Origin of the sequence: Streptomyces sp. NBC_00663 (assembly GCF_036226885.1) — a bacterium.
Classification (GTDB): Bacteria; Actinomycetota; Actinomycetes; order Streptomycetales; family Streptomycetaceae; genus Streptomyces.
In genome coordinates, this window is record NZ_CP109027.1 from 3,198,111 (window position 1) to 3,311,133 (window position 113,023).

108 protein-coding genes, 2 tRNA genes, 1 pseudogene and 1 riboswitch (2 of these 112 only partly in view) are annotated in these 113,023 nt (G+C 70.5%); of the genes and pseudogenes, 49 read left to right on the forward strand and 62 right to left on the reverse strand.

The features are described from left to right. A protein-coding gene (locus OG866_RS14330; protein ID WP_329334799.1) for a toll/interleukin-1 receptor domain-containing protein crosses the window boundary here: on the forward strand, positions 1-839 show its 3' portion. 496 nt of this gene lie to the left of the window's left edge; 839 of the gene's 1,335 nt are visible here — the last part of the coding sequence; its start codon lies off the left edge, out of view; its stop codon occupies positions 837-839. Here the strand turns inward: OG866_RS14330 and OG866_RS14335 are convergent. Next, positions 802-1,560: a rhomboid-like protein gene (locus OG866_RS14335; protein WP_329334800.1), complete on the reverse strand. Its 759-nt coding sequence runs from the start codon at positions 1,558-1,560 to the stop codon at positions 802-804. The genes OG866_RS14330 and OG866_RS14335 overlap by 38 nt on opposite strands. A gap of 166 nt (positions 1,561-1,726) precedes the next feature. On the opposite strand from OG866_RS14335, the gene OG866_RS14340 reads away from it, so the two are divergent. From OG866_RS14340 to OG866_RS14355, 4 genes are all read left to right on the forward strand, one after another. Then, positions 1,727-2,404, forward strand: coding sequence for a spermidine synthase (locus OG866_RS14340; RefSeq protein WP_329334802.1), 678 nt, complete (start codon positions 1,727-1,729; stop codon positions 2,402-2,404). 132 nt (positions 2,405-2,536) lie between these two features. Beyond that, positions 2,537-3,277 carry a response regulator transcription factor gene (locus OG866_RS14345; protein WP_046261291.1) on the forward strand — a complete coding sequence of 247 codons (741 nt, stop codon included), beginning with the start codon at positions 2,537-2,539 and terminating at the stop codon, positions 3,275-3,277. Then, a complete protein-coding gene (locus tag OG866_RS14350; protein ID WP_329334806.1) occupies positions 3,274-4,401 on the forward strand; it encodes a HAMP domain-containing sensor histidine kinase in 1,128 nt (375 codons plus the stop codon). The genes OG866_RS14345 and OG866_RS14350 overlap by 4 nt, the downstream gene beginning before the upstream one ends. 291 nt (positions 4,402-4,692) lie before the next feature. Next, positions 4,693-8,493: a multifunctional oxoglutarate decarboxylase/oxoglutarate dehydrogenase thiamine pyrophosphate-binding subunit/dihydrolipoyllysine-residue succinyltransferase subunit gene (locus tag OG866_RS14355; RefSeq protein ID WP_329334808.1), complete on the forward strand. Its 3,801-nt coding sequence runs from the start codon at positions 4,693-4,695 to the stop codon at positions 8,491-8,493. Positions 8,494-8,563: 70 nt separating this feature from the next. Here OG866_RS14355 and fxsT (OG866_RS14360) read toward each other — a convergent pair whose 3' ends face one another. From fxsT (OG866_RS14360) to OG866_RS14400, 9 genes are all read right to left on the reverse strand, one after another. Next, positions 8,564-11,566 (reverse strand): FxSxx-COOH system tetratricopeptide repeat protein, encoded by a 3,003-nt coding sequence (fxsT, locus tag OG866_RS14360; RefSeq protein WP_329334809.1) that lies wholly within the window; start codon positions 11,564-11,566, stop codon positions 8,564-8,566. A 77-nt stretch (positions 11,567-11,643) separates the two neighbouring features. Then, positions 11,644-12,936, reverse strand: coding sequence for an aKG-HExxH-type peptide beta-hydroxylase (locus OG866_RS14365; RefSeq protein WP_329334811.1), 1,293 nt, complete (start codon positions 12,934-12,936; stop codon positions 11,644-11,646). After that, positions 12,933-13,208, reverse strand: coding sequence for a hypothetical protein (locus OG866_RS14370; RefSeq protein WP_329334813.1), 276 nt, complete (start codon positions 13,206-13,208; stop codon positions 12,933-12,935). Before OG866_RS14370 ends, OG866_RS14365 begins: the two co-directional genes overlap by 4 nt. A 91-nt stretch (positions 13,209-13,299) precedes the next feature. After that, positions 13,300-16,464, reverse strand: a complete 3,165-nt coding sequence (locus OG866_RS14375) for an SAV_2336 N-terminal domain-related protein (RefSeq protein WP_329334815.1) — start codon at positions 16,462-16,464, stop codon at positions 13,300-13,302. A gap of 7 nt (positions 16,465-16,471) precedes the next feature. Beyond that, a complete protein-coding gene (locus OG866_RS14380; RefSeq protein WP_329344095.1) occupies positions 16,472-17,488 on the reverse strand; it encodes an AAA family ATPase in 1,017 nt (338 codons plus the stop codon). A 176-nt stretch (positions 17,489-17,664) separates the two neighbouring features. Continuing rightward, entirely contained in the window at positions 17,665-19,776 is a 2,112-nt protein-coding gene (locus tag OG866_RS14385; protein ID WP_329334816.1) for a VMAP-C domain-containing protein, read from the reverse strand. Between the two features lie 17 nt (positions 19,777-19,793). Next, positions 19,794-20,198, reverse strand: a complete 405-nt coding sequence (locus tag OG866_RS14390; protein WP_329334818.1) for a CU044_2847 family protein — start codon at positions 20,196-20,198, stop codon at positions 19,794-19,796. A gap of 140 nt (positions 20,199-20,338) precedes the next feature. Further along, complete coding sequence (locus OG866_RS14395) at positions 20,339-20,518, reverse strand: DUF6104 family protein (protein WP_329334820.1); 180 nt, start codon at positions 20,516-20,518, stop codon at positions 20,339-20,341. Positions 20,519-20,683: 165 nt separating this feature from the next. Next, entirely contained in the window at positions 20,684-21,517 is an 834-nt protein-coding gene (locus tag OG866_RS14400) for a hypothetical protein (protein ID WP_329334822.1), read from the reverse strand. Between the two features lie 170 nt (positions 21,518-21,687). Between OG866_RS14400 and OG866_RS14405 the strand changes: the two genes are divergently transcribed. Both OG866_RS14405 and OG866_RS14410 read left to right on the forward strand, forming a co-directional pair. Beyond that, positions 21,688-22,872, forward strand: coding sequence for a DUF4097 family beta strand repeat-containing protein (locus OG866_RS14405; protein ID WP_329334823.1), 1,185 nt, complete (start codon positions 21,688-21,690; stop codon positions 22,870-22,872). A gap of 1 nt (position 22,873) precedes the next feature. After that, complete coding sequence (locus OG866_RS14410) at positions 22,874-23,950, forward strand: PadR family transcriptional regulator (protein WP_329334824.1); 1,077 nt, start codon at positions 22,874-22,876, stop codon at positions 23,948-23,950. A gap of 197 nt (positions 23,951-24,147) precedes the next feature. Here the strand turns inward: OG866_RS14410 and OG866_RS14415 are convergent, their stop codons facing one another. The 4 genes from OG866_RS14415 to OG866_RS14430 all read right to left on the reverse strand — a co-directional run bounded on the left by OG866_RS14415 (position 24,148) and on the right by OG866_RS14430 (position 27,445). After that, positions 24,148-24,726, reverse strand: coding sequence for a Clp protease N-terminal domain-containing protein (locus tag OG866_RS14415; RefSeq protein WP_329334825.1), 579 nt, complete (start codon positions 24,724-24,726; stop codon positions 24,148-24,150). After that, complete coding sequence (locus OG866_RS14420; protein ID WP_059192380.1) at positions 24,726-24,935, reverse strand: HTH domain-containing protein; 210 nt, start codon at positions 24,933-24,935, stop codon at positions 24,726-24,728. The genes OG866_RS14415 and OG866_RS14420 overlap by 1 nt, the downstream gene beginning before the upstream one ends. A 108-nt stretch (positions 24,936-25,043) precedes the next feature. Next, a complete protein-coding gene (locus OG866_RS14425; RefSeq protein ID WP_329334828.1) occupies positions 25,044-26,009 on the reverse strand; it encodes a zinc-binding dehydrogenase in 966 nt (321 codons plus the stop codon). 212 nt (positions 26,010-26,221) lie between these two features. After that, positions 26,222-27,445, reverse strand: a complete 1,224-nt coding sequence (locus OG866_RS14430; RefSeq protein WP_329334830.1) for an NAD(P)-dependent malic enzyme — start codon at positions 27,443-27,445, stop codon at positions 26,222-26,224. A gap of 617 nt (positions 27,446-28,062) precedes the next feature. Here OG866_RS14430 and OG866_RS14435 point away from each other — a divergent pair. From OG866_RS14435 to OG866_RS14445, 3 genes are read left to right on the forward strand one after another with little or no spacing between them, the layout of a single operon-like run. After that, a complete protein-coding gene (locus OG866_RS14435) occupies positions 28,063-29,028 on the forward strand; it encodes an ABC transporter substrate-binding protein (protein ID WP_329334832.1) in 966 nt (321 codons plus the stop codon). A 28-nt stretch (positions 29,029-29,056) separates the two neighbouring features. Continuing rightward, positions 29,057-30,025: an amino acid ABC transporter permease gene (locus OG866_RS14440; RefSeq protein ID WP_329334833.1), complete on the forward strand. Its 969-nt coding sequence runs from the start codon at positions 29,057-29,059 to the stop codon at positions 30,023-30,025. A gap of 2 nt (positions 30,026-30,027) precedes the next feature. Beyond that, entirely contained in the window at positions 30,028-30,789 is a 762-nt protein-coding gene (locus OG866_RS14445; protein WP_329344097.1) for an amino acid ABC transporter ATP-binding protein, read from the forward strand. A 59-nt stretch (positions 30,790-30,848) separates the two neighbouring features. Here OG866_RS14445 and OG866_RS14450 read toward each other — a convergent pair whose 3' ends face one another. Continuing rightward, positions 30,849-31,613, reverse strand: a complete 765-nt coding sequence (locus OG866_RS14450; RefSeq protein ID WP_329334835.1) for a class I SAM-dependent methyltransferase — start codon at positions 31,611-31,613, stop codon at positions 30,849-30,851. 87 nt (positions 31,614-31,700) lie between these two features. On the opposite strand from OG866_RS14450, the gene OG866_RS14455 reads away from it, so the two are divergent. After that, a complete protein-coding gene (locus OG866_RS14455) occupies positions 31,701-32,351 on the forward strand; it encodes a CGNR zinc finger domain-containing protein (protein WP_329334837.1) in 651 nt (216 codons plus the stop codon). On the opposite strand, the gene sodX is transcribed toward OG866_RS14455, so the two are convergent. Further along, positions 32,234-32,671, reverse strand: coding sequence for a nickel-type superoxide dismutase maturation protease (gene sodX / locus OG866_RS14460; protein WP_329344098.1), 438 nt, complete (start codon positions 32,669-32,671; stop codon positions 32,234-32,236). The genes OG866_RS14455 and sodX overlap by 118 nt on opposite strands. 145 nt (positions 32,672-32,816) lie before the next feature. On the opposite strand from sodX, the gene sodN reads away from it, so the two are divergent. The 5 genes from sodN (at position 32,817) to OG866_RS14485 (ending at position 37,235) form a co-directional block, all read left to right on the forward strand. Beyond that, a complete protein-coding gene (sodN, locus tag OG866_RS14465; RefSeq protein ID WP_329334839.1) occupies positions 32,817-33,212 on the forward strand; it encodes a superoxide dismutase, Ni in 396 nt (131 codons plus the stop codon). A 182-nt stretch (positions 33,213-33,394) separates the two neighbouring features. Then, positions 33,395-35,620, forward strand: coding sequence for a peptidoglycan recognition protein family protein (locus tag OG866_RS14470; RefSeq protein ID WP_329334840.1), 2,226 nt, complete (start codon positions 33,395-33,397; stop codon positions 35,618-35,620). A gap of 37 nt (positions 35,621-35,657) precedes the next feature. Next, complete coding sequence (locus OG866_RS14475) at positions 35,658-36,050, forward strand: helix-turn-helix transcriptional regulator (RefSeq protein ID WP_329334842.1); 393 nt, start codon at positions 35,658-35,660, stop codon at positions 36,048-36,050. A gap of 27 nt (positions 36,051-36,077) precedes the next feature. Then, on the forward strand, positions 36,078-36,488 hold the full coding sequence (locus OG866_RS14480; protein WP_329334843.1) for a VOC family protein: 411 nt from the start codon (positions 36,078-36,080) through the stop codon (positions 36,486-36,488). 15 nt (positions 36,489-36,503) lie between these two features. Further along, positions 36,504-37,235, forward strand: a complete 732-nt coding sequence (locus OG866_RS14485) for a VOC family protein (protein ID WP_329334845.1) — start codon at positions 36,504-36,506, stop codon at positions 37,233-37,235. Here the strand turns inward: OG866_RS14485 and OG866_RS14490 are convergent. The 5 genes from OG866_RS14490 to OG866_RS14510 form a co-directional block, all read right to left on the reverse strand. Next, positions 37,222-37,560 (reverse strand): DUF952 domain-containing protein, encoded by a 339-nt coding sequence (locus OG866_RS14490; protein ID WP_329334847.1) that lies wholly within the window; start codon positions 37,558-37,560, stop codon positions 37,222-37,224. The two genes, OG866_RS14485 and OG866_RS14490, sit on opposite strands and share 14 nt — an antisense overlap. Positions 37,561-37,569: 9 nt before the next feature. Beyond that, positions 37,570-38,775 carry an RNA polymerase sigma factor gene (locus tag OG866_RS14495; protein WP_329334850.1) on the reverse strand — a complete coding sequence of 402 codons (1,206 nt, stop codon included), beginning with the start codon at positions 38,773-38,775 and terminating at the stop codon, positions 37,570-37,572. A gap of 5 nt (positions 38,776-38,780) precedes the next feature. Continuing rightward, positions 38,781-39,194: a YciI family protein gene (locus OG866_RS14500; protein ID WP_329334851.1), complete on the reverse strand. Its 414-nt coding sequence runs from the start codon at positions 39,192-39,194 to the stop codon at positions 38,781-38,783. 99 nt (positions 39,195-39,293) lie between these two features. Then, positions 39,294-39,503: a hypothetical protein gene (locus OG866_RS14505; protein ID WP_329334853.1), complete on the reverse strand. Its 210-nt coding sequence runs from the start codon at positions 39,501-39,503 to the stop codon at positions 39,294-39,296. 26 nt (positions 39,504-39,529) lie between these two features. Further along, a complete protein-coding gene (locus OG866_RS14510) occupies positions 39,530-40,114 on the reverse strand; it encodes a dihydrofolate reductase family protein (RefSeq protein WP_329334854.1) in 585 nt (194 codons plus the stop codon). Between the two features lie 133 nt (positions 40,115-40,247). On the opposite strand from OG866_RS14510, the gene OG866_RS14515 reads away from it, so the two are divergent. Beyond that, on the forward strand, positions 40,248-40,838 hold the full coding sequence (locus tag OG866_RS14515) for a TetR/AcrR family transcriptional regulator (protein ID WP_329334856.1): 591 nt from the start codon (positions 40,248-40,250) through the stop codon (positions 40,836-40,838). A gap of 45 nt (positions 40,839-40,883) precedes the next feature. On the opposite strand, the gene OG866_RS14520 is transcribed toward OG866_RS14515, so the two are convergent. After that, positions 40,884-41,489 (reverse strand): GNAT family N-acetyltransferase, encoded by a 606-nt coding sequence (locus tag OG866_RS14520; protein ID WP_329334858.1) that lies wholly within the window; start codon positions 41,487-41,489, stop codon positions 40,884-40,886. Between the two features lie 387 nt (positions 41,490-41,876). Continuing rightward, a complete protein-coding gene (locus OG866_RS14525) occupies positions 41,877-43,283 on the reverse strand; it encodes a family 2B encapsulin nanocompartment shell protein (RefSeq protein WP_329334860.1) in 1,407 nt (468 codons plus the stop codon). A gap of 301 nt (positions 43,284-43,584) precedes the next feature. Here OG866_RS14525 and OG866_RS14530 point away from each other — a divergent pair, with 301 nt between their 5' ends. Next, the gene (locus tag OG866_RS14530; RefSeq protein WP_329334861.1) at positions 43,585-44,175 is read left to right on the forward strand and encodes an N-acetylmuramoyl-L-alanine amidase; all 591 of its coding nucleotides are present in this window, start codon (positions 43,585-43,587) and stop codon (positions 44,173-44,175) included. A gap of 36 nt (positions 44,176-44,211) precedes the next feature. Continuing rightward, positions 44,212-45,114 carry a 1-aminocyclopropane-1-carboxylate deaminase/D-cysteine desulfhydrase gene (locus OG866_RS14535; protein ID WP_329334863.1) on the forward strand — a complete coding sequence of 301 codons (903 nt, stop codon included), beginning with the start codon at positions 44,212-44,214 and terminating at the stop codon, positions 45,112-45,114. On the opposite strand, the gene fxsT (OG866_RS14540) is transcribed toward OG866_RS14535, so the two are convergent. Further along, on the reverse strand, positions 45,115-48,006 hold the full coding sequence (fxsT, locus tag OG866_RS14540; protein ID WP_329334865.1) for an FxSxx-COOH system tetratricopeptide repeat protein: 2,892 nt from the start codon (positions 48,004-48,006) through the stop codon (positions 45,115-45,117). 95 nt (positions 48,007-48,101) lie between these two features. Continuing rightward, positions 48,102-49,697: a Na+/H+ antiporter gene (locus tag OG866_RS14545; RefSeq protein WP_329334867.1), complete on the reverse strand. Its 1,596-nt coding sequence runs from the start codon at positions 49,695-49,697 to the stop codon at positions 48,102-48,104. An 87-nt stretch (positions 49,698-49,784) separates the two neighbouring features. On the opposite strand from OG866_RS14545, the gene OG866_RS14550 reads away from it, so the two are divergent. From OG866_RS14550 to OG866_RS14560, 3 genes are all read left to right on the forward strand, one after another. Beyond that, positions 49,785-50,045 carry a UBP-type zinc finger domain-containing protein gene (locus tag OG866_RS14550; RefSeq protein WP_194079752.1) on the forward strand — a complete coding sequence of 87 codons (261 nt, stop codon included), beginning with the start codon at positions 49,785-49,787 and terminating at the stop codon, positions 50,043-50,045. 281 nt (positions 50,046-50,326) lie between these two features. Continuing rightward, complete coding sequence (locus tag OG866_RS14555) at positions 50,327-50,740, forward strand: anti-sigma regulatory factor (protein WP_004925829.1); 414 nt, start codon at positions 50,327-50,329, stop codon at positions 50,738-50,740. After that, on the forward strand, positions 50,737-51,861 hold the full coding sequence (locus OG866_RS14560) for an RNA polymerase sigma factor SigF (protein ID WP_329334870.1): 1,125 nt from the start codon (positions 50,737-50,739) through the stop codon (positions 51,859-51,861). The genes OG866_RS14555 and OG866_RS14560 overlap by 4 nt, the downstream gene beginning before the upstream one ends. A gap of 45 nt (positions 51,862-51,906) precedes the next feature. On the opposite strand, the gene OG866_RS14565 is transcribed toward OG866_RS14560, so the two are convergent. Continuing rightward, complete coding sequence (locus OG866_RS14565; RefSeq protein ID WP_329334871.1) at positions 51,907-52,356, reverse strand: hypothetical protein; 450 nt, start codon at positions 52,354-52,356, stop codon at positions 51,907-51,909. Positions 52,357-52,525: 169 nt separating this feature from the next. Here OG866_RS14565 and OG866_RS14570 point away from each other — a divergent pair, with 169 nt between their 5' ends. Beyond that, on the forward strand, positions 52,526-53,494 hold the full coding sequence (locus OG866_RS14570) for a diacylglycerol/lipid kinase family protein (protein ID WP_329334873.1): 969 nt from the start codon (positions 52,526-52,528) through the stop codon (positions 53,492-53,494). Positions 53,495-53,813: 319 nt separating this feature from the next. Then, positions 53,814-54,071, forward strand: a complete 258-nt coding sequence (locus OG866_RS14575) for a WhiB family transcriptional regulator (protein ID WP_006142322.1) — start codon at positions 53,814-53,816, stop codon at positions 54,069-54,071. A gap of 219 nt (positions 54,072-54,290) precedes the next feature. On the opposite strand, the gene OG866_RS14580 is transcribed toward OG866_RS14575, so the two are convergent. Both OG866_RS14580 and OG866_RS14585 read right to left on the reverse strand, forming a co-directional pair. After that, positions 54,291-55,757: a sensor histidine kinase gene (locus OG866_RS14580; RefSeq protein WP_329344099.1), complete on the reverse strand. Its 1,467-nt coding sequence runs from the start codon at positions 55,755-55,757 to the stop codon at positions 54,291-54,293. Between the two features lie 421 nt (positions 55,758-56,178). Next, entirely contained in the window at positions 56,179-56,808 is a 630-nt protein-coding gene (locus tag OG866_RS14585) for a TetR/AcrR family transcriptional regulator (RefSeq protein WP_329334876.1), read from the reverse strand. A gap of 96 nt (positions 56,809-56,904) precedes the next feature. Here OG866_RS14585 and OG866_RS14590 point away from each other — a divergent pair, with 96 nt between their 5' ends. Both OG866_RS14590 and nagB read left to right on the forward strand, forming a co-directional pair. Then, positions 56,905-57,657: an SDR family oxidoreductase gene (locus OG866_RS14590; protein ID WP_329334878.1), complete on the forward strand. Its 753-nt coding sequence runs from the start codon at positions 56,905-56,907 to the stop codon at positions 57,655-57,657. A gap of 181 nt (positions 57,658-57,838) precedes the next feature. Next, a complete protein-coding gene (gene nagB / locus OG866_RS14595; RefSeq protein WP_329334879.1) occupies positions 57,839-58,624 on the forward strand; it encodes a glucosamine-6-phosphate deaminase in 786 nt (261 codons plus the stop codon). Between the two features lie 75 nt (positions 58,625-58,699). Here nagB and OG866_RS14600 read toward each other — a convergent pair whose 3' ends face one another. The 4 genes from OG866_RS14600 to OG866_RS14615 all read right to left on the reverse strand — a co-directional run bounded on the left by OG866_RS14600 (position 58,700) and on the right by OG866_RS14615 (position 63,354). After that, positions 58,700-60,187, reverse strand: a complete 1,488-nt coding sequence (locus OG866_RS14600) for a glycoside hydrolase family 3 protein (RefSeq protein ID WP_329334881.1) — start codon at positions 60,185-60,187, stop codon at positions 58,700-58,702. 9 nt (positions 60,188-60,196) lie between these two features. Beyond that, a complete protein-coding gene (locus OG866_RS14605) occupies positions 60,197-61,027 on the reverse strand; it encodes a carbohydrate ABC transporter permease (protein WP_329334883.1) in 831 nt (276 codons plus the stop codon). Next, positions 61,024-62,004, reverse strand: coding sequence for a carbohydrate ABC transporter permease (locus tag OG866_RS14610; protein WP_329334885.1), 981 nt, complete (start codon positions 62,002-62,004; stop codon positions 61,024-61,026). Before OG866_RS14610 ends, OG866_RS14605 begins: the two co-directional genes overlap by 4 nt. Positions 62,005-62,076: 72 nt before the next feature. Next, complete coding sequence (locus tag OG866_RS14615) at positions 62,077-63,354, reverse strand: extracellular solute-binding protein (protein WP_329334887.1); 1,278 nt, start codon at positions 63,352-63,354, stop codon at positions 62,077-62,079. Between the two features lie 308 nt (positions 63,355-63,662). Here OG866_RS14615 and OG866_RS14620 point away from each other — a divergent pair, with 308 nt between their 5' ends. The 7 genes from OG866_RS14620 to OG866_RS14650 all read left to right on the forward strand — a co-directional run bounded on the left by OG866_RS14620 (position 63,663) and on the right by OG866_RS14650 (position 71,207). Beyond that, entirely contained in the window at positions 63,663-64,427 is a 765-nt protein-coding gene (locus OG866_RS14620) for a GntR family transcriptional regulator (RefSeq protein ID WP_329334889.1), read from the forward strand. A gap of 166 nt (positions 64,428-64,593) precedes the next feature. Beyond that, positions 64,594-64,848, forward strand: a complete 255-nt coding sequence (locus OG866_RS14625; protein ID WP_329334890.1) for a DUF3311 domain-containing protein — start codon at positions 64,594-64,596, stop codon at positions 64,846-64,848. Further along, positions 64,845-66,473, forward strand: coding sequence for a monocarboxylate uptake permease MctP (gene mctP / locus OG866_RS14630; RefSeq protein WP_329334892.1), 1,629 nt, complete (start codon positions 64,845-64,847; stop codon positions 66,471-66,473). The genes OG866_RS14625 and mctP overlap by 4 nt, the downstream gene beginning before the upstream one ends. Before the next feature lie 73 nt (positions 66,474-66,546). Next, entirely contained in the window at positions 66,547-67,050 is a 504-nt protein-coding gene (locus OG866_RS14635) for a GNAT family N-acetyltransferase (protein WP_329334894.1), read from the forward strand. Positions 67,051-67,102: 52 nt separating this feature from the next. Then, a riboswitch (cobalamin riboswitch) is annotated at positions 67,103-67,232 on the forward strand. A gap of 124 nt (positions 67,233-67,356) precedes the next feature. Next, on the forward strand, positions 67,357-69,723 hold the full coding sequence (locus tag OG866_RS14640; RefSeq protein ID WP_329334895.1) for a ribonucleoside-diphosphate reductase subunit alpha: 2,367 nt from the start codon (positions 67,357-67,359) through the stop codon (positions 69,721-69,723). After that, positions 69,723-70,736 carry a ribonucleotide-diphosphate reductase subunit beta gene (locus OG866_RS14645; protein ID WP_329334896.1) on the forward strand — a complete coding sequence of 338 codons (1,014 nt, stop codon included), beginning with the start codon at positions 69,723-69,725 and terminating at the stop codon, positions 70,734-70,736. The genes OG866_RS14640 and OG866_RS14645 overlap by 1 nt, the downstream gene beginning before the upstream one ends. A gap of 60 nt (positions 70,737-70,796) precedes the next feature. Further along, positions 70,797-71,207 carry a hypothetical protein gene (locus OG866_RS14650; RefSeq protein ID WP_329334898.1) on the forward strand — a complete coding sequence of 137 codons (411 nt, stop codon included), beginning with the start codon at positions 70,797-70,799 and terminating at the stop codon, positions 71,205-71,207. On the opposite strand, the gene OG866_RS14655 is transcribed toward OG866_RS14650, so the two are convergent. Further along, the gene (locus OG866_RS14655) at positions 71,174-71,386 is read right to left on the reverse strand and encodes a hypothetical protein (protein ID WP_329334900.1); all 213 of its coding nucleotides are present in this window, start codon (positions 71,384-71,386) and stop codon (positions 71,174-71,176) included. The genes OG866_RS14650 and OG866_RS14655 overlap by 34 nt on opposite strands. Before the next feature lie 92 nt (positions 71,387-71,478). Here OG866_RS14655 and OG866_RS14660 point away from each other — a divergent pair, with 92 nt between their 5' ends. Continuing rightward, positions 71,479-72,444, forward strand: coding sequence for a helix-turn-helix domain-containing protein (locus tag OG866_RS14660; protein ID WP_329334902.1), 966 nt, complete (start codon positions 71,479-71,481; stop codon positions 72,442-72,444). Here the strand turns inward: OG866_RS14660 and OG866_RS14665 are convergent, their stop codons facing one another. From OG866_RS14665 to OG866_RS14710, 10 genes are all read right to left on the reverse strand, one after another. Continuing rightward, positions 72,445-73,821, reverse strand: coding sequence for a bifunctional albaflavenone monooxygenase/terpene synthase (locus OG866_RS14665; RefSeq protein WP_329334904.1), 1,377 nt, complete (start codon positions 73,819-73,821; stop codon positions 72,445-72,447). Continuing rightward, entirely contained in the window at positions 73,818-74,903 is a 1,086-nt protein-coding gene (gene cyc1, locus OG866_RS14670; protein ID WP_329334906.1) for an epi-isozizaene synthase, read from the reverse strand. The genes OG866_RS14665 and cyc1 overlap by 4 nt, the downstream gene beginning before the upstream one ends. A gap of 290 nt (positions 74,904-75,193) precedes the next feature. After that, positions 75,194-75,844 carry a peptide deformylase gene (gene def / locus OG866_RS14675; protein ID WP_329334908.1) on the reverse strand — a complete coding sequence of 217 codons (651 nt, stop codon included), beginning with the start codon at positions 75,842-75,844 and terminating at the stop codon, positions 75,194-75,196. Positions 75,845-75,909: 65 nt separating this feature from the next. Further along, on the reverse strand, positions 75,910-76,890 hold the full coding sequence (locus OG866_RS14680; RefSeq protein WP_329334910.1) for a tetratricopeptide repeat protein: 981 nt from the start codon (positions 76,888-76,890) through the stop codon (positions 75,910-75,912). Positions 76,891-76,995: 105 nt separating this feature from the next. After that, positions 76,996-78,222: an HD-GYP domain-containing protein gene (locus OG866_RS14685; protein ID WP_329344100.1), complete on the reverse strand. Its 1,227-nt coding sequence runs from the start codon at positions 78,220-78,222 to the stop codon at positions 76,996-76,998. Positions 78,223-78,356: 134 nt separating this feature from the next. Further along, complete coding sequence (locus OG866_RS14690; protein ID WP_329334912.1) at positions 78,357-79,649, reverse strand: HD-GYP domain-containing protein; 1,293 nt, start codon at positions 79,647-79,649, stop codon at positions 78,357-78,359. 108 nt (positions 79,650-79,757) lie between these two features. Beyond that, complete coding sequence (gene rsrA / locus OG866_RS14695) at positions 79,758-80,069, reverse strand: mycothiol system anti-sigma-R factor (RefSeq protein WP_329334913.1); 312 nt, start codon at positions 80,067-80,069, stop codon at positions 79,758-79,760. Next, a complete protein-coding gene (gene sigR, locus OG866_RS14700) occupies positions 80,066-80,749 on the reverse strand; it encodes an RNA polymerase sigma factor SigR (RefSeq protein WP_329344102.1) in 684 nt (227 codons plus the stop codon). The genes rsrA and sigR overlap by 4 nt, the downstream gene beginning before the upstream one ends. A gap of 245 nt (positions 80,750-80,994) precedes the next feature. Beyond that, positions 80,995-81,627 carry an alpha/beta hydrolase family protein gene (locus tag OG866_RS14705; protein ID WP_329334915.1) on the reverse strand — a complete coding sequence of 211 codons (633 nt, stop codon included), beginning with the start codon at positions 81,625-81,627 and terminating at the stop codon, positions 80,995-80,997. 1 nt (position 81,628) lies between these two features. Next, positions 81,629-82,444, reverse strand: a complete 816-nt coding sequence (locus tag OG866_RS14710; protein ID WP_329334916.1) for an SOS response-associated peptidase — start codon at positions 82,442-82,444, stop codon at positions 81,629-81,631. Positions 82,445-82,494: 50 nt separating this feature from the next. Here OG866_RS14710 and OG866_RS14715 point away from each other — a divergent pair, with 50 nt between their 5' ends. The 4 genes from OG866_RS14715 (at position 82,495) to OG866_RS14730 (ending at position 86,055) form a co-directional block, all read left to right on the forward strand. After that, on the forward strand, positions 82,495-83,208 hold the full coding sequence (locus OG866_RS14715; RefSeq protein ID WP_329334918.1) for a M50 family metallopeptidase: 714 nt from the start codon (positions 82,495-82,497) through the stop codon (positions 83,206-83,208). A 98-nt stretch (positions 83,209-83,306) separates the two neighbouring features. Next, positions 83,307-84,623 (forward strand): 3-phosphoshikimate 1-carboxyvinyltransferase, encoded by a 1,317-nt coding sequence (gene aroA, locus OG866_RS14720; protein WP_329334919.1) that lies wholly within the window; start codon positions 83,307-83,309, stop codon positions 84,621-84,623. 11 nt (positions 84,624-84,634) lie between these two features. Next, a complete protein-coding gene (gene rsgA / locus OG866_RS14725; RefSeq protein WP_329334921.1) occupies positions 84,635-85,645 on the forward strand; it encodes a ribosome small subunit-dependent GTPase A in 1,011 nt (336 codons plus the stop codon). Positions 85,646-85,731: 86 nt separating this feature from the next. Beyond that, complete coding sequence (locus tag OG866_RS14730) at positions 85,732-86,055, forward strand: DMT family transporter (RefSeq protein WP_059192440.1); 324 nt, start codon at positions 85,732-85,734, stop codon at positions 86,053-86,055. 9 nt (positions 86,056-86,064) lie between these two features. Here OG866_RS14730 and OG866_RS14735 read toward each other — a convergent pair whose 3' ends face one another. Next, positions 86,065-86,676: a TetR/AcrR family transcriptional regulator gene (locus OG866_RS14735; RefSeq protein WP_329334924.1), complete on the reverse strand. Its 612-nt coding sequence runs from the start codon at positions 86,674-86,676 to the stop codon at positions 86,065-86,067. Between the two features lie 242 nt (positions 86,677-86,918). Between OG866_RS14735 and hisN the strand changes: the two genes are divergently transcribed. The 6 genes from hisN (at position 86,919) to OG866_RS14765 (ending at position 91,706) form a co-directional block, all read left to right on the forward strand. Then, a complete protein-coding gene (hisN, locus tag OG866_RS14740) occupies positions 86,919-87,719 on the forward strand; it encodes a histidinol-phosphatase (RefSeq protein WP_329334926.1) in 801 nt (266 codons plus the stop codon). A 172-nt stretch (positions 87,720-87,891) separates the two neighbouring features. Next, complete coding sequence (locus OG866_RS14745) at positions 87,892-88,290, forward strand: CBS domain-containing protein (protein ID WP_329334928.1); 399 nt, start codon at positions 87,892-87,894, stop codon at positions 88,288-88,290. Positions 88,291-88,360: 70 nt separating this feature from the next. After that, a complete protein-coding gene (locus OG866_RS14750; protein WP_329334930.1) occupies positions 88,361-88,777 on the forward strand; it encodes a Fur family transcriptional regulator in 417 nt (138 codons plus the stop codon). Between the two features lie 138 nt (positions 88,778-88,915). Further along, a complete protein-coding gene (locus tag OG866_RS14755) occupies positions 88,916-89,710 on the forward strand; it encodes an ABC transporter ATP-binding protein (protein WP_329334932.1) in 795 nt (264 codons plus the stop codon). Continuing rightward, positions 89,707-90,567 (forward strand): ABC transporter permease, encoded by an 861-nt coding sequence (locus OG866_RS14760; protein ID WP_329334934.1) that lies wholly within the window; start codon positions 89,707-89,709, stop codon positions 90,565-90,567. Before OG866_RS14755 ends, OG866_RS14760 begins: the two co-directional genes overlap by 4 nt. After that, positions 90,564-91,706: an ABC transporter substrate-binding protein gene (locus tag OG866_RS14765; protein ID WP_329334936.1), complete on the forward strand. Its 1,143-nt coding sequence runs from the start codon at positions 90,564-90,566 to the stop codon at positions 91,704-91,706. Before OG866_RS14760 ends, OG866_RS14765 begins: the two co-directional genes overlap by 4 nt. 68 nt (positions 91,707-91,774) lie before the next feature. On the opposite strand, the gene OG866_RS14770 is transcribed toward OG866_RS14765, so the two are convergent. The 4 genes from OG866_RS14770 to OG866_RS14785 all read right to left on the reverse strand — a co-directional run bounded on the left by OG866_RS14770 (position 91,775) and on the right by OG866_RS14785 (position 97,162). Continuing rightward, positions 91,775-91,848: transfer RNA gene (locus OG866_RS14770), tRNA-Met, on the reverse strand. A 179-nt stretch (positions 91,849-92,027) separates the two neighbouring features. Beyond that, the gene (locus OG866_RS14775) at positions 92,028-93,851 is read right to left on the reverse strand and encodes a tetratricopeptide repeat protein (protein WP_329334938.1); all 1,824 of its coding nucleotides are present in this window, start codon (positions 93,849-93,851) and stop codon (positions 92,028-92,030) included. Between the two features lie 218 nt (positions 93,852-94,069). Beyond that, positions 94,070-94,143: transfer RNA gene (locus tag OG866_RS14780), tRNA-Met, on the reverse strand. 55 nt (positions 94,144-94,198) lie between these two features. After that, positions 94,199-97,162, reverse strand: a complete 2,964-nt coding sequence (locus OG866_RS14785; protein WP_329344104.1) for a UPF0182 family membrane protein — start codon at positions 97,160-97,162, stop codon at positions 94,199-94,201. A 163-nt stretch (positions 97,163-97,325) separates the two neighbouring features. Here OG866_RS14785 and OG866_RS14790 point away from each other — a divergent pair, with 163 nt between their 5' ends. Further along, positions 97,326-97,868, forward strand: a complete 543-nt coding sequence (locus OG866_RS14790) for a PPA1309 family protein (RefSeq protein ID WP_329334940.1) — start codon at positions 97,326-97,328, stop codon at positions 97,866-97,868. 75 nt (positions 97,869-97,943) lie between these two features. On the opposite strand, the gene OG866_RS14795 is transcribed toward OG866_RS14790, so the two are convergent. The 4 genes from OG866_RS14795 to OG866_RS14810 all read right to left on the reverse strand — a co-directional run bounded on the left by OG866_RS14795 (position 97,944) and on the right by OG866_RS14810 (position 101,082). After that, positions 97,944-99,041, reverse strand: a complete 1,098-nt coding sequence (locus OG866_RS14795) for a YlbL family protein (RefSeq protein ID WP_329334942.1) — start codon at positions 99,039-99,041, stop codon at positions 97,944-97,946. Positions 99,042-99,077: 36 nt separating this feature from the next. Beyond that, positions 99,078-99,296, reverse strand: a complete 219-nt coding sequence (locus tag OG866_RS14800) for a hypothetical protein (protein WP_329344598.1) — start codon at positions 99,294-99,296, stop codon at positions 99,078-99,080. 90 nt (positions 99,297-99,386) lie between these two features. After that, positions 99,387-99,848 carry a molybdenum cofactor biosynthesis protein MoaE gene (locus tag OG866_RS14805; RefSeq protein WP_329334944.1) on the reverse strand — a complete coding sequence of 154 codons (462 nt, stop codon included), beginning with the start codon at positions 99,846-99,848 and terminating at the stop codon, positions 99,387-99,389. 121 nt (positions 99,849-99,969) lie between these two features. Then, a complete protein-coding gene (locus OG866_RS14810; RefSeq protein WP_329334946.1) occupies positions 99,970-101,082 on the reverse strand; it encodes an SDR family oxidoreductase in 1,113 nt (370 codons plus the stop codon). A gap of 190 nt (positions 101,083-101,272) precedes the next feature. On the opposite strand from OG866_RS14810, the gene OG866_RS14815 reads away from it, so the two are divergent. Then, positions 101,273-102,712, forward strand: coding sequence for a zinc-dependent metalloprotease (locus OG866_RS14815; RefSeq protein ID WP_329334948.1), 1,440 nt, complete (start codon positions 101,273-101,275; stop codon positions 102,710-102,712). Beyond that, the gene (locus OG866_RS14820; RefSeq protein WP_329334949.1) at positions 102,709-103,224 is read left to right on the forward strand and encodes an NUDIX hydrolase; all 516 of its coding nucleotides are present in this window, start codon (positions 102,709-102,711) and stop codon (positions 103,222-103,224) included. The genes OG866_RS14815 and OG866_RS14820 overlap by 4 nt, the downstream gene beginning before the upstream one ends. A 53-nt stretch (positions 103,225-103,277) precedes the next feature. Here the strand turns inward: OG866_RS14820 and OG866_RS14825 are convergent, their stop codons facing one another. The 5 genes from OG866_RS14825 to OG866_RS14845 all read right to left on the reverse strand — a co-directional run bounded on the left by OG866_RS14825 (position 103,278) and on the right by OG866_RS14845 (position 107,750). Beyond that, positions 103,278-104,033, reverse strand: coding sequence for an AIM24 family protein (locus OG866_RS14825; RefSeq protein WP_329334951.1), 756 nt, complete (start codon positions 104,031-104,033; stop codon positions 103,278-103,280). Between the two features lie 17 nt (positions 104,034-104,050). Then, positions 104,051-104,731 (reverse strand): AIM24 family protein, encoded by a 681-nt coding sequence (locus tag OG866_RS14830; protein ID WP_329334952.1) that lies wholly within the window; start codon positions 104,729-104,731, stop codon positions 104,051-104,053. Between the two features lie 11 nt (positions 104,732-104,742). Next, a complete protein-coding gene (locus OG866_RS14835; protein WP_329334954.1) occupies positions 104,743-106,485 on the reverse strand; it encodes a TerD family protein in 1,743 nt (580 codons plus the stop codon). A 127-nt stretch (positions 106,486-106,612) separates the two neighbouring features. Continuing rightward, positions 106,613-107,209, reverse strand: a complete 597-nt coding sequence (locus tag OG866_RS14840) for a M48 metallopeptidase family protein (protein ID WP_329334956.1) — start codon at positions 107,207-107,209, stop codon at positions 106,613-106,615. A 217-nt stretch (positions 107,210-107,426) separates the two neighbouring features. Beyond that, the gene (locus tag OG866_RS14845; RefSeq protein ID WP_329344599.1) at positions 107,427-107,750 is read right to left on the reverse strand and encodes a hypothetical protein; all 324 of its coding nucleotides are present in this window, start codon (positions 107,748-107,750) and stop codon (positions 107,427-107,429) included. Between OG866_RS14845 and OG866_RS14850 the strand changes: the two are divergent. Then, positions 107,644-108,856: pseudogene (locus OG866_RS14850) on the forward strand (TOMM precursor leader peptide-binding protein). The gene OG866_RS14845 and the pseudogene OG866_RS14850 sit on opposite strands and share 107 nt — an antisense overlap. Next, on the forward strand, positions 108,849-110,216 hold the full coding sequence (locus tag OG866_RS14855; protein ID WP_329334957.1) for an ABC1 kinase family protein: 1,368 nt from the start codon (positions 108,849-108,851) through the stop codon (positions 110,214-110,216). The pseudogene OG866_RS14850 and the gene OG866_RS14855 overlap by 8 nt, the downstream one beginning before the upstream one ends. Before the next feature lie 38 nt (positions 110,217-110,254). Here the strand turns inward: OG866_RS14855 and OG866_RS14860 are convergent, their stop codons facing one another. The 5 genes from OG866_RS14860 to OG866_RS14880 all read right to left on the reverse strand — a co-directional run. Beyond that, on the reverse strand, positions 110,255-110,464 hold the full coding sequence (locus tag OG866_RS14860) for a hypothetical protein (RefSeq protein ID WP_329334960.1): 210 nt from the start codon (positions 110,462-110,464) through the stop codon (positions 110,255-110,257). Between the two features lie 133 nt (positions 110,465-110,597). Further along, complete coding sequence (locus OG866_RS14865; protein WP_329334961.1) at positions 110,598-110,921, reverse strand: hypothetical protein; 324 nt, start codon at positions 110,919-110,921, stop codon at positions 110,598-110,600. Continuing rightward, positions 110,918-111,286, reverse strand: a complete 369-nt coding sequence (locus OG866_RS14870) for a WhiB family transcriptional regulator (RefSeq protein WP_329334963.1) — start codon at positions 111,284-111,286, stop codon at positions 110,918-110,920. Before OG866_RS14870 ends, OG866_RS14865 begins: the two co-directional genes overlap by 4 nt. A gap of 175 nt (positions 111,287-111,461) precedes the next feature. Continuing rightward, positions 111,462-111,746 carry a hypothetical protein gene (locus OG866_RS14875; protein ID WP_079311785.1) on the reverse strand — a complete coding sequence of 95 codons (285 nt, stop codon included), beginning with the start codon at positions 111,744-111,746 and terminating at the stop codon, positions 111,462-111,464. Between the two features lie 198 nt (positions 111,747-111,944). Continuing rightward, positions 111,945-113,023, reverse strand: the 3' end of a protein-coding gene (locus OG866_RS14880; protein ID WP_329334965.1) for an ATP-dependent DNA helicase UvrD2. Its footprint extends 1,123 nt past the window's final position; the window shows 1,079 of its 2,202 coding nt (coding positions 1,124-2,202); the start codon falls outside the window, past its right edge; its stop codon occupies positions 111,945-111,947.

Below are 113,023 nucleotides of genomic sequence, written 5' to 3' on the forward strand. Positions count from 1 at the left end.
GCCAGGTGGGGCTGGTGGTCTCGCCGGACAACGGGTCCGCCACGTCGGTGCTGACCGAGGCGCTGGAGGAACACTCCTGGGAACCCGTCGTGCTGCCCTGGCCACCCCGCCTCGACCTCGATCTGGTCACCCGGCTGCGGGCCTGTGACTGGGTGATCGTCGATCTGGACACCGTGGAGGGCCATCTCGTGGCCGCCTTCACGCACGGCCAGTTCGTTCCGACGCTGCCGATCCTCTCGCCGCGCGTCTTCGAGCCGCTGGAGAACGTGCTGTACGGCGAGACCGCGACCGGCCACCGCAAGGCGATCCTGCGCTGGCGCGATCCCGACGACCTCGGCGCGGCCGTCGATCCGCATCTGCGGGTCATCGACGAACCGCCCCGCTACATCGGCAGCACCGCGCAGGCCCTGGACTACTTCCGCTCCGCCGCCAAACGCAACGAACGTGTCTTCCTGAGCTACGCCTCCGCCAACGGCGACCGGGCCGCCGCGTTCTCCGGCCTGCTCAACGAGCGCTTCCAGAAGGTCTTCGACTTCCGCGAGCAGGGTGCCATCGGCGTCGGTGAGGACTGGCTGGACGACCTGATCGGCAATCTGGCGCGGACCGCGGTCGGCGTGCTGCTGCTGTCGAAGGAGTACCTGGAGAGCGAGTACTGCATGTTCGAAGCCCGCGAACTGCACCGGGCCTCGATCGAACGGCGCGTGAAACTCGTTCCGGTGTGCCTGGAGAGGATGGACCTCCCCGCCTTCCTCCAGGGCACCCAGTACCGCGCCCTCTACCGCCACACCCCACAGGAGATCGTCACCGAGCTGCTCTCCCAACTCGCCGCCACCGCCTGACCAACGGCCACGCGCCCACCCCGATCGCCAGCGAGAACAGATGCCCCCAGTTGCTCAGCGGATCGGTGAAAGCGAGCAGGTCCTGGACCAGCATCGCGCCGAACAGCGCCAGCGACGGCCATCGCAGCCAGGGCCTCAGCAGCCCCGCGAGCGCCCCGAAGCTCGCGGCGACCCCGAAGCTGATGCCGTAGTCCAGTCGGTGCAGCGAGCTGTCCGGCAGCCGCCCGGCCAGCACCGCGAGCCCCACCGGCACTTCGGTCGCCAGCGTGGCCCCGACATGCCCGAGCAGGAACACCACGGCCGCCCGCGCCCCGCCGATCCGCCGCTCCAACGCGGTCAGCACGACCAGGAAGCCGAGGGTGTACGGCGACAGCAGTCCGCCCGCGATCCACAGCGCGCTCGCGAGCAGCACCAGCACCGGCGTCCGCACGAGGTGCGCCACATCGGTGCTGGAGCCCTGGAGCAGGGTGTGCACGAGGTCGGGGTCGGCGTACTCGGTGACCAGCGAGGTCACGGCGAGGACGGCGGCGTAACCGAAGGTGAGGGGGGTCCCGGTGGGGGTGGGGAGGAGGCGCCAGGGGCGGGGCCGTACCGGAGCCCGGCGGGCGGCCGGTGCCGGTGTCCGTTGAGCGGGGATGCCGTCGAGCAGCTCGGACACGTCAGGGCCGACCGCGTCGGGCACGCGGGCATCGGGAAGGCCGGCCGTCTCCGTCCGCTCCACCGCGAGGCCCTCCTTCCGTCTCGCCCCACGATTCGCTCCGGACCGCGCCTTTGTCTGTGACCGGCGCCACGCGGGCGCCGATTCACAGGGAGTTCTCAACGACCGTCCGGCGGGCGGCTCCCGGAAACTCCCTGTGCAGAAGCCACCGAACTGCCAAAATGACCTGATGCCCATCTCGTACGACACCCCTGAAGTCCTGGACCGTCGCGAGGGCCCGCACGGCGAGGTCGTGCTGCGCCGGCACGGGGAGTTGCTACAGATCATCGCCAACGGCTGTTTCCTGATGGACACTTCCGACGGCCGCTCGGAGCGGCTGCTGGTCGACGCCGCGCTCGCCGCGCTGGACGACCGGGCCGCGCCGAGCGTGCTGATCGGCGGCCTCGGGGTCGGCTTCTCGCTCGTGCACGCCGCCGGGAATCCGCGCTGGGGCGGGATCACGGTCGTGGAGCGGGAGTCCGCCATCATCGACTGGCACCGCGCCGGCCCGCTGTCCCCGCTCACCGCGCGGGCACTGGCGGATGCACGCGCAAAGATTCTGGAAACGGATCTTGTCACTTACGTCAATGAGACATCGGACACGTACGACGTTCTGTGCCTGGACATCGACAACGGACCAGGCTGGACGGTCACCGAGGGCAACGACGGGCTGTACTCACCGGCCGGACTGGCCAGCTGCGCAAGGGTGTTGACCCCGGGCGGGGTGCTGGCCGTGTGGTCGGCGCAGCCCTCTCCGGAATTTGAAAGTTCCCTATGGAATGCCGGGTTCCAACAGGTGCGTACCGAAGAGATCCCGGTTGCCCGGGGCGTTCCGGACGTCGTGCACCTCGGCGTCCGACCTGGATAGCCGAGGCGCGGTGACTCCCCGTACTCTGCTTCCCTGACGCAGATCATTCAAGCGTCAATCGCAAGCATGCGCAGGCAAGCCAGAGAGCGGAATCACCCCACTGATTCCGGAAAGCAACTTTTGGGGCGGGCGATGGAGCAGACACACACCTCCCACAACGGCACGGCTACGGCCACCCCGGGCGCACAGCGCCGGGTGCTGGTGGTCGAGGACGACCCGACGATCGTGGAGGCCATCGCGACCCGGCTGCGCGCCGAGGGATTCCTCGTGCAGACCGCGGGCGACGGTCCGGCGGCGGTCGACACGGCCGAGGCCTGGCAGCCCGATCTGCTGATCCTCGACATCATGCTGCCCGGCTTCGACGGCCTGGAGGTCTGCCGCCGGGTGCAGGCCGCCCGCCCGGTGCCGGTGCTGATGCTGACCGCGCGGGACGACGAGACCGACATGCTGGTCGGGCTCGGCGTGGGCGCCGACGACTACATGACCAAGCCGTTCTCGATGCGTGAGCTGGCGGCCCGGGTGCACGTCCTGCTGCGGCGCGTGGAGCGGGCGGCACTGGCCGCCGCCACGCCCCGCTCGGGCATCCTGCGCCTGGGCGAACTGGAGATCGACCACGCGCAGCGCCGGGTGCGGGTGCGGAGTGAGGATGTTCACCTCACACCGACCGAGTTCGACCTGCTGGTGTGCCTGGCGAACACCCCGCGCGCGGTGCTCTCCCGGGAGCAGCTGCTGGCCGAGGTGTGGGACTGGGCGGACGCCTCCGGCACCCGCACGGTCGACAGCCACATCAAGGCGCTGCGGCGGAAGATCGGCGCCGAGCGGATCCGCACGGTGCACGGCGTGGGCTACGCCCTGGAGACGCCGACGCCATGAGCGAGGGCCCGGCCGGACGGAGAGGCCCCGGGGGGCAGTGGAAGGGCTCCGGTGAGCCCTGGGGCAGCGTGCGCCCGTTCTCGATCAAGACCAAGCTGGGGGCGCTGGTCGTCGCCTCGGTCCTGATCACCACGGGCCTGTCGATGATCGCGGTGCAGACCAAGACGGAGATCCGGTTCATCACGGTCTTCTCCATGATCGCCACCCTGCTCATCACCCAGTTCGTGGCGCACTCGCTCACGGCCCCGCTGGACGAGATGAACGCGGTCGCCCGCTCCATCTCGCACGGCGACTACACACGCCGGGTGCGGGAGAACCGTCGCGACGAGCTCGGGGACCTGGCCGAGACGATCAATCGCATGGCCGACGACCTGGAGGCCCAGGAACAGCAGCGCAAGGAGCTGGTGGCGAACGTCTCCCACGAGCTCCGCACGCCCATCGCGGGCCTCCGCGCGGTGCTGGAGAACATCGTGGACGGGGTCTCGCCCGCGGACCCCGAGACGATGCGTACGGCCCTGAAGCAGACGGAGCGGCTCGGCCGGCTGGTCGAGACGCTCCTTGACCTCTCCCGCCTCGACAACGGCGTCGTCCCGCTGAAGCGGCGCCGCTTCGAGGTGTGGCCGTATCTGTCGGGCGTGCTGAAGGAGGCCAACATGGTCGCCTCGGCCCGCGCGGGCCTTGGTTCCGGATCCGGCAGCCACACGCGCACCGACGTGCATCTGCATCTGGACGTGACCCCGCCGGAGCTGACCGCGCACGCGGACCCGGAGCGGATCCACCAGGTGGTGGCGAATCTCATCGACAACGCGGTCAAGCACAGCCCGCCGCACGGCCGGGTCACCGTGAAGGCCCGGCGCGGCCCGCTGCCCGAATCCCTTGAGCTGGAGATTCTCGACGAGGGCCCCGGCATTCCGCGCTCGGAGTGGCACCGCGTCTTCGAGCGGTTCAACCGCGGCAACATCACCCGGCCGCACGGCCCGGGCAGCGACGGCGGCACCGGGCTGGGTCTGGCCATCGCCCGCTGGGCGGTGGATCTGCACGGCGGCCGGATCGGAGTGGCCGAATCCGAGCGTGGCTGCCGGATTCTTGTCACTCTCCCGGGACTTCCATCTCTGCCAAGTTGACGTAAAGTTCGAAGCGGAGCACCAAGATCCACGGACGTCCGCGCTGACGGACACGTGTGATCGGTCACAGGCCCGCGCCATCGGCGTCCGGGGCCGCGCTCACCCCTTGCCAGCTGTCGCCGTGAGAAGCGGAACCACGCTTGTTTCCCGCCATTTCTGGCCCCGAAACACGCTCTCCGATGTGACTTACGCGACGATGACCATGCCCGGCCTGACCTTCCCGGCCAGGGAGGCGTAGCCTTTATTCCCGCTGTCCATCACCTTGTGAAGCGGAAGAGGGCGGTTGCCGCCGTGTCGCCACAGTCCCCCAGTAACTCGAGCATCTCGACCGACGCAGACCAAGCGGGAAAGAACCCCGCTGCCGCGTTCGGCGCCAATGAGTGGCTCGTCGACGAGATCTATCAGCAGTACCTCCAGGACCCGAACTCGGTAGACCGAGCCTGGTGGGACTTCTTCGCCGACTACAAGCCAGGCGCGGCCGCCGCCCCGGCTGCGGCTGCTGCTCCGGCCCCCGCTGCCCCGGCTCCGGCGGCTCCTGCCGCCCCCGCGGCTCCTGCGGCGCCCTCGGTGCCCGCGCCGGCCCCCGCGGCCGCGCAGCCCGCTGCCGCCGCTCCGGCGCCGGCGAAGGCCGCCGCCCCGGCTCCGGCTCCGGCCGCTGCTCCGGCCAAGCCCGCCGCCGCCCAGCCGGCCGCGAAGGCCGCGCCGGCCGCCGCGTCCGCGGCGGGTCCCGAGCTGGTCACGCTGCGCGGCCCCGCCGCCGCGGTCGCGAAGAACATGAACGCCTCGATCGAGGTGCCCACGGCCACGTCCGTGCGCGCGGTCCCGGTGAAGCTGCTCTTCGACAACCGCATCGTGATCAACAACCACCTGAAGCGCGCCCGGGGCGGGAAGATCTCCTTCACCCACCTCATCGGGTACGCGATGGTGCAGGCCATCAAGGCCATGCCGTCGATGAACTACTCCTTCACGGAGAAGGACGGCAAGCCGACCCTGGTCAAGCCGGAGCACGTCAACTTCGGCCTCGCCATCGACCTGGTGAAGCCCAACGGCGACCGCCAGCTGGTCGTCGCAGGCATCAAGAAGGCCGAGACGCTGAACTTCTTCGAGTTCTGGCAGGCCTACGAGGACATCGTCCGCCGCGCCCGTGACGGCAAGCTGACGATGGACGACTTCTCCGGTGTCACGGTCTCCCTGACCAACCCCGGCGGCCTCGGCACCGTCCACTCGGTCCCGCGTCTGATGCCCGGACAGTCGGTCATCATGGGCGTCGGCTCCATGGACTACCCGGCGGAGTTCCAGGGCACCTCCCAGGACACCCTGAACAAGCTCGGCATCTCGAAGGTCATGACGCTCACGTCGACCTACGACCACCGGGTCATCCAGGGCGCCGCCTCCGGCGAGTTCCTGCGCGTCGTCGCGAACTACCTGCTCGGCGAGAACGGCTTCTACGACGACATCTTCGAGGCCCTGCGCATCCCCTACGAGCCGGTCCGCTGGCTCAAGGACATCGACGCCAGCCACGACGACGACGTCACGAAGGCCGCCCGTGTCTTCGAGCTGATCCACTCCTACCGGGTCCGCGGCCACGTCATGGCCGACACCGACCCGCTGGAGTACCGCCAGCGCAAGCACCCCGACCTCGACATCACCGAGCACGGCCTCACCCTGTGGGACCTGGAGCGCGAGTTCGCGGTCGGCGGTTTCGCGGGCAAGTCCCTGATGAAGCTGCGCGACATCCTCGGTGTGCTGCGCGACTCGTACTGCCGCACCACCGGCGTCGAGTTCATGCACATCCAGGACCCCAAGCAGCGCAAGTGGATCCAGGACCGCATCGAGCGCGCGCACTCCAAGCCGGAGCGCGAGGAGCAGCTGCGCATCCTGCGCCGGCTGAACGCGGCGGAGGCCTTCGAGACCTTCCTCCAGACGAAGTACGTCGGCCAGAAGCGCTTCTCCCTGGAGGGCGGCGAGTCCGTCATCCCGCTGCTCGACGCGGTCATCGACTCCGCGGCCGAGTCGCGCCTGGACGAGGTCGTCATCGGCATGGCCCACCGCGGCCGGCTCAACGTGCTCGCCAACATCGTCGGCAAGTCGTACGCGCAGATCTTCCGCGAGTTCGAGGGCAACCTCGACCCGAAGTCGATGCACGGCTCCGGCGACGTGAAGTACCACCTGGGCGCCCAGGGCACCTTCACGGGCCTCGACGGCGAGCAGATCACCGTCTCGCTGGCCGCGAACCCGTCCCACCTGGAGACGGTCGACCCGGTCATCGAGGGCATCGCCCGCGCCAAGCAGGACATCATCAACAAGGGCGGCACTGACTTCACGGTCCTGCCGGTCGCCCTGCACGGTGACGCGGCCTTCGCGGGCCAGGGCGTGGTGGCCGAGACCCTGAACATGTCGCAGCTGCGCGGCTACCGCACCGGCGGCACGGTCCACATCGTCATCAACAACCAGGTCGGCTTCACGGCGGCTCCCGAGTCGTCGCGCTCCTCGATGTACGCCACGGACGTGGCCCGCATGATCGAGGCGCCGATCTTCCATGTGAACGGCGACGACCCCGAGGCCGTCGTCCGCGTGGCCCGGCTGGCGTTCGAGTTCCGTCAGGCGTTCAACAAGGACGTCGTGATCGACCTCATCTGCTACCGCCGCCGCGGTCACAACGAGTCGGACAACCCGGCCTTCACCCAGCCGCTGATGTACGACCTGATCGACAAGAAGCGCTCGGTGCGCAAGCTCTACACCGAGTCCCTCATCGGTCGCGGCGACATCACCCTGGAAGAGGCCGAGCAGGCGCTCCAGGACTACCAGGGCCAGCTGGAGAAGGTCTTCACCGAGGTCCGCGAGGCCATCACGGCCCAGCCGGCCGAGGGCCCGATCTCGGACCCGCAGGCGGAGTTCCCGGTCGCCGTGAACACCGCGATCTCCTCGGAGGTCGTGAAGCGGATCGCCGAGTCCCAGGTCAACATCCCCGACACCTTCCACGTCCACCCGCGTCTGCTCCCGCAGTTGCAGCGCCGGGCGACGATGGTCGAGGACGGGACGATCGACTGGGGCATGGGCGAGACCCTCGCCGTCGGCTCGCTGCTCCTGGAGGGCACCCCGGTCCGTCTGTCGGGCCAGGACTCCCAGCGCGGCACCTTCGGCCAGCGTCACGCGGTCCTCATCAACCGTGAGACGGGCGAGGAGTACACCCCGCTCCAGTACCTCGCCGAGGAGCAGGCCCGCTACAACGTCTACAACTCCCTGCTCTCCGAGTACGCGGTCATGGGCTTCGAGTACGGCTACTCGCTGGCCCGCCCCGACGCGCTCGTGATGTGGGAGGCGCAGTTCGGTGACTTCGTCAACGGCGCGCAGACGGTGGTCGACGAGTACATCTCGGCGGCGGAGCAGAAGTGGGGCCAGACGTCCGGCGTCACCCTGCTGCTCCCGCACGGCTACGAGGGCCAGGGCCCGGACCACTCCTCGGCCCGTGTCGAGCGGTTCCTCCAGCTCTGCGCCCAGAACAACATGACGGTCGCCATGCCGACCCTGCCGTCGAACTACTTCCACCTCCTGCGGTGGCAGGTGCACAACCCGCACCACAAGCCGCTGGTGGTCTTCACCCCGAAGTCGATGCTGCGCCTGAAGGCCGCCGCGTCGAAGACGGAGGAGTTCACGTCGGGTCAGTTCCGTCCGGTCATCGGCGACGCGTCGGTGGACCCGGCCGCGGTCCGCAAGGTCGTGTTCGTCGCGGGCAAGCTGTACTACGACCTGGAGGCCGAGCGGCAGAAGCGCGGCGCCACGGACATCGCGATCGTCCGCGTCGAGCGGCTGTACCCGCTGCCGGGTGCCGAACTCCAGGCGGAGATCGCCAAGTACCCGAACGTCGAGAAGTACCTGTGGGCCCAGGAGGAGCCGGCGAACCAGGGTGCCTGGCCGTTCATCGCGCTCAACCTGATCGACCACCTGGACCTGGCGGTCGGCGCGGACGTCCCGCACGGCGAGCGGCTGCGGCGCATCTCGCGTCCGCACAGCTCGTCCCCGGCGGTGGGTTCCGCGAAGCGGCACCAGGCCGAGCAGGAGCAGCTGGTGCGTGAGGTGTTCGAGGCGTAGGTCTCGTCAGCACACCGGAAGGCCCGGTCCCCTCAAGGGGGGCCGGGCCTTTCCGTTCGCCGGCTGCCGCTCAGCCCAGGAAGGGCTCGAAGTCCCAGTAGGGCCTGGTGCGTTGGCGGGCGGAGATGGTGTGCGGGTGCTGCGCGCCCAGGGTGCGGGTGAGGCCGAGCAGGCCGTCCTCCTCCAGCTTCCCGGCCTCCTCCTGTTCCCGCGCCGCCCGCAGGTCCGCGGCGAGCGCCACCTGGCAGGACAGGGTGAGGGGATGCTCGTGGCCCAGTCCGTGCCGCACCCGGCGCAGGGTGTCCCGGCTCAGCTCGACGGCGTCCGCGATACGGCCGTTGAGGTTGCGGGCGCTGGCGGCGTTGAGGGCGCAGCCCAGGACCCAGGGGTGGTCGGGGCCGAGGGTGGCGGAGAGCCCGGCGAGCGCGGCCTCGAACATCGCCATGGCCTCGGCGCGTTCACCCGCGGCCTGCATCACCAGGCCGGTGTTGGCGACCATGCCGGTGGCCACCGGGTGGGCCGGGCCGAGAAGGGCGCGGTATCCGGCCTCGGCCTCGTCGATGTGGTCGCGGGCCTGGTTCAGATCGCCGTGTTCCCGCAGGTAGTTGCCGTAGTTGGTGATGAAGGCCAGGGTGCGGTAGTGCTCACGGCCGTGCACCCGGGCCAGCTGGTCCAGCAGGCTCGCCATCTCGGGGCCCACGTCCTGGACGTGACCGCCCTCGCGGCGGCGGCACATGACCAGTTGGCCGCGGGCCGAGAGCGTCTGCGGATGCTGGGCGCCGAGGACCTGCACATGGAGGCGGACCACCGGCTCCTGGCGGGCGAGGGCGTCCCGGTAGCGGCCCAGCAGGCGCAGGTCCTGGGCGACCGCGTTGCCCGAGCTGAGGGTGCTGATGTGCCGGGCGCGCAGCACGCTCTCCCGGCGGGCGAGGGTGTCCAGGTCGAGGTCGTACGCCTCCTGGTACCGGCCCAGCAGGCGCAGGCCGACGCCGAGGTTGTGCCGGGCGATGAGGGTGAGGTTCTCCTCCGGGCCGAGCATGCGGCTGTAGCCGTCGCGGACTTCCTGCTGCAATGCGTGCGCCTCGTCGTAGCGGCCGAGGTGGCGCAGGCTGGCGGCGATGGCGCCCTTGACCGACAGTTCGGGCAGTTCCATGCGCGGCTCGGCGCTCTGGAGCCGGGCATGGACGGTGCGGTCGAGCTCGTACGCCTCGCGGAACCTGCCGCTGGCCCGCAGGATGTTGCCCTCCTGGGTGGTGAGGTCGAGCATCGGCTGGGCCAGCGGGTCCATGATGTGCGACCAGTGGTCGCGGATCCGCTGGGCGAGGTTCAGCCCGCTCTTGTACTCACCGCTGCGCATGCAGTAGCGCAGGCAGTTGAGGACCGTCTCCTGGATGCGCGGCTGGGTGCTGCTCAGCGCGCCCGAGGGTTCCAGGTGCGGCAGCAGCTCGGCGTAGCGGGGCCAGTTGCGGCTGTCCAGCGGGTTGCCGGGGTCGGCCTGGGCGAGGAGGCTGCGGACCGCCTGGCGGTGGGTGGTGCGGCCGTCCTCGCTGGTCAGTTTGGAGACGATGTCGTGGACGAGGCGGTGCATGTGCACCGACTCCTGGTGCGGGCCCATCTCGACGCCGACCGGACCGCGGGTCTCGCGGGTGAGCACGGAGTAGTTGACGAGGGTGTCCAGGGCCCGGGTCCAGGAGGGCAGGTCGGTGGACATCCACCGCAGTTCCTCGGGCAGGTCGGTCTGCGGGTAGGCGCGGATGAGGCCGAGCGGGATACGGCCGGGCGCGAACGAGGTGCACAGTCCGAGGATGTCGATGGCCTGCGGCTGTGCGTTGCGCAGCCGGTTCAGCAGTATCGACCAGGACGTCATGGACGACTGCGGGAAGCCGTCGCCGGTGGCCGGCTCGTCGACCGTGGTGAGCCGGCGCTCACGGACCATCCGCAGATACTCGGGCACCTCCATGCGTGACTCACCGAGCCAGGAGGCGGCCTGCACCAGCGGCAGCGGTACGTCACCGAACTCGGCGGCGACCTCGTCCGCCTGTTCCGCGGTGATGTGCGGGGCCCTGCGCATGAGGTAGCCGGTGGACTCCGGGCGCAGGAAGGCGGGGACCTCGACGACGTCGCTGTGCTCGCTCCAGCCGCGGTTGCGCGAGGTGACCAGGACGTGTCCGGGGCCCTGGGGCAGCAGGGTGTTGATGCCGTCGGTGTCGTCCCAGCCGTCGAAGATCACCAGCCAGCGGGCGTACGGCTCCCCTCGGCGCAGCGCCTCCCGGGCGGCGCGGATGCGCTCACCGGGTTCGCTGCCGATGCGCAGCCCCAGCTCCACGGCGAGCTCGCCGAGCCGGTCGCGCTGGATGTTGCGGTCGTCGGAGTTGATCCACCACACCACGTCGTAGTCGGGGCTGAAGCGGTGCGCGTACTCGGCGGCGAGCTGGGTCTTGCCGATGCCGGACATGCCGAGCAGGGTGCACACGGCGGCGCCGCGCTCGGCGTCGGCGAGGCGCTGGTGGAGCGTGGTCAGCAGATCGTCGCGGCCCGTGAACCGGGGGTTGCGGCGTGGCACCTCACCCCAGATCTCGCACCGCGTCTCGGGGTAGCGGGCCCGGTCGGCGATGGTCCTGGGGACGCGTCGGCGTTGCAGGCCGAGGCGCCTGAGCAGGCGTTCCTCCGCCGCTTCCTCGTTCAGTCCCCACAGGCTGGCCGGTTCGAGGACCGCGGTGGCGGGGAGCAGCGGCCGGTTGGTGAGGTTGACGGCGGCGAACCGGTCGGCGTGGGCCGCGACGAATCCGCGCAGGGCGTCGTTCCACTCGCCCGCGGGGCGTGGGCCCAGTTCGAAGAACCAGTCGTCCAGCACGAGCAGGATCGGACCGGAGGACAGCAGCAGGTCGCCGAGCGAGTCCTCCAGCGGGGTTTCGCGCGGCGGGTCCCAGCGCTGGAGTGTGGCCTGGTGTCCATGGCTCTCCAGGCACTGCGCGATCCAGGTCGCCCATGAGCGGTGGTAGCCCGGGAAGACCACCAGGACACGCTCGGACGCCGATGCGCCATCGCTGTCCGTCCGCCGCTGTTCCGCCATCGCATGCTCCCCTGTTCCCGCATCCGCCGCACTCTCGCGCCCACGCTAACGCACAGCAGTCGTTTGCCCACGTAGTGTCATCGCCCGCAATGGGTCGCCACGCCGAGACCGGCGTGGTGCCTGCCCATCTCGTGAACGAACTCCCTTCCAGGAGAGGTCAGTTCATCGGATTCGCGGAGCAGGGACAAGGCCTGTCCGACGTCGTCCCGAAACACCTCGAAGCGTTCGTCGGCCCGGTGCCGCCACGCGGGCGGGGCGGCCGGTTCGTTCCGTACCCGCCACCACAGGTCGGTCAGCGCGAGGTGCGCGTAGGCGCCCTGGAGCACGGCCGGGACGGGCCGCGGGTCATGGCGCCATCCCACGCGATGGGTGGTGAGGCCGCCGGTACGGCACAGGGGGACCAGTTCGTCGAGCACGGCCAGCTTGGTGTGATGGGTCTCGTGCACCAGGGTTTCGGCCAGCTCCCAGGGCTGCGCGGGGAGTTGGGCGAGGGCGGCGCCGGGGGCGGCCCGCAGCGTCGCGCCCACCGGTGCGGCTCCGCGTGGCACCGCGGTGGCCAGCGGTACGACGGCTCGCAGCACGGCCCCCGTCTCGGCGGCGCGCTCCGGGTCGATCCCGGCGAGCAGCTCGTGGGCCTCGCTCCAGCGGCGGGCCCACAGCCGGCGCGGACAGTCGGGGCGCTCGGTCGCGCGGAGGGCCCGTGGCCCGATGCCGAGCGGGGGGACGCGGTACGGGTCGAGGTCGTCCAGGACGACGGTGGTGCCCGGCAGGGTGCGCAGTGCGGACCAGCCGGGGCCGCTGCCGACGCCGCGGGACACGCCGGAGGCCGGTCGCGCCGCCGGGCTCTGGAGCACGACGCTGCTGTGCCCCTGGGTGTCCCCGAGGTGCACCAGCCCCGCGCCGCCGCTGATCCGGACGGCACCGGACGGGCAGCGCAGGACACCGAGGCCGGGCAGCGCCAGTGCGCCCGACGGCACCGGGAGCGTTCCGCCGACCCCGCAGCCCGCTCGGACGGCGGCCGCGAGCGCGACGCCGCCCAGGTGGGCCAGATGCCGGTCGAGGGTGGCGCCGGTCGGCGTGGCGAGGGTCTCGACGAGCCATGCGCCGGTGAGCGGGTAGTCGAGCACGTCGCGGGCCGCGCGGGTGTCGGCCTGCTCGGCCCGGACCAGCAGGGCCCAGTCCTCCTCGAAGCGGCGCCTGACCGTCAAGGACAGCAGCCGGCTCTGCTGGTCGACCCTGACGAGGAGGGACTTCAGGAGCAGCATGCGACGCGCGTGGAGTGCGGCCCGCAGGGCCGCCGTTCCCGCGCGTGCGGGCCGGGTCGTCGCCAGTGACGTGAAGACCTCGGGAAGCACCGATGTCCCGGTCACCCGCCGGTGTCCTTGCCCCGTTCCGGGTCGCCAAGGCCGACCGAAAACGTACGTTCACCGGCCTTGGCGCGGGTCACCTCGGGATCCGTGTCGCCGTACCACATCTCCCGGGACCTGGCGGAGCTGCGCAGGACGTGGTCGACGGCCGCGATGAGGCCCGGGTCGTCCATGGCGCGCAAGGTCCGCAGGTCGACGTCGGTGAGGTCGGGCAGGGACGCGCCCCGCGCATCCTCGCCACCGGGACCGGCTGCCCGTTTCCTCTGGTCCCCCACCCTCGGCTCCTCCCTGCCTCGGCCCGCCCCCGCGCGGCGCAGTGGCTGCCCACTTCTTCCCGACAGGCCGGAACCAGAAACCCGACCCGGATCAACTCCGGTCACGATCAGCCGAGTTGCCCCACCCCTCCGTCCACGGCCACCACGGCGGCGCCATCGCCTGCCACTGCGCCTCCGACATCCCCCGGCCGAGAGCGGCGGGGGCCCGGTCCTCGTCCGGGTATTCGCCCTTGTGACGGGAGAGTTCCACGTCGGCCCAGTCGACCTCCCGCAACGCCCCCACCAGCCGCTGCCACCGTTCCCGGGCCGCACGATAGGCCGCCCACCCGGCGCTGGACCGCCCCATGAGCGTCAGCACCGCCCCGCATCCGTGCCGGGCCCGGGCGGCGGTGACCGAACCGGGGTCGGCGCCGTGGGCGAGGTGGGCCTCGCGCTCGGCGTTCTCGTACGCCTGGAGCGCCTCGACCAGCACGGGTGCCCCGGCGCGGTACCAGCCTTCGAGGCGGACGCGGCCCAACTGGAGCCAGGCCTCGGCCCGGACGCCGGCGTCGGCGGCGACACGGACCGCCTGGCCGAGGAGGTGACGGCTCTCGAACAGGTCGGGCAGGAAGCCGAGATGGCGAAAGCGCTGGGCCAGTGCGCTGGCGACCAGGGCCTGGAGCCGGCCGCGCTCGGAGGAGCGGGCGGGGAGCGTCTTCAGTGCCTCGCGCAGGACGTTCTCCGCGCGGTCCACGAGCCCTTCGCCGTCCCCCCGCGAGGCGCGCCGCAGCAGCGACTCCCCCCAGGCGGCGAGGAGTTCACCGCGCCGGGGGCTGTCGGCGGGGGCGAGCATCGCGGCCTTCTCGTACGCCTCGTCCGCCTCCCCGGGCGCGCCGGTCGCGTCGAGGAACATGGCCCGGGCGGCGTAGCAGGGCTGGAGGAGGCCGGGTTCGCCCGCGGCGGCCTGCTCGGCCCGCAGCAGGGTGTCGCGCGTCTCGGCGTTCTCGGCCCCGGCGGCGCGCAGCGCCCGTACCAGGTCGAGCAGGGCCGGGCTGCGGACCGCGGCGGGGGCGCCCTCGCGGTCCAACAGGGCGCAGGCTTCCCGCAGTTCGGGGACGGCCTCGCCGGGGCGCGCCAGGTCGAGCAGGAGGCGCCCGCGGCGCAGCAGCCGTGAGCGGTGGGCGGTGACCGGCCAGGACGCGGGCACGGGTTCGTCCGGGGCGCCGGCCCGGCGGGCCGCCGTCGGCCAGGGCGGCAGGTCGGGTGCCAGCACGTCGAGCGCCGCGGACAGCTGGTCGGCTTCGTCGGTGAGCTGCCACAACTCGTGCCTGGCGGCGGCCAGTTCCAGTGCCGTCTCGGCCTGTTCGGCGCTGTCGTCGGGTGCCGCGCCGTGGGCGGTGGCGAGTTCGGCCACGGCGGCCCGCAGCAGCTCCGTCCGCCGCTCCCCCACCCGTGCCGCGACGGTGCCCGCCTCGGCGCGCAGCACCCGGGCGAGGACCAGTCGGGCCCGTACGCCCTCGTCCTCGGCCGGCACGGGGGCCCGTACGGCGGCCTCGGCCTGTTCCCTGGCGCGGTGCAGGACCGCCGGGTCGCCGAGGGTGCGCCACTGGCCGAGCAGTCGGGCTGCCTCGTCGAGGGGTTCGGGTGTCACCAGGTCGGGTTGGTAGAAGCGCAGGACCCGGGCCGGGATACGGGCGAACAGCTCGGCCTCGACGCTGCCTTCGGCGTCCGGCGGGCCGTCGTTCTCGCCGGCCGGGGCGGCGGCGGCCGGGTCGTGGTCGGCGAGGCGGGCGGCGGCGAGGGCGGCGAAGTTGCGGGTGCCCTTGCCGAAGTGGCGTTCCACGTAGGCGGAGCAGTGCTTGAGCACCAGTCCGGCCGTCTCCTGCTCCAGGTCGCCCAGGAGCAGGTCCTGTACGCGTCCCGGATAGCTGAAGCAGGGCTGGTCGCCGGGGCCGGGCAGCCGGCGCAGGAGGCCGCCCAGGAGCACCTCGGCCAGTTCCATGGGGCCGGTGTCGGGGAGCATGGCGCGCTGGACGAGCTGCATGACGGGCAGGGTGAGGGGGGCCGCGGCGAGGTAGACGGCGAGACGGAGGGCGCCGGGTGAGGCGCCGGCCCGGAAGGCGCGCAGCAGGTCGTCGTCGGAGCGCCGCACGGGCGCGGGACCCGCTTCCTGCCGTACGGCGTCGGGGGTGGTCCAGGCGGCCCAGGCGCGCTCGCTGGTGGGGCCGGTGCCGGACAGCAGCCGGGCCCAGGCCTCGAAGGCCTCGGGGGTCGGTTGCAGCACCGGCACCGGGCGGGCGTAGGCGGCGGGTTCGTCCCAGGGGTCCTCGTCGGGTGCGAAGGCGAGCCGGCCGCCGAGTTCGGCGGGCCTGCGCAGCACTCCGGGTTCGGCGGGAAGTGCGGTACGGGCCCACAGGCGCGGCGGCAGCGGCTGGACGACGGCGAGCGGGGAGGTACGCGGCCAGCGGTGCAGCAGGCGTTGGGCGCCGCCGTGCTGCCACAGGGGTCCCACGCAGTCGCTGATCACCAGGGTGAGACGGCGGCCGGTGGGGTCGTGGAGTTCGTCGGCGCCGCGCAGCCGGGTGTGCCGGCCGGGGCCCGCGGTGGTGCCGACGAGCGGGGTCCCGGATCCGTCGTCGTAGAGCTGGTGGACCCGGACGGAGGCGAAGGCGCCCGACTGCTGGCAGGCCTGCCGCAGTTCCTCGACCATCTGCCCCCACACGGACATGGCGGGGCCGGTGTCCATGAGGAGCTGGATGTCACAGCGGTGGTGGCGGTCGGGGCGCAGCACGGGCAGCAGTACGCCGCTGGCGGCCGCGTGCTGGGCGGTCGCCTCCTCGTCGATCCGCTCGTCCTGGGGGGCCGCGGAGGCCGCCCGGTAGCGGCCGAGCGCGCGCAGGGCCTTCTCCAGGCCGAGCAGTCCGGGCAGCGCGGTGGCCGCGGGAGCGCGCACCGGGAAGGCGGGCCGGCTGCCGCCCGTGGCGCGCTGCCGCGGGCCGGCGCCCGCCGTGTGCAGGGGTACGGCGCCCGCCCGGGTGTCCGGGCCGGTTCCGGGGGTGTCCGGCCCGTCGGCGCCGGCGGGCCGCGGTGCGGGCGTGTCCGGTCCGGGCGGGCCGGGGGCGGGCGGTGGGGGCAGGGGGCCCTGCGGGGCGTCGCGGGGCGCCGACCGGTCCAGCCACCGGGCCAGCCACACCGCGTCCGCCACCTCCTCCGCGGACAGGTCGAGGCCCGCGCGGCGCAGCCGGGCGATCAGTTCGTCCAGATGCGTCCCCTGCATCCGGCCATCACCTCGAACGGTCGAGCGGCTGCATGAGCATGTCCGCGATCCGCTCCCGGGTGAGGCGTTCCGCGTGCGGGGTGTGCTGGGTGAGGAAGAGGGCGTTGAGGAGTTGGTCGGCGGCCACCACTTCGCCCGGGTCGCGGGCGAGGAACCGGGCGATCAGATCGCGTCCGGCGGCGGCGCCCTCGGCGCCGAGGTGCGCCTCGACCATGGCGGTGAGCTGTTCCTCGCCGGGCGGCTCCAGCTCCAGCTGGACACACCTGCGCAACAGGGGTGCGGGGAAGTCCCGTTCCCCGTTGGACGTCAGCACGATCACCGGGAAGGCGGCGCAGGCGATCCGGCCGCCGTGCACGGCCACCCGCTCGCCGTCGTCGGTGAGGACGTCGACGGCGGGTTCGCGGTCCGCGAGGCGTTCCAGCTCGGGAATGCCGAACTCGCCTTCCTCCAGGGTGTTCAGCAGGTCGTTGGGGAGATCGAGGTCGCTCTTGTCCAGTTCGTCGATGAGCAGGACGCGGGGCCGTTCGGCGGGCAGCAGCGCGGTGCCGAGCGGGCCGAGGCGGAGGTAGGAGCCGATGCCGGACGCGGTCGCCGCGGGGCTCTCCGTGCCCTGGGCGCGCTCCAGTTGGACGTCCTGGAGGCGGCCGATGGCGTCGTAGCGGTAGAGGCCGTCCTGGAGGGCGGTACGGCTGACGATCGGCCAGCGCAGCACGCGGCCCAGGCCCAGTTCGTGGGCGATCGCGTAGGCGAGGGTGGACTTGCCGGTGCCGGGGTTGCCGGTGACCAGGAGCGGGCGGCGCAGGTAGAGGGCCGCGTTGACGGCGTCGACCTCGGCGGGGCGGGGGGCGTAGTTCTCCACGAGCCGGCGCTGGACGCCGAGCCGGCGGGCGCTGCTGGGGTCCTCCGGGCCGCCCTCGCCGCCGTCGCGCGCCGCCGCGAAATCCCGCCAGGGCGGGGGTGCGGGTAACTGCCGCAGACCGTCGTGCGGTTGCCCCGCACCACGGTAGATCCGCCAGTCGTTCACCATGGGCTCCTCCCGGCTCTGGTGATCATGCAGCGGTCCCGGCCGTCCGCCGCCACGTTACCGCCCGGCGGCCGGGCCTGCCGAGATCCCGGCGTGTCCATATCGCTTGCGGTCGGTCCTTGCGGTCGGTCAACCCCCTTGCCCGGAAGGCTGGTTGACAGGTCGGTCGCCATGGCTCAGAGCTCGGGTCCGGCCAGGGCCGGGGGGTGCATGGGCTCGGTTCCGTGGCGGGGCCGGTCGGGCGGGTCCAGGAGTACGGCGATCCTGCCCTTGAGCCCTTGTGTCCGGGCGGTGTCGGGATCGGACAGCCGGATGCGCAACTCCCGTACGTGGCGGGCGAGACCGTCCGCCCGGCCCGCCGACTCCAGCAGCCGGGCGGCCTGCGCGTGGAACGCCGCGCACTCCTCCGGCTGGTGGGCGTCCCGCCGCCACACCGCGACGGCGTGCCCGGCGAGCAGCGCGCGCCCCATGGCCTCCAGGCCGTCACCGCTGCCCACGGGCCCGCAGTGCACCGGCACGCACGCGTCGTCCGCGCCGCCCAGCCGGCCGTACACCGCCAGCGCGCCCTCCCGGTGCGCGCCGGGCACATGGCCCTCCGCCGCCGCCTCGGCCCGCAGGGGTACGGCGGTCAGCGGGCCGCGCGCCACGCCGCGCCGGCGGCGGCGCCATTCGGGGCTGGGCGGCCGGGTGTTGCGGTGCTGGGCGCGCACGACGACCGTCCTGCGCAGACCGATGGGCATGGACTGTTCGTCGAGCGCGTCGGAGTCGTCGTCCGCCGCGCCGGGCGGGGTGAGCTGCCACTCGTCGACCGGCAGGTCGAACAGGCGGCGCGGCAGGAACACCTCGACGGCGGCGAGGTGTTCGTCGTGGTCGCCGAGGCTGAGGGCCTTCGCCAGCGCCCCGCGCACGGACTCCTCCAGCTGCCCGAGCGGCACCCCGATGTCGTCGCCGTCGACGGGGGTGACGACCTGGCCGTCGTAGAGGAGTTGGACGCTCCATGGATAGCGGTCGCCGTACTGGATGTCGCCGATCCGTACGAGGACGTCGATCCGGGTCGCCGGCGCCGCCGTGGCCTCGGGGACGGCGACGCTCGCGAGGGCCGTGGCGGCCGGGTCGGGAGCGCCGGCGGTTCCGAGGGCCGTGGCGGCCGGGTCGGGAGCCCCGGCGAGGTCCGTCAGGAGGGCGCGGATCGCCTCGCCGACAGGCCAGTAGGCGTGCCGCTCGGCCTGTTCGGTGATCCAGCCGGCGAACGCCCGCAGCAGCCGGGCGTCCTGTCCGGCCGCGCGCCGGGCCACGTGCGCCGCGTACAGGAGTACGGCGTCGAGTTCGACGTCGGCACTGCTGCGGCTGCCGCTGCGGTCGCGCAGGCCGTGCAACAGGCCCGCGCCCTCGCGCCAGGTCTGCGGATCGTGCAGCAGGAGCGGGTGGTTGTCCTCGCCGGTCACCGTGGCCTTGACCCGGCCGACGAGGTCCAGGACCGGGCCCGGCCCGGTGGGCGGGCGGAGTTCCGCGAAGTACCCATAGAGGCGGACCCGCAGGGCGGGGTCGACGCCGGGAACCCCGGAGCGGTGGAGTTCGGTCTGCGCCGTGGTCCAGGCGGTGGCGGGTGACTCGGTGAAGCGCCGCAGATGGTGGCGGTCGTGCTCACGCACCACCGTGTGCAGGACGTCACCGCCGGCCAGGTCGAACAGTTCGCGCAGGGCGGTGATCGGGACCGCGGCTCCCTCGTGCTCCCCGCGTCCCTTGTTCATGCCGATGACGGCGCCGGACCGCCGGTCGAGCACCGGCCCCCCGGACAGCCCGCCGACCGGCAGGGCACCGCTGAGCAGCAGCGCCTTGCCGTCCACCCCGCTGATCTGTCCGGTGCCGTAGCGGACGCCGAGGTCACCGGTCTCCAGCGACCAGCCGTGCAGACTGACGCTCGCGTGCAGCGCCGGTGCCCGGTCGCTCAGCCACACGCACCGCGCGTCATCGGCTTCGCGCACCCTGACCAGGGCGATGTCCGGGAACTTCCAGGAGCCGCGCCCGCCGCGAAGCGCCTCGTGGCCGGGCTTGGCGAGGATCACCTGGCCGGTGGTGGTGCCGCCCTGCCAGCTGACACCGACCGGGCCGCCCTCTCGCATCACGGCCGCTCCCCCCTCCCCCACGACATGCGCACAGGTCAGCAGCCAACCTGGTGCGACGAAGAAACCACTGCCCCAGTAGCCGTCACCGTCAGGTGCATACCCGTCACCGCACGCCACGATTCGTGCGAGCGTGGGGCGCACCATCGCCTCGAGGGAGCTCAAGGGCTCCTCGAAGGCGGTCATCCGCCGGTGGCGGGCGAGGGTCCGGGGGTACCGCCGCTCCCCTGCCCCGGATCGTGTCCGGTGCCTTCGTGGGCGGGCTCCGTCCAGGTCAGCGACACCGTCAGGGAGGTCTGGCCGCCCGCTCCCGCGATGGCGCTCACGACCCGGCCGGCCTGCGCCGACAGCTCGATGCCGAAGGTGACGGACACCTCCACGGGTGCCGTGGTCTCCAGCCCGGCGCGCAGGGAGCGCACGACTCCGCCGACGGTGCCGGCGAGCCCGCCCGCGAGCGAGGAGATCCGCTCTCCGGCGCCGGTGTCCCGGAAACCGCCCCCGTGCGACGCGGCGCCGTCCGCCGCGCCGATTCTGGCCCATACGACGGTTCCGTCGTCGAGCCTTATCCGTTCGATCCCTCCACCCACGGCGCCCCCGTCCGTTCGCTTCCGGCTCCCCCGCACCGAGGGAAGCATCCCTGCCGCGATGGGAGGAGAAGGCTAACTCCCCGTGAAGTGGAGCGCGAGAGGGCGCAGTTGGGGGATCGCCCGTGGTCGCGGGGCGATTCCTACTCGTCGTCCTCGTCCTCGAGACGGGCCAGCCAGGTCGCGAGCCGCTCGACCGGCACCTCGAAGTCGGGGTTGAGATCGACGAACGTCCGCAGCTGCTCGGCAAGCCACTCGAAGGTGACCTCTTCCTCGCCGCGCCGCTTCTCCAGTTCCTCGATGCCGCGGTCGGTGAAGTACATGGGGTTCTCCTGCGTACGTCCGTGTCCCGGGCTCCGTGCTGCGGGTGCCGGGTTCCCTGTCTCGGGTTGCGTGGACAGCCTATGCGCGTGTGCGCCGGTCACGCGGGCGCGTACGACCGCCGTACCGACGCCTGCGGCAGCCACGCGCCCGCAAGGGGCCGGCGCTCAGTCGCGCGGGTGGCTGAGGTCGTACGCCAGCCCCAGCGCCCCGTGCGCCAGCAGCAGGGCGCCCGCCGTGACCCAGCCGCCGCTGCGGCGTCGCAGGCCGAGGGCGGTGAGCGGGAGTCCGGCGGCCACCTGGGCGAGGGCGAGGGCGCGCGCCCTGGGGTCGCCGGACCAGGGGAGCCACGGGGCCAGGCGGTGGCCCGCGACGGCTTCGAGCTCGCCGCGGACCGTCTCGCGCCGGCCCTCCCACTCGAGAGGCCGGGCGTCGGGCTGGACGCGGGCGGTCTCGCGGAGCCGGTCGGCGGGTTCACCGGGGGCGAGGCCCGTGGGAAGGGTGAGGCCCGCGCGCGTGAGGACGGCGAGCAGGCCCGTCAGCCGGGCGCGGGCGTCGGCGGCGGAGTCCGGCTTCGTCAGCTGGTCCAGGGACTGCACGTCCAGGACCGGGTCGAGGCCGAGCCGGGCGGCGAAGGTGCGCATCGCCTCGTCCTCGCCGGCCGGGGTGCCGTTGGCGAGCCAGACGTAGCCGACGGGGCGGCGGAAGCCGGACGCGAGGGTGTAGCCGCCGCGGTCGGCGTCCCACCACAGGGCGAGGACCGGCCAAGGTGCGCCGACGGCGAGGGCCCCGGCCCAGCCGGTGAGGACGCGGTCGACCGGTTCGGCGCCGTCCTGCCAGGGCTTGCCCTCGGGGACGAGGACGCTCCAGTCCCGGCCCGCGCGTGTGAGCAGCATGTGCTCGCGCAGCAGCTGGGCGACGGGGGCGACGGCCTCGGGCTCCGCACGGCACAGGAGCAGGGCGCCGGGGGCGGGAGTGGGAGCGGAGCGTTCCGTCGGCATGCTCACACGCTAGGCGGGGTTCGGATGGTTTGAGCACTTTTGAGGGGCCGGGGGTCGCCAGAACGGGTGTCTTGACTTTCCGGGTCCGCGATATATCGTGAATGACGGTAGACGCGATATGGCGCGTATGGCGCGATGTCGTGTGTCGTTGTCACGGGGAGGTCAGTGCCATGTCCGAGTGGTCCGTCTCAGAGCCCGGGAAGCTCTCGTTCGACGAGCCGGTGCGCGAGCTCCATGTACGCATCGTCAACGGAACGGTGAACGTCGTGGGGACGGACGAAGGTTCCGCCCGCCTGGAGGTCTCCGAACTGGAGGGCCCACCCCTGGTCGTGCGCCAGGAGGGCGGCACCCTCACGGTCGCCTACGACGACCTGCCCTGGAAGGGCTTCCTCAAGTGGCTCGACCGCAAGGGCTGGCGGCGCAGCGCCGTCGTGTCCCTGGCCGTGCCGGCCACCACCCGCGTCGAGCTCGGGGTGGTGGGCGCCGGGGCCGTCGTCTCCGGCATCCGCGGCCCCTCCTCCGTGAAGGGCGTCACGGGCGACACCACGCTGGTGGGCCTCTCCGGCCCGGTCCGCGCGGACACCGTCTCCGGGAACCTGGAGGCCCAGGCCGTCACCGGCGACCTGCGCTTCAACTCCGTCTCCGGCGACCTCACCGTCGTCGAGGGGTCGGGCTCCTCCGTCAAGGCCGACTCGGTCAGCGGTTCGATGATCGTGGACCTCGACCCCGACGGCCCCACCGACATCCGGCTGACCAGCGTCTCGGGCGAGATCGCCATCCGGCTGCCCCAGCCGGCCGACGCCGACGTCGAGGCCAACACCGCCAGCGGCACCATCTCCAACGCCTTCGACGGCCTCCGGGTCCACGGCCAGTGGGGCGCCCACAAGGTCACCGGCCGCCTCGGCGCCGGCACCGGCAAGCTCCGCGCGACCACGGTCTCCGGCTCGATCGCCCTGCTGCACCGGCCGGCCCGGGAGGACGAGGAGGAGGCGGCGGCGGACGGGGGCCGGGAGGACGTGCGCGGTTTCGACGCCCACGCGGAGCACCGGGTGGAGCGCGTGACGGAGGACCGCGCGGAGGATCACGCCGACCGCAGGGTGGAGCATCTGGTGGTGGACTCGGAACCGGACGCCGGGACGGAGACCGGGCCGGATGCCGGGCCGGAGACCGGGCCGGATGCCGGACTGGAGGCCGACGGCACGACGGACACCGCCGACCCGGTGGACGGCCCACGGGGCGCCTCGGGGGACAATTCCGGTTCCGGCCAGGGTGACGGCACGGACGCCACCGACCCCACCGGCGCCGTCCACGCCCCCGCCCCGGCCGACGGCACGACCGACAAGAAGGTGCTCTGACATGCCCCCCGTCTTCGCCCACGGCCGCCTCCGCCTCTATCTGCTGAAGCTTCTCGACGAGGCCCCGCGGCACGGCTACGAGGTGATACGGCTGCTGGAGGAGCGCTTCCAGGGGCTGTACGCGCCCTCGGCCGGCACCGTCTACCCCCGCCTCGCCAAGCTGGAGGCCGAGGGCCTGGTCACGCACACCACCGAGGGCGGCCGCAAGGTGTACGCCATCACGGACGCGGGCCGCGCCGAGCTGGCCGACCGCAGCGGTGAACTGGCCGACCTGGAGCTGGAGATCCGCGAGTCGGTCGCGGAGCTCGCCGCCGAGATCCGGGCCGATGTGCGGGGTGCGGCGGGTGATCTGCGCCGCGAGATGCGCGCCGCCGCCTCCGAGGCCCGGCGCGGGGGCGGCGACGGCGCTCGCGTACCGGACGGCGGCCTCGGGGACTTCGCGGAGCACGCGGACAACGAGTCGTGGCGTGCCGCCAAGGAGGAGATGCGCCGCGTCAAGCAGGAGTGGAAGGAGCAGGCCCGGCGCGCCAAGGACGAGAGCCGGCGGGCCCGTGAGGAGGCCCAGCGGGCCCGGCGCCAGGCCAAGGAGGCGCAGGAGCGGGCGCGGGAGCAGGCCCAGGAAGAGGTGCAGCGAATCGCCCGGCGGGTCCAGGAGCAGGTGCAGGACCACTTCGCGCGGGGCGACTGGCCCACGGGGGTGCGTGAGGGGCTCACCGAACTGGCCAAGGAGTTCGGCGAGTTCGGGAAGGACTACGGCAAGGAGTTCGGGAAGGACTTCGGGTTCGGCCGGGGCGGTGAGGCGGGGCACGGCCGGAAGTCGGCGAAGTCGGCACCGGCGCCCGAGTACAGCCAGACCCCGGAGGACTTCCCGGCCGACTACGAGCCGTCCTGGGCCCACGAGACGGACACCGGCGACCCGGCCCGTGACCTGGACCGCCTCCTCGACCGCTTCCGCGACGACATCCGTGACGCGGCCCGCGACCACGGCGTCACCCCGGACCAACTCCGGGACGCGCGCCGCCACTTGTCGGCAGCGGCGGCCCACATCGGAGCGCTGCTGCGGACACCGAAGGCCTGAGCACCGGCGAGGACATCGGGCCTCGGGACCGGCGAGGACGTCGGGCCTGAGCGCCGGCGCGAACGCCTCCGGTGGTGCCGTCGACCGCGTCGGCACCACCGGATCAAGCGTCAACATTGGCGCCGTAGGAGGACAACGCCCCGCCGCCCGGGCCTCTCCGCCCGGGCCGCCCTCACCTCTCAGCCCACCCTCACCTCTCAGCCCGCCTTCGCCTCTCCCCCGCCATAGAGGACACGGACCAGCGACTCGCACGTCACCCCGTGATCGGCGAGGACCTCGGCGGCGACCCCGGGCCCCTCGGCGAGGGCCAGCAGAAGGTGCTCGTCGCCGACATGCCGGTCCTTGCGACCGACGGCGACCCGCAACGCCCGTACCAGGACGTCCTTGGCGCTCCGGCTGAACGGACGGCGTCCCGACCACCCGGCCCACCGTCCCGCCCCCGCCCCCGCCCGGCCGCCGGCCATCGCACCGGCACCGTGCACCTCCTCGACCCGGGCGACGATCTCCGACACGTCGATGCCCAACCCCGCCAACGCGTCGGTGTCGGCCTGGGACAGCCCGCCGCGCCGACGGGCCTCGCCCAGAGCCTGCCGTACCGAATCCAGCCATCCCGCGCCGCCGACCGAGGCGAGCGCGAACGACGCCCGGCTGCCCTCCCGGTCGAGCAGCGAGAGCAACAGGTGCTCGGCGTCGACGGTCTCCGACCCACCCCGCTCCGCATGCGCGACCGCACCGGTCACCACCTCGCGGGCCTCCTTCGTGAACCGCTCGAACATCAATGCCTCCCGTACTTCTTGTGCACGGCCTGCCTGGTCACACCGAGTTCCGCGGCGATCTCCTGCCACGACCATCCCTGGTTGCGCGCACTGCGCACCTGCACCGACTCCAGCTGCTCAAGAAGGCGGCGCAGTGCGGCGACGGCCCGTAGACCGACCCTGGGGTCGCGGTCGCCCGCGCGCTCGGCGAGATCCGTTGCTTCGGTCATGATGTCAACCTACGTTGACATGAGAGCGACGTCAACCAGAGTTGACACATCCGGCACGACAAAGGCGGGCCCGGCCGACCGGACCCGCCTCGACCGTCTCTCGCGACCTCAGCCGTTCGTGAGCACGATCTTCCCGAACTGCTCCCCCGACGCCAGCCGCTCGAAGCCCTCCCGGGCCCGGTCCAGCGGGAGTTCCTCGTCGATGACCGGACGGACCCCCGTCGCGGCGCAGAAGGACAGCAGGTCCTCCAGCTCGTCCTTGGTGCCCATCGTGGAGCCGACGACCTTGAGTTCGAGGAAGAAGATCCGGGTGAGTTCGGCGTGCGAGGGGCGGTCGCCGCTGGTCGCGCCGGAGATGACGAGCGTGCCGCCCGGCTTCAGGGACTTCACCGAGTGGGACCAGGTGGCGGCGCCGACGGTCTCGATGACGGCGTCCACGCGCTGCGGCAGCCGCGCCCCGGACTCCACCGCCTCCACGGCGCCCAGCTCGATCGCCCGCTTGCGCTTGGCCTCGTCGCGGCTGGTGGCGAAGACCCGCAGGCCGGCCGCCTTGCCGAGCACGATCGCGGCCGTGGCGACACCGCCGCCGGCGCCCTGGACGAGGACCGAGTCACCGGGCCGTACACCGGCGTTGGTGAAGAGCATCCGGTACGCCGTCAGCCACGCCGTGGGCAGACAGGCGGCCTCCGCGAAGGAGAGCTCCTTGGGCTTGGGCAGCACGTTCCAGGTCGGCACGGCGACCTGCTCGGCGAACGTTCCCTGGTAGCGCTCGGTGAGGATGGAGCGCGGCTCCTTGGGACCGACGCCATGGCCGCTCTGGCCGATGACCGAGTGCAGGACGACCTCGTTGCCGTCCGCGTCGACACCGGCGGCGTCACACCCGAGGATCATCGGCAGCTTGTCCTCGGACAGGCCGACGCCCTTCAGGGACCAGAGGTCGTGATGGTTGAGGGAGGCGGCCTTGACGTCGATGACACTCCACCCCGAGCGGGCCTCGGGAGCCGGGCGCTCCCCCAACTCAAGGCCACTCAGCGGCTGGTCACGGTCGATGCGGGCGGCGTAGGCAGCGAACATGATGTTGACGATAGGGTCCGCGGCGTCCCGACGGAACCGTGGGGCGCTGTGACACACACCCTCTTGCCACCGGCCTCATCACCACCCGAACAGCCCCGCCCCCAAGTAAAAAGTGACCCCGCCCGGCACAAAGCCGAACGGGGCCACCTCAGCGCCCAGTCACCTCAGCGCTCACTCGTCTCAGCGCCCAGTCACCTCAGCGCCAACTCGCCTCAGCGGCGAGCCACACCCTCCGCCCGAGCCGCGGCGGCGACCGCCGCCGTGACCGCCGGAGCGACCCGCTCGTCGAACGGGGACGGGATGACGTAGTCCGCGGCGAGGTCGTCGCCGACCACGGACGCCAGGGCCTCCGCCGCCGCGATCTTCATGCCCTCGGTGATGCGGGAGGCCCGCACCTGGAGCGCACCGGCGAAGATGCCCGGGAACGCAAGCACGTTGTTGATCTGGTTCGGGAAGTCGGAGCGACCCGTCGCCACGACCGCCGCGTACTTGTGCGCGACGTCGGGATGCACCTCGGGGTTCGGGTTGGCCATGGCGAAGACGAACGCGCCCTCGGCCATCGACGCCACCGCCTCCTCGGCCACCGTGCCGCCGGAGACGCCGATGAAGACGTCGGCGCCGGCGAGGGCGTCCTCAAGGGAACCGGTCAGCCCGGCCTTGTTGGTGAAGGAGGCCACCTCGCGCTTGACGTCCGTCAGGTCCGCACGACCCGTCGAGATGACGCCCTTGCGGTCGGCGAGCGCGACATCCCCGATGCCCGCCTCGACCAGCATCTTGGCGATGGCGACACCGGCCGCGCCGGCGCCCGAGATGACCGCGCGGAGCTGCCCGATCTCCCGCCCGCTCAGCCGCGCCGCGTTGCGCAGGGCCGCCAGCGTGACCACGGCCGTGCCGTGCTGGTCGTCGTGGAAGATCGGGATGTCGAGGCGCTCCTGGAGGCGCTTCTCGATCTCGAAGCACCGCGGCGCCGAGATGTCCTCCAGGTTGACCCCGCCGAAGGAGGGAGCGAGGCGGACCACGGTCTCGACGATCTCGTCGACGCCCGTGCAGTCCAGCGCGATCGGCACCGCGTCCACGCCGCCGAACTGCTTGAAGAGGATGGCCTTGCCTTCCATGACCGGAAGGGAGGCCTCGGGCCCGATGTCACCGAGTCCGAGGACCGCCGTGCCGTCGGTCACGACGGCGACGACGGACGACTTCCACGTGTAGTCGTGGACGAGCTCGGGCTGCTCGGCGATGGCGCTGCACACCTTCGCCACGCCGGGCGTGTACGCGAGGGACAGGTCGTCCTTGTCACGGATCGGCACGGTGGCCTGCACTGCCATCTTGCCGCCGCGGTGCAGCGCGAACGCGGGGTCGAAGGAATCGAGGGGTTCCGCCCCTCCGTCCTGGCCCGTATCGCTGTCGCTGCGAGGATTGACGATCTCCGCTGCCACTTGTTCTACCCCTTAGATATTCATGGTTTGAGGGTGGCCACTCCTGGTTGAGAAGTGGGCGGGCACCGCGTGCGGCCCTGTGTCGGTGATGCGTACGGGCCGTACACGACGGGCGCGCCGCACACGCGCCCTGAGCCCCGGATGAGGGGTGTAAAGAACCTTCTTACCGGACGGACGGCACCTGCGACGAGTCCAATACGTGCAAGGTCACATGACGGACCTCGCACATCACATATCGGTGACATGAATCATGAACAAATATGTGGACACACGCTCGACACCCTCTTGACAGCGGGTCGAGCGGCCGTTCACGCCGGGAGGTTGGCGCTCACATCGTGAGATGCGCCGAAGATCCTCCGGCCGGAAGAATGGGTTCCCGCAAGAGGTGCGGCCATGATGTCCGACCTGATGCGGTTCGGGGGTAACCCGTTATCCGATTTTGACATGGCTGGCCCCCTGAATGGCGTAGTCCGAATGGCAAGATGCCGTAATCACACGAGGTCGCGGCACTCGAAGGCGTGTGCTCTCGTCGACCTAGGAAACCAAGGCTCCTGCCGACCCCATCGGCAGAAGCCCGCCCCATCGGCAACTCCACCCATCCGCCGGAGGAACCCACCATGACCGCAAGCTCCACCCGTCGTACGACCGCCGCCCGTTCCCGGCTCGCAGCGGTCGGCTCGATCGCGGTCGCAGGCGCCCTGATTCTCACCGGCTGCGGTGACCAGACGGACAGCGGCAACGACAGCGGCTCGAAGGAGACCGCGTCCTCCAGCAAGGCGCCGCTCTTCGACAAGCTGCCCGCAGGCATCCAGAAGGCCGGCGTCATCAAGGCCGGTACCAACGCCGAGTACGCGCCCATGGAGTACCAGGAGGGCGGCAAGATCGTCGGTGTCGACATCGACATCGCCGACGCCCTGGGCGAGAAGCTCGGCGTGAAGTTCAACTTCACCTCCGGTTCCTTCGACGGCCTGATCACCGCCCTGAACTCGGGCCGCTACGACCTGGCGATGTCCTCCATGACGGACACCAAGCAGCGCCAGGAGGGCCTGGACGACAAGGGCAAGAAGCTCGGCCCGGGTGTCGACTTCGTCGACTACTTCAAGGCCGGCACCGCCGTCTACGTCGCCAAGGGCAACCCGAAGGGCATCAAGTCCATCGAGGACCTCTGCGGCCAGACCGCCGCCGTGCAGCGCGGCACCACGTACGAGGCCGCCCTTCAGACGCAGTCCAAGGCCTGCACGAAGGACGGCAAGAAGAAGATCGACATCGAGTCGTTCGAGAACGACACCGAGGCCCAGACCCGTGTGAAGTCGGGCGGCGCCGTCGCCGGTGTCAACGACTACCCGGTCGCGGTCGACCTGGCCCGCAAGGCCGACGGCGGCAACGCCTTCGAGGTCGTCGGCGAGCAGGTCGACGCCGGTCCGTTCGGCATCGCCGTGAACAAGGACAACAAGGAGCTCACCTCCGCGCTGGAGGCGGCCGTCAACGCGATCATCGAGGACGGCACGTACAAGAAGATCCTCGACAAGTGGGGCGCCCAGTCCGGCGCCATCGACAAGGCCGCCGTCAACGGCGGCAAGTGACGTCCCGCACCACTGAAGGGCAGTCACGGTGACTGACAAGTTCGAGAAGGAGCCGGCGGACGCGACGCCGCCGGTCTCCAAGGAGGCCTCCGCCTCCGCTTCCGCCGCCTCCGTGGCGCCCGAGGCGATCAAGGCCGTCCCGGTCCGCCACTGGGGCCGCTACGTCAGCGCGGTCATCGTCCTGGCGCTCGTCGGCCTGCTGGTCAACGCCTTCGCCACGGCCGACAAGATCCAGTGGTCCGCGGTCGGCGACTACGTCTTCGACGACACGGTCCTCAAGGGCGCCGGCCGCACCCTGCTGATCAGCGTGCTCGCGATGATCCTGGGCGTGGTCCTGGGCGTGATCCTGGCCGTCATGCGGCTCTCCAAGAACCCGGTGACGAGCTGGGTGGCCTGGGCCTACATCTGGTTCTTCCGCGGGACCCCGGTCTACGTCCAGCTCCTGCTCTGGTTCAACCTGGCCCTGATCTTCCCGATGCTGAATCTCGGTCCGATCTACAAGGACGAGATGGTCGACGTCATGACCCCGTTCATGGCCGCGCTCCTCGGCCTGGGTCTGAACGAGGCCGCGTACATGGCGGAGATCTGCCGCGCCGGTCTGCTGGCCGTCGACGAGGGCCAGACCGAGGCCTCGCACGCGCTCGGCATGAGCCAGGCCAAGACGCTGCGCCGGATCGTGATCCCGCAGGCGATGCGGGTGATCGTGCCGCCGACCGGCAACGAGTTCATCAACATGCTGAAGACCTCGTCGCTGGTGTACGCAGTGACGTACAACGAACTGCTGCGCGCCACGTCGACGATCGGCTCCACGTCGTACGCCGTCATGGAGATGCTGTTCGTGGCGTGCATCTGGTACCTGGTCATGACCAGCGTGTTCAGCGTCTTCCAGTTCTATCTGGAGCGGCGTTACGCCCGCGGCACGTCCCGGAGCCTGCCGGCGACGCCGTTCCAGAAGGTCAAGGCCAACATGCTCTCCCTCTCCAACTGGCGGCGATGACCATGAACGCAATGGTGAAGTCCGAGGGCGTGCACAAGTCCTTCGGCCCGGTGGAAGTCCTCAAGGGCATCGACCTGGAGGTCAAGCAGGGCGAGGTGTTCTGCCTCATCGGCCCCTCCGGCTCCGGCAAGTCGACCTTCCTGCGGTGCATCAACCACCTGGAGAAGATCAACGCCGGCCGGCTGTACGTCGACGGCGAGCTGGTCGGCTACCGCCAGAAGGGCGACAAGCTGTACGAGCTCAAGGACAGCGAGGTCGCGCTGAAGCGCCGGGACATCGGCATGGTGTTCCAGCGGTTCAACCTGTTCCCGCACATGACGGCGATCGAGAACGTCATGGAGGCCCCGATCCAGGTCAAGGGCGTGAGCAGGTCCCAGGCCCGGGAGCGGGCGGGCGAGCTCCTGGAGCGGGTGGGCCTCGCCGACAAGGCGAAGAGCTACCCCTCGCAGCTCTCCGGCGGCCAGCAGCAGCGCGTGGCCATCGCCCGCGCGTTGGCGATGGACCCGAAGCTGATGCTGTTCGACGAGCCGACCTCGGCCCTCGACCCGGAGTTGGTCGGTGACGTCCTCGACGTCATGCGCGACCTCGCCGAGTCGGGCATGACGATGGTCGTCGTCACCCACGAGATGGGCTTCGCCCGTGAGGTGGGCGACAGCCTGGTCTTCATGGACGGCGGTGTGGTGGTCGAGTCCGGCAACCCGCGCGACGTCCTGACCAACCCGCAGCACGAGCGGACGCAGGCGTTCCTGTCGAAGGTGCTGTAGCGGTTCGTACGACGACGAGGGGCGGTACGGGATTCCCGTACCGCCCCTTCGTCATACCGTCACTTGACCGCGAGCAGCAGCGTGTCCGACGGCGAGGCCCACACCGGCCGCGCCTCCCCGAAACCCTGCTCCCGCAGCACGCGCGCGTGCCAGGCGGCGGACGGCATCTCGCCGTCGGCGTGCTCGCCGTAGATCTCGAAGCGCTTGGCCGTGGGCTCGGCGAGGGCCGGGTCCTGGGCAGCGATCTCCCACCACTCGGCCCAGTCGAGGGCGCCGTCCGCCTTGGCCTGATCCATGCGCGCGTGACGCTGGGCGCGCTCGGCCGCGTTGATCCGGGGCGTCGTCTCGTCGATCATGTGGTCCGCGTTCATGAAGACACCGCCGTCGCGGACGAGTTCCGCGACCTGACCGTAGAGGGCCGCGAGGGGTTCGCTGTGCAGCCAGTGCAGGGCCGTGGCGGTCAGGACGGCGTCGTACGAGTCGTACGGCAGCTTCGCCGGCCAGTCGGGGTCCTTGAGGTCGGCGGTCACGAAGGTGACCCGGTCGTCGCCCGCGAAGGTGCCCTCGGCGATGGCGAGGAGCGCCGGGTCGAGGTCGACGCCGGTGCTGGTGGCCTCCGGGAACCGGGCGAGCAGCCTGGCCGTGATACTTCCCGTGCCGCATGCCAGGTCCAGCACGCGCGGGCGGGGTCCGACGAGGGCCTCGACCATGTCGAGCATGATCCGGAAGCGTTCCTCGCGGTCGGGCATGTACCACTCCTGCTGCCGGTCCCAGCTCTCCTGCCAGGCCTGCCAGTCGGTGTGGGTTCCGGTTCCGGTCGTCAAGGGATCCCCCTCTTCCTGTGCACACGTAATACCCTGGAAGCACGATCAGCTGTTACCGACCCTAGTTCACCCCCGTAAGGACTACAAGTGGAACTGGCCTATTACTCGGATTACGCCGTGCGGCTCGTCAACAGCGAGGACCCGGCCCGGGGCAAGGACACGCTGACCTCGGTCGAGGCCATCCGCGAGCTGTTCGGCGGCAGCCAGGAGGCGGCCCGGCGCGCCACCGAGTCCGATGTCACCCGCTTCCGCTCGGTCCGCGGCCGGCTGCGCGCGGTCTTCGAGGCCGCCGACACCGGCGACGAGACCCTGGCGGTCAACCTGCTGAACGCGCTCCTGCTGGAGTTCCCGGTCAGCCCGCAGATCTCCGGGCACGACCACCGGGACGACGACGGCCGCCCCCTGTGGCACATGCACCTGGCCGACCACCCGTCCAACGTGACCGCCGGGTACGCGGCCATCGCCGCGATGGGGCTCGCCTTCCACCTCACCGAGTACGGCGTGGACCGCCTCGGCCTGTGCGAGGCCGCGCCCTGCCGCAACGCCTACCTCGACACCTCCACGAACCGCTCCCGCCGCTACTGCTCCGACCGCTGCGCGACCCGTGCCAACGTGGCCGCCTACCGCGCCCGCAAGCGCCTGGAGGCGGACCGGTCGGAGAAGACCGGCCTGGCCGCCGACAGCACCCAGCGGGCCAGCGCGAGCGGCGAGCGCCGGCCGGCCTCCGGCGGGCGGTAGCGGAAGCGGACCTTGCCCAGGATCAGCTCGTCGGGCACGACACCGAAGTCCTCGCTGTCGGTGGTCGAGCCCAGCGGGTTGTCGGCCAGCACCCACCAGCCGCCCGGCCGCCGCTGTGCCGCCCGCTTCACCACGAGCAGGTTCTGCTGGAGGGGATGGCGCAGGACGACGATGTCACCGGGCCGGACCCGGCCCGTGTAACGGACCAGGAGCTGGTCCCCGTGTTGGAGCGTGGGCACCATCGACGGGCCGCTCACCTCCGCCCACCCGAACAGCGGGAGCGCGGCTCCGTGTTCGGTCTCCTGCGACAGCTCCGGCATCCCCGGCACCTCCCCGGTACGTTCATCCACCAGTCTCAGTCTGACCCCGGACTTTTGTCCTAAGCCCATGGGGGCACTCGCGAAAACCCGTCTCGCAGGGAGTAATGTCCCACCTGAGAAGACGATCACGAGGAAGGAATGCTCCATGCTTTCCCGCCTGTTTGCCCCCAAGGTCAAGGTCAGCGCCCACTGCGACCTGCCCTGCGGCGTGTACGACCCGGCCCAGGCCCGCATCGAGGCGGCGTCGGTGAAGGCCGTCCAGGAGAAGATGGCCGGCAACGACGACCCGCACTTCCAGGCTCGCGCCACCGTCATCAAGGAGCAGCGCGCCGAGCTCGCGAAGCACCATGTGTCGGTGCTGTGGAGCGACTACTTCAAGCCCCCGCACTTCGAGAAGCACCCGGAGCTGCACCAGCTGGTCAACGACGCCCTCAAGGCCCTCTCGGCCGCCAAGGCCTCGACCGACCCGGCCACCGGCCAGAAGGCCCTGGACTACATCGCCCAGATCGACAAGATCTTCTGGGAGACCAAGAAGGCCTGAGCCTCGCCAAGTCTTGCCGTACGGCGGCGCAGTGATACAGATCACTGCGCCGCCGTCGTGCGTAACGGGCGTGTTCCTCCGGATTGACGGCCTTTTGATCGTCTACCTTCCGCATACCTTTCCCTTGGCGTCACACCTGTGATGTCCCTGGGGACACTGTTGCGAAAGGTGTGCGCGTCGAGATGAGACGTCGTTGGTGGGGTGCGGCCGCGCTGACGGCGGTGACGGTGACCGGGGCGCTGGTCGTCCAGGGCATGACCGGAGGTCCGTCCGAGAGCGCCGCGGACGACGGCAAGTCACGGCCCGTCAGGAGCACCAACCGCGCGGCCGAGCTGACCGTGGCCGCCGACGGCACCTCGGCCCGGCTCGCCAAGCGGGACACCGCGGACTTCAGCCTGCTCGGCCTCACCTGGTCGGATCCGTCCGCGCGCGTGGGCGCGAAGATCGAGGCCCGCGCCCGGGACACGAGGACCGGCACCTGGTCGACGTGGCTGACGCTGGACACCGACAACGGGCCGGGCGAGGACGGGGCCACCCGCGGCGGTACCGAGCCGGCCTGGGTCGGGCCCTCCGACGGCGTCGAGGTACGCGTGGACGGCAAGGCCTCCGCCAGACTGCCCGAGGGCCTGCGCCTCGACATGGTCGACCCCGGCACCAGCACCGTCTCCGACGCCGAACCGGCCGCCTTCGCGCTGGACGCCACCGAGTCGCCGACCGCCACCCCGGCCGACAGCCCCTCGCCGGGCACGGCCACGCCGTCGGCCGACGCCTCGGACGGCACCGCGACACCCAGCGTCTCCCCGAGCACTTCGACCACGTTCCCGGCCCCGACCGCCGGTTCGGCCTCGCCGACGCCCACCGCGTCGGCCGGCGCCCCGGCGTCCACGGTCCCGCAGCCCCCGATCACCTCGCGGGCCGGCTGGGGCGCCGACGAGTCGATCAGCCCGCAGGCACCGGAGTATCTGCCGAGCGGCAGGATCAAGGCGGTGACGGTCCATCACACCGTCGACTCCAACGACTACACGTGCGCCGAGGCCCCGGCCGTCGTCCGCGGCATCTACGCGTACCACGTGAAGACGTTGGGCTGGAGGGACATCGGCTACAACTTCCTCGTCGACAAGTGCGGCACCGTCTACGAGGGCCGCAAGGGCGGCGTCGACCAGCCGGTGCTGGGCGCGCACACCTACGGCTTCAACACCCAGACGACCGGCATCTCCGTCCTCGGCACCTACACGGACACCGCCCCGAGCACGGCGGCGATGACCTCCGTCGCCCGGATCGCCGCGTGGAAGCTGGCCCGGTACGGCGTCGACCCGGACGGCACGACCACGCTGACGGCGGGCGCGACCGGCGGGAACTTCTCCGGCAGGACCTGGGCGCAGGGCGACCAGCTGGACTTCCCGACGATCATCGGCCACCGCGACGGCTACAACACCGAGTGCCCCGGCACCGCCTTCTACGCCGAGCTGCCGACGATCCGCTCCTGGGCGGCGGGCCCGGTCACCGGCCTCGCCCTGAAGTCGGTCACCGGCTCGGGCACGGTCGGCTCGACGACGTACACCAAGGCCTCGGTCACCCTGAACTGGTCGATCACCAGCCCGGCCGCCTTCGTCTCCCGGTACGAGGTGCTGGTCGACGGCAAGGTGGCCGCCACCGCCGCGGGTACCGCCACCTCCGCCAAGGCCACGCCGGCCGTGGGCACGCACAAGGTCGCCGTACGGGCCGTCCACCAGTCCGGGAAGACGGCCACCACCGCGACGGCCACGGTCGTCGCGGAGACCACCGCGCCCACCTTCTCCACCAAGCCCAGCCCCGCCCTGCGCACCGGCACGGTGAGCACCACGGCCGTGCCGCTCACCCTGAAGTGGAAGGCCACGGACTCGGCCGCGCTGAAGGAGGTCAGACTGACCGCCCCGGCCACCGCGACCTACGGTCCCGCGACGACCAGCACCCTCCAGAGCGCCAGGTCCGCCACGGCCACCACCTGGTCGCTGAAGGCCTACGACCAGGCCGGCAACACCGCCACCGCCTCGGTCAGCGGCACCCCGGTGATCCTCCAGGAGACCTCGGCGACCAGGTCGGGCACCTGGACCGCCAAGTCCTCGTACAGCTACCTGGGCGGCGCGTCGTACTCCAGCAAGACCAAGAACTCCTCGCTCAGCTGGACGTTCACCGGCCGTTCGGCGGCCTGGGTGGTCTCGCGGGCCTCGACCTCGGGGCAGGCGTACGTCTACGTGGACGGCACGAAGGTCGCCACCGTCGACCTGAGGTCGACGACGACCGCGTACCGGAACGCGATCTGGGCGAAGACGTGGTCGAGCAGTGCCAAGCACACTGTCAAGATCGTGGTCGTCGCCACCAGCGGCCGCCCGACGGTGACGACGGACGGCCTGGTGTACCTGAAGTGAGCTGACCGCGCCCCGGGGACCGTGCGATGCTGACCGGGTGAACCGTGAGGATCTGGTGCGACTGCGCAAGGCCCGTGACCGTATGGACCGCGAGTACACCGAGCCGCTCGACATGGCGGCCCTCGCGGGCACCGCGCTGATGTCCCCGGGCCACTTCCAGCGCAGCTTCAAGGATGCCTACGGAGAGACCCCGTACGGCTATCTCATGACCCGTCGCGTCGAGCGCGCGAAGATGCTGCTGCGCCGCGGCGACCTCACCGTCACCGAGGTCTGCATGGCCGTCGGCTGTACGTCCCTCGGCTCGTTCAGCTCCCGCTTCACCGAGCTGGTGGGCGAGACGCCGAGCTCGTACCGGGCCCGGTCGCACGAGGAGAGCGCGGAGATCCCGCCGTGTGTGGTGCGGGCGTACACACGACCGAGACGGGCGTGAGGCCGTTATCGACCTTAGGTTGGCTCCATGGACCTGAAGCTCCACACCTGTTTCATCGCCGTCGACGACCACGACAAGGCGATCGCCTTCTACTGCGACGTCCTGGGCCTGGAGGTCCGCAACGACGTCAAGTACGAGGGGATGCGCTGGACGACCGTCGGGTCACCGCTGCAACCGGACGTGTCGATCGTCCTGGAGCCGCCGGCCGCCAACCCCGACCTCTCCCCCGCCGACCGGGAGGTCATGGAGCAGCTGCTCGCCAAGGGCGTGCTGCGCGGGGTCAACTTCACCACCGCCGACTGCGACGCCCTCTTCGCCCGCGTCCAGGAGTCCGGCGCCGAGGTGCTCCAGGAGCCGACGGACATGCCGTACGGCGTGCGCGACTGCGCGTTCCGTGACCCCGCCGGAAATATGCTGCGGTTCATGCAGGCCCCCTGACCTACGATCCCCGGCATGAGCATCCGCTGGACGTACGCCTTCATCGACCGCCCCGCCGCATCCGCCGACCGCGCCCATGAGTTCTGGACGGCGGTCACGGACACGCGGCTCTCCCCGCCCCGGGGCGAGTTCGTGACCCTGGTGCCGTCCGGCGCCGACCCGTGCGTGAAGGTGCAGGGCGTCGACGCGGGCGCCGGTGGCGCGCACCTGGACTTCTGCGTGGACGACGTACCGGAGTTCGTGAGGTCGGCCCTCCGGCTCGGGGCGTCGACGGCCGCCGAGCACGAGGGGTGGGCCGTACTCCGTTCCCCGGCCGGTCAGTTGTTCTGCGCGGTGCCCTGGCACGGCGAGTCCGTCCGCCCGCCCGTGGTGGACGGCTCCCGCCTCGACCAGGTCTGCCTGGACCTCGCGCCTTCGGCCTTCGACGCCGAAGTCACCTTCTGGACCGCCCTGTTGCCCGACTGGCACTCCCGCCCCGGGTCGCTCCCCGAGTTCCACGTCCTCGCACCGCCGCCGGGCCTTCCCGTCCGCATCCTCCTCCAGCGCCTGGGCGAGGACCGCCCCGCCTCCGCCCACCTGGACCTGGCCTGCGCGGACATCGAGGCGACCCGGCTGCGGCACGAGAAGCTGGGCGCCGAGACCGTCGCCCACGGCCGCCACTGGACGGTCCTGCGCGACCCGGCCGGCGGCACATACTGCCTGACCGGCCGGGACCCGGAGACGGGCGGGCTGCCTAGCGCGGGGTGACCTCCCACGGTTCCACGTCCACCACGGCGTCCACCGGGAGCGGCCCGTAGATGTGCGGGAACTCCTCCGCGCCGGGCTCCGGGGCCTCGTACTTCAGGGGGACGCCGAGCCGGTCGGGGTCGATGACGAGCAGCACCAGGTCGTCGGGGCCGTCGTAGGAGCCGTACAGGAAGGCCGCGACCTTCGGGAGCTGGGCGCGGGTCGAGCAGTGGATGAAGCCCTCCTGCTGGAGGGTCTTGCCACGGGTCGACATCTCGTACGTTCCCCGGGCGCGGGCTTCCTCCCAGAGGGAGCGTTCGGTGAGGTGCACGATGCGTGTGGACATGCGGCCACGCTACGGCCTCAGCCGTGCCGCCCGCCTCCGCAAATAACGCCGCTCGGGCAGGCTCAGGGTCTGCGCGGCGGCCGACTCGTAGGCGGCGCGGGCCTCGTCGTACGACCCGGCGCGCTCCAGCAGATGCGCCCGTACGGCGTCCCGGCGGTGGCCCAACTCGCCTTCCAGCGCGTCCAGTTCCGCGAGGCCGACCCGCGGCCCGTGGACCATGGCGACGGCGACCGTGCGGTTGAGGCGTTCGACGGGGCCGGGGACGAGGCGGACCAGAAGGTCGTAGAGGCCGAGGATCTCCCGCCAGTCGGTGGCCTCCGCGGACGGTGCCTCGTCGTGGACGGCGGCGATGGCCGCGCGCAGTTGGTAGGGGCCTGCCGGGCCGTGCGCGAGGGCCGCGGTGATCAGGGCGACGCCCTCCTCGATCGCGGCCTTGTCCCAGCGTTCGCGGTCCTGTTCGTCGAGGGGCACGAGGTCGCCGTCCGGGCCGGTGCGGGCCTCGCGGCGGGCGTCGGTGAGCAGCATCAGGGCGAGCAGCCCGGTCACCTCGCCGGTGCCGGGCAGCAGCCGGTGGACCGCGCGGGTCAGCCGGACGGCCTCACCGGCGAGGTCACGGCGTTGCAGCGCCGGTCCGGAGGTCGCCGTATAGCCCTCGTTGAAGATCAGATACAGGGTGTGCAGGACGGCCGGCAGCCGTGCCTCCCAGTTGTCCGGCTGCCCGAAGGACACGCCCCGCACCTTCTGCTTGGCGCGGCCTATTCGCTGCGCCATGGTCGCCTCGGGCACCAGGTAGGCGCGAGCGATCTCGGCGGTCGTGAGGCCGCCGACGGCGCGCAGGGTGAGGGCGATCTGCGCGGGCTGGGGCAGGTCGGGGTGGCAGCACAGGAAGAGGAGGGTGAGGGTGTCGTCCTCGCACGGTGCCCGGTCCGGTCCGGACGCCAGCCGCTCGCCGAGCGCCGCCGCCCGCTCCTCCCGCGCCCGCCGGGCGTCCTCCGCCCGCAGCACGTCCGCGAGCCGCCGCGAGGCCACCCGGATCAGCCAGCCGCGCGGGTTGTCCGGGACCCCGGCCGCGGGCCACTGCCCGGCCGCGGCGAGCAGGGCTTCCTGTACGGCGTCCTCGGCGGCGTCGAAATGGCCGTATCGCCTGATCAGCGCGCCGAGGACCTGCGGCGCGTGCAGGCGCAGCAGGTCCTCGACCCCGGTCGTCCGTCGCACGGGGCTCAGATGTCGCCGGCGCCGTCCAGGATGGGACGGATCACCACCGCGTAGACGGGTGCGCCCGCGGGCTGCGGACAGCGGGTGACGCGGTCGGCGATCTCGGTGACCCGCTCCAGGCTCGCGCAGTCCAGCACCCAGTAGCCGGCCATCAGCTCCTTGGTCTCGCTGTACGGCCCGTCGGTGATCACGGCCTTGCCGTCCGCGCCGAGCGTGACGTGACGGATCTTCGCGGGCTCGGCGAGGCCCTGTGCGTCGATGAACTCGCCGGTCTCGGCGAGGTCGTCGTTGATCGCGGACATGTGGGCGTACATCGCCTGGATCTCGTCCTCGTTCCAGGCGGGAGAGTTCTCGGAGGCCTTGCCGCGCATGGCCTCGTAGTCCTGCTGCGTGCCCTGCACCATCATGAGGTACCTCATGGGTCCGCTCCTTCGGCTCCGGCCGCGCCTTTTGCGGGCGGCTTCTCACAGGGGACGTCGGAGCCGGGCCGGGGTTCTCGACAGTTTCGCGACCCGGGTTCAGGGATTCTTCCCGGCGGATTTCCTTGCCGTCTTCTTCGCGCGCTCGTCGTCGGGCTCGGTGCCCTCCTCGGCGTACGCCTCGCAGTCCGGATTGCGGCAGGGCCCTGCCACCCAGACCGGGACCCACGCGCCCAGCGTCTTGTGACGGTGGACGACTGTTTCGACCGGCTGTCCGCAGACGGGACAGACGCGTTCTTCGCTGCCCATGCCTTCAGGGTAGGGCGGCCCGGGCGTCAGCGCTTCCTGCTGTACGCGCGCACGAGGACGCCGTTCTTTAAGACGCGGACCTCGTCGAGGGCGAACTCGGCGACCGAGAAGCCGGCGGCGAACATCGGCATGCCGGTGCCGAGGGCGACCGGGTAGGTCTTGATGACGAGCTCGTCGATCTCGTCGCGCAGTTGGCCGGCGAGCTGTGCGCCGCCGCAGAGGTAGATCCCCAACGGGCCGTCCTCGGCCTTGAGTTCGCGGACCTTTTCGAGCAGGCCGGCGGCGATGATCTCGACGTCCGGGTCGGGGGACTCGGTGAGGGTGCGTGAGGCGACGTACTGGCGCAGATGGTCGTACGGGCTGGTGAGGCCCTCCTTCAGGCCGACGTCGTAGCTGCCGCGGCCCTGGATGACGGTGTCGAACCGCCTGGACGGCAGGTCGTGGACGCCGAGGGCCCGGCGGCCGTGGGAGGCCATGGTCTCCGGGTACTCGGCGGTGAGGAACTCGATGAACTCCTCGTCGACGAACGGGTACATGAACGACGCGTCGCCGCTCTCGTCACCGATGAAACCGTCGATCGAGCAGGCGACGAAGTACGTGAGCTTTCGCAAGCTGGTCTCTTTTCGTAGGCTGCGTTCTGTCGTGGTAACCACTTCAGTTGTAGTGCTTCAGTTGTAGTACTTCAGTTGTAGTGGTTGCAAGGGTTTTTCTGGGCATGGCTGGAAGTAGGAGAGGTGATTCCGCATGGCCGGTAATCCGGAGCGGCGGGCGGCGCTGGTCGACGCCGGGGTCGCGGTGCTCGCGCGGGAGGGGGCGCGCGGGCTGACGTTCCGCGCGGTGGACGCCGAGGCAGGGGTGCCGGTGGGCACGGCCTCCAACTACTTCACCGGGCGCGACGAGCTGCTGCGACAGATCGACGCGCGGCTGCATGTGCGGCTGGCACCCGATCCCGAGGTACTCGCCGGGCTGCTGGCGAGACCGAAGGACCGGGCGCTGGTCACGGCGTTCATGCACGACCTGATGTCCCGCGCGACCGCCGACCGCACCGGCTATCTGGCCCTCCTGGAGATGCGCCTGGAGGCCACCCGCCGCCCCGAGCTGCGCCAGTCCTACACCCGGTCGGTGCGCGCCGACCTGGAGCAGGGCATGGAGTTCCACCGCGACGCGGGGCTGCCCGGCGGCGACGAGACGGTCACCGTCCTGTATCTCGCGATGCTCGGCCTGATCCTGGAACATCTGACCCTGCCGGGCGTGCTGGAGGGGGTGCTGCCGGGGGTGGGGGTACCGGAGGGGCTGGTGGAGCGGATCGTGGAGACGGTGGTGCCGGAGGGGTGACGGTAGAGGGGTGGTGGTCGAGGTGAGGGGGTGGAGCCGGCTCGGTCAGGGGCGGGGTTCGCGCCACATCGGCCACATCTGGGGGCCGTCGGGGAGGTCCAGTGGGCGGTTCAGGAGGGCGAAGCCGAGGCGTTCGTAGAGGACGCGGCTGCGGGCGCTGCTGGCCTCCAGGTAGGCGGGCAGCCCCTCACGGTCGCAGCGGTCGAGGACGGCGCCGATGAGGGCCGTGCCGAGGCCCTCGCCCTGGTGGTCGGGGCTCACGCCGATCATCCAGAGGTACTCGTGGGCGCGGCCGACAGGGTGGATGTCCTCCGTGAGCCGGGCGATCAGCTCGATCCGCTCGTTGGCGGGGTCGATGCTCGCGCGCATCTGGGCGGGGCCGTCGCCGCCGTTGCCCTCGTCCTCGCCGTGCGCCTCGGCCGGCATCGGGAGCCACAGTGCGCAGGCCGTGCCGTCTTCGGTGAGGTCGATGCGGCCGTCGGCCAGCACGATGTCGGTGAAGGCGGCCATGAGCTTGTGGTGGGTGGCCCGGCGGTACTCGTCGCCCGGGAAGACCCAACGGCTGACGGGGTCGTTCTGGAACGCCCTGTCCAACAGCCGTACGACCAGATCACGGTCGTCCTGGCCCGCCGCCCGTATCGCCACACCCATGGTCCGCCCCTTTTCCTCAACTGGCCGTGATCGTCCGGCCGTTGACTCTATCGGGGTAGGTGTGGCGGATGCGCCGAGGCGGCGGGGCCCGCACGCCGTGGGGATGTGCGGGACCCGCCGGACCGGAGCCCCTCGGGGCCGTGCGGGGTCAGGAGCCGCGCGGCCCCGGGGGTTCCGGGGTCTGGGGTCGGGCGCCCGCATCCACTGCGCCCGTGCCTGTAGCCGTGCCTGCGTCGGAGTCCGCGCCTGTGCCCGTACCTGTCTCCGTGCGGCAGTACGGCCCTCAGTTGTCCCAGCGCTCAACCGCCACGCCGTGTCACGTACTCCGCGAGGGCCATCAGCGAGTCCGGTGACAGGAACGCGTCCGCTGCCGCCGGGCGCAGGGGGTCACCGCCAGCGGCCGATCTCGACGTTCTCCAGGACCCCGAGCGCGTCCGGCACGAGGACCGCGGCGGAGTAGTAGGCGGTCACGAGGTACTTGATGATCGCCTGTTCGTTGATGCCCATGAACCTGACGGACAGGCTCGGCTCGATCTCGTCCGGGATGCCGGCCTGTTGCAGTCCGATGACGCCCTGCTCGGCCTCACCGGTACGCATGGCGATGATCGAGGTCGTACGGGCCTCGGTGACCGGGATCTTGTTGCACGGGTAGATCGGGATCCCGCGCCAGGTCGGGATGCGGTTGCCGCCGACGTCGATGGTCTCGGGGACGAGTCCGCGCTTGTTGAACTCACGGCCGATCGCGGAGATCGCGCGCGGATGGGCGAGCAGCAGCTTGGTGCCGCGCCGCCTGCTGAGGAGTTCGTCCAGGTCGTCGGGGCTGGGCACACCGTCGTGCGGCTGGAGGCGCTGGTCGTACTCGCAGTTGTGGAGCAGTCCGAACTCGCGGTTGTTGACCAGCTCGTGCTCCTGGCGCTCCTTCAACGCCTCGACGGTCAGCCGGAGCTGGTGCTCGGTCTGGTTCATCGGCTGGTTGTAGAGGTCGGCGACACGGGAGTGGATGCGCAGGACGGTCTGGGCGACGCTCAGTTCGTACTCGCGCGGCCGGGCCTCGTAGTCGACGAAGGTGTGCGGGATGTCCGGCTCACCGCTGTGGCCCGCCGCGAGAGCGATCTCTTTCTCGCCGTATTTGTTGGTGCTCTGCTCCGGGATCGAGCGCAGCTCCTGGAGGTGATCGCGCAGGGTGTCGGTGCGCTCGGCGACCTGGTCGACATCGCCTCGCGGCAGGACCAGCACCGTACAGGCGGTGACCGCGCGGGCGGTGTACTCCCAGATGGCGTCGGGGTCGAGCAGGGCCTGGTCGCCGAAGTAGGCGCCGTCGGCGAGGACTCCGAGCACGGCGTCGTCGCCGTAGGGTCCCGTGCCGATCTTCTCCACCTTGCCGTGCGCCAGCAGATAGACCTCGTCGGCCTGGCTGCCGAAGGAGGCGATCACTTCGCCCGGCGCGAACTCACGCTGCTGGCAGCGCCGGGCGAGTTCGCCGAGAACCTCCTCGTCCTCGTACGACCTGAGCGCCGGCAGTTCGCCCAGCTCGGCCGGGATGACCTCGACGCGGTCGCCCGTCTTGACGAAGGTGACCCGGCCGTCCCCCACGGCGTAGGTCAGCCGGCGGTTGACGCGGTACGTACCACCCTGGACGTTCACCCATGGCAGCGTGCGCAGCAGCCAGCGGGAGCTGATCTCCTGCATCTGGGGTGCGGACTTGGTCGTGGTGGCCAGGTTCCGCGCGGCTGCCGTACCGAGACTCTGCTGCGGACGGCCCTGCTCCGCACGGACCTCTTCGCCTACCGACATATGAGAAACGCCCTCCCGTACATGCCCGGGCGCCGGTCTGCGCCGGGACATCTGTACGCGCAAGCCTTCCTCACGGAGCGTGTCCGTGCTATTACCCGAAAGAGGGGGACTGGATCTTCGATTGCTGGGCATTGATGCAGCTCTCGCACATGCGTACTTTTCCGGTCGGATCCACGACCTTTGTCCGAAACGGCTCGCACGCCGTACGAACAAGTAGTGCCGGCCGTCCGCTTTCGGTACAAGCACGGGTTACGAGGCGTCCGCGGCAGGCGGCCGTCGCCACGCAGGTGAAGGAGGCGGCATGGCCCCACCCATGTCCGCGGCGGATTTCCTGGACGCTCTCAGGGACGAGGGCGTCACCGTCGTGGAGGTCGGCGACTGGAGACATCACAACCGCAACCACAAGGGTCCGTGGGGCCCGGTGCACGGCGTGATGATCCACCACACGGTCACTCAGGGTAGCGAACACACGGTCGAACTCTGCCGCGACGGCTACGAGGACCTGCCCGGTCCGCTCTGCCACGGCGTCATCACCAAAGACGGCCGGGTCCATCTCGTCGGCTACGGCCGCGCCAACCACGCGGGCCTCGGCGACGACGACGTCCTGCGCGCGGTGATCGCCGAGAAGCCCCTCCCGCCCGACAACGAGGCGAACACCGACGGCAACCGTCACTTCTACGGTTTCGAGTGCGAGAACCTCGGCGACGGCCACGACCCCTGGCCGGACGTCCAGCTGGAGGCGATCGAGCGGGTGGCCGCCGCGATCTGCCGCCACCACGGCTGGACGGAACGGTCGGTCATCGGCCACCGGGAGTGGCAACCCGGCAAGGTGGATCCCCGCGGGTTCACCATGGCGTCGATGCGGGAGCGCGTCGGAGACCGCCTCCAGTGACACGCGTCAGGGACCGCCTCCGGTGACAATGGGGGCGTGACCGGCCACGACCTCGCCTCCCTGCGCCCTCGGCTCCCGTCGCCGTTGCAGGAGATCGAGGACGACCGCTGGGCCCGCCACGGCGTCCGCCTGCTCCTCAAACGCGACGACCTGATCCACCCGGACCTGGTCGGCAACAAGTGGCGCAAGCTGGCCCCGAACCTGGCCGCCGCGGCCGGCCGCCCCCTCCTCACCTTCGGCGGCGCCTACTCCAACCACCTCCGCGCCACAGCCGCCGCCGGCCGCCTGCTCGGCCTCCCGACGGTGGGGGTGGTACGCGGCGAGGAACTGGCGCACCGCCCCCTCAACCCGTCCCTGGCCCGCTGTGTGGCCGACGGCATGCGCCTGCACTTCGTCGACAGATCGACGTACCGCCACAAGGCCGAGCCGTCGGTCCTCGCGCCGATCCTGCACGCGGCAGGGGCGGAGGACGCCTACGTCGTACCGGAGGGCGGCAGCAACACTCTCGCGGTACGCGGCTGCCAGGCGCTCGGCGAGGAACTGCGGGACCAGGCGGAGGTGGTCGCGCTGGCCTGCGGCACCGGGGGCACCTTCGCGGGTACGGCGGCGGGACTGGGGCCGGGACAGCGGGCGCTGGGAATACCGGTCCTCAAGGGAGGTTTCCTGACCGCCGACATACAGGACCTCCAGGAGGCCGCCTTCGGGGAAACCCGCGGCGCCTGGTCCCTCGACGACCGCTTCCACTTCGGCGGCTACGCCCGCACACCCCCGGAACTCGAGTCCTTCGCGAAGGACTTCGAGGACCGGCACGGGGTGGCGGTGGAGCGGCTCTATGTCGCCAAGTTGCTGTACGGACTTGTCACCCTGGCCGAGGAAGGGGCGTTCCCGGCGGGGAGCAGGGTGGCGGCGGTGGTCACGGGGGCGCCGTTCGCGGAGTGACTAACGGGACTTCTTGCGGAAGCGGCTTTTGGTGGACTTCTTGGCGGTCAGTTGCTGGGCTTTTCGGTGCAGGCCCATCTGCTTGTAGGTGGCGGCCAGGAATTGGATGGTGTGCTGCGTTTCCTTGTGGTCATCCCCGAAGATGCGGCGGCGCCGAGCAACCACATCCTCCAGCCGCGTGGCGGCGGCCTGGAAGGATCGCATGTCGTAAAGGATGACGCCGAGATTGTGAGCGGGCTTCAGCGTCTCCGGGTGGTCGTCCCCGAAGTTGCGGTGGCGCCGGGCAACCACGTCCTCCAACAGTCGCTGAGCGTTCGGGAAGTCACGCAACTCGCGCAAGGTAATCGCCAGTTGGTTCATCGCCAGCAGGGTCTCGACATGATCCGGCCCCAGGATTCGGCGTAGCGAGGCCACGACGTCCACGAGCAAGCGACGAGCCTCCTCGTAGTCGTCCAACTTGTACAGGACGCAGGCAAGGGTGTACGCGGTCCTCTGTGTATCGGGATGGTTGTCTCCGTAGGTACGGCGGCAGCGATGCAACGCGCCCTCGATCATGCCCTTGGCCTCGTCGTGCCTGCCCGTCCCGTTGAGAAGGCTGGCCAGGGACCCGGCAGCGGCGAGGGCTACGGGATGGTCCTCCCCCAAAGTGGTTCGGCAGCGTTCCCAGGTCTGTACGTGCATGCGGTGTGCCTCGGTCACCTCTCCGAGGTCGAAACAGGCATCTGCGAGTTGCAATGCCGACCGCAACGTCTCGGGATGGTCGTCCCCGAGCAAACGACGACGGCGGGCCAGCGTGTCTTCCTCCAACTCGCGGGCTGCGACGATGTCTCCGTTTCTGTGCAACAGCGCAGCGAAGTTGGTGGCTGACTGAAGGGTGTCGGGGTGGTCGTCGCCGAGCACTCGGCGGCGTCGGTCCAAGGTGTCCTGGTGCATGACCATCGCCTCGTTGAACATGCCAAGCCGGTTGTGGATCGCGGCGAGGTCGTTGGCCGACTGAAGCGTGTCGGGATGATCGTCGCCCAGCGTCCTGCGGCGACGGGTGAGGGCGTCCTCGATAATCGGCCGAGCGGCATGACTATCACCGAGGTCCGACGTCGCATGGCCAAGATACTGGGCGGCGGTCAGCACGTCGGGATGGTCGCTACCAAGCGGCACAATCCACGCGCCGCGCAGGGTGGCAGCGAGTTCAGCCGCGGCCCGGGCCTGGGCACTGCGAATGAGAAAGTTCACCGCGCTCCGCAGCGTCGCGCGCAGCCCATGCCTGTTTGGGGCGTCGACGTGCGCCGAGATCAAGTGGGAGGTCAGGCTCGCCCAGGCCGGCCAGGCGGCCGGAGTCTCGGGATCACCCGGAGCGACGGAGGCCAGGACAGCCGCTACGTCGTCACATATCACTTGCTTCCGGACCGAGTCGATCTGGTCCCGCAGCACGGCCTGGGTCAGCCGGTGCACCTGGAAGGCCGGGCCATCGATACGGACAAGGCTGTAGCGGCGCAGGGGTTCGAGCGTGGTCTTCATCCACGTCAGCGCGTCCGTCTGGGCCGGAATCGTGGACAACCGCTCTCGCGCGTCCACCAGCCACTCGGTGGGAATCGGATCGGGGCCGAGGAACGCGGCGAGCCGGAGCAGCGCCGCGGCGTCCGGGTGCTTGCCGTCGAGGTCCTCGACGGCGATGGCCACTGCGGCGGCCAGCGGTTCGGGGTAGTCGGAGACCTCGCCCTCGCGCAGCACAGGGCTGGTGTTCTCGTGCAGGAGTCGCAGGTAGAGGTCGACGTGCGTGCCGCGCTCGATCATGTCCGCGGCCTGCGCCAACGCCAGTGGAAGGTCGCCGAGTTCGGCGGCCAGCGCGTCGGCGTCCGACTCGCCGATCCCCGGCACCCGGGTGCGGACGTAGGCCAGCGAATCCGCCCGCGCGAACACGTCCAGGGACGTGGGACGGGCCAGGCGGCGCCAGTTGGGGTTGCGGGAGGTGATCAGGACATGTCCGGGGCCGTCCGGCAGCCACCGCTCCACCTGGTCCGGATCCTCCGCGTTGTCCAGGATCACCAGCCACCGCGACCGGCCGCTCAGATGCTGCACCAACATCCGCGCGTTGTGCTCCGCCCCCGCCTCCTTGACGGCGACGCCCAGCCGGTCCGCCAGCTCCGTGTAGTGGACCGGTATCTGGTCCGCCTGTTCCGCGTCGATCCACCACACCAGGTCGTACTGACCGGCGAACCGGTGCGCGTACTCCAGCGCCAACTGCGTCTTGCCGATGCCGCCCATCCCGTGTAGGGCGTACACGACCGAGTGCTCGCCGCCGAGGAGGGCGTCGCGGAGATCGGTGATCTCGGCCTCGCGACCGGAGAAGTCGTGATTGCGGCGGCGTACGTTCCACACCTCCGGGCGCCCGGTGCTGCCGGGCAGGCGGGGCTTGTCGAGAACGGCGGCCCCTGCTGTCTCCTGGGCCCCCGGCAGCGGCAGCGGCAGCGGCGGAGCCTCGGTCGGCCTGCGACGGCCGTTCACCGCCTCGCGCAGGGCCGCCACCGCGGCCTCCTCCTCCAGCCCGTGGAGATCCGTGCGGATGCGCGAGGCGAGCAGGGGGCGGACGTCGTCGTTGGTGAGCGGCTCGACGGCGAGGGGGATGAACCGGTCCCGGCGGGCGACCGCGTTGGACCACTCGTCCCCCGTCCACCGCCCGTCCTCGAAGTACGCCTTGGAGAACAGCGCGACCACCGCGTCGGCACGCTCCAACGCCTCGTCCATGCGCCGCACGAAGTCGTCCCCGGTCCGCCAGTCCCACACGTCGAGGATGACCCGGTGGCCGTCCTGTTCGAGCTGCCAGGCCACCCACTCCGCCCACGGGCGGTTCACACCCGCGTAACTGACGAAGAACGTGTGCAAGGTGTCAGTCACCCAGACCCCCGGATCACCCTGTGCCGATCGTGTCCGTCCTATGATCCCTCGTCAGACTGACACCGAGGCACGGAAATCCCGACACCGGCCCCGGCCTACTCCGCCTCCCGATAAGCCGCCGCCTCCTCCAGGTCCAGCCGGCGCAGCAGGGTGCGCAGCATCTCGTCGTCGATGTAGCGGCCGTCCCGGAGCTTCACGAAGACCGTGCGCTCGGCGCTGATCATTTCGCCGGACAGACGGCGATAGGTGTCGTCGGCGGTTTCGCCGGTCACCGGGTTGACCGCGCCGAGGCGCTCCCAGACGGCGTTGCGGCGGCGCTCCAGGACGGTGCGGAGGCGGTCGGCGAGCGGGGGCGGGAGGGTGTTGCGTTCGTCGGACAGCAGCTCGTCCAGGCGGCGTTCGGCGGCCCGGGAGGCCTGCGCCTGGGCGTTGGCCTCGGCGAGGGTCTCGGCCTGGGCGTCACGGCCGGGGAGCTTCAGGAGACGGATCAGCGGGGGCAGGGTGACGCCCTGCACGACGAGCGTGCCGATCACGGTCGTGAAGGTGAGGAAAAGGATCAGGTTGCGGCCGGGGAAGGGCTCGCCGCCGTCCAGGTGCTCGGGGATGGAGAAGGCGATGGCCAGCGAGACCACCCCGCGCATCCCGGCCCAGGCGATCACGAACGGGGCCTTCCAGGTGGGGTTCTCCTCGCGTTCCCTGATGCGCGCGGACAGCACGCGCGGGAGGAACGTCGCCGGATAGACCCAGATGAACCGGGAGGCGACGACCACGAGGAAGACGGCGAGCGCGTACCAGGCGGCGCTGACCCCCTCGTACTCTCCGAGGCCCTTGAGGACCACCGGCAGTTGCAGTCCGATCAGCGCGAACACCGACGATTCGAGAACGAAGGCAACCATTTTCCATACGGCGTCCTCCTGGAGGCGCGTCGCGAAGTCGACCTCCCACGCGCGGTGTCCGAGGAAGAGCGCCACCACGACGACCGCGAGGACACCGGAGGCGTGGAACTGCTCGGCGGCCGCGTACGCGACGAAGGGGATCAGGAGGGAGAGGGTGTTCTGGAGGAGGGGCTCCTTCAGATGGGTGCGCAGCCAGTGGATCGGCACCATCAGGACCAGACCGACCGCCACACCGCCGATCGCCGCGAGCAGGAACTCGCCGATGCCGCCCGCCCAGGACGCGCCCTCGCCGACCGCGGCCGCGAGGGCGACCCTATAGGCGGTGATCGCGGTCGCGTCGTTCACCAGGGACTCGCCCTGGAGGATCGTGGTGATCCGGGAGGGCAGACCGACCCGGCGGGCCACCGCCGTCGCCGCGACCGCGTCCGGCGGCGCCACCACCGCTCCCAGCACGAGCGCCCCGGTCAGCGACAGGCCCGGCACGATCCGGTAGGCGGCCCAGCCGACCACGAGGGTCGCGAAGAGCACGTACCCGACGGACAGCAACGCCACCGGCCGCATCTGTGCCCGCAGATCGAGGTACGAGCTGTCGGTGGCCGCCGAGTGCAGCAGCGGCGGCAGGACCAGGGGCAGGACGATCTCCGGGTCGAGCGTGTACTCGGGGACCCCCGGGACGTACGAGAACACCAGCCCGGCGGCGACCAGCAGCAGCGGCGCCGGCACGGGGGTGCGCCGGGCCGCCGCGGCGATCGCGGCGCTCCCCGCCACCAGCAACAGCAGTGGCATCACATCCATGGCCCTCGCCCGCCCTCGTCCATCGTCATCCGCCCCGCCCTCGATTTTCCGCGCGGCCGTCCGCACACCCGTCGTAACCTGGCAATCATGAAACAGTGCACGCACGCCGACGCGCTGCCGCACCCGGAACCCGCTCCGCTCAACGACACGTGTCCCGAGTGTCTGCGCGACGGTACCCACCCGGTGCAGCTGCGGCTCTGCCTCACCTGCGGTCATGTCGGCTGCTGCGACTCCTCGCCCGGCAGACACGCCACCACGCACTACAAGGAGTCCGGCCACCCGATCATGCGCACGTTCGAGCCCGGTGAGGACTGGCGCTGGTGCTTCGAGGACCACGTTCTCGTGTGACCGGGTCCGGGTCGCGACCAGGCCGGTACCGACTCCGTTTCCGGACGGTTCGACGGTCTGACGTCTGGGTACGTCAACCCGGCGCGCGTTCTTCCCAATTGGAGCCGCAGACCCCTAGACACGGAGCGTGTCCACAGTTTTACTGTGAGTGACGGCAAGGGGTCGGGGTCCCGGGGACAGGAAAGTTGAGAGCGCGATAGCGTCACCGCTGAACCACACTTCGCGTTACTCCGGGGGGCGACCCTCGGCCCCGAAATGCTTGTACCACCTTGGAGGTGAGGGTGTCCCAGATCGCAGGCGAGCCCGCGACCCAGGACTTCGTGGAAGTCCGGCTGCCGGCTGCGGGTGCCTACCTGTCGGTGCTGCGTACGGCGACTGCCGGTCTCGCGGCGCGTTTGGACTTCACCCTCGACGAGATCGAGGACCTGCGCATCGCGGTGGACGAGGCCTGCGCGATCCTGCTCCAGCAGGCCGTGCCCGGCTCGGTCCTCAGTTGCGTCTTCCGTCTTGTCGACGACTCCCTGGAGGTCACCGTCTCGGCGCCGACCACGGATGGTCATGCCCCCTCGCGGGACACTTTCGCCTGGACCGTGCTGTCCGCACTCGCGGGCAAGGTCTCCTCCGCGGTGGACGAGGACAAAACCGTTTCGATCAGCCTCTACAAACAGCGCGGCGCGGGACCCGGGCCGGCGTGAGGACAGGGGACGGGCCGGTGCGTGACGAAGAGCGCGGCACACGGGAGCTGCCGGCCGAGGGCACAGGCGGGTCCCGACACACGGGGGATTCCATCGACGGCGCTGTCGATGCGGCCGGAGTCGCCGGCATCCCCGAACAGGCCCGGCCGCATCCGGAGGACGGCTCCCCCGGGGCCGGCTTCCTGGACGACGGGCAGCGGGATCAGGAAGGTGCCGTGCGGAGCACGTCTCTGGACGGACGGATCGGGGTCCCCCCTGTCCGAGCGGAGACGACGGCTCGGGGAAGGGCGACGGGCAGGACGATGAGCGAGCACGAGCGAGACGATCAGCAGGGCGAGCAGAGCGGCCAGGCCACGCAGCATCACCCTCAGGACCGCAGCGGAGCGCGCGCGCTGTTCATCGAGCTGCGCAAGCTACAGGACGGCAGCCCGGAGTACGCGGAGCTGCGCAACCGGCTGGTCCGGATGCATCTGCCGCTCGTCGAGCACCTCGCGCGCCGCTTCCGCAACCGCGGCGAGCCGCTGGACGACCTCACCCAGGTCGCCACCATCGGCCTGATCAAGTCGGTCGACCGCTTCGACCCGGAGCGCGGCGTCGAGTTCTCGACGTACGCGACCCCGACGGTCGTCGGCGAGATCAAGCGGCACTTCCGCGACAAGGGCTGGGCGGTCCGCGTCCCGCGCAGGCTTCAGGAGCTGCGCCTCGCCCTGACGACGGCCACCGCCGAGCTCTCCCAGCAGCACGGCCGCTCCCCGACCGTGCACGAGCTGGCCGAGAAGCTGGCCATCTCGGAGGAGGAGGTCCTGGAAGGCCTGGAGTCGGCGAACGCCTACTCCACCCTCTCCCTGGACGTCCCCGACACCGACGACGAGTCCCCGGCGGTCGCCGACACCCTCGGCGCCGAGGACGAGGCGCTGGAGGGCGTCGAGTACCGCGAGTCCCTCAAGCCACTCCTGGAGGACCTGCCGCCGCGGGAGAAACGGATCCTGCTGCTGCGCTTCTTCGGCAACATGACCCAGTCGCAGATCGCGCAGGAGGTCGGCATCTCCCAGATGCACGTCTCCCGTCTGCTGGCCCGCACCCTGGCCCAGCTGCGGGAGAAGCTCCTCGTGGAGGAGTGACGGTCCGCTCCCGGTTCTCCGGCGCCTGTGACGCCGTAGGACCGACTACCGCTCCCCGTCCTGTGCGCGACCCGGCCCCTTGATCCCGAGGGCCTGGGTCGTCGCCGGGTTGACCAGCAGAACCAGCGCGGTCACCGCGACGACCGCGAGCACGATGCCCGCCGGGATCGCCATGCTGTCGGCCTGAAGCAGGTTGTAGGCCACCGGCAGCGCCAGGATCTGGGTGATGACGGCGGGCCCCCGGCTCCAGCTCCGCAGCGCGAGCAGACCGCGCGCGGCGAGCAGCGGCAGCAGAGCGAGGACCACGAGCGTGATGCCGCCGGTGACGGCGGTCTGCCGGTCGTCGGGGTCGCCGGTGAAGCCCTCCACGAGCATCCAGACCCCGCCGACGACGAGCGCGAGCCCCTCCAGCGCGGCCAGGGCGGCGGCATAGATCAGGCGCCGCGGGCGCGGTCCTGCGGTTTCCTCGGGGGCGGGCGTCTGCTCACTGGTCACCCCTGAAGGGTATCCGTCGCCCCCTCGGCTCCCCCGGCCAGGCGGGGGCGACGCACGGCCGCTCGCCGGGGTTGCCCGCCCCGCCCGTGGCAAGATTCACGCACCGAAGTCTTACGTGATCCCTACCTCGGCCTGTGCCGGGTACCACCGGGTAGGTACGCTGCAACTCATGCGTGCACTTCTCGTGGTCAATCCGGCGGCAACCACCACAAGCGCACGTACGCGCGATGTCCTGATCCATGCGCTCGCGAGCGAGATGAAACTCGAGGCGGTCACCACCGAGTACCGCGGCCATGCGCGCGACCTCGGCCGGCAGGCGGCGGAGAGCGAGGACATCGACCTGGTCGTGGCCCTGGGCGGCGACGGCACGGTCAACGAGGTGGTCAACGGTCTGCTGCACGCCGGCCCGGACCCCGAGCACCTGCCCGGTCTCGCCGTGGTCCCCGGCGGTTCCACCAATGTCTTCGCCCGCGCCCTGGGCCTGCCCAACGACGCGGTGGAGGCGACCGGCGCCCTGCTCGACGCCCTGCGCGAGGGCAGCGAGCGCACGGTCGGCCTGGGGCTGACCTCCGGCACGCCCGGCACCGAGGACGAGGCCGTCCCGGGCCGCTGGTTCACCTTCAACGCGGGACTGGGTTTCGACGCCGGTGTGGTCGGCCGGGTCGAGCAGCAGCGCGAGCGCGGCAGAAAGTCGACACACGCGCTCTACGTCCGCCAGGCCCTGCGCCAGTTCTTCGGCGAGGCCCACCGCCGGCACGGGACGATCACCCTGGAGCGTCCGGACGCGGAGCCGGTGACCGATCTGGTCCTCTCCATAGTCTCGAACACGTCTCCGTGGACCTTCCTGGGCAATCACCCGATGTACGCATCGCCTAAGGCGTCGTTCGATAAAGGCCTCGACGTACTCGGTCTCAGCCGTATGACGACGACCGCTGTCGCCCGGTATGGCACCCAGTTGCTCACTTCGTCCCCCGAGCGTGGACCCCATGGCAAGCATGCGGTGTCCCTGCACGACCTGGACCAGTTCACCTTGCATTCGAAGGTCCCTCTGCCCCTTCAGATGGACGGCGACCACCTCGGGCTGCGTACGAGCGTGACGTTCACAGGCGTACGCCATGCACTGCGTGTGATTGTGTGAGCAGAAAGGGCTGAAGTCCTTTCACTCGAACGTTTAGGCCAGCATCCACCCCATGGAAGTACGGCTGTGACCTAGTCGACACCGAGGAATCAAAAAAAACTTTCCGGAAGGGGTTGTATCCGCCGCTGAGGTTTGCGAGTCTCTACGTGGCGATCGGGACAGCCCGCAACACCGGCTCCACAGATCACCGGAACCCCTCTTCACTTCACAGGACCTCTCCAGGGAAACCTGACGGACGGCCCTTCACTTGTTGAGGGATTCGTGAAAGCGTTCACATTCACAAGCAACTTGCACGTAATACCAAGGAGAGGTAGCAGCCATGGACTGGCGTCACAACGCCGTTTGCCGCGAGGAAGACCCCGAGCTCTTCTTCCCCATCGGCAACACCGGTCCTGCGCTGCTGCAGATCGAGGAAGCCAAGGCCGTCTGCCGGCGCTGCCCCGTTATGGATCAGTGTTTGCAGTGGGCGCTCGAGTCCGGTCAGGACTCCGGCGTCTGGGGTGGTCTCAGCGAGGACGAGCGTCGTGCGATGAAGCGCCGCGCCGCCCGCAACCGGGCCCGTCAGGCTTCTGCCTGACACACCCACCCCGCCTGAGCTTGGCGGCGCGTACAGCGAGTACGCATCTCCCGCCCCCGAGCCGCAGCGCGCAGTACCCCCGGTGCGCAGCACAAGCTGGCAACGAGCATTCGAGCCCCGGACCGATTCTGGTCCGGGGCTTCTTGCTGTGCGCCTGTTCTGAACACAGGCTGTTTCACTCTGAGTTGCCGACTCCGGTCCCGCTTACCGGCTTCAGCCCTACTTGTTGGCGCGCACCGGGACGTCGAGGATGACCCGGGTGCCGCGCTCCGGTGCCGGGACCATGTCGAACGTGCCGCCCAACTCCCCCTCCACCAGCGTCCGTACGATCTGAAGACCGAGGTTGCCGTCGGTGTGCGGGTCGAAGCCCTCGGGCAGGCCGATCCCGTCGTCCTGGACCGTGACGAGGAGGCGGGCCTCCTTCGTCGTCCCACCACGGACCGCCGAGACCTCGACCGTGCCGGTCTCGCCTTCACGGAAGCCGTGTTCCAGGGCGTTCTGGAGGATCTCGGTCAGGACCATCGACAGCGGGGTGGCGACCTCGGCGTCGAGGATGCCGAAGCGTCCGGTGCGCCGACCGGTCACCTTGCCGGGCGAGATCTCCGCGACCATCGCGAGGACCCGGTCGGCGATCTCGTCGAACTCCACACGCTCGTCCAGGTTCTGGGACAGCGTCTCATGCACGATCGCGATCGAACCGACCCGGCGGACCGCCTCTTCGAGGGCCTCGCGGCCACGGTCGGAGTCGATCCGGCGGGCCTGGAGGCGGAGCAGGGCGGCGACCGTCTGGAGGTTGTTCTTCACCCGGTGGTGGATCTCCCGGATGGTGGCGTCCTTGGTGATCAACTCGCGCTCGCGGCGCCGCAGTTCGGTGACATCGCGGAGCAGGACCAGCGAACCGATGCGGGTGCCCTTGGGCTTGAGCGGAATGGCCCTGAACTGGATGACCCCGTCACCCGACTCGATCTCGAACTCGCGCGGGGCCCAGCCGCTGGCGACCTTGGCGAGCGCCTCGTCCACCGGGCCGCGGGTCGGGGCGAGTTCGGCGGTGGTCATGCCGAGGTGGTGGCCGACCAGGTCGGAGGCGAGGCCGAGACGGTGGTAGGCGGACAGCGCGTTCGGGGAGGCGTACTGGACGACACCGTCGGCGTCGAGGCGGATCAGGCCGTCGCCGACGCGTGGGGCGGCGTCCATGTCCATCTGCTGGTTCGCGAACGGGAAGGAACCGGCCGCGATCATCTGCGCGAGGTCCGACGCGCTCTGGAGGTAGGTCAGTTCGAGGCGGCTCGGGGTGCGCACGGTGAGCAGGTTGGTGTTGCGCGCGATGACGCCGAGGACGCGGCCCTCTCGTCGTACGGGAATCGACTCGATCCGGACCGGGACCTCCTCGCGCCACTCGGGGTCGCCCTCGCGCACGATCCGGCCCTCGTCGAGGGCGGCGTCGAGAAGAGGGCGTCGGCCGCGCGGGACGAGGTGGCCGACCATGTCGTCCTGGTAGGAGGTGGGGCCGGTGTTGGGCCGCATCTGGGCCACCGAGACATAGCGGGCGCCGTCCCGGGTGGGGACCCACAGGACGAGGTCGGCGAAGGAGAGGTCGGAGAGCAGCTGCCACTCCGAGACCAGCAGATGGAGCCACTCGAGGTCGGAGTCGTCGAGGGCGGTGTGCTGGCGGACCAGTTCGTTCATGGAGGGCACGTGAGCGAGCGTACCTGGCGGTACGGACCAGGCCGGAAATCGGTCACCCGGCCCTGAGAACACCCGCGGGCCGCGGCGCCTGGGAGGGACCCTCAGCCCTCCCGGCACCGCAGCCCGGAGCAATATCGGCCACGGGGTGTGCGGTCCCGGACGGCCGAAGGATGAGGAGCCGGGGCAGTCAGGGCAGAGAGCTCCGGTTCCTCGGTCCGCCTTCCTGTGCGGGGAAGGCGGAAGCCGGTGTGTTCTGTTTTCACGTCTCGTTACGCATTGTGGACTAGACCACTCGGTGTGTCCATGCGTTGGAGGCTGTTTGTTGTTGTCAGTTCTCCCAGGGTCCCGCAGATGCCTCGACCCCGTCTGGAGAACTACTGGGACGCCCTAGCATCCACCACGCAGCCTAACCCGTGTGGGTTCATGTGCGGGGCCAGATGGCCATGGCAATTTCCGCGAGCGCTTCCAGTTCCTCCCGGCTCGCCCCGTCCCGCGCCTGTTGCGACATGCCCTGGATCATCGCTCCCGCGTGCCGGGCGAGGGCCGCGGCGTCGGTGTCCGCCGGCAGCTCCCCCGTGGCGATGTCCGCTCGGATACGGCTCTCGAAGGCGGCGATGTTCGCGTTGCGCCGGTCGCGCAGGGATTCCTCGACCTCGGCGCTGGTGCAGTTGGTGGCCGCGTGGATGACGAGGCAGCCGTGCGGGTGTCCGGGGGCGGTGTACTCGACGGCCGCCTCCCGCAGCATCCGCTCGACGGCGGCCCGGGCGGTGGGCTCCTCGGCGAGGGCGCGGTCACCGAAGGAGCCGTAGCGCTTGCCGTACTCGAGGACGACCTCCTCGAACAGGGCCCGCTTGTCACCGAACGCGGCGTACAGACTCGGGGCGCCGATGCCCATGACGCGGGTGAGGTCGGAGACGGAGGTGGCCTCGTAGCCGTGCTCCCAGAAGGCGAGGATCGCCTTCTCCAGGGCGGTGGCGCGGTCGAAGGAGCGAGGGCGGCCACGCGGTTTGGCCTGCTTGACCTGCGGGTTCGTCTCCTCGATGCGCTCCATGGGGTGAATTCTATAGGGGCCGCTAGAAAAACGTCGGGCGACTGTTGTACGGTCTTTCTGTAGCGACCACTAGGGAAATGCGAAGGGGGCGCCGACATGGGCGTACTTGCGGGCAGGACGGCTCTCGTCACGGGGGCGAGCAGGGGTATCGGGCGAGGCATCGCCGAGCGGCTGGGGCGCGACGGGGCGCGGGTCGCCGTGCACTACGGCACGAACGAGGCGGCGGCGAAGGAGACGGTCGCCGCGATCGAGGAGGCGGGCGGATCGGCCTTCGCGATCGGAGTGGAGCTGGGGCGGCCGGGTGACGCCGAGGCGCTGTGGGAGGAGTTCGACCGGCACGCGGACGGGGTGGACATCCTGGTGAACAACGCGGGGATAGGGGTGTCCCGCCCGATCGAGGAGATAGACGAGGCGGAGTACGACCGTGTCTTCGCCGTCAATGTGAAGGCACCGTTCTTCCTCGTCCGCCACGGCATGGCCCGCCTCCGGGACGGCGGCCGCGTCATCAACATCTCCTCGGGCCTCGCCCGCACCGCCGCCATGCCGCACAACATGGCCTACGCGATGACGAAGGGCGCGCTGGACGTCTTCTCCCGGGACCTGTCCAAGGTGCTGGGCCCCCGGAACATCACGGTGAACTCGGTGGCCCCGGGCATCATCGCGACCGACAACACGCATGAGCTGCTGCACGCGAGCGAGGAGGCGTGGGCGCACGCGGCGGCCTACTCGGCGCTGGGCCGGGTGGGCGAGCCGGCCGACGTGGCGGATGTGGTGGCGTTCCTGGCGTCGGAAGGGGGACGGTGGATCACGGGAAGCTGGGTGGATGCGACGGGAGGCTCACTGACATAGACCCCGCTCGGCCCTCGGCCCTCGGTTCCTGACTCTCGGCCTGAGGTGAGGCGGAGGCTCTCCGGGCCGTTTTCGCCTGGGCCCGTTGGCCTGATTCTGTTAGATTGGTCTAAACCACATGGCCCTTTTCGGGTCCAGTCGAGCCCTCTCACAGACCGTCTCTCAGATCGGCAGGCCCAGCGTGGAAGTTGTCATCGTTCCGGACGCCAAGGCGGGTGGCGAGCTCATCGCCGAGGCCATGGCGCAGCTCCTGCGGCGCAAGCCCGACGCCCTGCTCGGGGTGGCCACCGGCTCGACGCCGCTGCCCATCTACCAGGCGCTGACGGCCAAGGTGCGGTCCGGTGCCGTGGAGGCCTCGCGGGCGCGGATCGCCCAGCTCGACGAGTATGTGGGGCTGCCGGCGGAGCATCCGGAGTCGTACCGTTCGGTGCTGCGCCGTGAGGTGCTGGAGCCGCTCGGGATCGGGATGGACGCCTTCATGGGGCCGGACGGGACCGCGGACGACATCCTGGGGGCCTGTGCGGCGTACGACGCGGCGCTGGCCGCGGCCGGGGGCGTGGATCTGCAATTGCTCGGGATCGGGACCGACGGGCACATCGGGTTCAACGAGCCGTGCTCCTCGCTGGCCTCCCGGACCCGGATCAAGACGCTGACCGAGCAGACGCGGGTCGACAACGCGCGGTTCTTCGACGGGGACATCGAGCAGGTCCCGCATCACGTGATCACCCAGGGCATCGGGACGATCCTGGAGGCCCGGCACCTGGTGCTGCTGGCCACCGGTGAGGGCAAGGCGGACGCGGTGGCGGCGACGGTGGAGGGACCGGTGGCGGCGGTGTGCCCGGCGTCGGCGTTGCAGCTGCATCCGCATGCCACCGTCGTCGTCGACGAGGCCGCCGCGTCCAAGCTGAAGCTGGCGGACTACTTCCGGCACACGTACGTCAACAAGCCGGACTGGCAGGGGATTTAAGCCCCCGCGGGCAAGACACCGCAGGCGCCGGTTCCCCTCACGGAACCGGCGCCTGTCGTGTCGTAGGACGACCCTCTACTCCCCCGCGACGACCTCCGCCGCCGCCCGCCCGCAGACCCGGGCCGCGCCGTGCGTGGCGATGTGCAGGGCGCCTCGCGGCGGTGCCTGGGGGACGCCCATCTCGACCACGATCGTGTCCGGGCGGGTGCGCAGGACCGAGTCGAGGGCCGAGGTCATCCAGGGATGGCGGTGTTCGTCGCGGACGACGGCGACGATACGGCGGCGCCCCGCGGCGGCCAGGGCCGCCATGCCGGCGCCGTCCCCCACGAAGCTGCCGGTGTCGGTGCCGGGGAGAAGGCGGGTCAGTTCCGCGGCCACGCCCCACGGGGTCTCGTCGCCGACCGCGAAGTTCGCGACCGGGGTGAAGGCGGCGACGAACGGCGCCTCGGTGAGCGGGGTGAAGTCGGCGGCGCCGGTGAGGGTCAGGGCGCGGCGGGCCGCGCGCAGACCGACGTCCGGGTCGCCGGCGGCCGAGGCGTCCGCCGCGGAGGCCGCCGCCGTCCAGCGGGCGAGGGAGCGGACGCGTTCGGCGGCGTCCGCGAGGCGCTCCTCGGGAAGGTCACCGGAGCGGACGGCCGCGACCAGGGCGTCCCGCAGGCGCCGTACGGTCTCGTCGTCGGCGAGGCCGCCGCCCACGCAGATCGCGTCCGCGCCGGCCGCGATGGCGAGGACGCTGCCGCGTTCGATGCCGTAGGTGGCGGAGATGGCCTGCATCTCCATGCCGTCGGTGACGATCAGGCCCTCGTAGCCGAGGTCGCCGCGGAGCAGGTCCGTCAGGACCTTGCGGGACAGCGTCGCCGGGTGGTCGGGGTCCAGGGCCGGGACCAGGATGTGGGCGCTCATCACCGCGCGGCTGCCGGCGGCGATCGCGGCGCGGAACGGGGCCAGTTCACGCTCCGGCAGGACCGAGGCGTCCGCGTCGATGCGGGGCAGCGCGTGGTGGGAGTCGGTCGCGGTGTCGCCGTGGCCGGGGAAGTGCTTGGTGCAGGCCGCGACTCCCGCCGACTGGAGGCCGGTGACATAGGCGGCGGTGTGGCGGGCGACCAGGTCGGCGGAGGCGCCGAAGGAGCGGACGCCGATCACCGGGTTCTCCGGGTTGGAGTTGACGTCGGCCGACGGGGCCCAGTTGAGGTTCACCCCGCAGGCGGCGAGGCGGCGGCCGAGTTCGAAGGCGACCTCACGGGTGAGGTCCACGTCGTCCACCGCGCCCAGGGCGTGGTTGCCGGGGAAGCTGGAGCCCGTCCGCACCTCCAGGCGGGTGACGTCGCCGCCCTCCTCGTCGATGGCGACCAGGACGTCGTCGCGTTCGGTGCGCAACTGGGCGGTGAGGGCGGAGAGTTGGTCGGGCGAGGCGATGTTGCGGCCGAACAGGCCCACCGAGGCCAGGCCCTCGCCCAGGCGGCGCAGCAGCCAGTCGGGGGCGGTGGTGCCGGTGAAACCGGGCTGGAGGACCGTGAGCGCGTCGCGCGTGAGGGTGTCGGTGCCCTTGGCGAAAGTCGTCATCGGGTGGCGTTATCCCTTCACCGCGCCGGCCGTCAGACCATTGACGGCCCTGCGCTGCAAGAAGACGAAGAGGATCAGGATCGGGACGGCGAAGAGGGACGAGGCGGCCATCGTCGCGCCCCAGTCGTTGCCGAAGGCCGTCTGGAAGCTGGACAGCCACAGGGGCAGGGTCTGGGCCTCCGCCTCCTTGTTGAGGATCAGGACCAGCGGGAACTCGTTCCACGCGGTGATGAAGCCGAAGAGCGAGGTGGACATCAGGCCCGGGGCGAGGAGAGGGAGGATCACCTTGCGGAAGGCCTGGCTGCGCGTGCAGCCGTCGACCATCGCCGCCTCCTCCAGTTCCTTGGGCACGGCGGCGACGAAGCCGCGCAGCGTCAGGATCGTGAAGGGCAGGATCATCATCATGTAGAAGACGGTCAGCGGGACCAGGCTGTTCAGCATGGAGGCGTCCCGCACGATCATGTACATCGCGATGATCATGACCTCCCAGGGCGCCATCTGGGCCAGCATGAACCCGATGATGAAGCCCCGGCGCCCCTTGAACCGCATCCGGGCGAGGGCGAAGGAGCCGAGCAGGGCGACCGTCAGGGACAGGGCCACCGCGCAGACCGTGACGATCAGCGAGTTGGAGACGTACGTCCAGAAGTGGTCGACGCCCGTGGCGGTCTTGAAGTGCTCCAGCGTGATGTGGGTCGGGAACCACACCGGGTCCTCCGAGATGATGTCGCCGGTCGGCTTGAAGGCCGTGGCGAACATCCAGTACACGGGGAAGACGAAGCCGATGAACAGGATGACGGCCGTCGCGTTGGGCCAGATGCGGCTGAACAGCGAGCGCTTCACAGCTCGTCCTCCTCTTGCTTGAGCACGATCCGCAGGTAGTACGCGGTGATGACCAGCAGGATCAGGATGGTCAGGACGGCGATCGCGGCGCCCATGCCGTAGTGCTGGTTGCCGACGCCCTCGATGTAGGCGTAGACGGGCAGGATCTCGGTGAGCCGGTCGGGGCCGCCGCCGTTGATGGTGAAGACCTGCACGAACGCCTTGAAGATCCAGATGACCTCCAGGAACGTCGTGGCGTAGAGGAAGGGCCGCAGGAACGGCAGCGTCACCGTGGTGAAGCTCTTCCAGGCGCCCGCGCCGTCCAGGGCCGCGGCCTCGTAGAGCTCACCGGGGATCGTGGTCGTCGCGGCGTACAGGTTGATGGCGACGAACGGGATCGACTGCCAGACGATCAGCACGGTCACCACGAAGAACGTCGACAGCTGGCTGCTGGTCCAGCTGTAGTCGGCCATGGAGTGCCAGCCGAACTTGTCCAGGACCCAGTTGACGACGCCGAAGCGCTGGGCGAAGAGCCACTGGTAGACGGTGGTCGCGGCGACCACGGGCATCGCCCAGGCCAGCACGAGCCCGATCATCAGGGTGACCCGCATCCGCTTGCCGAGGCGGGCGAGGAGCAGGCCGACCAGTGCGCCGAGGAGCATGGTCAGAACGACGTTGACCGCCGTGAACAGCACGGAGCGGCCGGTGACACGCCAGAAGTCCTCGCCGGTGAGGGCCTGCTTGTAGTTGTCGATGCCGTTCCACTCGGTGACATGCTGGATCAGCTGTCCCATGTTGAGGTTCTGGAACGACAGCAGGAGGTCCTTCAGCAGCGGCCAGCCGAGCAGCAGCACGGTGGCCGCGCAGGCGGGCAGCAGCAGGAGGTACGGGGCGAGCGCGCTCGCGCGGGACGCCGGTCGCTGCTCACCGGGCCCTCGCTGGTCCACTTTGGTCACGTCCACCGGACCGGAGGGCGGCCGTTCGGTCTGCACGGTCATGCTCGCGTTCTCTCTACTCGGCCTACCGGAACGCGGGGCGAGGGCCGTTGACCGGCCCCCGCCCCGATGCCCTTACTGCTGCTGGGCGAGGCGCTTGTTGAACTCGCTCTCGACCTGCTTGGCGGCCTCGGCCGGCGTCTTGCCGTTGAGGACGGCGGTCATGTAGGTCTTGACCGGGTTGGGCGCGTTCTCGACCGCGGCCCACTCCGGGATCAGCGGCGTGGTGCCACCACCGGCGGCGGCGGGAGCCGCGGCCTCGGCGACGGCGTTGCCCGTCAGGTTGGTCTGCAACGACTCCTTGTTCGGGATGACGCCGTTGAGCTTGGCCAGCTCGCCCTCGTACTTGTCGGACAGGGCGATCTTCAGGAACTCGTTGGCGAGCGCCTGCTTCTTGCTGCCCGCGGCGACGGCGAGGTTGGAGCCGCCGAGGAAGACGCCCTCGGGCTTGTCGGCCGTGGCACCGGGGATGGTGAAGTAGCCGATGTCCGACTCGATCTTCTTGTTGGCGGCGACGGCCGTGCCGGCCTCCCAGCCCATGCCGATGAAGGCACCGACGTTGCCCTTGGCGAAGACCTCCGCCTGCTGCGGGGTGGCCTCGTCCTTGTCCTTGGGGGCCTTGGACAGGGCCTGGAACTTCTTGTAGGTCTCCATGGCGGCGGCGACCTTCGGGTCGTCGAGGTTGGAGACGTACTTGTCGCCGTCCTTCTTCACCAGCTCGGCGCCCTCACCGATGGTGAGGCCGACGAAGTGGTACCAGTTCTGGCCGGGCAGGTAGATCGGCTCGGCCTTGGTCTTGTCGCCGATCTGCTTGAGGTCGGCGTAGAACTCGTCCCGTGTCTTCGGGGTGTCCTTGATGCCGGCGTCGGCCCAGACCTTCTTGTTGTAGATGACGACGCGGTTGGCGAAGTACCAGGGCGCCGCGTACTGCTTGCCGTCGTAGATCGAGGACTTGTTCAGCGACTCGGTCCAGTCGGCGCCGATCGACGACTTGAGGTCGGCGAGGTCGGCGAGGCCGCCGGTCTTGGCGTAGGCCGGGGTCTGGGTGTTGCCGATCTCGAAGACGTCGGGCGGGTTCTCCTCCGACAGGGCGGTGGTCAGCTTCTGCTGGATGCCGTTCCACTGCTGGATCTCGAACTTGACCTTGGCCTTGGTCTTCTTCTCGAAGGCGGCCTGCACGTCCTTCTGCCACTGGTCCGGCGAGGAGCCGTCCATCACCCAGACGGTGAGGGTCTGGCCGGCGTAGCCGTCCGCCCCCGCCTTGTCACCACTGTCGCCGTCGTCGCCCCCACACGCCGCGACGGAGACCAACATGGCCGCGACACCGATCGCGGTAATCAGCTTGCGCTTCACGCCATCCTCCTCAGGATGCCCACACCCCCCGCCCACGAAGCTGGGGCCCTGGACCAATGGTGTAGACCAGTACCGGGAGCTTGGACCAGACCACGGGGCCTGTCAAGGGTGTCCGAACCGGCTCTGACCAGCCGTTATCCGACCTACATATGCAGGAACCTTTAAGTAAGAAGCCAGCGAAAACAGCGCCGCCGGAGTACTGTCTTCCACTAGACCACTTGAGGCTATGGACTAGACCAAAAGAGTCGGCGACGGTATACAGAGGGGATCACGATGTGATCCGCATCCGGAGCCGGGAAGGCAGAGGCATGAGCACCGAGGTCAGCAGCGCGGAGAACGAGGGTGGGGCGACCGTCCGTACCGCGCGCGTGCCCAAGTACTACCGCCTGAAGAAGCACCTGCTCGACATGACCGAGACCCAGGCGCCCGGCACGCCCGTCCCGCCCGAGCGCACGCTCGCGGCCGAGTTCGACACCTCGCGCACCACCGTGCGCCAGGCCCTCCAGGAACTCGTCGTCGAGGGCCGCCTCGAACGCATCCAGGGCAAGGGCACGTTCGTCGCCAAGCCGAAGGTCTCCCAGGCGCTGCAACTCACCTCCTACACCGAGGACATGCGCGCCCAGGGCCTCGAACCCACCTCGCAGCTCCTCGACATCGGCTACATCACCGCCGACGACCGCCTCGCCGAGCTCCTCGACATCACGGCCGGCGGCCGGGTGCTGCGCATCGAGCGCCTGCGCATGGCGAACGGCGAGCCGATGGCCATCGAGACGACCCACCTGAGCGCGAAGCGCTTCCCCGCGCTCCGGCGCAGCCTGGTCAAGTACACCTCTCTCTACACGGCGTTGGCCGAGGTCTACGACGTCCATCTCGCCGAGGCCGAGGAGACCATCGAGACCTCCCTGGCCACCCCGCGCGAGGCCGGCCTGCTCGGCACCGACGTGGGCCTCCCGATGCTGATGCTGTCCCGCCACTCCATCGACAAGGACGGTGAGCCGGTGGAGTGGGTGCGGTCGGTGTACCGGGGGGACCGGTACAAGTTCGTGGCGCGGCTGAAGAGGCCCCTCGACTAGGCCTGTTGTCGGATCGGCCCCACCCGGAGCGCCGTCGGCACCGATGTCGGACCTTCACCGAATCGACATACCGATATGCGGACGAGGTCTTCCACTGCTGTCACACGTGACCTAGATTGCCTGCGCGTTACACGGTGATCAGTGATGAGGGGATCGGAGCCGCCGCATGTCATCAGATTCGCCCGAGGCCAGACCACCGGTGGTGACACCCGTCCGCGTGGTCATCGCCCTGTGCCTCTTCGCGCCCTTCGTGGCGATGCTGTGGGTGGGGTCGTACGCGAAGGTCGACCCGACCTTCATCGGCATCCCGTTCTTCTACTGGTACCAGATGCTGTGGGTGCTCATCTCCACCGCGCTGACGATGACCGCGTACAAGCTCTGGCAGCGTGACCAGCGCGCCCGTCGTGGAGGTACCAAGTGAACGACGGCGTGAACGGCGTCGCGCTCGGCGTCTTCATCTTCTTCTTCCTGGCCGTCACGGTCATGGGCTTCCTCGCCGCGCGCTGGCGCAAGGCCGAGAACGAGCAATCGCTGGACGAATGGGGCCTGGGCGGCCGGTCGTTCGGCACCTGGGTCACCTGGTTCCTGCTCGGCGGCGACCTCTACACCGCGTACACCTTCGTCGCCGTCCCCGCGGCGATCTACGCGGCGGGCGCGGCCGGCTTCTTCGCGGTGCCGTACACGATCCTCGTGTACCCCCTGATCTTCACCTTCCTGCCCCGCCTGTGGTCGGTCTCGCACAAGCACGGCTATGTGACGACCTCCGACTTCGTGCGCGGACGCTGGGGTTCGAAGGGGCTGTCGCTCGCGGTCGCCGTCACCGGCATCCTCGCGACGATGCCCTACATCGCCCTCCAACTCGTGGGTATCCAGGCGGTCCTGGACGTCATGGGCGTCGGCGGCGGCGAGGACACCAACTGGTTCGTCAAGGACCTGCCGCTGCTGATCGCCTTCGGTGTGCTCGCGGCGTACACGTACTCGTCCGGCCTGCGCGCCCCCGCCCTGATCGCGTTCGTGAAGGACACGCTGATCTACATCGTCATCGCGGTGGCGATCATCTACATCCCGATCAAGCTGGGCGGCTTCGACGAGATCTTCGCCAAGGCGGGCGAGGCGTACAGCCAGACCAACCCGGCGACGGGCGCGCCACGCGGTGCGCTGGTGCCGGGCGAGCCGGGCCAATGGACGTACGCCACGCTGGCGTTGGGCTCCGCGCTCGCGCTCTTCATGTACCCGCACTCGATCACCGCGACGCTCTCCTCCAGGAGCCGTGAGGTGATCCGCCGCAACACCACGATCCTGCCGCTGTACTCGCTGATGCTGGGTCTGCTGGCGCTGCTGGGCTTCATGGCGATCGCGGCCGGAGTCAAGGTCACCAACGGCCAGTTGGCGATCCCGCAGCTCTTCGAGGACATGTTCCCGGACTGGTTCGCGGGCGTGGCCTTCGCGGCGATCGGCATCGGCGCCCTCGTGCCGGCGGCGATCATGTCCATCGCGGCGGCGAACCTCTTCACCCGCAACATCTACAAGGACTTCATCAAGCCGGACGCCACGCCCGAGCAGGAGACCAAGGTCTCCAAGCTGGTGTCCCTGCTGGTGAAGGTCGGCGCGCTCATCTTCGTCCTGACCATGGACAAGACGGTTGCCATCAACTTCCAGCTCCTGGGCGGCATCTGGATCCTCCAGACCTTCCCGGCCCTGGTCGGCGGCCTGTTCACCCGCTGGTTCCACCGCTGGGCGCTGCTCGCCGGCTGGGCCGTCGGCATGATCTACGGCACCGTCGCCGCGTACGGCGTCGCCTCGCCCACGCAGAAGCACTTCGGCGGCTCGTCGAAGGAGATCCCGGGCATCGGCGAGATCGGCTACATCGGCCTGACGGCGTTCGTCCTGAACGTCGCCGTCACGGTGGTCCTGACCTTCGCCCTGAAGGCCTTCAAGGCCCCCGAGGGCATCGACGAGACCAGCCCGGAGGACTACACGGCGGACGCCGGCGACCCCGGCGTCCAGGTCGAGCTGCCGCCGGCGACGGCGGGCACCTCGCACTGAGGGTTTCCGTGCTCAGCGGGCCGTCGGAATATCCGGCGGCCCGTTGTCGTACCGGTCGGGCACACTCGCACCCATGGACATCGAGATCCGGGCAGCGGAACCCGGCGAATACGACACGATCGGCGAGATCACGGCCCAGGCCTATCTCCTGGACGACCTCCTCACCTTCGGCGAGAGCGACTGGTACCTGGGCGAGTTGAGGGACGTCGCCAAGCGGGCCGGCTCCGCCGAGGTCCTCGTGGCCTCGCTGGGCGGCGAACTCATCGGCACCGTCACCTACGTCGCCGCCGGCGGCGACATGGCCGAGCACGCCCGGCCCGACGAGGCCGTGATCCGCATGCTCGCCGTCAGCCGCGCAGCGCGTGGCAGAGGGGCCGGGGAAGCCCTCGTACGCGCCTGTATCGACCGGGCGAAGGCGGCGGACGGCTGCACGGGCGTCGTCCTGTCGACCCAGGAGATCATGCACGCCGCCCACCGCATCTACGAACGCCTCGGTTTCGTCCGCGCACCCGAGCGCGACTGGCGGCCGATCCCCGGCGAGGAGTTCACGCTTCTCACCTATGAGTTGACGCTCTGAAGTCGCCGCGACACAACATCTAGGGGTGCCACCCGAACCCGGCACAAGATGTATGCTCATGCTCGCTGTCGCCGCAGGGGAATCCGGTGCGAATCCGGAACTGTCCCGCAACGGTGTACTTGTGCATGTCTTGTGCGTGTACGGGAGTCAGTCCGAGGACCTGTCGACAGCGCGCCCAGGCCGCCGTGGCCCGGGTGCCATGACGTCCGGGCCTCGCGGAGTGGGCCGGTGGACGCGACGCCGCGTGCGCTCGTGCTGCCCCCTGCTCTCCGCCAGGCCCCGTGCCGAGCGAGGGAGAGCCCCCCAGTGACCATCGCGCCAGCCGATCCGGCTTCAGCGGTCCAGGCGGAGAACGACGGTCCCGGTACCGCCCTGTTGCGGACCCTGACCGAGCTGACCGCCGACCTGCCCGACGCCGACCCCGGACGGGTCGCCGCCGCCGCGCTGCGCGGCCGGTCCGGCCGGGCGGCCTCCGATGGCGGCGCGGAGCTGCGCGAGCTGGCGACGGAGGCCGCCGCCGGACTCATCTCCGAGGACCCCGCCTACTCCCGGCTGGCGGCCCGGCTGCTGACCGTCAGCATCGCCGCCGAGGCCGCCTCCCAGGGCGTCACGTCCTTCACCGAGTCGGTCGCGGTCGGCCACCGCGAGGGCCTGGTCGCCGACCGTACGGCGGAGTTCGTACGGATCCACGCGGCGCGTCTCGACGCGCTGATCGATCCGGCGGGCGACGACCGCTTCGGCTACTTCGGGCTCCGCACCCTGCACAGCCGCTATCTCCTGAGGCACCCGATCACCCGCCAGGTCATCGAGACACCCCAGCACTTCATGCTGCGCGTCGCCGCCGGTCTCGCCGAGGACGACACCACGCGCGCCCTGGACGAAGTCGCCGCGCTCTACGGGCTCATGAGCCGCCTCGACTACCTGCCGTCCTCCCCCACGCTCTTCAACTCCGGCACCCGGCACCCCCAGATGTCGTCCTGCTATCTCCTCGACTCCCCGCTGGACGAGCTGGACTCCATCTACGACCGCTACCACCAGGTCGCCCGCCTCTCCAAGCACGCCGGTGGCATCGGCCTCTCGTACTCCCGTATCCGCAGCCGCGGTTCGCTGATCCGGGGCACCAACGGGCACTCCAACGGCATCGTGCCGTTCCTGAAGACGCTGGACGCGAGTGTCGCCGCCGTGAACCAGGGCGGCCGGCGCAAGGGCGCCGCCGCGGTGTACCTGGAGACCTGGCACTCCGACATCGAGGAGTTCCTGGAGCTGCGCGACAACACCGGCGAGGACGCCCGGCGTACGCACAACCTGAACCTCGCGCACTGGATCCCGGACGAGTTCATGCGCCGGGTGAACGCCGACGCCCAGTGGTCGCTGTTCTCCCCGGCCGACGTGCCCGAGCTGGTCGACCTGTGGGGCGAGGAGTTCGACGCCGCGTACCGCAAGGCGGAGGCGGCGGGCCTCGCCAGGAAGACCATCCCGGCCCGTGACCTCTACGGCCGCATGATGCGCACCCTCGCGCAGACCGGCAACGGCTGGATGACCTTCAAGGACGCCGCCAACCGCACCGCCAACCAGACGGCGCTGCCCGGCAGTGTGGTCCACTCCTCCAACCTCTGCACGGAGATCCTGGAGGTCACGGACGACGGGGAGACGGCGGTCTGCAACCTCGGTTCGGTGAACCTGGGCGCGTTCGTGGTCGGTCAGGAGATCGACTGGGAGCGGCTGGACGAGACCGTCCGCACCGCCGTCACCTTCCTCGACCGCGTGGTGGACATCAACTTCTACCCGACCGAGCAGGCCGGCCGGTCGAACGCGAAGTGGCGCCCGGTGGGCCTGGGCGCGATGGGCCTCCAGGACGTCTTCTTCAAGCTGCGGCTGCCCTTCGACTCGCCGGAGGCCAAGGCCCTCTCCACCCGCATCGCCGAGCGCATCATGCTCGCCGCGTACGAGGCCTCCACCGACCTCGCCGAGCGCAACGGCCCGCTCCCGGCGTGGGAGAAGACCCGTACCGCCCAGGGTGTCCTGCACCCCGACCACTACGGTGTCGAGCTGACCTGGCCGGAGCGCTGGGCGGCGCTGCGCGAGCGGATGGCCACCACGGGCCTGCGCAACTCCCTGCTGCTCGCCATCGCGCCCACCGCCACGATCGCCTCGATCGCGGGCGTGTACGAGTGCATCGAGCCTCAGGTCTCGAACCTCTTCAAGCGCGAGACGCTGTCCGGCGAGTTCCTCCAGGTCAACTCCTACCTGGTGGCCGAGCTGAAGAAGCTCGGCGTGTGGGACGCGCAGACCCGGGAGGCGCTGCGCGAGTCCAACGGCTCGGTGCAGGGCTTCACCTGGGTCCCGCAGGACGTCCGCGACCTGTACCGCACGGCGTGGGAGATCCCGCAGCGCGGCCTGATCGACATGGCCGCCGCGCGCACCCCGTTCCTGGACCAGTCCCAGTCGCTGAACCTGTTCCTGGAGACGCCGACCATCGGCAAGCTCTCCTCGATGTACGCGTACGCCTGGAAGCAGGGCCTGAAGACGACGTACTACCTGCGCTCGCGCCCGGCGACAAGGATCGCGCGCGCGGCCCAGGCGCAGACAACTGTCCCCGTCCAGCAGGTGACTTCGGAAGAAGCGATCGCCTGCTCCCTTGAGAACCCCGAGTCCTGCGAGGCCTGCCAGTAATGAGCTCCACCCAGAAGAACCTGCTCGACCCGGGCTTCGAGCTGACTCTGCGTCCCATGCGCTACCCGGACTTCTACGAGCGCTACCGGGACGCCATCAAGAACACCTGGACCGTCGAGGAGGTCGACCTCCACTCGGACGTCGCCGACCTGGCGAAGCTGACGCCGGAGGAGCAGCACCTGATCGGCCGCCTGGTGGCGTTCTTCGCGACGGGCGACTCGATCGTGGCGAACAACCTGGTGCTGACGCTCTACAAGCACATCAACTCCCCGGAGGCGCGGCTGTACTTGAGCCGCCAGCTCTTCGAGGAAGCGGTGCACGTCCAGTTCTATCTGACGCTCCTCGACACCTACCTCCCCGATCCGGAGGACCGGACGGCGGCCTTCGCGGCGGTGGAGAACATCCCCTCCATCCGCGAGAAGGCGGAGTTCTGCTTCCGGTGGATCAACGAGGTCGAGAAGCTGGAGCGCCTGGAGTCGAAGGCCGACCGCCGCCGTTTCCTGCTCAACCTCATCTGCTTCGCCGCGTGCATCGAGGGCCTGTTCTTCTACGGTGCCTTCGCGTACGTCTACTGGTTCCGCAGCCGGGGTCTGCTGCACGGTCTCGCCACCGGCACCAACTGGGTGTTCCGCGACGAGACCATGCACATGAGCTTCGCGTTCGAGGTGGTCGACACCGTCCGCAAGGAGGAGCCGGAGCTCTTCGACGAGCAGCTCCAGCAGCAGGTCACGGACATGATGCGGGAGGCGGTCGAGGCGGAGCTCCAGTTCGGCCGCGACCTGTGCGGTGACGGTCTGCCGGGCATGAACACCGACTCGATGCGTCAGTACCTGGAGTGCGTCGCCGACCAGCGCCTCACCCGCCTGGGCTTCGCCCCGGTGTACGGCTCGGAGAACCCGTTCTCCTTCATGGAGCTCCAGGGCGTCCAGGAGCTGACGAACTTCTTCGAGCGCCGCCCGTCCGCGTACCAGGTCGCCGTGGAGGGCACGGTCGACCTGGACGAGGACTTCTAGCCCCACGCCAGGGATCCCTTCTCGCCGCCGGCACGTCATAGAGGCGAGGAGGGATCCGTCATGCGTCGTACCACGACCTTCGTCATCGCGGCCCTGCTGCTGGCCGGCTGCGGTACCGAGGCCGGCAGCGGCAGCGGGGAGACCGTGTCGCCTTCCGGCTGCGCGTCCGTGCCGGAGCTGCACGCCTCGGACAGCGGCCGCACCGTGTGCCTGGACGTGGGCGGAACGGTCCGGGTCGGTCTGGACGGGGCGAGGAACAGGCCCTGGCAGCCGGTCGCCGCCGAGGGCGCCGGGCTGGAGGCCGCCAACAGCGGGATCGTCCTGTTGCCCGGTGACGCGAACGCCGCGTTCGAGGCGGTCGCGCCGGGGACGGTCCGGCTCAGCTCGTCCCGCCCGCTGTGCGCCACCGAGTCCGGCCGGGTCGCCTGCCAGGGGATTCAGGAGTGGTGGGTCACCGTGGTGGTGAAGTAGCGGCGCCGCGGCTGCGCCTGCGGGCCGGCGTTCTTCGGGCGGCCTTGTTCGGCCTCCCTGATCTCCCGGTCGATGCGCCGGTCGCGTGCGATGCCGATCACCGACGGCAGGACCAGCACGAAGAGGATGCCCAGCACGGTCAGCATTCCGATCAGTCCTTCTGTCTGTGCGGTAGTCATGACACCACTCTCGCGCTGGACACTCCTTACAAACAGTGGCAGGACTGCCGCACACCCTCGATTTACTGCCACTCACGAGGCACACTGGCAGCATGCTGAGAAACGTGGTCGCCGTTCTGCTCGACGGAGTGCATCCCTTCGAACTCGGGGTCGTCTGCGAGGTGTTCGGCATCGATCGCAGCGACGAGGGGCTGCCGACGTACGACTTCGCCGTCGCCTCGGCCGAGGGACCGACGCTCGGCACCCATGTCGGCGGTCTCAGCGTCTCCACGCCGTACGGCCTGGAGCGGCTGGAGGAGGCCGACCTGATCGCCGTACCGGCGGGGGCGGACTATGTGGTGCGGGAGTATCCGCCCGAGCTGCTCGACGCCCTCCGCGGGGCCGTCGCCCGGGGGGCCCGCGTCCTCAGCGTCTGCTCCGGCGTCTTCGTGCTGGGCGCCGCCGGGCTGCTCGACGGGCGGCGGTGCAGCGTGCACTGGAAGCAGGCCGGCGAGCTCGCTCTGCGCTACCCCCGTGCGGTCATCGAACCCGACGTGCTCTACGTCGACGAGGACCCCGTGATCACCTCCGCGGGCACCGCCGCCGGTATCGACGCCTGTCTGCACATCGTCCGCAAGGAGCAGGGCCCCGAGGTCGCCAACAAGATCGCCCGGCGGATGGTCGTACCGCCGCACCGGGACGGCGGACAGGCGCAGTACATCGAGCGGCCGCTGCCGAAGGACCGCTGCGACACCGTCGGCGAGGTCCTCGTCTGGATGGAGCGGCATCTCGACGAGGAGGTCACCGTCGAGCAGCTCGCCGAGCGCGCGCACATGTCCCCACGCACCTTCGCCCGCCGCTTCCAGCAGGAGACCGGGACCACGCCCTACCGCTGGATCCTGCGGCAACGCGTCCTGCTCGCCCAGCGGTTGCTGGAAGGGACGGACGAAACGGTGGACGCGGTCGCGGGCCGAACCGGGTTCGGCACCGCGGCCGCACTGCGCCATCAGTTCGTACGGGCGCTGGGCACCACCCCGAACGCCTATCGAAGGACGTTCAGAGGGCCGGAAGCGGCCTGATCACCGCGCCACCGGCCGCAGCAGCAGCTTGTGCGGGCGGAGCGTGATGCCCACCCGCGTCCCGTCGTTCGACCCCGCCACCTGCTCGAAGCGGTACTTCGTGGCGAGCGCCGCGGTGATCAGCGACAGCTGCGCCATCGAGAAGTGGTCGCTCGGGCACTTGCGGTTGCCGACGCTGAACGGGCTCATGGCGTATTTCGGCACCTCCTTGACCCGTTCCGGAAGCCAGCGGTCGGGGTCGAAGCCGAGGCTGTCCTTGTACGACTTCGGATCGCGCTGGACCGCGTACGGGCTGTAGACGATGTCCGCACCGGCCGGAATGCGATACCCACCGAGTTCTGTGTCGGTGACCGCGCGGCGCGTCAATATCCATACCGCGGGACGCAAACGCATGGCTTCGACGACGACATTGTTGGTGTGCCGGAGCGACCGGACGTCGTCGAATGCGACGGGACGGCCGCCCGTTACGGATTCGACCTCGTCGCGCACCCTGTCCGCGTGTTCCGGATGTTCCGCGAGGACTTGGAGCAGCCACATGATCGTCGACGCCACCGTTTCGCTGCCCGGGGTGACTATCGCGACGACCTGGTCGTGGATCTCCTGTTCCCCGATGGGGTCGCCATTGTCGTCCTTCGCCTCCAGCAATGCTGTCAGCAAATCGTCCGGCTTTTGACCAGATGCGCGGCGCTCGGCGATGATCTCGTCGATGAGGAGATGCAAATCGGCCAGGGCCGCGTTGAATTTCCGGTTGGGCGGCAGGGGCAGGTTGTAGAGCGGCCCGAGGGGCACGACCATCCGCCGGTACATCCCGCGGAAGACGGTGGCGAGGGCGACGCAGAGCCGCTCGGCCCGCTCGTCCATGAAGTCGCCGCGCAGCAGACAGCGGGCCGCGATCCGCACGGCCACCCGGAAGGACTCGGTGGTGCAGTCCACGGTCTCGCCGGGCTGCCAGCGCGTCGTCAGCGCGTGCGCCTCCTCCTCCATGATCGGCCCGTACGCGGGGATCGCGTCGAGCCGGAAGGCGGGCTGGATGGTGCGCCGCTGACGCCGGTGCTGCGGGCCGTTGGCGGTGGCCACGCCCTCCTTGCCGAGCAGGCCTTCCAGGGACTCCCACAGCGGCCCGGCGATGACGAAGTCGGGGTTGAGCGCGAGGGCTCCGGTGAGGGCCGGCGTGGTGGGCGCGTACACCTCCTTCGGGCCCAGTTTGAGCCGTACGACGTCGCCGTGGTCGCGGAGCTGGGACATGAAGGCCAGCGGGTCGCGCAGCAGCTTCAGGCCGTGTCCGAGGAGCGGGACGCCGCCGCCCGCCAGGGGTGCTTCACGCAGCCCGGACGCCGGGGTCGCCGGCGCTTCGGGCTTCACAGACTCGACGGTCATTTCTCACCTGCCGCTTCGTTGTTGACGTACGGGGGCGTGGACCGGTCGTCCCAGCTGTCGACCGTGTAGCGGCCGGACTCGTGGTGGAACCAGTAGACGGTGCTGAACCAGTTGCGCATATTGCCGACGCAGGCGCGCACGGTGTGACTCAGCTCCTTTCCCTGGACCGTTCCGTCGGCGAGGGAGTCCGCGAACCGTAAGGCGTCGTTCTCGGCGACGAGGAATGAGTCGATGCATTCCTCGACCCGTCGCCTGACTTCCCGGACCGCCTGTTTGAGGCTCATTCCCTCGTGTTTGATGAGGCTTATTCCGAGGTTGTGGACCTCGTCACCCGCTATTTCCTTCGGCAGCGAGCAGAGGTCGTTGTACCAGGCGGCAAATTCCTGACTCAGCAGCGCCGCCTGCCGATAGGCCGGGTTTTCCCGCACCCGTTCCGGGAGTTCCCGGCCCGCGCTCGGCTCCAGCAGATCGGTCCAGATCCAGTGCGCGAAGGTGAGGCGGCGCAGTGCGAGGTATTCCTCGACCGTCGGCACCACGCCCTCGGTGCGGTTGTGGAATTCCCGGTCGTACGCCTCGATCACCTCGTGGAAGTGCCGGGCGAACCGCGTGTTCCACGTCCGCGGCAGGAACGAGTAGAGCCGCACCATGCTGTCCGCGAACCCGGCGACCAGCGGATCTTCGTGGTGCAGATGGTCCTCGGGGGTGTCGAGGGCCGTGTGCAGCCGGAACCTGAGCTGCCGCCAGGCCTCCGTCCTCCCGTGGACGATGTCGCGGTCGTGCCGGTCGTCCCAGACGAAGAACCACGCGCTGTAATCCGCTATCGCCTGGAGGACCGCGTCGGGGGCGCCCAGGTAGTAGCCCGCCATGAGGTCCGTGTAGCAAAGACCGTCGGCATATTCCTCCACCTTGTCCGCCGGCATGAGCCGCTTTTCCAGCAGCCAGGTGCGTGTCTTCTCCTGGAGCTGGGGCCAATACGGGTGGAGTTGCCGGGGAAACGCCGCCTCGATCACCGGGAGAGAGAGCGACGGTGGGACCGCGACCGCTGTCGGTGTCGATGTGGTGCCGTGTGAGAAAGCATGCACGAACTAACCCCTCTCAGCCGCCAGTTACGCACGCCCCTCCCGCTGTACCGGGCGTGCGCCGTTGCGTATCCCCGCACTTCCCATTCAGCCCTACAACTGACCGGTCTGGGAACGGATTTGCACCATTCACTACCCCACAGTGCCGAGAATCTCCCCTTGTGTGACTGGTTCTGGATCAGTAAGGGAGCACAAGCGATCGAACGTGCGACGGACAGACGAACGGCGCCTGGTCAGGAAGGGGTTCCTGAACAGACGCCGTGCGGAGGGGACTTGTGGGGCCCCGGTCGCTCTCAGTCGTTCGCGACGACAGGGTAGCGGGGCTCGTTCTCAGCCATCTGCCGCAGCGCGTCCTTGCGTTCACGCTTGGAGAGCCGGTCGATGTAGAGGTACCCGTACAGGTGATCGGTCTCGTGCTGCAAACACCGAGCGAAGTACCCGGTGCCGCGCACCTTGATCGGATTGCCCTTCTCGTCCTGCCCGGTCACCTCGGCGTAGTCGGGACGCGCGAGCGGCGCGTACGCCGTCGGCACCGACAGACAGCCCTCGTTGCTGTCGTCCAGGCGGCGCTTCTCGGCGGGCAGGTCGACGACCTTGGGGTTGCAGACGACACCGACGTGCCGGGCTCCCTCGTCGTCCATGCAGTCGTAGACGAAGACCTTCAGATCGACGCCGATCTGGTTGGCGGCCAGGCCCACGCCCTCGGCGGTGCGCTGCGAGGCGAACATGTCCGCGACCAGCTGGTCCAGCTCCGCGCCGAACTCGGTGACGTCCTTGCACTCCTTGTGCAGCACCGGGTTCCCGACGACGGTGATGGGCCGCGAGGTCCCACGCTCACGCCACGCGTTCTCGCGCTCCTCGGCGTCCTGGGTGTCGATGACGAAACCCTCGTCGTCCACGGGAAGCACGCCCACGTGCTGCTGATCGGTGTCCTGCTGCGCCATGACCGACGATGCCTTCCTAAACCAAAACAGGGGAGAAGTGTGCTGATACAGGGTACGGCGAGGTTTCAGCAGACCTCTTCGAGGTCGCGCCAGTCCCTGGAGTCCGGGCTGTCCGCGACCCACCCGTCCAGCAGCCCTCGTACCAGCGAAGGCGGCGCAGCGACGCCACACTCCCGCTCCGGCACCCACAGCTGTCCGTCCGTCCGATGCCCCAGCGGTCCGGGGTGCCCCGGCTCACTGTGGTCGTGCGGGTCGAGATGCTCCCCGTCGCCCTCATCGGACGGCATCCGGGACTCCGAGCACATCCGGCACAGCAGCCGCACCGAGGACGACCAGTCCTCCGCCGCGAACCCGGCGTCGGAGGCAAGCTGCTCCAGCGCGTCCCGATCGGCCTCCGTGGCGGCCTCGAGGAGCACCACCCACGTCGGCACCGGCGAAGGCGCCCACAGCTCGATCTCGTCGAAGACGGGATAGGAGTGCCCGGCGGCGGTCGTCCGCTCCCCATGAGGCACCCCGTCGTGCAGCACGACCTCACCCCACCGCCGCCCGGAGGACGGCAACGGGATCGACAGCACCTCGATGCGCGCGGGGTCCAGCCGGCGCCCCCACACCACCTCGGCCTCCCCCTCCGGCGACAGCCGTACAGCCGCGCTGCCGAGGTCCATGCCGACCGGCTCACCGGGGTCGGCCGCCCCGCCCGGCACCCGCAGCCCGTAGGCCTGCCAGGCCCGCCGGGCCAGCGGCCAGTCCTGCAAGGCGGTGGCCGCGATGCCGACGTTCCACCAGTCGGGTGCGCCCGTCTCCCGGTCGAGGAGGGCCACGGCACGCAGCCCGGCCGCACGGGCCTGCTCCCAGTCGTGCCGGAACTTGTGCAGCAGGGCGAGGTTGAACCAGGACTCGGACAGCCACGGTTCCAGATCGGCGGCGCGCGTCAGCAGCGCGCCCGCGTCCTCGTACCGACCGTCGCCGATCAGCGTGAACGCGCGGTCGGTGGCCTGCCGCCAGGAGGCGGAGGGCCGGTGCCGTCCTTTGCCGAAGATCCTCACGATTCCCGCCTGCCAGTTGCCCTCAGTGACCTCGCCACTGCCCCCGGAATCCCTCTCCTTCGCATCCAACCACGTGCGGCTGGAGGGGCGCTCATTACCCATGGGTTACCCAGCCTGGGGCAGGGTCAGACAGTCTCTCGCCAGCACCCTGGCCAGCGCCTCCACGACCTCCGGCGCATAGTCCCCCGCGGTCGCCAGCCGCAGCTCCTCCAGTGCGGTGAGGGGCCCGCCGGGCCCGGCGTCCCGCGCCTTCTCCTCGTAGGCGTTCACGGTCCGTACGATCCGTGCGGCGACCGGCTGCTGCCGGTACGGGGCGGCCTGCCGCTCCACGACCACGGCGACCGCGCCGTCCACCCCGGTCTGCCGTACGACGGCCCCGCCGAGCAGCGCGATCCGCCGCTGTTCCTCGGCGGGCAGGGTGGCGGTGGCCCCGGCGGGCACCGGGTCGACGAGGCTGAGCTGTCCGATGTCGTGCATGAGGGCGGCGTACTCCAGGACGGTGAGGTCCCGCCCGGACAGCCCCAGGTCCCGGCCGACGGCGCGGCTGAGCGCGGCGACCCGGCGGGCGTGTCCGGCGGGGGTGTATCCGGCGATCTCGGTGGCGCGGGCGAGGGAGGCGATGGTCTGCCGGTAGGTGGTGCGGACGGCGGCGTAGCGCCGGAAGGAGAGCTGGGTGAGCAGCAGGGGCACACAGAACACCGGCAGCGCCCACAGGCCGACGACGGCGACCGCGAGGGCCATGACGGCGCCGGTCGCGCAGACGGCTGAGCCGATGCCGAGCAGCGCCCGCAGCTCGTCGCGCAGCAGGGGGCCGAAGGGCCAGCGGGTGCGGGAGTGCCGCAGCGCGGCGGCGAGCACAGCGTCGCACAGGGCGGTGAGGGCGAGCAGCGCGATCAGCAGCAGGGCGTATGCCGGTCCGCCCCAGGCCGTGAACACGCCCTGGTTGTAGAGGGGTTGGAAGCAGACGGCGGCGAAGCCGGTGCTGAGCACGCGCCGCGAGAGGTGGTCCCGTGTCCGTCCGCTGCCCCGCCAGATGTGCGGCACGCTGCCCAGCAGCCCGGCCGCGACGACGACCGCGACCACCTGGGCCACCCCGTGCTGCGTCGCCCGCCCGGCGTCCGCCCCGAGCAGCGCGTACGACAGCGCCCCGGCGGCCCCGAGCGGCGCGGCCTCCCTGACCTGGGCGCCGGTCCACCGCGTCAGCTCCCCCACGCCGATCAGCACCCCGAAGGCGACCGCGGCGCCCCGCTCCTCCAGGCCGGTCCACAGGGTGACGGCGAGGGAGACACCGGCGACGAGGGCGGCGGAGGTGTGGACGAGGCGCAGCGGCATCGGCGACCGTGGCGCCGACGCCGGCCCACCGGCCGAGGCCGATCCCGTCGCCGTGCCCGGCACGGACGCGCTGATCGCGGTACCCGACCCACCCGATACGCGCGCGCTCATCGCCCCACCCGGCACTTGCGCGCTCACCTCCGTACCCCGGACCGGCTGCCCGTCGGCCGTCGCGGACCCGGCGGGCGTGCCGCCTCGTCCGCGGTCACCGCGGGATGCCAGCCGTGCCGTCCCAGGGCCCGGACGAGTGCCGTCACCATCCGTGGGTCGAACTGCGTCCCCGCGCACCGCTCCAGCTCCTCCAGCGCTGTCCCCACGGGCCGCGCCCTGCTGTAGGAGCGGGTGGACGTCATCGCGTCGAAGGCGTCGGCGACCGCCACCACCCGCGCCGACTCGGGGATCTGCGCCCCGACCAGCCCGTACGGGTATCCGCTGCCGTCCAGCCGTTCGTGATGGTGCAGGACAGCGGCCCGGGCCTCCCCCAGGAACGAGATCCCGCGCACCATCTCGTGCCCGTACTCCGGATGCAGCTCGATGATCCGGCGTTCCTCGGGCGTCAGCGGCCCGTCCTTGCGCAGCAGCCGCGTCGGGACGCCCAGCTTGCCCACGTCGTGCAGGATGCCGGCGAAGCGGAGGACCTCGATGCGGCCCTCGTCAAGGCCCAGCTCGCGGGCGATCATCATCGAGGCCTGGCCGACGCGTTCACTGTGTCCGCGGGTGTACTCGTCCTTGATGTCGACGGCCTGCACCAGCGCGCGGATGGTCGCCTGGTGGGCGGCCCGCTCCCGGTGGTACTGCGCGAACGCCCACCAGGACACACACATCGGCAGCAGCACGAGCAGCGCGGCGACGGGCCCGTACGGGCTGCGCCACAGGACGGCCATCATGAGCCCGGCGAGCCCGTGTACGGCGATCGGCGCGAGGGAGCGTACGAGGAGCCCTCGCCAGGCCAGCCGGGCCGGGACGCCTTCCGCGAGCGTCAGGATGCCGCCGTCGAGCACGGTCAGCACCAGGCAGAACGCGGCGACGGCCGCCCCGGCGGGGACGAGCGCGTAGGGGAAGTCGGAGTTGACGACGGCGTCGCGGCCGCCCAGCGCCCAGTGCACCCGGGACGCGGCCCAGGCGGCGAGGGCGAGTTGGGAGGCCCGCCAGATCCGGCGCGGCAGCCGTGGCCGTCGGGCGACCGGGGAGAGCAGCGCCCCCGGCACCGCGACGAGCGCGGCGGCGGGCGGCGGCAGCAGAAAGGCACCGGCGAGCAGAACGGGGTAGAACGAGCCGGAGAGCCGCTCGCCGCCCGCGTAGAGGACGGCGAGCAGGGCCACCGCCCACCACGGGGCGCGTACCGCCGGCAGCAGGTGCAGGCAGTACAGGGCGGCGAGGGCCACACAGCCGATGTACACACGGGCCCGTGCGGGTATCGCCTCCATACACCCCTCCCCGGGCACGCGCTTCCAGCACGGGAGCCTAGGGCGGTGAGGGGGAGGTCCGCGGGCTTATGACCCGTGGATTAGCACGTTCGAGTGACGACCGTGCGTTCAGGATTCCTGCGGGCCGGCCGGTGCCGTGGCGATGTCGTGGTCCGGCACCGCCTGTCCTGAGCGGATCAGGTCGAGCCGGCCGAGCACCTTGGAACGCAGGTCGGTGGGGACGTCGTCATGTCCGCAGCACCGCTTGACCAGCTTCTTCACGGCCTCTTCGAGCCCGTACTTCTCCAGGCACGGCGAGCACTCGGTGAAGTGCTGCTTGAACTTGTCGCGGTCGACGTCCGGCATCTCGCTGTCGAGGAACTCGTAGAGATGGTCGAGCACCTCACTACAGTCCGTCTCGTGCGGCTCTCCGCAGCTCATGAGCCCGAACCTTTCACTTCGTTCGACTCTCCGGCGCCGGCCGGGACCAGCCCGCGCTCACGGGCGTAGTCCTCGAGCATGCCGCGCAGTTGACGGCGGCCCCGGTGCAGCCGGGACATCACCGTACCGATGGGTGTCCCCATGATGTCCGCGATCTCCTTGTAGGCAAAGCCCTCGACGTCCGCCAGATAGACGGCGATACGGAATTCCTCGGGGATCGCCTGGAGCGCTTCCTTCACGTCCGAGTCGGGCAGGTGGTCCAGCGCCTGCGACTCGGCGGAGCGCAGACCGGTCGACATGTGCGACTCGGCGCGTGCCAGCTGCCAGTCCTCGATCTCCTCGGCCGCGGAGCGCTGGGGTTCACGCTGCTTCTTGCGGTACGAGTTGATGAACGTGTTGGTCAGGATCCGGTACAGCCACGCCTTGAGGTTGGTGCCCTCGCGGAACTGGTGGAAGGACGCGTACGCCTTGGCGTAGGTCTCCTGCACCAGGTCCTCGGCGTCGGCCGGGTTGCGCGTCATCCGCAGGGCGGCCGAGTACATCTGGTCGAGGAATTCGAGCGCGTCCCGCTCGAAGCGCGCGGTGCGCTCCGACGTGGACTCCGTGCCCGTGCCCTGGCCCTCGGGCTGCTCCGCCTGGCCGTGTTCGGTCCCTGCGTCGGTACCGGGAACCGGACCCACCTCCTCAAGTTTCTGGGCAGCGTCGAAGCCGATGCCACCAGAATCGGAGGATAGACGACTACCCGTGCCCGCCGCGCCTCGAATAGGCGTGGTCTTGCCCGCGTGCAGCACCGTCCAGTCCAGGTCAGCGCGGCTGCTGCGGGTCGGGCAGAAGGTCGAACCCATGCGGCGGACTTCCTCTCCTCAGACGTGTGAGCACTTCTGTCCCGCTCAACAGAGGTCCGCCGCACAACATTCCCGGCTCTTTACCCGAGTGACCCGGCCCACTTCACCACCGCGTCCGTGATGACCGTCACGGCCTGGTCCTGGCCGATCGGCGCCTTGTTCGGCACCGCGAATCCATGATCGCCGTACGGCACCTCGACCAGCTCGTAAGCGCCCCCGGCCGGAAACTCGTCCGGCTTCCCGAAGGGGTCGTTGCCTCCTTGTACGACGAGGGTGGGCACCCCGGCCCCCAGGAGCTCCGCGGCACGCGACTTCTCCGGCTTGCCCGGCGGGTGGAGCGGGAAGCTGAGGGCGAGCACCGCGGCGGCGCCCAGCTCCACGGCGGTACGGCAGGCCACCCGGGCCCCGGCACTGCGCCCGCCGGAGACGACGGGGAGTCCGGGCCCGGCCACGGCCGACCAGATCCCCCGCCAGCCCACGTCCAGCGTCCTCGGTGCGGGCGCCAGCTTCTTCCCGGCGACCCGCCAGGGCTGCTCGACGAGGGCGACGGTCACACCGTGCTCCGGGAGTACCCGGGCGAGCGCCTGAAGATCGCGCGCCTCGATCCCGCCGCCCGCCCCATGGCTGACGGCCAGCACCAGCCGCGCCTTCTTCGCCTTGTGCCAGGTGATACGGGCGTCCCCCGCATCCGTGGCGATGATCTCGGTCGTCACGCTAGAAGAGTGTGCCCTCTTCCGGCCCCTCCAGCTCCTTCAGCAGCTCCGGCCCGTTGTTGCGGACGTTGCTGACGGCGGTGGAGACGGGGTAGGCGCGCATGAGGCCGGGCGGGGGCGGCGCGAGCAGGGAGCGCAGGTCCTCGACGTCCGTGCGGGAGGGGTCCAGCCAGGAGTCCCAGCGGTCCGGCGTCAGCATCAGCGGCATCCGGGGGTGGATGTCGGCGAGCGCGTGCGGTCCGTCGGCGGGGGCCACGGCGAGCGGGCCGGTCTCGGCCTCGGTCGTGATCACCGAGCAGGTCACCCACCAGGACTGCGGATGGTCGTCGGGCAGGGTCCGGTCCCGCCAGAACTCGTACAGCCCGGCCATCGCGAACACCGACCCGTCGGCGGGCAGCACGAAGTACGGCTGCTTGCGCGGCCGCTTCTTCTTGCCCTCGACCTCAAGATCCCGCTCGGCGGCGGCGGTGACCCACTCGTAGTAGCCGTCGGCGGGGATGATGCAGCGGCGCGAGGAGAAGGCCCGCTTGTAGGAGGGTTTCTCGTGGACGGTCTCCGCGCGGGCGTTGATCATCCGGGCGCCGCCCTCGGGGGTCTTCGACCAGCTCGGCACCAGTCCCCACTTGAGCTTGCGGAGCTGCCGAACCGGGTGCGGATCTTCGGCGTCCTTAAGAGGACGGTCGAGGACGGCGTAGACCTCCTTGGTCGGGGCCACGTTGTAGTCGGGGACCAGGGTCTCCTCGGGCTCCCACTGCTCGATCTCAAAGATTCCTGCGAGATCCTCGGGCCTACGACTAGCTGCATACCGTCCGCACATACGTGCCACACTGCCAGACTCCGTACGACCAGAGGGAGCCACCACCGAACATGGACGCCAACACAGCGACCTCTCTCTGGGACGAGCTGATCGGCACCCAGCCCGACCCCGATCTGTGGGTGGTTCTCGCCACCATGGTCGCGGCGCTCGCCATAGTCGTCCCGCACACCCTGTGGCGTATCGCGCGCAACGCCATCACCATCGCCCACGAGGGCGGCCACGGGCTGATCGCACTGCTCACCGGCCGCACGCTGACCGGTATACGGCTGCACTCCGACACCAGCGGCCTGACCGTCAGCAAGGGCAAGCCGTACGGCATCGGCATGATCCTCACCGCGTCCGCCGGCTACACCGCTCCCCCGCTGCTGGGCCTGGGCGGCGCCGCCCTCCTCGCCGCCGGCCGCATCACCCTGCTCCTGTGGCTGGCCACGGCCCTCCTCGTGGCGATGCTGGTGATGATCCGCAACGCGTACGGCGCCCTGACGGTGCTGCTCACGGGCGGCACGTTCGTGGTGGTGTCGTGGCTCGCGGGCCCTCAGGTGCAGGCCGCTTTCGCCTACGCGGTCGTGTGGTTCTTGTTGCTCGGTGGAGTTCGACCGGCGTTCGAGTTGCAGGCGAAGCGGGCGCGCGGAGGCGCGGGCGACTCGGACGCGGACCAGTTGTCGAGGCTGACGCATGTCCCGGCGGGCCTGTGGTTGTTCCTGTTCCACGCGGTGAGCCTGTGCTCACTGATAGGCGGCGGACGCTGGCTGCTGGAGGTATGACGCGCCCCGAAGGGGCAGGCGTCAGGGGCGCGGGGAACTGCGCGACCAGCCCCCACGGCGCGGCACTCGAACCACAGCCCCCCACTAAAGTGGACCTCATGGCTTTGAACCCCTCAGAAACCGCCCTCTGGCCCGCCCCCCACGCGAGCGGAGCCGTCGACGCAACGGTCCACGTCCCGGGGTCGAAGTCCGTCACCAACCGCGCCCTGGTCCTCGCGGCCCTCGCCAGCGAACCGGGCTGGCTGCGCCGCCCCCTCCGCTCCCGAGACACCCTCCTCATGGCAGCCGCCCTCCGCGAGATGGGCGTGGGCATCGAGGAAGGCGTGGGCCCCGACGGCACCGGCGAGACCTGGCGCGTCCTCCCCGCAGGGCTGCGCGGCCCCGCCACCGTGAACGTCGGCAACGCCGGCACCGTCATGCGCTTCCTGCCGCCCGTCGCCGCCCTCGCCGACGGCCCCATCCGTTTCGACGGTGACCCCAGGTCGTACGAGCGCCCCCTGAACGGCGTCATCGACGCCCTCCGCGTTCTCGGCGCCCGCATCGACGACGACGGCCGTGGCGCACTGCCGCTGACGGTCCACGGCGGCGGCGCGCTGGACGGCGGCCCGGTGGAGATCGACGCGTCGAGCTCGTCCCAGTTCGTGAGCGCGCTCCTGCTCTCCGGCCCGCGCTTCAACCAGGGCGTCGAGGTCCGCCACGTGGGCTCCACGCTCCCCTCCATGCCCCACATCCGTATGACGGTGGACATGCTGCGCGCGGTCGGCGCCCAGGTGGACACCCCGGAGTCGGGCGGCGAGCCGAACGTGTGGCGGGTGACGCCGGGCGCGCTGCTCGGCCGGGACCTCACCATCGAGCCGGACCTCTCCAACGCCCAGCCGTTCCTGGCCGCGGCCCTGGTGACCGGCGGCAAGGTCGTCGTCCCCGACTGGCCGGCCCGCACCACCCAGCCCGGTGACAAGCTGCGGGAGATCTTCACCGAGATGGGTGGCTCCTGCGAACTCACCGAGTACGGGCTGGTGTTCACCGGTTCGGGTGCGATCCACGGCATCGACGTGGACCTGAGCGAGGTCGGTGAACTGACCCCCGGTATCGCGGCGGTCGCCGCGCTCGCCGACTCCCCCTCCACCCTGCGCGGCGTGGCCCACCTGCGCCTCCACGAGACGGACCGGCTGGCCGCGCTCACCAAGGAGATCAACGAGCTCGGCGGTGACGTCACCGAGACCGCCGACGGTCTCCACATCCGCCCGCGCAGGCTGCACGGCGGGATCTTCCACACCTACGAGGACCACCGCATGGCGACGGCCGGCGCGATCATCGGCCTCGCGGTCGAGGGCGTGCAGATCGAGAACGTGGCGACGACGGCCAAGACGCTGCCGGACTTCCCCGAGCTGTGGACCGGGATGCTCGGGGCTTAGGGACCACCGCCATGCGTCGCTACAGCAAGCACACCGACGAGGACGACATCCGCTCCCGCCCCAACCGCAAGGGCAACCGGCCGCGTACGAACATCCGCCCGAAGCACGAGGAAGCGGTCGGGGGCATGGTCCTCACCGTCGACCGGGGCCGGCTCACCTGTCTGGTCGAGGACCGGGTCGTGATGGCGATGAAGGCCCGGGAACTGGGCCGCAAGGCCGCGATCGTCGGTGACCGGGTGGCCATCGTCGGCGATCTCTCCGGTCAGAAGGACACCCTGGCCCGGATCGTGCGCATCGAGCCGCGCACCTCGGTCCTGCGCCGCACGGCGGACGACGACGACCCGTACGAGCGGGTGGTCGTCGCCAACGCCGACCAGCTCGCCATCGTCACCGCCCTCGCCGACCCCGAGCCCCGCCCCCGTCTCATCGACCGCTGCCTGGTCGCGGCGTACGACGGCGGCCTGGAACCGCTTCTGGTCCTGACGAAGTCGGACCTCGCCCCGCCGGACAAGCTCCTGGAGCTGTACGGCGACCTCGACATCCCCTACGTCGTCACCAGCCGTGAGGAGCTGGAGAACGGCGACGCGGCGGGCCGGGTGCGCGAGCAGCTCGACGGCAAGATCACGGCGTTCGTCGGCCACTCCGGTGTCGGCAAGACGACCCTGGTGAACGCACTGGTGCCGGTGGAGCGGCGGCGCCTGACCGGCCGTGTGAACGCGGTGACGGGCCGCGGCCGGCACACCACGACCTCGGCGCTGGCGCTTCCCCTGGACGGCGACGACGGCTGGGTGATCGACACGCCCGGCGTCCGGTCGTTCGGTCTGCACCACGTGGACCCGTCCCGGGTGATCCACGCGTTCCCGGACCTGGAACCGGGAACCGAGGGCTGCCCGCGCGCGTGCAGTCATGATGAGCCGGACTGCGCGCTCGACCAGTGGGTGGCGGACGGCCACGCGGATCCCGCCCGCCTCTACTCGCTGCGCCGGCTGCTGGCCACCCGCGAGCGAACGGAAGGCGACTGACCTCCGCGTTGTTTGTGGGCCCGCGAGTCCGGTAAGTGCATAATCGCACCGAGCCGGACCGGGCCGGACCTACGGGAGGACAGCACATGGCGTGGCTGCTGGTGGTGGTGGCCGGGTTGCTGGAGACCGGATTCGCCGTGTGTCTCAAGCTCTCCCACGGCTTCACCCGGCTCTGGCCGACGGTCGCCTTCTGCATCTTCGCCCTCGGCAGCTTCGGTCTGCTGACCCTGTCGCTGAGGAAGCTCGACGTGGGCCCGGCCTACGCGGTGTGGACGGGCATCGGCGCGGCCGGGACGGCGATCTACGGGATGATCTTCCTCGGTGACCTGGTCTCGACCCTGAAGCTCGTCTCGATCAGCTTCGTCATCGTCGGGGTGATCGGACTCCAGCTGTCGGGCTCGGCGCACTGACCGCTGCCCCTACAGCGCCGCCTGACGGTGCAGGGCACCGCGCACCAGGTCCGTGACGCCGCCCTCCCCCGGCGGGGCCGCCACACAGGAGATGGCGAGCCGTACGACGAGTTCGCAGGAGCGGGCCAGTTCGGCCGTGTCCGGCTTCGCCGCGCCGGGTCCGCCCAGCGCCGCCACGGCACGGTCGCGCACCAGGGCCACGAAGTCGCCGGGCGAGGGCAGCGGACCGTCGGCCCGGCGCTGGGCCGGCACCGCCGAGGAGGACGGCACCGCGGAGAGCGTCGGCGCGGGCAGGCGCTCGCTCCAGCAGCCGGTGAGCATGGCCCGTACGAGCGCGTTCTCGCGGGCCGTGCCGGCCGTCCACTCGGCGGTGGCGGTCAGCCGGTCACGGGCGTCGGAGTGGGTGGCGAGGGCGCGTTCGACGCCGGCGAGATATCCGTCGGCCTCCCGTCTGACGAGCGCGCGGGCCAGCCCTTCCTTGCTCCCGAACTCGTTGTACAGCGTCTGCCGGGACACCCCGGCCGCCGCGGCGACGTCCACCATCCGCACCGCGGACCACGGCCGGCGCGCGAGCGCCGTGTACGCGGCGTCCAGCAGGGACTCCCTCGCTGCGGGCATCATCGCCTCCTAGGGGCGAGCGGCTCTGCGCCCAGATTTGACGCGCGTGATGGCACTGTCAAGGGTTCACGAAGGCATGAGGGGGCGCCCCTGATCCGCCGTACGCCACCACGCGCGCGCTGATCTGCCGGGCTCCGCAGGTGAGCGACGGCCGCCGGTGCGCCAGGTTGCGTCCACTGCGCGCACACTGTCCACACTCCGGCCCCTGTAGCCCCGTACCTCACCCGGCAGATACCGTTCGTCGCATGCCGGACTACCTCGACGACCTCCGCTTCGCCCACGTCCTCGCCGACGCGGCCGACGCGGCCACCATGGACCGCTTCAAGGCCCTCGACCTCAAGGTCGAGACGAAGCCGGACATGACGCCGGTGAGCGAGGCGGACAAGGCCGCGGAGGATTTGATCCGCACCCACCTCCAGCGCGCCCGTCCACGCGACGCGGTCCTCGGCGAGGAGTACGGCCTCCAGGGCACCGGCCCCCGCCGCTGGGTCGTCGACCCGATCGACGGCACCAAGAACTACGTCCGCGGCGTCCCCGTCTGGGCCACCCTCATCTCCCTGATGGAGGCGGGGGAAGGCGGCTACCAGCCCGTCGTCGGGGTGGTCTCCGCCCCCGCCCTGGGCCGCCGCTGGTGGGCCGCGAAGGGCCACGGCGCCTTCACCGGCCGCAGCCTCACCTCGGCCTCCCGACTGCGCGTCTCCCAGGTCTCCAAGCTCTCCGACGCCTCCTTCTCCTACTCCTCCCTCACCGGCTGGGAGGACCAGGGCCGCCTGGGCGGCTTCCTCGACCTGACCCGCGAGGTGTGGCGCACGCGCGCGTACGGCGACTTCTGGCCCTACATGCTGGTCGCCGAGGGTGCTGTCGACATCTGCGCCGAACCGGAGCTCTCGCTCTGGGACATGGCCGCCAACGCGATCATCGTCACCGAGGCCGGCGGCAGCTTCACCGGCCTCGACGGCCGCCCCGGCCCGCACAGCGGCAACGCGGCCGCCTCGAACGGACTCCTCCACGACGAGCTGCTGGGCTATCTGAACGAGCGGTGCTGATCGTTCCGTACGGCGTCACCCAAAGGCGCAGATGAGCGCGTGCGCCCTCAATTGGCCGCACGCGCCCCCTTGTTGACCGTCGCTTTACCTGCGACTGTAAGAGGACCCTCATTTGTGAACTTGTGAATCGCTGAACTAAGTCAGCGATTCCTCAGGAGGTGACTCCGCACCCATGCTCGTCCGCGACGCCATGAGCACAGTCGTCCTCACCATCGGCCCGACCCACACCCTGCGCCAGGCAGCCGCCCTGATGTCCGCCCGCCGCGTCGGCGCGGCCGTGGTCCTCGACCCCGACGGCATCGGCATCGGCATTCTCACCGAACGCGATGTCCTCAACGCCGTGGGCCTGGGCCAGAACCCGGACAGTGAGCCCACCCACGCCCACACCACCACCGACGTCGTCTTCGCGGCGCCGTCCTGGACCCTGGAGGAGGCGGCGCGGGCGATGGCCCACGGCGGCTTCCGCCACCTCATCGTCCTGGACCGGGGCGAGCCTGTCGGCATCGTCTCGGTGCGCGACATCATCCGCTGCTGGGCGCCCGCGCGCCAGCAGATGACCCTCTCCCACTGACCGTCAACTTAGACAAAGTCCAAAGTCAAACTCATTCGCGACCTGGTCACCTTCTGTTAGGCTGGCGCGTATGAGTGACCTTCTGGAACGGCTTCGCGGACGTGGATGGCGGATGACCGCGCAGCGGCGCGTCGTGGCCGAGGTCCTCGACGGCGAACACGTCCACCTGACGGCCGACGAGGTCCACTCACGGGCGGTCGCCAAGCTGCCCGAGATCTCCCGCGCCACCGTCTACAACACGCTGGGCGAGCTGGTCTCGCTCGGCGAGGTCCTCGAAGTCGCCACGGACAAGCGCGCCAAGCGGTACGACCCCAACGCACACCGTCCGCACCACCACCTGGTCTGCGCCCAGTGCGGCGCGATCAAGGACGTCCACCCCGGCGGCAATCCGCTGGCGGACCTCCCCGACTCCGAGCGCTTCGGCTTCAAGGTCTCGGACGTCGAGGTGACATACCGCGGCATCTGCCCCAACTGCGCGGCGGCGTAAGCGAACAAGCACACACAAAGCCCCGGCGCCCTCTGCGGCACCGGGGCTTTGTGCTGTCCACGGACTTCCCCGATCTGACGGACCGTCATATGGTCAACGGCACCCACCAGTCCGTTCCGCACTCCGCGAGGAGACCCCGTGGGAGAGCCGTATCCGAAACTCCACGCACATGACCTGACCCGAACCTTCGGCCGGGGCCCGGGCGCGGTGGCCGCCCTCGGCCCGCTGAACCTGTCCGTGACCGCCGGCGAGTTCGTCTGTGTCGTCGGCCCGTCGGGCTGCGGCAAGTCCACCCTGCTGCGCATCACGGCAGGCCTGCTGCGCCCGAGCACGGGCCGCCTGGAGATCCGCACCACGCCGCAGTCCGATGTGCGGCTCCGCCGCGTGGCCCGCCCGGCCGCCATGATCTTCCAGGACTACGGCATCTACGACTGGAAGACGGTCCGCGCCAACGTCCGTTTCGGCCTCGACATCCAACGCGTCCCCCGCCCGGAGGCGAACGCCCGCGCCGACTCCTGGCTGGCCCGCATGGGTCTGGCCGAGTTCGCCGACGCCTACCCGGCCACGCTGTCGGGCGGCATGCGTCAGCGTGTGGCGATCGCCAGGGCGCTGGCCGTGGAACCCGAACTCCTCCTGATGGACGAGCCGTTCGCCGCGCTGGACGCCCAGCTCCGCGTGATCCTCCAGGACGAGCTGCTGGAGCTGACCCAAGCGCTGCGCACGACCACCCTCTTCATCACGCACAGCCTGGAGGAGGCGATCGTCCTCGGCGACCGGGTGCTGGTGATGTCCGCGCGCCCGGGCCGCGTCATCGCCGAGCACCGCCCGCCGTTCCCCCGCCCCCGCACCGGCGACATCCGCGACACCCCCGAATTCACGTCCCTGAAGAGCGAGTTGTGGGACCTGCTGCGCAAGGAGGCGATACCGGCATGACGACGCTCGCCCCCGACCGGGAGTCGGTACTGATCCGCGCCCCAGGCCCGCGGGAACTACATCCCGTACGGACCCACCGCCGCCGAAGGGCCGTTGAACTGTCCCTCGCGGCGGCCGTCCCGCTGCTCCTGATCCTTCTCTGGCAACTGGCCGCCACCCGTTCCTGGATCGACGCCCGCGTCTACCCGGCACCCTCCACGATCTTCGCGGACGGCTGGGACCGGGCGGTGGCGGGCGACCTGTGGCCGGACGTGTGGGCCACCCTGAAACGCGTCCTCGCCGGCTACGGGCTGGGCACGGCGGCGGGATATCTGCTGGGCCTGTTGATGGGTTCCCTCTCCCTGCTCCGAGCAGCCCTGGAGCCCCTCCTGGACGCCTTGTACGTGGTCCCGAAACTCGCCCTGCTCCCGATCTTCCTGAACATGTTCGGCCTGGGCGAGGGCCCCCAGGTGGCCCTGGTGGCGACGACCGTCTTCTTCTTCGTCTGGATCTCGACGATGGCCGCGGTCATGGCGATCCCCTCCGGCCACCGTGACGCCGGCCAGGTCTTCTGTGCCTCGCCCTGGCAGATGTTCCGCCATGTCCTGCTCCCCGCCTCCCTCCCCGCCGTCCTGGTCGGCGCGCGGATCGCGGCGGGCGTGGCGGTCCTGGTGATCGTCGCCTCGGAGCAGATCGCCGCGACGAACGGCCTCGGCCATCTGATCTTCGACTCACGGGCCCTGTTCCAGAACGACGTGATGTTCGTCGGGATCGTGTGCGTGGCCGTGCTCGGTGTCCTCTTCTCCGAACTGGTACGGGTGGTGGGCCGGTTGCTCACCCCGTGGGCACCGCGGGACCGCGGGAGGGGCCAGGCATGAGGAAACGCGGCTGTGCGCTGGCCGCCGCGGCGGCCGTAGTCCTGACGGCAGCGGCCTGTGGCGGATCGCCGTACGACTCGGACACGCGGCCGGGGACCAGTGCGGGCCACCGCACGATCAGCCCGGTGGAGGGCTGTGGCGACTCGGCCCTGACGGACCCCGCCGACCTCTCCCCGACCCGGGAACCCGCCCGCTGCCAGCAGGGCGCCCCACCCGCACGGCCCCTCACCGAGCCGCGCAGACTGACGATCGCCACGGGCACGCTGAGCGCGGAGTACGTAGCACCCCTCCAAGTCACGCTGGACAAGGGAGAGTTCAAGAAGGAGGGCCTGGACGTGACCCTCAAGGTCCTCCCCACACCGGACGCGCTGCCCCTCCTCGCCAAGGGTGACGTCGACGCGGTCTGGGCGGCGCCCGAGGCGGCTGTGATGAACGGCATCCGGGGCGGGTTCGACATCAGGTGGGTCGCGGGGAACTTCTCACCCGACCCGGAGTCGAAGAGCGGCCTGTGGGTGCGGCTGAAGGACGGCGAGACGGCGAACACCGTGTCCATGGCCGGCCGCAGGCTCGGCACGATGATCGGCAAGGGCTCCGTCATCGCGTACCCCATGGAGAAGGCCCTGGAGAAGCACGGCGGCGCCCTCGACAAGATCACCTACCAGCAGCTCGGCTCCGCCGACGTCCTCACGGCCCTCCAGAACGGCGGCGTCGACTCCGCCTGGCTCCTCGACCCGGTGTGGCGCAAGGTCGACGGCGAGCCGGGCTACGCCTTCCTGGGCGGCCAGCCCGCGGGTGAGCCCCTGGGCGGCCTGCTGTACGGCCGCAGCCTGCTCCAGGACGACGTGGACGCCGGCGTGGCATTGCTGCGGGCGTACATCCGCACGGTGAACTCGTACTTCGCCACGGACTACAAACACGATGAGGCCTTCGTCACCTATCTGGCGAAGCTCCTGAAGACCGACAAGGCGATCCTGGCCGCCACCCCGCCCCTGCGCATGGACTGGGAGATCCGCAAGGGCACGACGGACCGCCTCCAGGCGGCGTACAAGGCCCAGGGCGTGACCGAGGGGGCGGCGCTGCCCGAGTCCAGGACGGTGGACCGCTCCTTCTACGAGGAAGCCGTGGGCCAGGCGCCCTGAACACGCCTGATCGCAGCGGAATACACCGAGGGCCGGAACCCTTTCGGATTCCGGCCCTCGGCCTTCAGTAGCGGGGACAGGATTTGAACCTGCGACCTCTGGGTTATGAGCCCAGCGAGCTACCGAGCTGCTCCACCCCGCGTCGATGAACTGAACACTACGTCACGGACAAGAGCAGAGGCAAATCGATATCCGCACGCCCCATGCCGCCCCAGCTGCGGGCGGTCGCGCCGCCGGGGCGGCACGGGTGGGCGCGGCGGCACCCCACGAGCGCGGGCAAGCGAAACCCCGCCCACCTCGGCCCCCGCGCGACCGCACCCGTCACGCCGACAGCTCCTCCCGCAACGCGTCCCGCAACCGCGCCGCCCGCTCCGAGACCTCCCCCGGCCCCAGCGACACCGCCCGATCCGCCCACCGCTGCCCCTCCGCCAGCTCCCCCCGACGCGCGTAGACCAGGGCCAACCGCAACGCCGCCCGCCCGTGCCCCGCGTCGGCGGCCCGTGTCCACCACACGGCGGCCTCCGGCTCGCTCCCCTCGCGAGCCAGCAGCAGCCCCAGATTGAACGCCCCGTTCCGCGACCCCGCCTCCGCCGCCTCCCGGTACCACCGAGCCGCCTCCACGACATCGCCCCGAGCCGCCGCCAGCATGCCCACCCGCACCTGCGCCCGCCGATGCCCCTGAGAGGCCGCCCGCTCGTACCACTCCTCGCACTCGGTCTTGGACTGGTGCACGGACTCGCCCAGCTCGTGCGCGGGCGCGGGCGGCCGCCGAGCGTCCAGCACGGTCGCCAGCCGGTACGCCGCCTCCGCGCTGCCGCCTCCCGCGGCGCACCGCAGATGCCGCTCGGCCTCAGGCTCGTCCCCGTCCCGCAGCCGGGCGATGCCGACCTGGAGCGCGGCCTCGGTGTGCCCGGCGGCGGCGGCACGCTCGTACCAGCGCAGCGCGACGACATCGCCCTCCGCGGTGCCCCGCCCGGCGAAGAGGATCCCGAGGTTGAACGCGGCGTCCACGCTCCCGGCCTCGGCGGCCTTGGAGAACCACGGCTCGGCGCCGGTCGCGTCCCCGACCTGGAGCAGCAGGATCGCCAGCGCGTTCGCCGCCTCGCGGTGCCCGGCGTACGCGGCCCGCCGGTACCACTGCTCGGCCTGGGCGGTCCGCCCCTGCTCGGCGCAGAGCAGCCCGAGGTTGTACGCGCCGTTCACGTCGCCGGCGTCCATCGCGGCCCGGTACCAGCGCTCCGCGGTCTGGGTCTCGCCCCGCTCGGCGTGCAGCGCGCCCAGCGCGTTGGCGGCGTTGCCGTCGCCGTCCTGCGCGGCCCGCAGCCACCACACGGCGGCGCTCTCGGTGTCGCCGGCGTCACGCAGCAGGAAGCCGAGCGCACAGGCGGCCCGGGCGTCGCCGTCCTTGGCGGAGGTCAGGTACCAGCGCCCGGCCTCCTTGAGCTCGCCGCGCTTCTCCAGGATCGCGCCGAGGTGCAGCGCGGCCCGCTGGTGTCCGCGCGCGGCGGCCTGCCGGTACCACTGCTCGGCCTCCGCCGCCTGGGAGACACCGTTGTCAGCCCCGTCGTCCCCCGCGCTCGACGCCTGCCGGTCAAGAGCGCGCGCGAGCCGGTACGCCGCCTCGCGGTGTCCTCGTTCGGCCGCGGCCCGCATCCACTGGTCGGCCGCGGCGTCCCCGCGGTGCTCCAGCAGGTCGGCGAGGGCGTACGCGCCGAGCGCGTGGCCCTGCTCGGCGGACTGCTGGAGCCAGTACTGGGCGGCGGGTTCGTCGCCCCGCTCGCGGTGGTGCCGGCCGAGGGCGTGGGCGGCCGCGGCGGAGCCGGCGACAGCGGCGATCCGCCACCATCCGGCCGCTTCGTCGGCGTAACCGCGCTGGTGGAGAAGGACACCCAGGTTGTTGGCGGCGGCCCGGTCGCCCGCGGCCGTCGCGGCACGCAGCTGGGGCTCGGCTCCGTCGAGATCACCGCGGCGCAGCAGCATGGCCCCGAGGACGCTCATCGCCTCGACGTCGCCGGCTTCCGCGGCGAGGCGCCGACGCACTTCCTCGGCAGCTTCCTCGGCGCCCTCCACCGCCCCGTCGCGATCGGAGGGCTGCACAAATCGCCCTGTCTCGTACAGAGTTGCCTTGTCCCCCATAACATCCATCGTCGCACCACCTGCAACCTGGGTACACCTGGTATACCGCAGCCAGTGAGGTCACTTCAGCGTTTTGTCGACATGCCCACAGAGAGACAAGTCAAACACAGTTCCCCCAACTCCCCACGGCGGCACGTCCATCCCTCCCTGCGGCACACGCGTTCGTAGGCCGTTCGCACATCACGAAGGCCCGGATCCTTGATCAGGATCCGGGCCTTCGTTTTCAGTAGCGGGGACAGGATTTGAACCTGCGACCTCTGGGTTATGAGCCCAGCGAGCTACCGAGCTGCTCCACCCCGCGCCGTTGTGTTGCAACCGTACCACGGCGCGGGGTGGGTCATTCGATCAACAGCTGATCAGCCGCTGGGACTGCTGCTCGGACTCGGACTGGCACTGGACCCGGAGCCTGAACCCGAGCCCGAGCTGGGACTCGCGCTGGGCTTCGGAGTGGTCTTGTCCTCCTTGGACTGCGCGTCCTCGGCCCGCTGGAGCGCGTCCTCCAGATCCTTCTGCGCCACGCCGTACGCCTCCCAGTCGCCCTTCTTCAGGGCTGCCTGGCCGTCCTCGAAGGCCTTCTGGGCGTCGTCCAGCGCCTGTTGGACCGTCGGGTTCTCGGACGTCGGTGGCTTCGTCGTCGTGTCCCCGCCGTCGTCCTCAGGTGGCGTGGTGGTCTGGCCCTCCGCTTCGAAGACCTTGTTCAGAGCCTCGTCGAGGGTGTCCTCGAAGGCGGTGTTGCCGCTGTAGGTCACCAACACCTTCCGCAACAGCGGGTACTTCAGTCCACCACCGCGTACGTAGACGGGCTCCACGTACAGCAGTCCTCCGTCGAGCGGCACCGTCAGCAGGTTGCCGTACTCCACCTTGGAATCACCTCTGTTGAGGAGGCTGATGGTCTCGGCGATGTCCTGTTCGGAGTTGAACTGGCTCTGCACCTGTTTAGGACCTTGGACGGTGGTGTTCGTCGGCAGTTTCAGGATTCTGATCTTGCCGTAGTCACCGGTGCCCGCTTCCGCGTCGACCGACATGAACGCACTGAGATTGTCCCGGCCGTTGGGCGTGAACGTCGTCGTGAGCGAGAACGCCTGCGACGACTGGTCGGGCATCTTCATGCTCAGGTAGTACGGCGGCACCGCGTCGCCCGAGGTGTTGGTCGGGTCGTCCGGCACCTGCCACACCTCGGAGCCGGACAGGAACGTCGTGGCGTCCTTCACGTGGTAGCGGCTGAGCAGCTCGCGCTGGACCTTGAACAGGTCCTGCGGGTAGCGCAGATGGTCCATGAGCGACTGGGAGATCTCGCTCTTGTCCTTCACCGTGCCCGGGAACGCCTTCATCCAGGTCTTCAGGACCGGGTCCTTGGTGTCCCACTGGTAGAGCTTGACCTGACCGGTGTACGCGTCGACGGTCGCCTTCACCGAGTTGCGGATGTAGTTGACCTGGTTCTGCTGGGCCACCACCGCGCGCGAGTTGTTCGTCGCGGTCAGCGAGTCCGCCGTGGTGTCACCGAGGGTCGTACGGGACGAGTACGGATAGCCGTTCGTCGTCGTGTACGCGTCGACGATCCACTGGATCTTGCCGTCCACGACCGCCGGGTAGGCGTCACCGTCGATGGTCAGCCAGGGCGCCACCGCCTCGACGCGCTCCTTGGGCGTGCGGTTGTACAGGATCCGCGAGCCCTCGCCGATCGCGCCGGAGTAGAGGATCTGCGGCTCGCTGAACGCCACCGCGTACGCGGCCCGGTTGATCGGGTTGGAGAGGTTGACCCCGCTGTCGCCGGTGTAGCTGAAGGTCTTCTCGCCGTTGTCGTCGGAGTAGTCGATCTCCTTCTGGGGACCGCCGACGATCGAGTACTCGGTGGTCTTCTCGCCGTAGTAGACCCGCTGCTGGTACGTGCCGAGGTCGCCCTGCGAGGGCAGGTCGGACTCGGTGAAGACCGGGCGGCCCTCGGAGTCGGCGGCGGTGCCCTTGGCGGCGACCACGCCGTAGCCGTGGGTGTAGCGGAAGTGGTCGTTGATCCAGTTGTTCTTCGGAATGCCGGCGAGGTTCAGCTCACGCAGACCGATGACCGTGTCCTGGTCCTTGCCGTCCTTGCTGTAGCGGTCGACGTCCAGGTTGGTCGGGAACGCGTAGTAGTTCCGCATCTGCTGGAGCTGCTGGAACGTCGGCGAGACGATGTTCGGGTCCATCACACGGATGCTGGCCGTGCCGTCGACGTCGTCGCGCAGCTTGGTCTTGTCCGAGGTGGTGGAGTTGCCCTGGTACTCGGTGACCTGCGCGTCGTCGATGCCGTAGGCCTCGCGCGTCGCCTTGAGGTTCTTCTCGACGTACGGCGCTTCCTTGGCCTGCTCGTTCGGCTGGACCTGGAACTTCTGGACGATCGCCGGGTACAGGCCGCCGATGAGGATCGCGGAGAGCACCATCAGACCGAAGCCGATGACCGGCAGCTGCCAGGTGCGCCGCCACAGGGTGGCGAAGAACAGCAGGGCGCAGATGACGGCGATGCAGAACAGGATCGTCTTGGCCGGCAGATACGCGTTCGCGTCGACGTACCTGAGGCCGGTCCAGTTGTCGGTCGCCTTGAAGTCGCTGGACTTGACCGCGAGGCCGTACCGGTCGAGCCAGTACGCCACCGCCTTCAGCGCGACGAAGATGCCGAGCAGCACCGACAGATGCCCGGTCGCGGCGGCCGTGGCCCGCGCGCCCGGGGAGGTGATCCGCAGACCGCCGTACAGGTAGTGGGTCAGCGCGGCGGCGATCACGGACAGGATCGCGGCGGCGAAGCCGAAGCCGAGCAGGAACCGGTACCAGGGCAGGTCGAAGGTGTAGAAGGAGATGTCGAGCTTGAACTGCGGGTCCTTCTCGCCGAAGGACACGCCGTTGACCCACATCAGCCAGGTCCGCCACTGGCTCGACGCCGAGGCGCCCGCGATGAGACCGACCAGCGCGGTGATCCCCAGCAGCAGCCACTTCTTGTACGGCGCGATGCCCATGCGGTAGCGGTCGAGGTTCTGCTGCTCCATCGACATCGCGCTCAGCGGCGGCCGCAGCCGGTGCGCGAGCCAGATGTTGAAGCCGACGGCCAGGGCCATCAGCAGACCGAAGACGAAGAACAGCCCGATCTTGGTCCACAGGGTGGTCGTGAACACGGACGAGTACTTCACCGACCGATACCAGAGCCAGTCGGTCCAGAACCCCGCGAACATGGTGAACGCCATGCCGAGTACGGCAAGGACGCCCAGCGTCATGAGCAGGGTCCGGACACGCCGGGACGGGCGGCCCACTCTCATCCGCGGCCCCGTGGGGCCTCCGCCGCGGTCCGGCATCTGGAAAGCCAAGGTGCGCACCTCGAAGTTCGCTGTTGGTCCGTCAGGCCCGCGTGTTCACGGGCCGTCCGTGGGCCACGTGATCGTAGGCCCTCACCTATGCAACTTACTCACGCTTTACTCGGTTCCCGATTCCGGCCATGAACGAGGCAGGATTGTGACCATGTCCAACACCCCCATGGCGGCGAGCCCCCTGACCCGGGCCGTACTCGAGATCGACGAGTACGTCTCCGGCCTCGGCTGGGACCAGCCCGCTCGCCTTTTCGCCCTCGTAGACACCGCGCGACTGCGGTCCCAGGAACCCGCTCTCGCGGCCCAGCTCGGCCTGGAGGACGGCCAGGCGTCCTCCGCGCTCACCCCGATCGAGCAGGAGGAGATCCCGGCGGGCAAGCCGCTGGACGAGTTCCTCGGCACGATCGCCTGGCCCGACGCGGTCGTCGGCTGCGCCCTGACGGTGGAGCGCCTGATGCTGCCCCCGTCCGCCGAGGCCCAGGTCCCGGAGGACCTGAGCGGCAAGAAGCTCACCCAGTGGGTCGCGAAGCACCCCGACCGCCAGGAGGTCCGGATGACGGTCGCGGTGCTGCGCGACGGCACCCGCGACTCGGCCGTGCGCCTGCGCGAGAAGGACTCCCCGACGGAGGTCCTCACCGGCGGCGCCCTGGTACCGGGCCTGGCGGAGGCACTGGCGGCGACGTTCGAGGACTGATCCCTTCTTGTACGTGGACGGGGGCGCCCTCAGTCCTGGGGGCGCCCCCGTCCACGTACGCGTGTGCCTCTCCGGTCAGCCCTTGGTCGTGCACTTCGGCAGGTCGGAGGTCTTGCCGGAGCGGATGTCCTTGAGGGCGCCGAGGGCGTCCTCGATGGTGTGCACCTTGACCAGGGTGAGCCCGTCGGGGGTGTCCTCGGCGGCGGAGGCGCAGTTCTCGGCGGGCGTCAGGAAGTACCGCGCCCCCTTGTCGCGCGCGCCGACGGTCTTCATGTCGATGCCGCCGATGGGGCCGACCTTGCCGTCGTCGTCGATGGTGCCGGTGCCGGCCACGAACGTGCCGCCGGTGAGGCTGCCCGGGGTGAGCTTGTCGTAGATGCCGAGGGAGAACATCAGACCGGCGCTCGGGCCGCCGACGTCGGCGAGCTTGATGTCGATGGTGAACGGGAAGGTGTGGTCCGTTCCGGCGGTGATGCCGACGATGGCGCGCTTCTCGAGCTCGTCGTCGGACTCCTTTGTCGTGATGGTCACGTCCTCGGTCTCGGTCGCCGTCTTGTTCTCCTTCTCCGCGGCGGCCTGCTCCTTGGCGGGCACGATCGTGAAGGTGACCTTCTCACCAGGCTTGTGCTTGGTGACCAGCTCGGCGACGTCGGTGGGCTCCTTGACGACGGTTCCGTCGACGGCCTTGATCACGTCACCGGCGTGCAGGACGCCCTCGGACGGGGAGTCCTTGGCGACCGTGGAGACGATCACGAAGGCCTTCACCGGGATGTCCAGCTCCTTCAGGGCGGCGACCTTGGCGCTCTCCTGGGACTGGCTGAACTCCTCGGCGTTCTCCTGGGTGGACTGCTCCTCGGTCTTGCCGTCGGGGTAGAGCGTGTCGTGCGGCACGACCTTGTTGTCGTGCGCGAGCCATCCGTACACGGCCTCGACCAGGTTCATCTTGTAGTCGGCGCTGGTGACCCGGACGGTGGTCATGTTGAGATGCCCGCTCGTGGCGTACGTCTTCCGACCCGAGATCTGGAGCACCGGCTCGCCGTCGTGCTCGCCCAGGGTGTTCACCGTCGGCCCCGGGGACATCTCCGAGTACGGGACGGGGATGAAGACTCCCGCGCAGAGAAGCGCGATCAGCATCAGGGTGGAGGCGAGCATCGTCGCGGTGCGGCGTGGCATGGAACGACAGTACGGGACGCACCTGTCAGCGTCCCGTCAGGGCCGCTTCTCCATCGCCTTGCGGAACCGGGCGTAGCCGTCCAGCTCGGGACCGTCGCTCCGCGCACTGCGGGTCCGGTTGGCCCAACTTCCCCACAGACCGGCGCCGATCGCGGCCACAAGCGGAATCAGCAACCAGGCGAGCGCCGCCATGCCGACCTCCCAACCCCAGATGAGCGACCGCAACTGACTGATCAGCAGATTAACCATCCGCACGGACAACGCTCACGTGCGGGGGGCGGTTACGCAACTGGAGGGAGTGGCAGGTGGGATGGGCCGGAGCTCGACAGGCGGGCGACCGAGGGTTCAGCAGGCGCCGACCCATTCCTCGGTGCCGTCGGAGAACTTCTGGTGCTTCCAGATCGGCACCTCGTGCTTGAGGTCGTCGATCAGCTTCCGGCAGGCTTCGAAGGCCTCACCCCGGTGCGGACAGGAGACGGCGACGACGACGGCGAGGTCCCCGACAGCCAGATCCCCGACGCGATGCACGGCGGCCAGCGCCCGCACCGGGTACGCCGCGACGACCTTCTCCGCGATCCGCCGCATCTCGGCCTCGGCACTGGGATGGCACGAGTACCCGAGCTCGTCGACGTCCGCTCCCCCGTCGTGATTCCGCACGGTCCCCACGAACAGCGCGGTCCCCCCGGCCGCCTCGTCCCCGACGGCCTTGAAGACCTCGTCCAGGGAGAGCGGCGTCTCACGAATGGCGAGGAGCTTGATCGGCTCGTCGCCGGCCTGCTCACCGGGATGGTCGTAGGTGGTTCCCATGGCCCCATCGTGCCTCACGCACGGGAACAGGGGGAATAGCGCTATCGCCCGGCACGCGCGGGTGCGCGTTTGGAGCCTTCTACAGGGAGCGTTCACGGGGAGCCCGTCTACAGGGGCCGCCTCAGATCCGCCGCCGCGCCTTGCGCGCCCTGCGCACCACAGCCGCCGCGCCGAGCAGGGCCACCGTCGCGCCCGCCGCGCCCGCCGCCGTGGCGTCCTTGCGCCCCAGCCGCCGCCCGGCCACCGTGCGCCGCCCGGAGACCTCCTCCAGCAGCTCCGCGAGCACCTCCTCGTTGGTCCACTGCGGCCGCCACCCGGCGTCGTGCAGCCTGCTCCCGCTCACCACCCAGGGGTACATCGTGTACGCGAGGTCCCCGGCGGGAGAGGGCGTCAGCCCGATGCGGTGAAGCCGGGCCGCCGCCCCCAGCGCGACCGCCGACGGCAGCTCCATCCGCCGGATCCCGCTGAGCTCCTCGACCTCCTCCTGCTCCAGCCATCCGTCGCAGCCGACGGCGAGCTCACCCTCGACCTTCTCCAGCACGGCGTACTCCAGAGCACTGCACAGGTCCTCGACATGGCAGAACTGCCAGGCGGGCCGCGACCCGGCCACGACAAGGAGTCGAGGCGACTCGAAGTACCTGGTCAGCGCGGTGTCGGTGCCGCCCACGAGCACGGCGGGCCGCACCACGGTGACATTGAGCCCGGGATGCGCCCGAGGTGCCCGCCGCGCGAGCCGCTCGACCTCCAGCAGGTCCCCTACGCCGGTCGCCTCCGCGGTCGCCCGCAGCTCCGCGTCCTCGGACAGCGGCAGCTCGTTGTCCTCCAGCGCCCCGTAGACCATGGCGGACGTGCACAGCACGACCCGGTGCACCCCGGCCGCGGCGGCGGCGGTCAGCACGGTCTGCGTGCCCCGGACGTTGTAGGCCGTCCGGGCGGCCGCGTCCGTCTCCAGATCGAGGTCCAGCGCCAGATGCACCACGACATCCGCGCCGCGCAGCTTCTCCGCGATCGCCGGGTCCCGTACGTCGAGGATGTGCCACTGCGCCGCCGCGCACTCGCCGCGCCGCTCGTCGATGGCGATGACCTGCTTGATCTCCTCCGAGGCGGCGAGCCGCTCGGTGAGCAGCGCACCGACTCCGGCGGCGGCACCGGTCACGGCGACGACGGGCCCGCGCAGGCCGGGACCGGTTGACTGGTTTCGCGCTGCGCGAACCTGCGGATCAGGGGAACTCACCGGGCGTCTCCAGCGGTTGTCTTCAGTACGAGCGCTAGTGACGCGTACGTACCAGGTGGCATCCATCCTGCCGCAGGCCGCGAGTCGGCGGAGCACCGAGGCCCGAACCGCCCGCGGTGTTTACGCTGGGTGGTGTTATCGGGCAGTCGCGCCGCCGGGACACCGGTGGCCTTACCAGCCGAGGAATCCCGTGAGTGACACCCCATTCGGATTCGGCCTTCCGCCGGAGGAGCCGGACGACGGCGACGAGGGCAAGAAGAAGGACCAGCAGAGCGGTGGTGGCCAGGGCCCGGCCAACCCGTTCGGTTTCGGCGGCCTGCCCGGCGCGGGCGGCTTCGGCTCCCCCGGCGCCGACAATCCGTTCGCGGCCATGTTCGGTTCCCTGAACCCCAACGACCTGGGCGCCGCGTTCCAGCAGCTGGGCCAGATGCTCTCGTACGAGGGCGGCCCGGTGAACTGGGACATGGCCAAGCAGATCGCCCGCCAGACGGTCTCCCAGGGCACCGCTGACGGCACCAAGGACGCGAGCGTCGGTCCCGCCGACCGCACCGCGGTCGAGGAGGCCGTCCGCCTGGCCGACCTCTGGCTGGACGACGCCACGTCCCTGCCGTCCAGCGCGGGCTCCGCCGTGGCGTGGTCCCGCGCGGAGTGGGTCGAGGCGACCCTGCCCGCGTGGAAGGAGCTCGTGGACCCGGTCGCCGAGCGCGTCGGCAACGCCATGGGCGACGTCCTGCCGGAGGAGATGCAGGCCATGGCCGGCCCGCTGATCGGCATGATGCGCTCGATGGGCGGCGCGATGTTCGGCACGCAGATCGGGCAGGCCGTCGGCGTGCTCGCGGGCGAGGTCGTCGGCTCCACCGACATCGGCCTGCCGCTCGGCCCGGCCGGCAAGGCGGCGCTGCTGCCGATCAACATCGAGGCCTTCGGCAAGGACCTCGGCGTACCCAAGGAGGAGGTGCGGCTGTATCTCGCCCTGCGCGAGGCCGCCCACCAGCGTCTGTTCACGCATGTGCCGTGGCTGCGCTCGCACCTGTTCGGCGCGGTCGACGGCTACGCGCGCGGGATCAAGGTCGACACCGCCAAGCTGGAGGACGTGGTCGGCCAGTTCGACCCGCAGAACCCCGAGCAGTTGCAGGACGCGCTCCAGCAGGGCATGTTCCAGCCGGAGGACACGCCCGAGCAGAAGGCGGCCCTGGCCCGTCTGGAGACGGCTCTGGCGCTCGTCGAGGGCTGGGTCGACGCGGTGGTCCACGCGGCCGCCAAGCCCCGGCTGTCGTCCGCGGACGCGCTGCGTGAGACCCTGCGCCGCCGCCGCGCCTCGGGCGGCCCGGCCGAGCAGACCTTCGCCACGCTGATCGGGCTGGAGCTGCGCCCGCGCCGCCTGCGGGACGCCTCCCGCCTGTGGGCCTCGCTCACGGACGCGCGCGGTGTCGACGGCCGGGACGGTCTGTGGGCCCACCCGGACATGCTGCCGACCGCGTCCGACCTGGACGACCCGGACGGCTTCGTGCACCGCGAGCAGCTGGACTTCTCCGAGCTGGACAAGATGCTCGGCGAGGCGGCGGGCGGCTCCACCGAGAAGCCGAACCTGAAGAAGGACGAGGACGAAAAGGGCGACGACTCCGAGTGAGCCTGTTCGACGACGCGGTCCTCGTACTGAAGAGCTACGAGGGCCAGGAAGAGCTGCGTCAGACCTACCTCGACCATCTGGCGAGCCACCCGGACGGCATGTGGAAGGCCTGCGGCGACGGGCACATCACGGCGAGCGCGCTGGTGATCGACCCGTCACGCGGGCGCGTGCTGCTCACCCTTCACAAGAAGTTGCGGATGTGGCTCCAGATGGGCGGCCACTGCGAGCCGGCGGACGCCACGCTGGAGGCGGCGGCGCTGCGCGAGGGCACCGAGGAGTCCGGTATCGCGGGCCTGACCCTGCTGCCGGGCGGCCCGGTCCGTCTGGACCGCCACCACACCCCGTGCGCCTGGCATCTCGACGTCCAGTACGCGGCACTGGCTCCGGCCGGGGCGGTGGAGGCGATCAGCGAGGAGTCCCTCGACCTGCGCTGGTTCGCGTACGACGAGGTGGCGGCCGTGGCGGACGACTCCGTCGTACGACTGCTGGACGCGACGCGCGCGAGAATGTGAACGCGTAAGGGGCGCCCGCAATAGGCGGGCGCCCCTTACGCGTCGGACACCGGCTAGCTCCAGACGTTGCCCTGGTTCTGCCCGCGTGCCCCCTGCTGGCCCATCCCGTACTGGGCGGCGAGGCCGGAGCCGATCTGGGCGTTCTGCGGCGGCAGCAGCTCGCTGGGCTGGACGATCGCGTAACCGCTGCCCATGAAGCTGAGCTCCCAGCCCTCACCGGTGTTGCCGCGGCGGCGGAACACCCCGGAGGAGTGCGTCTGGGCCTGCATCTGGACGCGCAGCGAGGTCGACCAGGCGACGATCGCGTCGGCGTCGCAGTTGACGTACTTGTCGGGGGTGACCTGCATCATCAGCGGCATGCCGGAGGTCATGAGGGCGACCTTGCCCCGGCCGGTGATGTTGAGCTGGTACTTCCCGGAGCCGGAGATGCCGTAGAGGCTGTCGACGGCGATGACCTCGTGGTGCAGCGAGGAGTCCATGGCGAGGACGTAGGAGCTGTCGACGGTGAGGCCGTCCTGCTCCACGTCCACCAGGTGGACGTGCTGCTTGAGGTTGGCGAGGTAGACCGTGCCCTGCCCGTGGCAGCGCATCAGGTCCAGGCCCTCGCCGGTGCGCGCACGCGCGCGTCCCTGCTGGTTGGACTGGTACTCGGCGTCGAACTCCATCAGCCCCTGGTAGGCGACCATCGTGCCCTTGCGGGCGAGGATGTCGTCGTGGCCCTCCAGGGTGATGCGGAGCATCTGCTTGTTCTGCAAGCTCCAGCGGTCCTGGGACTGCTGGTCGTTGTAGGCGAAAATCGGGCTCTGCATGGCGTTCTGGCTCCCCCTCAGCCCCGGAACCGGAGACGGTCGGTGCTGTCCTCGCTGGGCTGGACGACGACGATGCCCTGGCCGGAGAAGGCCATCTGGTAGGCCTCACCGCTGCCCCGGCCGATGAGCGACTGCGCCTTGAAGCTGCGCTTGCCCTTGACCTTGAGGTTGGGCGACCAGGCGACGAGCGCGTCCGGGTCGACGTACGTCTCGTCCTCGCCACCGCCGCAGTCGACGACGATCGGCTTGCCCCGGGAGGTCAGCGCGACCCAGCCCTGCCCGGAGATCTTGGTGTTCCACAGGCCCTGTCCGGCGAACTTGGCCAGACCCTTCACCCGCTCCACGCCCCAGGTGAGGTGCGCGTCGAAGGCGAGCAGGTTGGTGGCGTTGACGGAGATGCCGTCGCCGTTGAGGTTGATGACGACGACGTTGGCGCCGTAGTCGGCGAGGTAGAGCAGTCCGTCGCCGGTGCACTTCATCAGGGGGGCGCCCTCGCCGGTCATCCAGTCCTTGGCGATCTGGCGGACGGCGGGCGGGTTGGGCTCGTACTGGACGAAGCCCTCGTAGGCGACCATCGAGCCCACGCGCGCGAAGAGGTCGTTCCCCGTCTGCATGGCGACCTTCAGCATGTGGTTGCCATGGTTCTCCATGCGGGCGGAGACGGGTGCGGGGGCGAAGCCCGCGAGTGGCTGGTTCATGACGGGCTCCCTCAGATCTCGTACGGCTGGACGACGATGAAGTTGCCGGGAGCGGCCCGGAACTGGAGGTTGACGCTCTCTCCGGTGTCGCCGGGGTAGGCGTTGCGACGCATCCGCACCTGACTGGAGACGATCACCTGGGCGGCGGACGACCAGGCGACCACCGCGTTGGCGTCGGCGAAGGTGGTGGGCGTGACCGGGAGGACCACGGGCGTGCCGTGGGTCTTCACGACGATCGTGCCGGTGCCGGTGAACTGCATCGTGAACAGCGCGCCGCCGGGGATGCCGTGGCCCTCGATGCGGCGGACCTCGTACTGGAGGCCCTCGTCGAAGGCGAGGACGTTCTCGGCGGAGACGCAGATGCCGTCGCCCTGGAGTTCGATGGGGTGCAGCATCGTGGAGTTCTCGGCGAGGAACACTTGGCCCTGGCCGGTACAGCGCATGAGCTGCATCTCCTGGCCCGTCGCGTTGCCCACGATCCGGCCGGTGAAGCCCGCGCCCTTGTAGCTGAAGTCGACCTTGCCCTGGTAGAGCACCATGCTGCCCTGCCGGGCGAGCACGGGCTGGCCGCCGATGCCCAGGTCGACGCGGACCATCTTCTTGTTCTGCTGCGTCCAGCGCTGGCCGGTCGGCGTCTCCTTGAACTGCTGGAGCGCGGCGGCGACTCCGGGCGCCTGAGGCGTGCCCTGCGGGACGCCCTGGGGCGCGCCGTAGGGGGCCTGCTGGCCGGGGACCTGGCCGTACGGGGGCTGCTGACCGTACCCAGGGGGCGGGGTCGGCTGGCCGTAGCCGGGCGGCGGGGCCGGGGCGTGCGGGGCCTGGGGGGCGTGCGGAGCCTGGGGGGCGTGCGGCTGACCGCCGTAGCCGGGAGGCAGGGGGGCGGTCTGGCCGGGGGCGCCCTGGCCGTACGGCTGCTGCTGCGGCGGCTGGCCGTAGGGCGCGGCGGGCGCGGGCGCCGGGGGCGGCACCGGGGCGCCGCCGGGCGGGGTCAGGGGCGCGACGATGGTGGGCGCGGCGTGCACGTTCGGCGCGGGGGCCGGTGCGGGTGCCGGGGGCGGGGTCGCTCCGGGCGGCGGTGCGAAGCCCTGCGCGGGCTGCGGGGCCGGGGCGGGAGCGGGGGCCGGAGCGCCGAACGTGGGCGGGGTGGCGGCCTGCGGCGGCGGGGCGAAGCCTGGGGCGGCGCCTGCCTGCGGCTGCTGTGGGGCGGGGGCCGCGGGGGCCTCCTCCTCCATGACCTCGCCGCCGAAGTTCTTCAGCAGCGCCTCCAGGCCGCCGTCGAAGCCCTGTCCGACCGCGGCGAAGCGCCAGACGTCCTTGAGGTAGAAGTCGCCCAGCATCACGGCACGTTCGGTGGAGAACTCCGAGCCGTTGAAGGAGTAGCGGGCCACCTCCTCGCCGCCCGCCACGATCCGGAGGTAGCCGGGGGCGATCTGCGACATCTGCCCGGCGCCGTCGATCGTCGCGGTGAACGACAGCTTCTGGATCTGCGCCGGGACCTGGTCGAGGGTGACCCGGAAGGACTCCGTGTCACCCGCCTGGGCGCCCAGGAGCTGAATGGACTCCTCGGGGGACTTCGGCTGGTTGAAGAAGACGAAGTACCGGTCGTCCGAGAGCCGTTCGTCGGCGTCGAGGCCGAAGCAGCTGATGTCGAAGCTCAACCCGGGGCCGGTGATCTGTACACCTACATACAGATCGGTGCCCGCGGTGAGGTCACTGACCTTGGCCTTGTGGCCGCGTTGGAATTCCCTGGCCATGCGTAACGACCGTCCCCCATCCAAGAGCGAGTGCGTCGCGCCAGGCTAACGGCAAACTCTGGGAGCGGACGATGTCGGTACAGAGCCGGTACACAATCCCCCGTCCGGGCACGCTCGGGAACGCGGGTCATTCCCCGCGCGCGCCCGGCACATGCGGCAGCCGCTCGGCGGCGACCACCCCTTCGAGATAGCCCCGGGCCCGCTCGGTCCGCGGATACGCCTCCAGGAGCCGCCAGAAGCGCGGCCCGTGTCCCGGCACGAGAAGATGCGCCAGTTCATGGAGCAGGACGTAGTCGACGACGTACTCGGGCATGCCCTGGAGCCGGTGCGAGAGGCGGATGCTGCCTTCGGAGGGGGTGCACGAACCCCAGCGGGTGTTCTGGTTGGTGACCCAGCGCACGGACTTGGGCCGGGCCCGCCCGTCGAAGTACTGCGCCGACAGTCGCTCGGCGCGCTCGGCCAGCTCGGCGTCGCCGAGCACCCGCTTGCTCTCCTGGGCGGCGAGTTTGTCGAGCATGACGCTCACCCAGCGTTGCTCCTCCGCCTCGGACATCCGGGCAGGGATCAGCACGACGGTGCGATCGCCCTCGCGGTACGCGGAGACCGTCCGGCGTCGACGAGCGCTCCTGCGCACCTCGATCGCGGTCGCCGCCGAGCCGCTCGGCGGCTGGCTCGTCGTGCTGCGCTGTGGTGTTCCGGCACGGTGCAGTGGGTCGGCGGACACGCCCCGACGTTACCCGCTGTACATGGCGGAAGTCCCGACTCCGGGACGGTTCGGTTCCGATCCCCCGCCATGCGCTGGATTTGTACGACGAATACCCCCCGCCTGTGGACAACTTTCGGCACGGTCCGTCGCGTCCGGGCATGCTGGCACTCGCCGCCGGAGCCACGGCCGACCACCGGGAGCGCTCGGCGCGGCGTACGGGGTTGTTCCACGAGGGCTACGGGGGTCTTGTCATGCGGTCGAAGATTTCGCCGGTCGCGGCGTCGAGCGTTTCGTCGATTCCGACATCGAGCATTTCGTCGGTCCCGGCGTCGAGCGTTTCGCCGGTTCCGGCGTCGAGCGTTTCGCCGGTTCCTGCGTCGAAGGGGGCGCCGGGGCGGGCGGCGGAGAGTCCAGCGGTGCCGCAGGCGGGACCTCCGCTGGTGCGGATCCCAGTGGTGCCGCTGCTGAAGCCCGCGCTCCGCCGCGGCTGGCGTGATCTCAACACCGTGCAGTTGGGGATGACTCCGGCGCACGCGATGACGCTGGGCCCGATGGACACGGCGACGGGCAGCTTCCTCGACCTGCTCAACGGCACCCGCGGTCCGGCGCTGTTGCGTGAGGAGGGGCAGCGGATGGATCTGCCGGAGGGTCATGTCGACGGGCTGCTGGAGGGGCTGGCGCGGGCCGGGCTCCTCGACGACGCGCGGGGCGGCGGCCCGGCGGTGGAGGAACTGAGGAGGAGGAAGAAGTTCCTCGACCGGCTCCGCCCCGACCTGGCCTCGCTGTCCCTGACCACGTCCGAACCCGGCGAGGCGATGGAACTGCTGGCCGCCCGTCGCACCCTGCGCGTACAGGTGCGGGGCGCGGGTCGGGTCGGCGCGGTGCTGGCCTCGTTGCTGTCGGGTGCCGGGATCGGCGAGGTCGACGTGCGCGACGGCGGCCATGTCGAGGCATGGGACGTCGCACCGGGCGGGCTGCCCGCCGAGACCGTCGGCGTCCGCAGGGAGGAGGCCGCCCGGCGCGCCGTGCGCGGGTGCGCCCCCGACAACCCGCTGCGCCGCGGTCCGCGAACCCCGCCCGGAGCCGAACACCCGGGCCACTCCCTGGTGATCCTCGCTCCGCGGGACGACGTCGCGGTCCACGCCCCGGCGCCTGCCGACTCCTTCGTCGACTCCGGTACGCCCCATCTGTACGCCGGAGTCGTGGAGGCGACCGGTGTCGTCGGCCCGCTCGTGCTGCCCGGCGAGACGAGTTGCGCGGGCTGTCTTCACGAGTGGCGCCTCGACCGGGACCCGGCGTGGCCGCGGTTGGTCGCGCAGTGGCGGTCGGGTGGCCGGCGGGGGCGCCAGGTGCCGCCCTGCGATCTCGCGCTGGCCACGACGGTCGCCGGACTGGCAGCGGCGCACGCCCTCGCCTTCCTCGACGGGCGGATGCCGTCGAGTGCCGGTGCCCGGTGGGAGGTTTCGCTGCCCGCCCTCAACTGGCATGCGCGGCCGATCTGGGCGCATCCCGCATGCCCCTGCGGGGCCGCGGAGAAAGGTATGGCGGAACACACCTCCAATGCCGGGGAGTCGCACGAGACAATGACGGGACTAGGGCCGTCGACGGAGCCACGCCGCTAGGCAGTCGACACGGCCGGCTGGGACTTGGAGGGCGCATGTCTGATCTTCCCCGGAAGGCGGTCACCCGGACCGCCAAGCTTGCCGCGCTCCCGCTCGGCTTCGCCGGCCGGGCGACCTGGGGGCTCGGCAAGAGAATCGTCGGGGAGTCCGCGGAGATCGTCGGCCGTGAGCTTCAGCAACGCACGGCTGAGCAGCTGTTCAAGGTGCTCGGCGAGCTCAAGGGCGGCGCGATGAAGTTCGGCCAGGCCCTGTCCGTCTTCGAGTCGGCGCTGCCCGAGGAGGTCGCCGGTCCCTACCGCGCGGCCCTGACGAAGCTCCAGGAGGCCGCGCCTCCGATGCCGACGCGCACCGTGCACAGGGTGCTGGAGGAGCGGCTCGGCGAGGACTGGCGAGAACTGTTCCTGGAGTTCGAGGACAAGCCGTCCGCGGCGGCCTCGATCGGGCAGGTGCATCGGGCGGTGTGGCTCGACGGCCGCGAGGTCGCGGTCAAGGTGCAGTATCCGGGCGCCGGAGAGGCGCTCTTGTCCGACTTGAACCAACTGAGCCGCTTCGCCCGTCTGTTGGGTCCGCTGATCCCCGGTATGGACATCAAGCCGCTGATCGCGGAGCTCCGGGACCGGGTATCGGAGGAACTGGACTACGGCCTGGAGGCGCAGGCCCAGCAGGTCCACGCCGAGGAGTTCGCGGACGACCCGGACGTGGTGGTGCCGGCGGTGGTCCACCAGTGTGAGCAGGTCCTGGTCACCGAGTGGATCGACGGCGTCCCCCTGTCCGAGATCATCGCGGACGGCACCCAGGAGCAGCGCGACCGCGCCGGTCAGCTCCTGGCCCGCTTCCTGTTCTCCGGCCCGGCCCGCACCGGCCTGCTCCACGCCGACCCGCACCCGGGCAACTTCCGTCTGCTGCCCGGCGGCCCGGACGGCGAGGACGACTGGCGGCTGGGCGTCCTCGACTTCGGCACCGTCGACCGTCTCCCGGGCGGTCTGCCCACGCCCATCGGGGACTCCCTGCGCATGACCCTCGGCGACGAGGCGGAGGCCGTCTACGAACTGCTCCGGGTGGAAGGCTTCGTCAAGGACTCCATAGACCTCGATCCCGACGCCGTCCTCGACTACCTCCGGCCGATCATCGAACCGGCCCTGGTCGACGAGTTCACCTTCACCCGTGGCTGGATGCGCAGTCAGGCGGCCCGTATCGCCGACATCCGCTCCCCCGCCTACCAGCTGGGCAAGCAGCTCAACCTCCCGCCGGCGTACCTGCTCATCCACCGAGTGACGCTCAGCACGATCGGCGTCCTGTGCCAGCTGGGCGCGACGGTCCGGCTCCGCGAGGAACTGGAGGCATGGCTGCCGGGATTCGTGCCGACGGAGGAGGCGTCCGAGGAACCCGCGGCGGAGGCATGAGTGCCTGAGTGCCTGAGTGCCTGCGTGCCTGAGCGGGCCTACCACCAGGCCGAGTCCAGCCGCCCCTCGATCGCCCTGAGGTGCTCCCTGGAGCAGGTGTCGCAGAAGTACTCGCGGACGCCGTTCTCCACGGAGCAGGTCCAGGTGGGTCGCGGACCGTCGGCGGTGATACCGCAGCGGGCGCACACGAGTGGCTGGGGCTCCGGGGCGGAGCCGCCCTCGTCACTGCCGCCGGGAAGACTCGTCACGCCGCGACGATATCCCCGCACGCGGCGGAACGGCGCACAACGCACCGCGGGGGCCGGTCCGTTCGGACGGACCGGCCCCCGTGGGGAGTTTTCGCCTCCCGGGTCGGGAGGCCACCGCTTCAGGTGGTGGTGATTACTGCATGACCGCGATGGCCAGCGCACGGCGGGCGCGCATCGAGGCGCGCTCGGCCCTGCGCTGCATCCGGCGCGCGGCCGCCAGGCTCACGGCCCGGCGCTCCTGCTGCGCGGCGTGCAGTCGCTCGTGCATATGCGCACGTGCCAGGGCTTCTGGTTGGAGTTGCATCTCTCGGGTCCTGTTCTGGCGCAAGTCGGTCGCACCGGTGGTGGTGAAGTCTGGAATCGCGGAGCCGACGGGCTCAGTGGTGGACGGCTTCATCGGGGCCTGCTTCTTGGGGTCGTGCGTGAGGGGGCGGTCGATCGTTCCTGTGGTGTTCATGCTGTGACCGGGTTCTTGCGCGGGCGGCCACGCGGCCGCTTCCGGGCGACGACGACACCCTGGACGAACAGCTCGCCACCCCAGACGCCCCAGGGCTCACGCCGCTCCTTGGCGCCGGCGAGGCAGGCCTCCATCAGCGGGCAGGTACGGCAGAGGGACTTGGCGTACTCGACGTCGGCCGGCGACTCGGCGAAGAAGACCTCCGGGTCGTAGGAACGGCAGGGGACGGGTACGCCGAGGTTCTCGATGGCGTCGTCGAGCGCGGTAAGCGCGGTGAGCGGGGTCAAGGTGGAGTCCTCCGTGAGGCCGGGCTTGGGGATCGCGTCTGAAGGCGGTACGGACGGGGCGTGCGCTTCGAGTTGCACGGTTGGTTTTCCTCGTCTGGTCGGTCCGGCCCTGTTGGACCGGTAGTCGGCTTGGTACCGGGTTCTTTTCTTGTCCCGAGGCCCCTTCGCTCCGTTCTCCCGGTGACGGGAAAAACAGAAGGGCCGCGGATCCCGGATGGGGTTCCGCGGCCCTGAAGGCGCCGGCCTGAGTCGATCAGGCTGGATCACTCCAGGGTTCTGGCCCACGGAAGGCCCACATCAGGTGGTGCTGCGTTGCCTGCTTCCGGCTTCCGGCACCGGCTGCCGTAAAGGCATAGGCATGCGCCTGTCCCTCTACTGCTTCCAGTGCCTTGGTCGGTCGCTCATTGCGCTCACGAACGGGGAGACCCGCGAGAGACACGGAGGACGCCGGGCCGGCGACACGAATGCCGGACAGACCGGTGCCCTGGTTCGAGACGGCGAGCATGCACAGGGAGGCGACGACCGAGCGATCGGTCATTTTCGCGGTGAAGCTGGCGTTGATGCTGGCCACTGGACTCGCCTCCTCTCGGCGTCTCGGGAGACCGGGGTGAACCGGTCCTTCGGGTATGTAAGTACAGCATGGAAGAGGGCCCTCAGAGAAGGCCTCCGTTCCAATGCCTAAGAACCTATGGGGATTGCCGGGGCATGCGCAAACTATTTTTTCGACGAGTTCGCGTCAGTCCCCAACTTCTTCCGCCCCGGGGTCCTGGCCTGCGCAGATGGCCAGAACGTCGGCTCCGTAGCGGTCGAGCTTGCGCTTGAGGACTCCGGGAATGCGTGACAGCTCGACCGGACTGCTCGGCTCCGTCTCGGCGATGGCCATCAGCGTCCGGTCCGTGAAGACACAGAAGTCCGGCTGACCGCTGAGCCGGGCCTGGGTCCCCCGCCACTCGCGCAACCGCTCGTAGAGCCCTTCGTCCATGTCGGAGGGGCAGTCCTCGCAGCGCATCAGCTTCATCTCGCCGGCGTCGGTGAGTGTGCGGCCGCAGACCCGGCAGCGGGCCGGGGTGCGCTGGATCCGGCGCGGCACCACATCGGCCGCCGTACTGCTCGTGAAGCCCCGTTCGACGCCTCCGGGGCCTCCGCCGCCGGTCCGCCCCACGGCCGTGGCCGAGCCGGGGCGCAGTCCGTCGAGAAAGCGGCTGGGGCGGCGGTTGGGACGGCCGCCGGGCGAGCGGGAGAGGGCCCAGGACACATGGAGGTGTTCGCGGGCGCGGGTGACACCGACGTAGAGGAGACGGCGCTCCTCCTCGATCTGCTCGTCCGTCTTTGCGTAGGTGATCGGCATCATGCCCTCGGCGACGCCGACCAGGAAGACGACATCCCACTCCAGGCCCTTGGCCGAGTGCAGGGAGGCGAGGGTGACGCCCTGGACGGTCGGGGCGTGCTGGGCGTTCGCCCGCTCGTCGAGCTCGGCCACGAGGTCGGCGAGGGTGGCGTCGGGCTGGGCGGCGGTGAAGTCCTGGGCGAGGTTCACCAGTGCGGCGAGCGACTCCCAGCGTTCCCTGACCGCGCCGGAGCCCGCCGGGGGCTGCGAGGTCCAGCCCTCGCCGGAGAGGACGGCCCGCACCTGGGAGGGCAGGTCGGGGGCGTCGTCCAGCCGTGAGTCGTTGCCGCCGAAACGGGCCGCGCCGCGCAGGTTGACGATGGCTCTGCGCACTTCGGGGCGGTCGAAGAACCGCTCGGCGCCCCGCAGCTGGTAGGGGACGCCGGCGTCGGCGAGCGCCTGCTCGTAGGTCTCGGACTGGGCGTTCG

What these genes read in the sequence shown, in the direction of transcription:
- OG866_RS14340 (WP_329334802.1), top strand. Translation starts at nt 1,727, where the DNA reads ATGCCCATCTCGTACGACACCCCTGAAGTCCTGGACCGTCGCGAGGGC.
- OG866_RS14345 (WP_046261291.1), top strand. Translation starts at nt 2,537, where the DNA reads ATGGAGCAGACACACACCTCCCACAACGGCACGGCTACGGCCACCCCG.
- OG866_RS14350 (WP_329334806.1), top strand. Translation starts at nt 3,274, where the DNA reads ATGAGCGAGGGCCCGGCCGGACGGAGAGGCCCCGGGGGGCAGTGGAAG.
- fxsT (WP_329334809.1), bottom strand. Translation starts at nt 11,566, where the DNA reads ATGGCGGAACAGCGGCGGACGGACAGCGATGGCGCATCGGCGTCCGAG.
- OG866_RS14375 (WP_329334815.1), bottom strand. Translation starts at nt 16,464, where the DNA reads ATGCAGGGGACGCATCTGGACGAACTGATCGCCCGGCTGCGCCGCGCG.
- OG866_RS14395 (WP_329334820.1), bottom strand. Translation starts at nt 20,518, where the DNA reads ATGTACTTCACCGACCGCGGCATCGAGGAACTGGAGAAGCGGCGCGGC.
- OG866_RS14400 (WP_329334822.1), bottom strand. Translation starts at nt 21,517, where the DNA reads ATGCCGACGGAACGCTCCGCTCCCACTCCCGCCCCCGGCGCCCTGCTC.
- OG866_RS14405 (WP_329334823.1), top strand. Translation starts at nt 21,688, where the DNA reads ATGTCCGAGTGGTCCGTCTCAGAGCCCGGGAAGCTCTCGTTCGACGAG.
- OG866_RS14410 (WP_329334824.1), top strand. Translation starts at nt 22,874, where the DNA reads ATGCCCCCCGTCTTCGCCCACGGCCGCCTCCGCCTCTATCTGCTGAAG.
- OG866_RS14415 (WP_329334825.1), bottom strand. Translation starts at nt 24,726, where the DNA reads ATGTTCGAGCGGTTCACGAAGGAGGCCCGCGAGGTGGTGACCGGTGCG.
- OG866_RS14420 (WP_059192380.1), bottom strand. Translation starts at nt 24,935, where the DNA reads ATGACCGAAGCAACGGATCTCGCCGAGCGCGCGGGCGACCGCGACCCC.
- OG866_RS14425 (WP_329334828.1), bottom strand. Translation starts at nt 26,009, where the DNA reads ATGTTCGCTGCCTACGCCGCCCGCATCGACCGTGACCAGCCGCTGAGT.
- OG866_RS14435 (WP_329334832.1), top strand. Translation starts at nt 28,063, where the DNA reads ATGACCGCAAGCTCCACCCGTCGTACGACCGCCGCCCGTTCCCGGCTC.
- OG866_RS14445 (WP_329344097.1), top strand. Translation starts at nt 30,028, where the DNA reads ATGAACGCAATGGTGAAGTCCGAGGGCGTGCACAAGTCCTTCGGCCCG.
- sodX (WP_329344098.1), bottom strand. Translation starts at nt 32,671, where the DNA reads ATGCCGGAGCTGTCGCAGGAGACCGAACACGGAGCCGCGCTCCCGCTG.
- sodN (WP_329334839.1), top strand. Translation starts at nt 32,817, where the DNA reads ATGCTTTCCCGCCTGTTTGCCCCCAAGGTCAAGGTCAGCGCCCACTGC.
- OG866_RS14470 (WP_329334840.1), top strand. Translation starts at nt 33,395, where the DNA reads ATGAGACGTCGTTGGTGGGGTGCGGCCGCGCTGACGGCGGTGACGGTG.
- OG866_RS14480 (WP_329334843.1), top strand. Translation starts at nt 36,078, where the DNA reads ATGGACCTGAAGCTCCACACCTGTTTCATCGCCGTCGACGACCACGAC.
- OG866_RS14485 (WP_329334845.1), top strand. Translation starts at nt 36,504, where the DNA reads ATGAGCATCCGCTGGACGTACGCCTTCATCGACCGCCCCGCCGCATCC.
- OG866_RS14490 (WP_329334847.1), bottom strand. Translation starts at nt 37,560, where the DNA reads ATGTCCACACGCATCGTGCACCTCACCGAACGCTCCCTCTGGGAGGAA.
- OG866_RS14500 (WP_329334851.1), bottom strand. Translation starts at nt 39,194, where the DNA reads ATGAGGTACCTCATGATGGTGCAGGGCACGCAGCAGGACTACGAGGCC.
- OG866_RS14505 (WP_329334853.1), bottom strand. Translation starts at nt 39,503, where the DNA reads ATGGGCAGCGAAGAACGCGTCTGTCCCGTCTGCGGACAGCCGGTCGAA.
- OG866_RS14515 (WP_329334856.1), top strand. Translation starts at nt 40,248, where the DNA reads ATGGCCGGTAATCCGGAGCGGCGGGCGGCGCTGGTCGACGCCGGGGTC.
- OG866_RS14520 (WP_329334858.1), bottom strand. Translation starts at nt 41,489, where the DNA reads ATGGGTGTGGCGATACGGGCGGCGGGCCAGGACGACCGTGATCTGGTC.
- OG866_RS14525 (WP_329334860.1), bottom strand. Translation starts at nt 43,283, where the DNA reads ATGTCGGTAGGCGAAGAGGTCCGTGCGGAGCAGGGCCGTCCGCAGCAG.
- OG866_RS14530 (WP_329334861.1), top strand. Translation starts at nt 43,585, where the DNA reads ATGGCCCCACCCATGTCCGCGGCGGATTTCCTGGACGCTCTCAGGGAC.
- OG866_RS14545 (WP_329334867.1), bottom strand. Translation starts at nt 49,697, where the DNA reads ATGGATGTGATGCCACTGCTGTTGCTGGTGGCGGGGAGCGCCGCGATC.
- OG866_RS14550 (WP_194079752.1), top strand. Translation starts at nt 49,785, where the DNA reads ATGAAACAGTGCACGCACGCCGACGCGCTGCCGCACCCGGAACCCGCT.
- OG866_RS14570 (WP_329334873.1), top strand. Translation starts at nt 52,526, where the DNA reads ATGCGTGCACTTCTCGTGGTCAATCCGGCGGCAACCACCACAAGCGCA.
- OG866_RS14575 (WP_006142322.1), top strand. Translation starts at nt 53,814, where the DNA reads ATGGACTGGCGTCACAACGCCGTTTGCCGCGAGGAAGACCCCGAGCTC.
- OG866_RS14580 (WP_329344099.1), bottom strand. Translation starts at nt 55,757, where the DNA reads ATGAACGAACTGGTCCGCCAGCACACCGCCCTCGACGACTCCGACCTC.
- OG866_RS14585 (WP_329334876.1), bottom strand. Translation starts at nt 56,808, where the DNA reads ATGGAGCGCATCGAGGAGACGAACCCGCAGGTCAAGCAGGCCAAACCG.
- OG866_RS14590 (WP_329334878.1), top strand. Translation starts at nt 56,905, where the DNA reads ATGGGCGTACTTGCGGGCAGGACGGCTCTCGTCACGGGGGCGAGCAGG.
- OG866_RS14600 (WP_329334881.1), bottom strand. Translation starts at nt 60,187, where the DNA reads ATGACGACTTTCGCCAAGGGCACCGACACCCTCACGCGCGACGCGCTC.
- OG866_RS14610 (WP_329334885.1), bottom strand. Translation starts at nt 62,004, where the DNA reads ATGACCGTGCAGACCGAACGGCCGCCCTCCGGTCCGGTGGACGTGACC.
- OG866_RS14620 (WP_329334889.1), top strand. Translation starts at nt 63,663, where the DNA reads ATGAGCACCGAGGTCAGCAGCGCGGAGAACGAGGGTGGGGCGACCGTC.
- OG866_RS14625 (WP_329334890.1), top strand. Translation starts at nt 64,594, where the DNA reads ATGTCATCAGATTCGCCCGAGGCCAGACCACCGGTGGTGACACCCGTC.
- OG866_RS14635 (WP_329334894.1), top strand. Translation starts at nt 66,547, where the DNA reads ATGGACATCGAGATCCGGGCAGCGGAACCCGGCGAATACGACACGATC.
- OG866_RS14645 (WP_329334896.1), top strand. Translation starts at nt 69,723, where the DNA reads ATGAGCTCCACCCAGAAGAACCTGCTCGACCCGGGCTTCGAGCTGACT.
- OG866_RS14650 (WP_329334898.1), top strand. Translation starts at nt 70,797, where the DNA reads ATGCGTCGTACCACGACCTTCGTCATCGCGGCCCTGCTGCTGGCCGGC.
- OG866_RS14655 (WP_329334900.1), bottom strand. Translation starts at nt 71,386, where the DNA reads ATGACTACCGCACAGACAGAAGGACTGATCGGAATGCTGACCGTGCTG.
- OG866_RS14660 (WP_329334902.1), top strand. Translation starts at nt 71,479, where the DNA reads ATGCTGAGAAACGTGGTCGCCGTTCTGCTCGACGGAGTGCATCCCTTC.
- OG866_RS14665 (WP_329334904.1), bottom strand. Translation starts at nt 73,821, where the DNA reads ATGACCGTCGAGTCTGTGAAGCCCGAAGCGCCGGCGACCCCGGCGTCC.
- def (WP_329334908.1), bottom strand. Translation starts at nt 75,844, where the DNA reads ATGGCGCAGCAGGACACCGATCAGCAGCACGTGGGCGTGCTTCCCGTG.
- OG866_RS14685 (WP_329344100.1), bottom strand. Translation starts at nt 78,222, where the DNA reads ATGCCGCTGCGCCTCGTCCACACCTCCGCCGCCCTCGTCGCCGGTGTC.
- OG866_RS14690 (WP_329334912.1), bottom strand. Translation starts at nt 79,649, where the DNA reads ATGGAGGCGATACCCGCACGGGCCCGTGTGTACATCGGCTGTGTGGCC.
- rsrA (WP_329334913.1), bottom strand. Translation starts at nt 80,069, where the DNA reads ATGAGCTGCGGAGAGCCGCACGAGACGGACTGTAGTGAGGTGCTCGAC.
- OG866_RS14710 (WP_329334916.1), bottom strand. Translation starts at nt 82,444, where the DNA reads ATGTGCGGACGGTATGCAGCTAGTCGTAGGCCCGAGGATCTCGCAGGA.
- OG866_RS14715 (WP_329334918.1), top strand. Translation starts at nt 82,495, where the DNA reads ATGGACGCCAACACAGCGACCTCTCTCTGGGACGAGCTGATCGGCACC.
- aroA (WP_329334919.1), top strand. Translation starts at nt 83,307, where the DNA reads ATGGCTTTGAACCCCTCAGAAACCGCCCTCTGGCCCGCCCCCCACGCG.
- rsgA (WP_329334921.1), top strand. Translation starts at nt 84,635, where the DNA reads ATGCGTCGCTACAGCAAGCACACCGACGAGGACGACATCCGCTCCCGC.
- OG866_RS14730 (WP_059192440.1), top strand. Translation starts at nt 85,732, where the DNA reads ATGGCGTGGCTGCTGGTGGTGGTGGCCGGGTTGCTGGAGACCGGATTC.
- OG866_RS14735 (WP_329334924.1), bottom strand. Translation starts at nt 86,676, where the DNA reads ATGATGCCCGCAGCGAGGGAGTCCCTGCTGGACGCCGCGTACACGGCG.
- hisN (WP_329334926.1), top strand. Translation starts at nt 86,919, where the DNA reads ATGCCGGACTACCTCGACGACCTCCGCTTCGCCCACGTCCTCGCCGAC.
- OG866_RS14745 (WP_329334928.1), top strand. Translation starts at nt 87,892, where the DNA reads ATGCTCGTCCGCGACGCCATGAGCACAGTCGTCCTCACCATCGGCCCG.
- OG866_RS14750 (WP_329334930.1), top strand. Translation starts at nt 88,361, where the DNA reads ATGAGTGACCTTCTGGAACGGCTTCGCGGACGTGGATGGCGGATGACC.
- OG866_RS14760 (WP_329334934.1), top strand. Translation starts at nt 89,707, where the DNA reads ATGACGACGCTCGCCCCCGACCGGGAGTCGGTACTGATCCGCGCCCCA.
- OG866_RS14765 (WP_329334936.1), top strand. Translation starts at nt 90,564, where the DNA reads ATGAGGAAACGCGGCTGTGCGCTGGCCGCCGCGGCGGCCGTAGTCCTG.
- OG866_RS14775 (WP_329334938.1), bottom strand. Translation starts at nt 93,851, where the DNA reads ATGGATGTTATGGGGGACAAGGCAACTCTGTACGAGACAGGGCGATTT.
- OG866_RS14785 (WP_329344104.1), bottom strand. Translation starts at nt 97,162, where the DNA reads ATGCCGGACCGCGGCGGAGGCCCCACGGGGCCGCGGATGAGAGTGGGC.
- OG866_RS14790 (WP_329334940.1), top strand. Translation starts at nt 97,326, where the DNA reads ATGTCCAACACCCCCATGGCGGCGAGCCCCCTGACCCGGGCCGTACTC.
- OG866_RS14795 (WP_329334942.1), bottom strand. Translation starts at nt 99,041, where the DNA reads ATGCCACGCCGCACCGCGACGATGCTCGCCTCCACCCTGATGCTGATC.
- OG866_RS14805 (WP_329334944.1), bottom strand. Translation starts at nt 99,848, where the DNA reads ATGGGAACCACCTACGACCATCCCGGTGAGCAGGCCGGCGACGAGCCG.
- OG866_RS14825 (WP_329334951.1), bottom strand. Translation starts at nt 104,033, where the DNA reads ATGCAGAGCCCGATTTTCGCCTACAACGACCAGCAGTCCCAGGACCGC.
- OG866_RS14830 (WP_329334952.1), bottom strand. Translation starts at nt 104,731, where the DNA reads ATGAACCAGCCACTCGCGGGCTTCGCCCCCGCACCCGTCTCCGCCCGC.
- OG866_RS14835 (WP_329334954.1), bottom strand. Translation starts at nt 106,485, where the DNA reads ATGGCCAGGGAATTCCAACGCGGCCACAAGGCCAAGGTCAGTGACCTC.
- OG866_RS14855 (WP_329334957.1), top strand. Translation starts at nt 108,849, where the DNA reads ATGTCTGATCTTCCCCGGAAGGCGGTCACCCGGACCGCCAAGCTTGCC.
- OG866_RS14865 (WP_329334961.1), bottom strand. Translation starts at nt 110,921, where the DNA reads ATGAACACCACAGGAACGATCGACCGCCCCCTCACGCACGACCCCAAG.
- OG866_RS14875 (WP_079311785.1), bottom strand. Translation starts at nt 111,746, where the DNA reads ATGACCGATCGCTCGGTCGTCGCCTCCCTGTGCATGCTCGCCGTCTCG.